A 111355-nucleotide genomic window follows, 5' to 3' on the forward strand; every position below is an offset into this window, starting at 1 on the left:
GGCCTATCCCACCAAGCCCACCCTCAGTAACGTGGCCTGAGGACGACGCTTACGCATTTCTGGCTCGCCTTCGGGGTGTTCTCGCTGGCGCTGATGCTCGGTGCCTGGCAGATGTTCATCCGCAGCCCGTTGCACACCTGGCTCTCCGATCCCGAGTGGTATTATCGCTCGCTGACCGCGCATGGCACCGCCATGGCCTATGTCTTCCCGACCTTGGTCGCGATGGGCTTCGGCTATGCGATCGCCGAGTCCGCGCTCTCGCAGCGGCTGGTGGGCGCGCGCTGGGCCTGGGCGGGATTCGGCATGGTGGCCACCGGCACGGTCCTGGCCATGGTCCCGGTGTCGCTGGGCCGCGCCTCGGTGCTCTACACCTTCTATCCGCCGCTGATCGGCAGCCCCTTCTACTATCTGGGCATCGTGCTGATCGTGCTCGGCTCCTGGATCTGGGTCGCGCTGATGGCGGTCAATCTGCGGGTCTGGAAGAAGGCCAACCCACACGTTCCGGTGCCGCTGGCGATGTTCGCCAATGTCGCGGGCGCTTCGCTCTGGGCCTGGACGGCCGTTGGCGCCGCACTCGAGCTGCTGCTGCAGATCATTCCGGTGGCGCTTGGATGGAAGTCCACAATCGACGCCGGGCTCTCGCGCGTGCTGTTCTCCTGGACGCTGCACGCGATCGTCTATTTCTGGCTGATCCCGAGCTACATCGCCTACTACACCATCGTGCCACGCGCGATCGGCGGATTGCTCTACAGCGACACCATGGCCCGGATCTCGTTCATCCTGTTCCTGGTGGTGGCGATGCCGATCGGCGTCCATCACGTCTTCGCCGACCCGATGGTCGGTGCCGGCTTCAAATTCATCCATTCCGCCTTCACCGCATTGGTCGCGCTGCCAACACTGCTGACGGTGTTCACCATCTGCGCGTCGGTGGAGATCGCCGCCCGCCTGCGGGGCGGCCGCGGTCTGTTCGGCTGGGTGACGGCGTTGCCGTGGAACAATCCCGTGATGCTGGCCGCGGCGCTCTCCTTTGTGATGCTGGGCTTCGGCGGCGCCGGCGGGCTCGTCAACATGAGCTATCAGCTCGACGCCTCCATCCACAATACGCAATGGATCACCGGGCATTTCCATCTGATCTTCGGCGGCGCCATCGTCATCATGTATTTCGCCATCGCCTATGATCTGTGGCCGCATCTCACCGGGCGCGCGCTTGCCGATGTCAGGCTCATGCGGATCCAGCTCTGGTTTTGGGCCGTCGGCATGGTGGTGACGACCTTCCCCTGGCACTATGTCGGCATTCTCGGCATGCCGCGCCGCATGGCCTATTTCGACTACAGCCATCCGGCCCTGGCGCCGGAGGCGCTGTCGGTGATCATCTCGGTGATCGGCGCCCTGATCATCCTGGTCTCCGGCGCCTTGTTCCTCGTGATCCTCGCGCGGGGGCAGATGGCGCCGAAGCGGGAGGCCGGAACCTTTCGCTTCAGCCGGGCGCTGCATCCGCCGGCGCGCCTTCCCCCTGCGCTCAACAGCCACGGTCCCTGGATCGCGCTGATGATCTTGCTGACCCTCACCAATTACGGCGTTCCGATCCTCAATCTGGCACTCCGGTCCGACACCTCCGTGCCCGCCGTCTATGTGGGAGCGCAGCGATGAAGGACCCCGGGATGCTGTCCCTGCGCGATCCCTACGTCCGGACCAGCGTCGCCCTGACGGTCGGGCTGCTGGTGCTGACGGCGCTGGTCGGCTTCGTCGTGCTGCCCTACGCGCAGGGCGAGATGAAATTTGCCGGGATGTGGGACGTGATCTGCAGGGCCGCCGGACTGCCGCGCGACGCCGCGCCCACATCCACTCAAGCCGCTACAGCGCCGACCTCGAAGGTCGTGCTGACCGCGGCGACTTTGACGAGACCCGATCCGGAGGCGATAGGCCGGGGAGCGACCCTCGCGCAACGTTGCGCCATGTGTCACGGCCCGACGGGCATCAGCCGCGCGGACGTACCAAACCTCGCGGGCCAATTTGGCGCGGCGGTCTACAAGCAGTTGCAGGACTTCCAGTCCGGCGCGCGGGTGAACGCGGTGATGTCGCCCTTCGCCGCCAATCTGTCCGATCAGGACATGGTCGATCTCGCGGCCTATTACGCCTCCCTGCCGCGACTGCCGGCCTATCACCCGGAGCCGCAGCGACAGCCGACGCGCATCGTGGTTTACGGTGCGCCGACCCGCGGTATCGCCCCGTGCGGCGCCTGCCATGGCAGCCTTGACACCAAGACCGGCAGCCCATGGCTCGAGGGGCAGTCGGCGGCCTATCTGAAGGCCCAGCTCGAGGCCCTGGCGTCCGGTCATCGCCACAACGACATCAACGCCCAGATGCGCAACATCGCGCGCGCGATGACGCCCCGGGAGATCGACGAGGCCGCGCGCTATTATGCGGCGCAGCCGGTGGAGACGGTCAACGCGGCGCCATAGCCGGAAGAGCCGGGCAGCGTGAGCCCGAGAGGCGGCTGGCATTGCGAACAAAACCAGAATCAGCGATTCTGCCGGCGACTTTGGCCATGGGATCGGATTCGGTGGGGGCAGCGGCGGCGTATCTGGACGGGCTCAATGCCGAGCAGAGGCGCGCGGTCGAGCACGGCTCTGATGAGGGCGCGGGGCGGCCCGCATCCCCCCTTCTGATCATCGCCGGCGCGGGGTCGGGCAAGACCAACACCCTTGCCCACCGGGTGGCCCATCTCATCGTGGGTGGCGCCGATCCGGGCCGCATCCTGCTCATGACCTTCTCCCGGCGCGCCGCCTCCGAGATGACGAAACGCGTAGAGCGCATCTGCAACAAGGTGCTGGCCGAGCGCGGCGGGTTTCTGACGAGCGGCCTTACCTGGGCCGGCACGTTCCACGGCATCGGTGCCCGGCTGCTGCGGGACTATGCCGAGCAGATGGGCCTCGATCCCGCCTTCACGATCCATGATCGCGAGGATGCCGCCGATCTCATGAACCTCGTTCGTCACGAGCTTGGGTTTTCGAAGAGCCAGTCGCGCTTTCCTACCAAGGGCACCTGCCTTGCCATCTATTCCCGCGTGGTGAACTCCACCCGGCCGCTGCCGGAGGTTCTCGCCCGGGCCTTTCCGTGGTGCGTCGGCTGGCACGACGAGCTGAAGCGGCTCTTCGGTGCCTATGTGGAGGCCAAGCAGGCGCAGAACGTGCTCGATTATGACGATCTCCTTCTCTACTGGGCCCAGCTCGTCGCTGAGCCGGCGATCGCGCAGGACATGGGCGCGCGCTTCGACCATGTGCTGGTCGACGAGTATCAGGACACGAACAGCCTGCAGGCGTCCGTCCTGCTCGGCCTCAAGCCGGCCGGCCACGGGTTGACGGTCGTGGGCGACGACGCCCAGTCCATCTATGCCTTCCGTGCCGCGACGGTGCGCAACATCCTCGATTTCCCGGGGCATTTCCGCCCACCCGCGCGGGTGGTGACGCTGGAGCGGAACTATCGCTCCACCCAGCCGATCCTCGCCGCCGCAAACGCCGTCATCGGCCTCGCCAGCGAGCGTTTCACCAAGAATCTCTGGACCGATCGGGCGTCCGCCGAAAAGCCGGAACTGGTGAGCGTGCGCGACGAGATGGAGCAGGCCCGTTTCATCGCCGACCGTGTTCTCGAGAATCGGGAAATGGGCATCGCGTTGAAGCAGCAGGCGGTGCTGTTCCGCACCTCCAGCCACGCCGGGCCGCTGGAGGTCGAGCTGACCCGCCGCAACATTGCGTTCGTGAAGTTCGGCGGGCTCAAGTTCCTGGACGCGGCCCATGTGAAGGACCTGCTGGCGGTCCTGCGCTTCGCCCAGAACGGCCGTGACCGCATCGCCGGTTTCCGCCTCCTGCAACTGCTGCCCGGTCTCGGACCGGCCTCCGCGCAGAAGATCCTTGATCGGATTGCCGGTCAGCCGGATCCCATCGCGGCGCTGTCGGACGTGCAGGCGCCCGCCAAGGTGGGCGATGCGTGGGGCCAGCTTGTGGCGATGGTGCAGGGGATTTCCAGGGTGGCCTGGCCCGCGCAGGTCGAGCTGGCGCGGCTCTGGTACGAGCCGCATCTCGAGCGCCTCCATGAGGATGCCGGCATGCGCGCGGCGGATCTGACGCAACTGGAGCAGATCGCGGCGGGATATGGCTCGCGCGAGAGGTTCCTGACCGAGCTGACGCTCGACCCGCCGGATGCCACCAGCGATCAGGCCGGAGTCCCGCTGCTGGACGAGGATTATCTCATCCTCTCCACCATCCACTCGGCCAAGGGGCAGGAGTGGAAGTCCGTCTTCGTCCTGAACGTGGTCGACGGATGCATTCCGAGCGATCTCGGGGCGGGCCAGAGCGAGGAGCTGGAGGAAGAGCGGCGGCTGCTCTATGTCGCCATGACACGGGCGAAGGATGCCCTGCATCTCGTCACGCCGCAGCGCTTCTTCGTCCATGGCCAGCATGCCAGGGGCGATCGCCACGTCTATGCCGGCCGCACGCGCTTCATCCCGAACTCCTTGCTCGTGCACTTCCAACCCGTGTCGTGGCCGAGGGTGGGTCCCGAGGACGTCGGAACCGGCGCCGCCCGGAACGTCAGGATCGACGTGGGTGCGCGTCTGCGAAGCATGTGGCAGTAGCGGCGGAAGCCCTCGCACGCACCCGCTTCGGACGACAGATGACCCTGCCCATCGTGGGCGTGTCTCGTCGCGGTGCAAAAGCCGGTCGCGACGCTGCCGATCCCTCCCTGACGTTCAGGACATCCGCTCGCCGGGTGCTACGGTTGGACGGAGATCGCGGGCGGAAACTCCCTGGCGAGCTGGTCGATCAGCGCGCGAACAGCGGGAGGCAGGCCACGTCGCGTCGTGAAGACGAGGTGGACGATTCCGATTCGCGCATGCCAGGCGGGCAGCACGCGGACCACACGCCCGGCATCCAGCGCCGAACGACAGACCCGGTCGGGCAGGAGTGCAACACCCAGTCCAGCCACGGCGGCGCTGAGAAGCTGGTTCATGTCAGCGCAACCCATGCGGGGCTCGATGCGGACCGTCCGCCTGTCCCCGTCGCTGGTCTCAAGATCCCAGTCTATGGCGGCATGCTCGTCATTCGTCGACAGGGTGGGCACCGTCGCGAGCTGGTCGACTGAGGCAATGCGACTTGCCAGCTGCGGACTGGCGACAAGGATCCGGATGGACTGCCCCAGCGATCGGACGGTGAGTTCTGCATCGGTGGTCATGTCCACCCGCACCCGCAGCGCCAGATCGATCCGCTCAGCAATGAGATCGACGGGCCTGTCGGTGGCGACGAGCTGCAGCCGCACTCTCGGGTACCGCGCGAGAAACCCTGTGATCAGCTCGGAGACCGGCCCGATCATGCCGCCGGGACAGCTGAACCGGATGCGACCGTGCGGCTCGGCCTGCGCCTGCATCGCCAGCGCTTCGGCCTGCTCGGCCTCGGCAAGCATGGCGCGGCAGCGCTCGTAAAAGCCCTGGCCGATGTCGGTCACCCGAAAGCGGCGGCTGGAGCGCTCGATCAGCCGCAGACCCAGCCTCTCCTCCAGACGGGCGATGCGCCGGCTGAGTTTGGATTTTGGCTCGCCAAGGGCGCGGCCGGCCGCAGCAAACCCGCCATGGCTCACCACTTCGGCGAAATAGGCCAGATCGTTCAGGTCAGCGCGCGCCATCGTTCCTGTCATGGAACGCTGGGTAGCGAAATCGCCGGCTACAGACAAGATCGTCCCGCATTCATCTTGGGTGGGCAGCGGCGCTTCGCCGCGAAGCCGCAGGAGAGAGGCAATGGCACATCGATTCAATAACAAGGTGGTGGTGATCACCGGCGGGACGAGCGGCATTGGCCTCGCCACCGCCAAGGCGTTTGCCGCGGAAGGTGCTGCGGTGTTCATCACCGGTCGGCGCCAGCAGGTGCTGGAGGCCGCGGTGAAACAGATCGGCGGTCGGGTCACCGGCGTGAGAGCCGATATGTCCAGCCTTGCCGACATCGACCGCGTCTATGATGCCGTCCAGCAGCAATATGCCCAGATCGACGTCCTCTTCGCGAATGCGGGCGGCGGTGACATGCTTCCGCTCGGCGCCATCACCGAGGAGCAGTATCAGCGCACGTTCGACACCAACGTCAAAGGCACGATATTCACCGTTCAGAAGGCGCTGCCGCTCCTGAAGGACGGTGCTTCGATCGTGCTGACCGGTTCCACCGCCGGCGCCTCCGGTACATCGGCATTCAGCATCTATGGCGCGAGCAAGGCTGCCGTGCGCAACCTAGCCCGGAGCTGGATCCTCGACCTCAAGGACCGTCATATCCGTGTGAACGTCGTCAGCCCCGGACCGACCGAGACGATCGGGCTGACCGATGTCTTCGGAGGCGGTGAGCAGGCGCAGGGCGTCAAAGATTTCCTCGCCACCCAGATCCCGGCCGGCCGGGTCGGTCGGCCGGAGGAAATCGCCACGACCGTGCTGTTCCTCGCGTCCGACGATGCAAGCTTCATCAACGGTGCTGAACTGTTCGTCGATGGCGGGCTGACCCAGATCTGAACGGTACGGGCGGATTGCCAGCCCTTCCGCGGTCGGCCCCTGCTGTGTCGCAGGTGATCGGGCGTTCAGGCTGGCGGTCCGATGACGGCCCCGTTGGATGGTAAAGCCAGCCATGCCGAGGCCGCGCGCGCGACGGCTGGGGCGCGGCCCCGGCATGGCGCAGCTCAGACCTGCGCCATGCCGCCGTCGACCGGCAGTTCGGCCCCGGTGATGTAGCTGCTCTGGTCGCTGGCGAGGAACAGCGCTGCCGAGGCCACTTCGTCGGCACGACCCATGCGGCCGAGCGGGATCAGCTTCGTCAGCGTCTCGCGCATCTCGTCGGACGTCGCCGCCATCATGGCGGTGTCGGTTGGTCCCGGCGCCACGACATTGACGCGGATGTTGCGGGGCGCCAGCTCGTTGGCCCAGGTTCGCGCGAAGGAGCGCACCGCGGCCTTGCTCGCCCCATAGACGCCATAGCCTTTGGTGCCGATCGCGTCAGCGATCGAGCCCACCAGCACGATTGCGCCACCCTCCGGCATCATCGCCGTCGCCGCCTTGGCGGCAAACAGCAGCGCGCGCACGTTGAGGTCGAAGGTTCGGTCGAAATGATCCTCGCGGATGTCGTCGAGGGTCGCGTATTCGGCGATGCCGGCGTTGACGGCGAGCACGTCCACCCGTCCGGCCTCGCTGCCCACTCGCTCGAAGAAGGCGGCGAGCGCCGTCACATCGGAAGCCTCGACGCGGCGTGTGCGCAGCCTGCCGGCTCCCAGCTCGACCTCTCCCTCGTCGGCGCGACGGCTGGTGGCGTAGACCGTGGCGCCTTCCGCGGCGAACCGCTCTGCGATGGCGCCACCGATGCCGCCATGGCCCCCGACCACGACGGCGATTTTTCCTGAAAGTCCGCTCATTCCGTCCTCACATCGCTGGTGATGACGAACAGGTATCATTCATATATCTAATCACAAGAACGCACCACATGTTGATTAGATATCTGGAAGTATACCCATGTCAGAAGACGCGCTCGAATTACCCCTCGATGTCACCGCGACGCGACCCATCCTCGAACATATCGCCAACAAATGGACGGTCCTGATCCTTAGCGTGCTGTGCACGCAGCCGGCGCGGTTCAACGACCTCAAGCGCCGTCTGGACGGCATCACCCACAAGGCCCTGTCCGAGGCGTTGAAGCGTCTGGAGCGCAACGGCCTCATCAGCCGCAAGGTCCTGCCGACGCAGCCGATCGGCGTCGAGTACGCGATCACCGATCTCGGCCGCTCGCTGCGCGAACCCTTTGCCGCGCTTTACAACTGGTCGCTCGCCAACGGTTCCGCGCTGGAAAGGGCGCAGCGTGCCTATGACACGGCGAAAGGGAATGGAGGGGCGGAGGAGGGGATCCGGTAATCATGTGAATTGGCGAGGCTGCCCTTCAGCAAGCCGGCGATCGCCCCGACTTTCTCCGCGCCGCCGCCGAAGGAGCGACTGAGCTGCTGGTGACCTGCGCGATGGAGGCGCCGGGCAGGTTCAACGGCGCGAGCGCCTCCGACAGAAACATGGCGCTCCGGCCCGAGGCGACGCCCGGCACGTCCTCTGCGGTCGGTCGCTGTTCGTGAGCCGCGCGCCGAACCGGCCGAGTCGGTCGTGCCGCGGCGCATCCGCGCCTCGTCTGGAATGATGACGCATGCCTCGATGCCGGTGGCAGCCTCGATGTCGCGCGCCGGGCTGACCCGCCCATGCGCGCGGGGACGATTGCCGACCCCGAATAAGGGGCAGGGCATAGCCTTCCTCGCTGACCTGCTGCCGCTTCCGACGGATCTGGGCTCTCCACCAGCCGGATTTTAGTTTAGTGAGGGCGGCCAGTCCGTGTGCGCTCCGTGGACACTCATGCCTCGATAATCGGAAACGGGGCGCATCGTGGTGAAGGACCGGGCGCACACGACGAGGCCCCAACTCCCTGACGCTGCAAAAACAATGTTGAAAGATCAGTCGTTTAGATTTTCCGTCGCACCCATGATGGACTGGACCGACCGGCATTGCCGGGCGTTCCACAGGGTCCTGACGCGCCGGGCTCGGCTGTACACCGAGATGGTGACGGCGAACGCGATCCTCTTCGGTGACCGCGAGCGGCTGCTGGGGCACGACGCAGTGGAGCATCCCGTCGCGTTGCAGCTTGGCGGTTCCGATCCGGAGGCGCTCGCCCGGGCGGCGGCGGTTGCGGCAGCGTGGGGCTATGACGAGATCAACCTGAATGTCGGCTGTCCGTCCGATCGGGTGCAGGGCGGCAATTTTGGTGCCTGCCTGATGCGCAGCCCCGATCTGGTCGCGGCCTGCGTCGCCGCGCTCAAGGCCGAGCTGAACGTGCCGGTAACGGTGAAGTGTCGCATCGGCGTCGATGAACAGGACCCCGGTCCGGCGCTCGACGAACTCGCCGACCGGGTGCTGGCGGCCGGCTGCGACGGGCTCATCGTCCACGCACGCAAGGCCTGGCTTCAGGGCCTCTCGCCAAGGGAGAACCGCGACGTCCCGCCGCTGGATTACGACCGGGTCTATCGCCTGAAGCAGCGGCTGGGGGAGGGGGTTCCCATCTCGATCAATGGCGGCATCACCACGCTGGAGGCGGCGCGGGAGCATCTTAATCGGGTGGACGGGGTCATGCTCGGCCGCGCCGCCTACCAGCAGCCGGACCTGCTCGCGCGCGTCGATCCCCTGCTGTTCGGCGAGCCGGCACCGCAAGCCGACAGCTTCGCCGCGGTGGAGGCTTTCGAGCCTTATGTCGCCGCGCATCTGGAACATGGCGGGCGGCTGCACGACATCACCCGGCACATGCTCGGCCTGTTCGGCGGGCTGCCGGGTGCGCGGGCCTATCGCCGCCATCTCGCCGTGGAGGGGGTGAAGCCGGCTGCCGGGCTCGACGTGCTGCGCGCCGCGGTGGCCGAAGTGCGCCGCGCCCTGCAGCGCCGGGCCCTGGTCGCCTGAGACATGGCGCCGCGTGGCCGTCGACCGTCGGCGGCTCAGGGAACCGCGCTCCAGGCCGGTATCCCCGCCGGGCATAGGCAGGCCGGCGCGGCGGGCGCATAGATAGGCCATGGATGCGATGATTCCCCTGGCTCAGTTCCTCTGGCTCGCTGGCGCCCTGCTGGCGGCCGGGCTTGCGACCGGCATCCTTGCCGGTCTGTTCGGCATTGGCGGGGGCGCCATCATTGTTCCCGTGCTGTTCGAGGTGTTCGCCGCGGTCGGCGTGGCGCCGGAGCTTCGGATGCATCTGGCGGTGGGAACCTCGCTGGCCATCATCATCCCGACCGCACTGCGCTCCTACGCCGCCCACCGCGCCCGAAGCGCCGTGCGGGCGGATGCGTTGCGGCGCTGGGCGCTGCCGGTGGTGCTGGGCGTCGTTGCCGGCACCGCGCTCGCCTCGGTGTCGCCGGACCGGGTGCTGAAGTTCGCTTTCGTCGCCTTTGCCGCTCTGATGTCGGGTCGGTTGCTGTTTGGCCGCGACCACTGGACGTTGGGGGAGCAGCTGCCCGGCCGTGCGCTGATGAGCGCCTACGGCTTCGGCGTCGGTCTGTCCTCCCCGCTGATCGGCATCAGCGGGGGCGGCATCGCCAGCGTGATCATGACGCTCTACCGCGTGCCGATCCATCAGGCCATCGCCACCTCGGCCGGCCTCGGGGTACTGATCGCGATTCCCGGCGCGCTCGGCTATGTGCTGGGGGGCTGGCCGCATATGGCGGAGCTGCCGCCGCTCTCGCTGGGCTATGTCTCGGTGCCCGGCGCTGTGCTGGTCGGCAGCGTGGCGACCCTCGCGGCCCCGCTCGGGGCGCGGCTGGCCCACGCCTTCACCAAGCGCCAGCTCGAGGTGGCGTTCGGGCTCTACCTGCTGATCGTGGGCGCGCGCTTCGCCTGGCAGCTGGTGGCCTGAGCGGACGCCCCTACTGGGTGTCCTCGGGCTTGGCCCGCATCACCAGCTTTTCGCCGCGAATCTCGAAGCTGTCGAGCCGGGAAAGAAAGCTCATGCCCAGCAGGCTGTGCTTGAGCATGCCCTCGGCGGCGATCAGGGCGGGCACCCGCCGCTCGACGATGGAGCCGGCGATGGCGACCTTGTCCAGCACCACCGAAGCCGCCTTGCCGCGGCCATTGGCGGTGTCGATGGGGATGTCGTAGCGCAGGAACTCCATGGGCAGTCCCACGGCGCGGGCATCGTCCGGGGTCAGGACGACGCTGGAGGCGCCGGTGTCGATCAGCATCGGAATGCGGCTGTCGTTGATCTCGACGCGGATGTTGAAGTCGCCGTCCCGCGAGCGCGCCACCTCCACCGCCGGGCCGGCGTCATGGGCCAGCGGCACGGCATAGCCGGGCGCGATTTCGGCGAGCACGCGGTAGGCGGCGGCGTGCAGTTCGTAGCGATAGGTGTAGCCGATCGCCAGCCCGCCGCCGATGACCACCCAGAGGATCAGCGCGCGCAGCGCATCGGCCAGCCGGCCGGCGAAGGCCGCCGCCACGCCGGCGCCGATCACCAGCGCCAGCGCGCCATAGCCCACGAGATGGGCAAGATCGGCCGTCGCCAGCCCGGCGATTTCCCCGCGTTCGGCCGAGAACAGGATGAGGCCGATGCCGGACGCCAGCCCGAAGATGACAACCCACATGAAGCGGTCGCTGTTCATCGGGGCACGCTCGGCGGGCAGGCGGGCAGCCGCTTTGCCGGCGGAGCGAGACGCCCGGGCAGGCTTGCCATGATCGCGCGTCTCATCGGCTCGTCGTAGCCGGCCCATGCGCCGATTTCCTCAAGAGTGCGTCCGCAGCCGAGGCACATCGCGCCCGTGGCGTCGAGCGTGCAGATCCGGATGCAGGGGGTGGACACGGTCATGGTGCGAGGGATGTAGAACAGAATCGGAACGGGTCAGGCGTGCCGCGCGAAGATAAGCAGCGCCAGCAGGAAGGCAATCTCCGCGGCCTGCGTCGCCGCTCCGGCGACGTCGCCGGTCTGGCCGCCGAGCCGGGCGCGGGCGCTGCGTTCGACCAGGAGGGTGGCGAGGCCCCCGGCTGCGAGCGCCGCCAGCAGGGCGAGCAGGCCGAGGCCGGGTAGCACCAGAGCGGCGCACAGGATGAGCGCCACCGCACCCGCGCGCAGCATCGCCGCTCGTCCTACCGCTCCGGCGGTGCTCGCCATCCCGTCGGCCCGCGCCGGGGGCAGGGCGTGCAGCACATGGACCCCGGCGAGGCGCGCGGCCCCCGAGGCCGCGATCAGGCCAGCCGCCGCCAGCACGGGAGCGTCGGCGGCGAGGCCGTCCAACGCGGCGACCCGCAGCAGGATCGAGATCACCAGTGCCAGCACCCCGAAGCTGCCGACCCGGCTGTCCTTCATGATGGCGAGGCGGCGCTCGGCGGTCATCCCCCCCATGCCGTCGGCGAAGTCGGCGAGCCCGTCCTCGTGAAAGGCCCCGGTGGCGATAACGAGCGCGGCGACACCCATCGTCGCGGCGACCAGGGGTGGCAGGCCGGCGAGCAGCGCTGCCACCAGCACCGCCGCCCCGAGCGCGCCGATCAGCGCGCCGGCGAGGGGAAGGGCGGGCGCCAGCCGGTCGAGATCGGGCGGGAGATGGATATCGAGCTTCGTCTCGAACGGCATCACCGGCACCGGCAGGCGCGAGAGGAAACGTAGCGCCGGCGGCAGCGCGCAGAGCAGCTCCCAGGGAAAGGAGGCGGCGCTCACGGGCGGCTCGTTGTCGTTCAGGGTCATCGCGGTTCAGCGTTGCCGGTTCAGCGTTGAAGCATCAGGTCGGAAGGCGCGATCCGGCTTTCCCAGCCGCAGCGCTCCAGCTCGGGCGTCTCCGCCGGTTCGACGGGATAGCCGAGGCAGAGATAGGCCACCAGACGCCAGCCGGCGGGCACCTCCAGCGCCTGCGCGACCGCGACGGGGTCGAGGATGGAGACCCAGCCGAGGCCGACGCCGCGCGCCGCGGCCGCCAGCCACAACGTGTGTATGGCGAGCACGGCGGAGAAGGCCAGCGTCTCCGGCATGGTGGCGCGGCCGAGGCCCCCTCCGGTCGGCGCCTCGCCATCCACGAAGACCGCGAGATGTTCCGGCGCCTCGGCAAGTCCGCTCAGCTTGAGCCGGGCGTAGAGCGCGGCGCGTTCCGCCGGCTGGGCCGCCAGCGCCTCGGCGTTGCAGGCCGAGAAGATGGCATGAATCCGGGCCCTCCGCGCAGCATCCGCCACCCGCACAAATCGCCAGGGCTGGCTGTAGCCGACGCTCGGCGCGCGGCTGGCGGTGGCGACCAGTTCGGCCACCATGTTCTCGGGCAGGGACGTAGCCTGGAAGTGCCGCACGTCGCGACGCCACCGGAACAGCCGGTCCAGCTCTGCGCCGAAGGCGTCGTCGAAGGGCCGGGGGCGGGGCATCGGCGTGGGGTTCCGGTCGGCGGGATCGGGAACGGCTGAGGCGTCAGGCGGCACGCTGCGCGGTCGGCTCCGCGTCGGCGGCAGGGCAGCACCGTCGCGGCGGTGCTTGCGCGCCACGTCGCGCAGGTCTACCCCCGGACGCCGCCGAAAGCGACAGCCGAGGTGGCCGGGGCGACCTATGCCCGGAGTTCTGCCGATCGACCTGCCGAGAGAGCTGCCATGCCGCGCGCCATCACCGGGCTTCCCTTCGACGACATCCGCCATCTCATCGACACCATACCCGGGCCGGACATGGCGGCCCGCGCCGCGGCGCTGGCCCGGCAGGGCCAGCTCGTGAAGCCGCCCGGCTCGCTTGGCCGCCTCGAGGAGATCGCGGTGAACATCGCGGGCTGGCAAGGCCGCGCCATTCCCCGCGTCGACCGTCCGACCGTCGCGGTGTTCGCCGCGACCCACGGCGTCGCCCTGCGCGGTGTCTCGCCCTATCCGTCGGCGGTGACCAAGCAGATGGTCGAGACTTTCTCCTCCGGCAAGGCCGCGGTGAACCAGATCTGCGGGGTGTATGGCGCGGGGCTCAGGGTGTTCGACCTCGCACTGGACCACCCCGGCCCGGACATCGTCGAGAAGGACGCGCTCGGCGAGGCGGAATGCGCGGCGACCATGGCCTTCGGCATGGAGGCACTGGCGGGTGAGCCGGACCTTCTCTGTCTCGGCGAGATGGGCATTGGCAACACCACGGTGGCGGCCGCGGTCTATCTCGGCCTCTATGGCGGATCGCCCGCGGACTGGGTGGGCCCCGGCACTGGCGCGACCGGCGACGTGCTCGCGCGTAAGCTCGATGCTGTGGAGCGTGCAGCGGCGCGGGTCGGCGGGCCGCTGGGCGATCCGCTGGAGGTGCTGCGCCGGCTCGGCGGACGCGAGATCGCGGCCATTGCCGGCGCCATACTGGCCGCGCGGATGCAACGCGTGCCGGTGGTGCTCGACGGCTATGTCGTCTGCGCCGCGGCGGCCGTGCTGCACGCGCTCAACCCGGCGGCGCTGGACCACTGCTTCGCCGGTCACTGCTCGGCCGAGCCGGCACACCGCGCGGTGCTCGCACGGCTCGGGCTGCGGCCGCTGCTGGACCTCGACATGCGGCTCGGCGAAGGGTCGGGCGCGGCGCTGGCGGTCGGCATCGTCAAGGCGGCGCTGGCCTGCCATGCCGGCATGGCCACCTTCGCCGAGGCCGGGGTGGCGGACGGCTGACATTCAGCGGGCGGCAGCGCGGCCGGGGGCGGGCACGGCTTCATCCTCCGGCACCGCCGCGGCGGGAGCGGGCGCCTGGGCGGGACCGTGCGCCAGCAGCACCCGAGACGCCGGGAAGGTGACGATGAACTCGGTGCCGTGATCCGGCCGGTTCCGCAGATGCAGCGCACCCCCGTGCAGCTCGGCGAGACCTTTGACGATCGGCAGCCCAAGCCCGGCACCCTCCTCGGCATTGCGGACGCCGGCATCGCCACGGCCGAAGGACGCCAGCACGAGGTCGCGCTGCTCCGAGGGAATGCCCGGCCCGCTGTCGCGCACCGAGAGATACTGCCCGCCCGAGGCGGTCCAGCCCACTTTCACCCACACCTCGCCGCGCAGCGGCGCGAACTTCACGGCGTTGGACAGCAGGTTGAGGCAGATGCGGCGCAGCGCCCGCTCGTCTGCCCGCAACGCCGGCAGCCCCGGCTCGTAGAGTTCATGAATGCGGATGCCGCGGGTGCGGGCGCGGATCTTCAGCAGTTGCCGGCAGTCCTCGACCATATCGGCCAGTGCGACCGGCTCCTCGTTCAGCTCGTAACGGCCCGATTCGATGCGGGAGATGTCCAGGATTTCGTCGATCAGGTTCAGCAGGTGCTTGCCCGAGGCGTGGATGTCGCCGGCATATTCGCGGTAGGTGGGGTTGGAATGACGGCCGAGCAGCTCGCTCTTCATCACCTCGGAAAAGCCGAGGATGGCGTTGAGCGGTGTGCGCAGCTCGTGGCTCATCTGGGCAAGGAAGCGTGATTTGGCGACGCTGGCGGCCTCGGCACGGCTCGCTGCCTCGTCGGAGCGGGCTTTCGCCTGTTCCAGCGCCTCGATCAGCCCAGCGGTCTCGCCGCGTGCCGTGAGCGCGCCCAGCATGAATCCGCCGGCGTGGCGGGCGAGGGTGGTGAGCGCCAGTGCCGCCAGCACAAGCAGGGCGGGAAGCGCGAAGCCGGCCGGTCCGCGCGCCGGGTCCGCGACCAGCGCCGCGGACACCAGCGCCGGCAGCGTGGCGGCGAGCCGCGCGGGCGGGAGCGGCGCGGACAGCACCGACATGCCGGCGAGATAGACCAAGGCCAGCGTCAGCGCGAGCGGCGTCGAGCCGGCCGCGCCACTCCACAGCAGTGCCGCCACCAGGCCGGACCATGCCAGCGCCGCAACGAGGTCGAGCAGCGCGAAGGCGACCTCCCGGCGCGGCCGCAAGGCCGGGGCCGGGGTGCCGCTGACATGGCGCGCCAGAGCGGCGGAGAGGCTGTGCGCGGCCAGAGCGCACGCCGTGAAAGCGAGGGGAGCGAACGGAGGAAGTGCCAGCAGGCCGGCGGCGCCACCCGTCACCAGCAGGGCGCCCACGCCCGGCGCGGCGGCGGCGCGCGCCCCGGCGAACAGCGTCAGCAGGGCGTCGCGCTCGCTCGCGCTGCCAGCCGCCGTGGCCGCGATTTGCGTCGCGCCTCCGGCGGGGTATCCCTGCGTCGGGCCGGGGTCCCGCTGCTTCAGCTCGCGATCGGCTCCGGCCGTCGTGCCCATGTAACTGACGGTTCCCGCGTGAGAATTGGTGATGGAAGGTCGCGTTCACCATCCCGTCGCGAGGCTTAACGGAGTGCCTAGAAGCATGGTTAACGCAGGGTGGCGATGAGAGCGCGGCGAGGGGTGTGGCGCGGAAGCACCATGGGCGCTCTGCTGATCGCCGCCGGTCTGGTGGCGGTGGCACTGGTGGTGGAGCGGATGGTGCCGCCGCTGAACGGTGCGGTGCGGGTGGTGGATGGCGACAGCCTGGAGCTCGACGGCGAGCGCATCCGGCTGGACGGGATTGACGCGCCCGAGCTGCACCAGACCTGCGGTCCACCGCAGGCCATGTGGGAGTGCGGCCGGCAGGCGCGCGAGGCGCTTCGGCGGGCGACGCAGGCCGGCGTGGTGAGCTGCCGCCCGCTCGATCGTGACCGCTATGGCCGGACGGTCGCGGTGTGCCGGGCGGGGGAGGCCGACCTCGGCGGCGCGGTCGTTCGGGCCGGTCTCGCCCTCGCTACCAGCCTCGCTTACACGGCGGAGGAGGCCGCCGCGCGGGCCGCCCACCGCGGCCTGTGGTCCGGCCCGTTCGAGTCCCCGGTGGAATGGCGCAGGCAGCACCGCCGCGAGGAGGGGTGAGAGGGTGGGGAAGGGTGACAAGCGGCCCGGCGTGCCCCATCTGGACGACATGACGTCCGCTGCCTCACCCTTCACCCCGGCCCCGACCGACCCCGGCGAGGCCCCCGAGCCGCTCGATGAGCTGCTGGCCCGCATCCGGGCCTGTCGCGTCTGCGTTGATTCCCCCCGCCGCCTGCCGCTGCCGCACGCGCCGCGCCCGGTGCTGAGGGTGGGGAGGGGCGCGCGCATCCTGCTGGCCAGCCAGGCGCCGGGCACGCGGGTGCACCTTTCCGGCCTGCCCTTCACCGATGCCTCGGGCGACCGGTTGCGGGACTGGCTCGGGGTCGACAAGGAGACCTTCTACGATGTCGGCCGCATCGCCATCGCGCCGATGGGGTTCTGCTTTCCCGGGCAGGATGGCAAGGGCGGCGACCTGCCGCCGCGACCGGAGTGCGCCGCCACGTGGCATGACCGGCTGTTTGCGGCGCTTCCGGAATTCGAACTGGTGCTGGTGATCGGCGCGCCGGCGCAGAACTATCACCTGCGCCGGCTGGGGCTGGAGCGCTTTCTGCGGCTCAGCCTCACCGGCAGGGTGGAGAGCTGGCGGGAGATCTGGGAGGCGCGCACGGCGCCCCGGCTGCTGCCGCTGCCGCACCCGTCCTGGCGCAACAGCGGGTGGCTGAAGCGTCACCCCTGGTTCGCAACCGAGCTGCTCCCGGTGCTGCGGCACGAGGTGGCGCGGCTGGTATGACCGCGCCCTCCCGGAGCCGGTCAGCGCGAAACCAGCAGATGCCGGTTCAGCCGGCGCTCCAGCCGGTCCCACACCCGGCGCACCACCTCGACCATGACGAGGTACAGCACGGCGGCCCAGAGATAGACCTCCATGTCGTAGGAGCGGGAGAAGGCAAGGCGGGTGACACCCATCAGGTCGTAGACCGTGATGACCGAGGCGATCGCGCTCGACTTGATCATGAGGATCAGCTCGTTGCCGAGCGGCCGCAGCCCGATCCCGGCCGCCTGTGGCATGATGATGGTCCAGTACGCCTTCAGCTTGGACAGGCCCAGCGCCTTCGCCGCTTCCATCTGCCCGATCGGCAGGGTCTGGATGGCGCCGCGCAGGATCTCCGACTGATAGGCGGTGGTGTTGAGGGTGAAGGTGAAGACGGCGCAGTAGAACGCGTCCCGGAAGAACCACCACAGGCCGAGCGCGGTGAGCTGCTCGCGGAACTGGCCGGCGCCGTAATAGACAAGGAAGGTCTGCGCCAGCAGCGGTGTGCCGCGGAAGAAGTAGGAATAGGCGAAGGCGGCGCGGGCCGTCCACTTGCCACCCTCCACCCGGGCGATCGCCAGCGGCCAGGCGAGGAGGGCGCCGATGCCGACCGAGAGGACCACGAGCTGGAGCGTGACCCACACGCCGTCGAGGAAGCGCAGGCCGTAGCGGGCCATCAGATCGCTGTTCAGCCCGATCAGCCCCATGAGCTGGAGGAAGCCGGCGCCCAGCATGTCGAGCAGGCTCTGCATCAATGACCTCCCACCCGCCGGAAACCACGGGAAGCGCGGGCTTCCAGCCGGGAGAACACGGCGCTCGAGATCGCCGAGAACACGAGATAGATCAGGCAGGCGATGAGATAGAAGAAAAAGGGCTGCTTGGTCACGCCGACCGCGATCGCGGTCTGGCGCATCAGGTCGGAGATGGCGATCACCGACACCAGCGATGTGTCCTTCAGCAGTACCATCCAGTTGTTGGAAAGCCCGGGGAGCGCCACGCGCCAGAGCTGCGGGAAGGTCACCAGCCTGAACACCCGCATTTTGGACAGGCCGAGGGCCGCCGCCGCCTCCTTCTGGCCGCGCGGCACCGCACGTATCGCGGCATACAGCACTTCGCTGGAGAAGGCGCCGAGCACGAGGCCCAGCGCCACCACGCCGGCGACGAACTGGTTCACCTCGACGCTCGCCCCTTCCACGAAGAGGCCGGCGAGCCGGGTCAGAAGCATCTGCCCGCCATAATAGACGATGAACAGGGTCAGCAGCTCGGGCAATCCGCGGAACACGGTGGTGTAGGCGTTGGCGAGCATTTTCACCGCGGCGGACTTCGAGTCCTTGGCCAGTGCGACGCCCAGGCCGATGGCGATGCCGACCGGCAGGGTGACCAGCGCCAGTTCGATGGTCAGCAGGGCGCCGCGAGCGATCTCGTCGCCCCAGCCGTCCGGCCCGAAGGAAAGCAGGCGGAGAAAGTCGAACATCAAGGTTGAAGTCTCCGGTGGCGGCCGGCTGGGGCCGCTTCTTCATGCCGGGCGGAGGACGGGCGGCGGGAGACCTGCGGCGCGGGCGCACGGACTGGCCTGGTGGCGGACCCGTCGGCCGTCCCCGGGCGGGCCGGCCGACGGGCGCGCCGGCGCCGTGCGGCGTCAGTAGACGTCGAAGGGGAAATACTTCTCGTTGATCTTCTTGTAGGTGCCGTCGGCGCGGATTTCGGCGATCGCCTTGTTGAACATGGCGACCAGCTCCGGGTCATCCTTGCGGATGCCGACGCCGACACCTTCGCCGAAATACTTCTTGTCCTTGTATTCGGCGCCGACGAACTTGCAGCAGGCGCCGTCCTTGGTGTTCAGCCATTCCAGCTCCACCACCTTGTCGGACAGCAGCGCATCGATGCGGCCATTGACGAGATCGAGATGGGTGTCGTCGATCTTGGGATACAGCTTCACCTCGGCGCCGGCCTTGGCGTAGACGTCCTCGAGATAGTTGGAATGGATGGTGGAGGCCTGGGCGCCGAGCACCTTGCCCTTCAGCGCCTCGGGGGAGGTGTCGGTGATCTTGCTGTCCTTCGTGGTCACGAAGGTGGCCGGGGTGTTGTAGTACTTGTTGGAGAACGCGATCTGCTTCTTGCGCTCCTCGGTGATCGACATGGAGGCGATGATCGCGTCGTATTTGCCGGCGAGAAGCGCGGGAATGATGCCGTCCCAGTCCTGGGCGACGAAGGTGCATTCCACCTTCATCTTGGCGCAGAGCGCCTTGGCGATGTCGATGTCGAAGCCCTTGATCTCGCCGTTCTCGATGTAGTTGAAGGGCGGATAGGCGCCTTCCGTGCCGACGCGGACCACCTTCCAGTCCTTGGCGGATGCGCCGGTGACGGCGGCCGCGATCATGAGAGCGGCTGCCGCGATGCGGGTGGCGAGGCTCATGCTGTTCCCCTCTGGAAATGCTCTGGCCGGCTGTTCTTCTGTTGCCGGCACGTGATGCTCGCATTAATTGCGCGGCCAAGGCAACGGGGGATGCTGCATTCATGATCATGTCCCACCGCTGACCTGCAATTAGGCAATCCGATCGCGCCGCCCGTCGTCATCGGCCGGCCCGATCAGCCGACAGGCGGCGCCGGGTTGACGCCTTGTCCGCTCTGGTGTCTCACGGATGCCGTTCATGAAGGGAGCGCTCGATATGGCGGTTACAGCGGACGAGGTGAAGGCGCGGCTCGCCCAGGTCACGGCGCCCGACGGGCGCCCGGTGACGGCGACCGGCGCGCTGTCGGAGATCGTGGTCTCGCAGGGCAAGGTCTATCTCTCGATCACGGTGGACGCGACGCAGGCGCAGGCATGGGAGCCGGTACGCGCCGCGGTGGAGCGCACCGTGCGCGCCACGCCGGGCGTGGTTTCCGCGCTGGTGGCGCTCACCGCCGAGCGGCGGGCCGGCGCGTCCGCACCCGCCCCCGCGCCGGCGGGGCATGCGCATGCCGGGCACAACCATGCGGGCCACAGCCACGCCGCGCCGGCGCGCACGCCGCCGGCCGACCCGCAGAAGGAAGGCCGCGGCATTCCCGGCGTCGGCGCCATCATCGCGGTCGCCTCCGGCAAGGGCGGTGTCGGCAAGTCGACGCTGGCGGCCAATCTCGCGCTCGGCCTCGCCACTCTCGGGCTGAAGGTCGGGCTGCTCGATGCCGACATCTATGGTCCTTCGGTGCCGCGGCTCATGGGGCTGCACGGCAAGCCCGAGGTGCAGGGCAAGATGCTCCAGCCGCTGCAGTCCTGGGGCCTCAAGGTCATGTCCATCGGCTTCCTCGTCGGCGAGGAGACGCCGATGATCTGGCGGGGTCCTATGGTGATGTCGGCCATCAGCCAGCTGCTCAAGGAAGTGGACTGGGCACCGCTCGACGTTCTCGTGGTCGACATGCCGCCCGGCACCGGCGATGCCCAGCTCACCATGGCCCAGCAGGTGCCGCTGGCGGGCGCGGTGATCGTGTCTACCCCGCAGGACCTCGCGCTGATCGACGCGCGGCGGGGCATCGCGATGTTCGAGAAGGTGAATGTGCCGGTGCTCGGCGTCGTCGAGAATATGAGCTACTTCCTGTGCCCGCATTGCGGCGGGCGCTCGGATGTGTTCGGCCATGGCGGCGCGCGGCACGAGGCGCAGCGGCTGCGGGTGCCCTTCCTCGGCGAGGTGCCGCTGCAGATGGCGATCCGGGAGACTTCGGACGCCGGCCGGCCCATCGTCGCGACCGCGCCGGACAGCCCCGAGGCGGAGATCTATCGCGGCATCGCCCGCGCCGTCCGCGAGGCGCTGGCCGGCCGCCATGCCGGCGCGCGCCCGGCCCCGCGCATCGTCGTCGAGTAGGTTCCGGCGGCGGCCGGAGACGGTCGCCGCTCACATGGCGCTTTGTCGGCCTGAATCACCCTGTTGCCGTAGCGGAAGTCTCGCTGGCCTTCGCCAAAAGGCCAGCTTCCGCCCCGTTGCGTTGCGGCAGGGGCTGGCGTACCAATTTCATAACAACAAGGCTTCAGGCCAAAGGGGCGGGCAGCGACCCGTCCCACGAGGGAACCTCCAGGAGAACATCAACGATGAAGCGCCGTCAGTTCCTTGCCGCCGCCGGTTCCGGCGCGGTCGCGTCCGCCGCGCTTGCCGCTCCCGCCATCGCCCAGTCCGCGCCCGAGATCAAATGGCGCCTCGCCTCGAGCTTTCCGAAGTCGCTGGACACCATCTATGGCGGCGCCGAGGTGATGTCGAAGATGGTTTCGGAGCTGACCGACGGCAAGTTCCAGATCCAGGTCTTCGCCGCCGGCGAGCTCGTCCCCGGCCTGCAGGTGCTGGATGCGGTGCAGAACAACACCGTGGAGATGTGCCACACCGTCTCCTATTACTTCGTCGGCAAGGATCCGACCTTCGCGGTCGCGGCCTCGGTGCCGTTCGGGCTCAATGCCCGCCAGCAGAACGCCTGGCTCTACCAGAATGGCGGCATCGAGCTGTTCAACGATTTCTTCAAGAAATACAACGTCTACGGCCTGCCCTGCGGCAATACCGGCACCCAGATGGGCGGCTGGTTCTCCAAGGAGATCAAGACAGTCGCCGATCTCAACGGGCTGAAGATGCGCATTGGCGGCATCGCCGGTCAGGTGCTCGCCAAGCTCGGCGCGGTGCCCCAGCAGATCGCCGGTGGCGACATCTATCCCGCGCTGGAGAAGGGCACCATCGACGGCGCCGAGTGGGTCGGGCCCTATGACGACGAGAAGCTTGGTTTCTACAAGGTCGCCAAGTTCTATTATTATCCCGGCTGGTGGGAGGGCGGCCCCTCCATTCACGCCTTCACCAATCTCGAGAAGTTCAACAGCCTGCCGAAGAGCTATCAGGCGGCGCTGATCGCGGGGACGACCTACGCCAACACCATCATGCAGGCGCGCTACGACGTGCAGAACCCGCCGGCCATCAAGCGGCTGGTGGCCAACGGCACCCAGCTCCGCCCCTATCCCACCGAAGTGATGGAAGCCTGCCTGAAGGCGACCAACCAGCTCTGGGGCGAGATTTCCGCGCAGAATGCCGACTTCAAGAAGGTGATCGACACCATGCAGGCGTTCCGCAACGAGGAAAACCTGTGGTGGCAGGTAGCGGAATACACCTTCGACAGCTTCCAGATCCGCACCCGTCCGCGCGGCTGAGGCGAGGCCGACGATCCGACGCCGCGGGTTCGTCTCCGACCCCGCGGCGTTTGTCTTTACGGTGTCGGAGGCCGGTACCCGGGCCGGACGCCGCGCGCGGCGCGGGCGTCAGATATAGAGCGGCGCCATCCGCCGCCAGGAGCCGGCGCGATGGGCCCGGCCGTCCCAGACGTGCAAGCGGTGGTCGACGCCCTTTTCGGCCAGCGTCCGGCTGAGGTGGCGGTTGTTGTCCAGGAACGGGTCGGCATTGCCGATCGTCAGCACGATGTCGAGCTGGCGCAGCTTCTGCAGTTCGTGGTGGCAGCTCAGCCGCGGCAGGAAATGCGACGGCATGTGGAAGTAGACCTGCTCGTCGTAATGGCCGTCGAGCAGGTCGGTGAAGTGCTCGACCTGCATCGTGAGGTCGTAGCGGCCGGAGAACGCCACCAGCTTGCGGAACAGATGCGGGTGGCGGAAGCCGAGGCTGGCGGCCTGGAAGGCGCCGAGGCTGCACCCGTGCAGGATCACGCAGTCGTTCGGGTTCTTCTCGGCCATGAGCGGCAGCACCTCGTGCAGCACATAGCTTTCGAAGGCGGCATGGCGTTGCAGCCGCTCGGCGGGAGGACGGTGGCGGGCGTAGAACGATTCGCCGGCCAGCCCGTCGATGCAGTAGAGCTGCAACTGGCCGGCGTGGAGCTTCGGCGCGAGGCTCGCGACGATGCCGAGCTGTTCATATTCCCAGAAGCGGCCGTCGCGGGTGGGGAACATCAGCACCTTGGCTCCGGCGTGGCCGAATACCAGTAGCTCCATATCCCGGCCGAGCCGCGGGCTGTACCAGCGCAGATATTCCCGATTCATAATTGCCCGAAAAACCGTCTGACTGTCGCGCGAAGCGCTTCATGTTGCGCTGCACTTCCGGGATAGTCGACATGTCCTGCGTCCAGAATGACGGTTTCGTTAAACTTCGGCGACGCGTTGGCGATGGCGAACTGGCAGGGCGGGGCTACCGCCGGGTCGAACAGCGCCACCGCGATCAGCATCGGCACCTCGAAGCGGGTTGCGGCGACCGCCGCGTCGTAGAGGCGTAGCGTCTCCATCACCCGGCCGTGCCGCGCTTCGTAGTTCTGCACGGCCCGCGCGCTGCCGGTGCTGGGCAGCCGCAGCCGCAGCGGCTGGTCGCCGAAGGTGGGCAGGGCGAGATGGCCGCGCCGGATGCGCGGATCGAACGCGCAGCCAAAGGCGCCGATGCCGCCGCCGAAGCTGATCCCGCTATAGCCGATCCGCCCGTCCAGCCAGGGATAGAGCACGAGAAGGGTCGATACGGCGATCCACAGATCCTCCACGCAGCCGCCGATGATGTAGGCGTCGGGCTTGTCGATGTCGTGCAGCACGTGCCACGCCGGGTCGGACGAGATCGGCGGTGCCGCGCTGAGAGAAAGGCCGCGGAAGCAGGGGAACAGCAGCGCGGTGTTTTCCACCGGCAGGTCGAAATCCGGTGCCGTGCGCCCGCCATAGCCATGGCCCACCACCAGTCCGCGCTGCACTTCGCCGGCGCGCGGCAGCAGCATCCAGCCGCGGATGGTGAAGCCGCCGGTCGAGCGGTAGCTGATGTCGAAAACATGCCAGTCGGGATGGTCGAGACGGCTGCGGCTCATCACGGGGTGGGGGTCGACGGCGCGGGCGCGTGTGTGCCGCCCTTTCCAGAATGCGTCGAAATCCGGTGGCGCCTCGGGAGGCTGCACCGCGCGCAGCGCGTCGAGGGTCATGCCGTAGGTCGGATCGAAGCCGAAGCAATGCTGGGTCGGAACGCTCATGAAGGCTTTGTGTCGCAGGAACGCGCTACCCCGCAAGGCCGGTACGTCGAAAGCCACAGCCGGGAGCGGCCGCAAAATCGCGCGCGGGCGGCATCCGTAATTGCCCTTGCCGCCGGGCTGTTGCAAACATCGCGCCCATTCGCAGGGAAGGCGCCGCGCATCCGCGGTCGCGTGGCGATGGGAGAGGCTTCGTCATGAAACGCCGCGATCTTCTCGGAGCCGCCGGTCTCGCGCTTGCCGGCGGCGCCGTTGCCGCGCCGGCCGTCGCCCAATCCCAGCCGGAGGTGCGCTGGCGTCTCACCTCCAGCGTGCCCAGGGTGCTCGACACCATCTGGGGGGCGAACGAGCTGATGGCGCAGTACCTCAGCGAGGCGACGGACGGGCGCTTCTCGCTGCAGATTTTCGCCGCCGGCGAGGTGGTGCCGGGGCTGCAGGCGCTGGATGCGGTGCAGAACGGCACGGTCGAGGTCGCCCAGACCCCGCTTTACTACTATATCGGCAAGGACCCGACCTTCGCCTGCTTCACCGCCATGCCGTTCGGGCTGAACGCGCGCCAGCAGAATGCGTGGTTCTACCAGGGTGGCGGGCGTGCCCTGCAGGACGAGTTCCTCGCGAAATACGGCGTCATCGGGCTGCTCGGCGGCAATACCGGCACCCAGATGGGCGGCTGGTTCCGCCGCGAGATGAAGGAGACCACGGATTTCCGTGGGCTCAAGTTCCGCATCGGCGGCATTGCGGGCCGCGTCATGGCCAAGCTCGGCGCCGTGCCCCAGCAGATCGCCCCCGGCGACGTCTATGCCGCGCTGGAAAAGGGCACCATCGACGCCTGCGAATGGGTCGGCCCCTATGACGACGAGAAGCTCGGCTTCGTGCGCGTGGCGCCCTATTACTACTATCCCGGCTGGTGGGATGGCGGCCCCACCATGCATGTCGTCGTCAACAAGGCGAAGTGGGAGGGCCTGCCGAAGGCCTACCGCGCCCTTTTCGAGGCGGCGGCGGCCTATGCCAATGCCGACATGCTGGCGAAATACGATGCCCGCAACCCGGCCGCGCTGCGCCGGCTGGTGGCGCAGGGCGCCCAGCTCCGCGCCTTTCCCCAGGGCTTCATGGACGACGCCTACACCGCCACCACCCAGCTCTACGCCGAGATCAGCGCCGAGAACGCCGGGTTCCGCAAGGTGGTGGAGGCGATGCTGGCGTTCCGCAACGAAGAGTATCTGTGGTGGCAGGTCGGGGAATATCCCTATGACGGCTACATGATCCGCGCCCGCTCCCGCGGCTGAGACCCCGCACGGGCCGAGAACGCGGCGCCCGACCGCGACCTGAAAGGAAACGTCATGACCCATTCCCCCGAGCGCCGCAGCCTGCTGCGCGGCGCTGGCCTTGCCGCCGCGGCGACGGTGGTCGCGTCCCCCGCCATCGCGCAGTCCGCCCCGAAGCTGCGCTGGCGGCTGACGTCGAGCTACCCGAAGTCGCTGGACACCATCTACGGTTCCAGCGTGCTGCTGGCGAAATATGTGAGCGAGGCGACCGACGGCCAGTTCCAGATCGACGTCTTCGCCCCCGGCGAGCTGGTGCCGGGCCTGCAGGCCTTCGACGCGGTGCAGAACGGGACGGTGGAGCTGGCCCAGACCGCGCTCTACTACTACATCGGCAAGGATCCCTCCTTCGCGCCGTTCACGACGCTGCCCTTCGGGCTCAACGCCCGCCAGCAGACCGCGTGGCTCTATCACGGCGGCGGCCTGAAGCTGCAGAACGACTTCCTCGCGAAATACGACGTCATCGGCTTTGCCGGCGGCAATACGGGCGCGCAGATGGGGGGCTGGTTCCGCAAGGAGATCAAGGGGCTCGACGACCTCAAGGGCCTCAAGATGCGGCTGCCCGGCCTCGCCGGTCAGGTGCTGGCGCGCCACGGGCTGGTGCCGCAGAATCTCGCCGGCGGCGACATCTATCCCGCGCTGGAGAAGGGGACGATCGACGCCGCCGAATTCGTCGGTCCCGTGGACGACGAGAAGCTCGGCTTCGTCCGGGTGGCGCCCTATTACTATTATCCCGGCTGGTGGGAGGGTGGCCCCACCATCCATTTCATCGTCGGCCTGAAGGCGTGGAACGCGCTGCCCAAGAGCTACCAGGCGGTGTTCACGGCCGCCTCGGCCTATGCCAATGCCGACATGCTGGCGAAGTACGACGCCGGCAATCCTCCCGCGCTGCGCCGCCTCGTCGCCGCGGGCGCGCAGCTTCGCGCCTTCCCCGCGCCGGTCATGGACGCGGCCTATGCCACCACCGCCGAGCTGCTGGGAGGAATCGCCGCGAGCAATGCCGGCTTCAAGGCCATCTACGACTCGATGCTGGCGTTCCGCAACGAGGAGTATCTGTGGTGGCAGGTCGGGGAATATCCCTATGACGGCTACATGATCCGCGCCCGCACGCGGAACTGAGGGGCTCAGGCCTCGCCGCTCCGGCCGGGCACCGCCACTGGCGCGAGCGAGGCCCGCCGCTCCGCGCGGCGGCTGTGGAGGACGGAGACGCCGGCGGCCACCACCAGCGCCATGCCGGCCAGCGAGACGAGATCGGGCACCTGCCCGAACAGGATCAGGCCGGCCAGCACCGCGAAGGGCACGGTGGCGTAGCGGAAGGGAGAGACCACCGCCGGGTCCGAGCCGCGAAACGCCGCCACGGCGAGGAAGTGGCCCACCACGAGGGTGAGGGCGGCGAAGGCGGTGAGCGCCAGCACCGGGCCGTCGAGCGGGCGCCAGTCCTCGAATCCGCTGCCGAGGAATCCCAGCGTCATGCCGCACAGTATGGTGACGATGGTCACGACCAGCGTCGGCACATGCGCGGCGATCCGCCCGGTGACGAAATCGCGGAAGGCCACCAGCGCCGCCGAGCCGAGCGGTAGCAGGGCGGCGAGGGTGAAGGTGCCGGCTCCCGGCTTGATGACCAGCATGACCCCGGTGAAACCCGCCGCCACGGCGAGCCAGCGCCTCCCCCCGACCCGTGCGCCGGCGACCAGCGCGGCTAGGGCGAGCGTCAGAAGGGGCGTGATCTGGAAGATGGCGGAGGCATCCGCCAGCGAGAGCGAGCCGAGCGCGGTGACATAAAGCAGCGTGCTGATCGCCTCGGCGATGGAGCGCGTCAGAACGCGGCGGTCGAGGGCGTGCTTCAGCCCGGCCTGCTCCCCTCGCAGCCGAAGGAAGCCCAGCAGCATCGCGGCGGAGAAGGTGCCCCGCACCGCCATCAGCTCGGTCGGCGGCATGTGCGGCGCCAGCAGCTTGGAACAGGCATCCGTCAGGGTGAAGACGGCGCAGGCGGCAAGCATCAGGGCAATGCCGCGGTTGGTGACGCGATGGTCGTGCATGGGGCGTTCACGAGGAGGGCGGCGCGGGCTCGCGCGTCTTCAGGCGAGGGGTCCGGTTCGCCTCAAGCGCGCGAGCCGGCAAAGCCCGTCGCGCGTTCCGCCGAGCCGGTGTTCGCGCAACGCTTTAGCCGATCCGCCGGCGCGCCGCTCGCTTCGTCGTGAGACAACGCGTGCCGCGGCGATCAACAATTCTCACAGCGTGCTTCACCGCCCGTGAGATCGGGCCCATCGGCGGGAACGAGGCCACCGTCGCGCCGCTCCAGCGCCTGTGACGCGAGGGCGACGCCGAGCGCGGCGACGGCAATGGCGGCGCCCACCCAGGCAAGGTCATCATAGCCGAGGCCGAAGGTCAGGGCCGCCCCACCGATCCACGCGCCGGTCGCGTTGCCAAGGTTGAAGGCGCCCTGATTGAGGGTTGAGGCAAGATTCGGCGCACCCACCGCGCTGTCGACCACCCGGGTCTGGATCGGGGCCACCACCGCGAAGACGAGGATGCCCCACACGAAGACGGTGGCGATGGCCAGCGCCTCGAACGGGCTGGTGAAGACCAGCACCGCCAGCACCGCCGCCAGCCCCACGAAGATGCCGATCAGCGAGGGCATCAGTTTCCAGTCGGCGAGGCGGCCCCCGAGAATGTTGCCGATGGTGATTCCCACGCCGAACAGCAGCAGCACCACCGTCACCGCATGCGGCGTCAGCCCCGTAACGTCGCGGAGCAGTGGAGCGATGTAGGTGAAGACGGTGAAGAGGCTCGCCGAGGACAGCACGCTCATCGCCATCGCGAGCAGCACCTGCGGCCTCTTCATCACCGCGAACTCACGGATGATGTTGCCGGACTGGTGCGGGATCGCCCGCGGCAGCCACAGCGCGATTCCCGCGACCGCGATCAGCCCGATGACGACCACGGCCCAGAAGGTCGAGCGCCAGCCCGCCGCCTGTCCCAGCGCGGTGCCCAGCGGCACACCCAGCACATTGGCGATGGTGAGGCCGGCGAACATCAGCGCGATAGCGCTTGCCCGCTGCGTCGGCGGCACGAGGCTCGCGGCGACGACCGCGCCGATGCCGAAGAAGGCGCCGTGGCAGAAGGCGGTCACGACCCGCGCCGCCATCAGGGTCCAGTAGTCCGGCGCGATGGCGCAGAGCAGGTTGCCAAGCACGAAGGTGCTGGCGAGGCCGAGCAGCGTCGCCTTGCGCGGCAGCGAGTTGGTGATGATGGCGACGATCGGCGCCCCGATCACCACGCCCATGGCATAGCCGGTGACCAGAAGCCCCGCTGCCGGAATGGTGATGCCAAGATCGGCTGCCACCTCGGGCAACAGCCCCATAATGACGAATTCCGTGGTGCCGATGCCAAAAGAGGCCATGGCGAGGGCGATCAGCGGAAGCTGCATGGCGCCGGTCCGTAACGTTAGCGATCAAAGGAATCAGCGCGGAATGTGCCGGTGTCGCTGCGTTGCAGCAAGTCCGTTCCGCGCGCGGCAGCCATGCACAGGCCACCCCTTCGCCGGGCCCGCGAGAGAGGACGGCGCTGCCGGGTCGGGTTCCTCAAGCTTGGCCGACGGGGGTCAGCCGCCGGTCACGCTCATGTGCCGGCGCAGCGCCGGCGGGCGGCCAGGACGGTCGATCACGAAGTCGTGACCCTTCGGCTTGCGGAAGATGGCCTCGTCCAGAGCCGCCTGCAGCGCCTCGTCGCTCTCGGAGGCGCGCAGCGGCGCCCGGAGGTCGGCGGCGTCGTCCTGGCCGAGGCACATATAGAGGGTGCCGGTGCAGGTGACCCGCACACGGTTGCAGCCCTCGCAGAAATTATGCGTCAGCGGGGTGATGAAGCCGAGCCGGCCGCCGGTCTCGGCGACACGCACGTAACGGGCGGGGCCGCCGGTGCGGTAGGGTATATCCTCCAGCGTCCAGCGCTGCGCCAGCCCCGCGCGCACCTCGGACAGGGGGAGATACTGGTCGAGCCGCTCGGCCCCGGTCTCGCCCAGCGGCATTACCTCGATCAGCGACACATCCATGCCGCGGCCATGCGCCCAGGCGATGAGATCGGGAATCTCATGCTCGTTGTCGCCACGCAGCGCAACGGCATTGAGCTTCACCTTGAGCCCGGCGTTCTGGGCGGCGTCGATGCCGGCCAGCACCTTGCCGAGGTCGCCCCAGCGGGTGAGGGCGCGGAACCGGTCCGGGTCCAGCGTGTCCAGCGAGACATTGATGCGCTCGACCCCGCAGGCCTTCAGATCGGCGGCGAAACGGGCAAGCTGCGAGCCGTTGGTGGTCAGGGTCAGCTCTTCCAGGGCGCCGCTTTCCAGATGCCGGCCGAGCGAGCGGAACAGCGTCATCACGTCGCGCCGCACCAGCGGCTCGCCGCCGGTGAGGCGCAGCTTGCGCACGCCGCGGGCGACGAAGGCGGAACAGAGACGGTCGAGCTCCTCGAGCGTGAGCAGTTCCGGCTTGGGCAGGAACGTCATGTGCTCGGCCATGCAGTAGACGCAGCGGAAATCGCACCGGTCGGTCACCGAGACGCGCAGATAGGTCACCGCCCGGCCGAACGTATCCACCAGCGGCAGCCGCGGGGCGCCGAGCTGGGCGTCATCGAAGGTCGGATAGGCGTTGCGCATCGCATCATCTTTCGCTGCGCCGCACGCAAGCGCGCGGCATCATTAAAGAATTTCTAGACGTGCGTTCCCGGCCTGCCAAGCTGCAAGGCCCTATCGGTCGATAGCCAGAGCCGTTCGCCGGGTCACGAGCGTGCGAGGGGGCAAAGGACGGTGTCGGCGGGAGACCCGTCACTCTCAGTCGCGCCGCGGACGCGCGGCTCTCTTGGCGGTGAGGCCACCTCTGTCTATGTGGGGAGTCTGACCGCGAGGAGAAGAGCCGTGACCGACGCCTGGCCGACCGAAATCCGCCTGCACAAGGACCGCCGAACGCTCTCCGTCGCTTTCGACGACGGTCGGGCCTATGATCTGCCGGCCGAATATCTGCGGGTGGAAAGCCCCTCGGCGGAAGTGCAGGGCCATTCGCCGGCGGACCGCCAGCTCGTCGCCGGTAAGCGCGAGGTCCGCATCCAGGAAGTCATCCCGGTCGGGCACTACGCCGTGCGCCTGATCTTCGACGATACCCACTCCACGGGCATCTTCACCTGGGACACCTTCCGCACGCTGGGCGAGGAGCAGGCCGAGCGGTGGAAGCGCTACCTGCAGGAGCTGGCGGCGAAGAATCTTTCCCGCGATGCCGCCGGCGCCGCCCGCCACCACTGAGGCGGAGGGCGCGCCGCGGCCGCCGGTTCAGTTCAGCACGATTACCTTGGTGCCGACCTTCACGCGCGCGTAGAGGTCCTCGACATCCTCGTTGGTCATGCGGAAGCAGCCGGAGGAGACCGCCTGCCCGATGGTCTCCGGCTCGTTGGAGCCGTGGATGCGGTACCACGAGCTGCCGAGATACATGGCGCGCGCGCCCAGCGGGTTGTCGATGCCGCCGGGCATGTAGCGCGGCAGGTCGGGACGGCGCTTCAGCATGGGCGGCGGCGGGGTCCATCCCGGCCATTCCGCCTTGCGGGTGATGGTCTTCACGCCCGACCAGCGGAAGCCGTCGCGGCCGACGCCGATGCCGTATTTCAGCGCGGTGCCGTCGGGCTGAACCAGATAGAGCCGCCGCTCGCTGGTGCGGATGACGATGGTGCCGGGAGCGTAATTGCCCTCGAACGCCACCACCTGGCGCGGGATCGGCGAACTGGCATAGGCGCCCGAGCGGGGGCCGTTGCCGAAATCGGAGGGCCGCCCGAAGAACGGGAACACCGAATCGATGGCCATGGCCGGCGCCACGCCGGCGGCGGTGATGGCCGCCAGCAGCGCGCCGCGGACGAGAAGATCGGTCAGTCTCATTCCAAGCCCCAACGCTTACAGCCGGCCATGGCTCGTCACGGCCGGCGTCACAGCCGTCTGTCCGCAGGTGCCGCGAGGGTCTCGCCGCGGGCATGTCGGGACCGACGGTATTACGGGGCAGTATAGCCCGATACGACGAACAAAGTGTTGATGCCGCTGCGTCTGGCCCAGCGGCGCATTGTTCGCCGTCGGCGCGAGCCGGACGTCAGTCGTTCCAGAGGCCGAACTCGGTCCACTTTTCCTTGGGTATCACCGCGCCCACCTTGTAGTGAAAATCGACCACGCTCATGTGGTTGCCGCTGAGGGTGCAGGAATAGCTGAAGCGGTACCACTGGCCTTCGCGGCGAAGCGCGCCGCCTTCCCCGCTGGCCTTGTTGCCGTTCAGCTTGGGCTCGGAGATCGCGTCGATCAGCACCCGGTCCGTATGGCGCCACTGGGAATCGCCGGAGAGGGCCTTCATCGCGCCGAGGTCGCAAACCTGGGTCACGAGTTCAGTCGGATCGAGCTTTTCGAGGCTCTTCTCCAGTTTCTCGCTGACCTCGGCCTGTGCGGCGGCGAGCGGTGCGAGGCAAAAACCGGCGAGAAGGAGAGCGGCGAGCGGGCGGCGACGCATTGGACCGTTCCTCGAATCAGACAATGGCGCCCCATGGGTTCTGCGTGGCGAAAAGGGCCGCGACGTCGTGGCGTCGGCCGGATCGGTCGCCTGCCTGACCATGGCACCGTGGTGAGATTATGATGAGGCCAACGTGTTGCGACCCCGTTACCACCCCACCAGCCGGTTGACGATCGCGCCCAGCCCGACCGCCGCGCCGAGGGCGATGACGAAGGCGAAAACGATGGCCCGGCGCGCTTCCCGTTGCACCCGCAGCGGCGCCACTTCCCGGTGCAGCCGGGCCCCCGCAGCGGCCATCGCCTCCTCCGCCGAGCTGTGCACGCGAACGCCCTCGGCCAGAATCATCAGGTTTTCCGGGAGACCGAAATCCTCGATCAGATTGCCGTCGCCGTCGCGCCCCCCTGTACCCCCGGGCGCGACGCGATCCGCCAGCGGGCGGGTGTCGGCCGACCAGAGGAATACCGGCAGGCCCCTGGCCTGCGCATAGCCCAGTTCCCACGCCGTTCCGGGGTCCATGTGCGGGCCGCGGAACGGGGTGATGTTGGCGACCACGGCCTCGCAGCCGTCGAGCAGAGCTATGCAGTTGGCCCGGATCGCGGCGGCGCCCTGCGGGGCGCTGCCCGGATGTGCGAGGTCGAGCGGGTAAACGCCAACCGCGCCATGTTCGGTGCACAGTGCCTTGAGCCGCTCGCCTTCGGCTGCGGCATCGGGACGGAAAACCTCCGGCCCGGCGAGATAGATGCGTGGAAGCGACATGTGGCACGCCCTTCTGCGGGGAGGGCGGGGCCGATGGTGGGCGATGCAGGGATTGAACCTGCGACCCCTCCCGTGTGAAGGGAGTGCTCTCCCGCTGAGCTAATCGCCCGCCGACCATCAAGGTGCGCGGATTTAGTGTGTCAGACCGAGCGGTGTCAAGCGCGCTCCACCGCGCTATCCGCAAGCAATCGCTCCACCGCCGCCGGCAGATGGTCGAAATGCTCCAGCAGCACGTCGCCGCCGAGCTCGTGGGCCGGGGTGTCGGTGTAGCCGAACGGCACCACGATGACCGGCACCCGGGCGTTACGGGCGGTGAGCACGTCGGTCATGCTGTCGCCGACCATGACCGCGCGGGTTGGCAGGCCGCCGGCCTGGGCGATGGTCTCCAGCAGATGCCGCGCGTCGGGCTTGTGGGCGCCGTAGGTGTCGGCGCCGGCGATCACCGCGAAGCGGTCCTTCAGGCCGAGCCGTTCCAGCAGCATCACCGAGAGATATTCCAGCTTGTTGGTGCACACGGCGAGCACGTGGCCCTGCGCCGTGAGGGTATCCAGCGCCGCCACGAGGCCGGGGAAAGGCCGGGAGACATCGGCGATATGGGCGGCGTAATGCTCGAGGAAGCGGGCATAGAGCTTGTCCGCGGCCGGGGCGTCCAGTTCGATGCCGGCGGCCGCGAGGCCGCGCTGGACCAGCGCGCGGGCGCCGGCGCCGATCATCTTGCGGGTGTCTTCGCGCGGCAGGCGGGCGGCGCCCGCCTCGTCGAGCACCACGTCCAGCGTGTCGAGCAGGTCGGGCGCGGTATCGACCAGCGTACCGTCGAGGTCGAAGGCGATGACCGCCGGGTGGGACGAGCGATGCGGGGCGTCGGACATGGTCTCTCCTTGCAGCGCGAAGGGCGTGGCGCGTGCCGCGCCGGCGGCCGAAACATGAAGACGGTGACAGTGCGGAAGGCTGCGCCGGCGGGTTTCCGGCGGCTTTGCCGGCGCGGACTTTTCCCCGTCCGCCACATGCCTACAATCCTGCCGCTTTTACTGTCCAGCGTACCGCGTCTATCGGGCACACATCGGCGGCGTTCGCGCCGGCGTGACGCCATCTTCTACGGGAGCCGTTCATGACGTTGACCCTGCCGCTGCGTACCGCCCTGCCGGCGGCGCTGTTCCTTCTCGCCGGCCTGTCCGGCGGGGCGATGGCGCAATCGGCCACGCCGCCCGCGGCTGGCCCGGCCTTCGACTTCGCCTCGCCCCCTTCGGCGCAGGCGAACCGGCTCTATTCCGTGAACGCCGCCACGGGCGAGGTGTCGGCCTGCCAGTTCGAGCGGCCGGAGGGCAGTCTCGTCGGCGTCACCCGCTGCTTCGCCCGCGACGCCAGCGCCGGACCCCAGACCACCCAGGGCGGTTTCGCCCTGATGTCCACGCATTATTCCGGCGAAACCGGCGTGTTCCGGGTCAACACCGTCACCGGGGAGATGAGCGTGTGCTATGTTCGCGACATGCCGCGTTCCGGTGGAGGGGCGCCCGAGCCTTCCGTCGTGTGCACGCCGCCGACGAAGTAGCCGGAACCCTCCGCTGGCCGGCTTTTCCGGTGGGCCGTGTCACCGCCCAAGTGACGCAGCCCGCAGGGCCGCGAGCCGGCTTGTCCTGCCGCCGGTTCGGCGGTAGAGCCCAACCGGCAGGTTGGCTTGTCTGGCGCAGCCGGAGAGCCGCGACGCGCGGGTCGTCGGGTCGGGGGAACGGATGTCGGACGCTGAATTCTTGAAACGCAAGGCCGCCGCGCGCGCGCTGGAACTCGTGCGCAGCGGCATGAAGCTCGGCCTCGGCACCGGCTCCACGGCGAAGCACTTCGTCGAGCTGCTGGCCGAGCGCGTGCAGGAGGGGCTGGAAGTCGTCGGCGTTCCCACCTCGGAGCAGACCCGCGCCCTTGCCGAGAGCCTTGGCGTGCCGCTCGCCACGCTGGACGAGCAGCCGGTGCTCGATCTCTGCATCGATGGCGCCGACGAGGTCGGGCCGGATTTCGTGCTGATCAAGGGTGGCGGCGGCGCGCTGCTGCGCGAGAAGATCGTCGCCACCGCGGCCGCGCAGATGGTCGTCATCGCCGATGCCAGCAAGCACGTGCAGCAGCTCGGCAAATTTCCGCTCCCGATCGAGGTGGTGGATTTCGGCGTCGCCGCCATCCGCCGCGGAATCGACCGGGCGGCGCGGGCGTCCGGCTGCCATGGCCTTCTGACCTTGCGTCGCCGTGCGGACGGCCATGTTTTCGTCACGGATCAGGGACACCTGATCCTTGATGCCGCGTATGGTGTCATTCCGGACCCCGGCGCGCTCGCGGCGCGACTTGCCGAGGTGCCGGGCGTCGTTGAACATGGGCTTTTCATCGGCCTGGCGAGCCGGGTCATTCTCGCAGGCGCCAGTGGCGTGACGGTGCTCGACCGTCCGTGACACATTCTGGCAGGGAGATTTTCATGCAGGTTCCGTTTCAGGAACGGAAGACTTTCGCGGCGCGGATCGGCGGCGGCCTCGCGGTGCTGATGCTGGCGGGCGGTCTCGCCGGGGTGGCCTCGCCGGCTCTGGCGCAGACGGCGCCGGCCCCTGCCGCCACGCCTGCCCCGAGCGCGGCCAATATCGCCCTCGGCAAGGAGCTGCTCTCCGTCAACGGGGAATCGAAAAGCTTCGATTCGCTCATCCGTGGCATCATCGAGCAGGCTGCGGCCAGCTTCGTGCAGGCGAACCCGGACCTGATCCGTGAGCTTCGCGATGTCGCGAACGCGCTGGTGCCGCAATATGAGAGCCGCCGGTCCGAGATCGACGACATTCTCGCCCGCGCCTATGCGGTGAACTTCACCGAGGCGGAGCTGAAGGAGATGATCGTCTTCTACAAGACTCCCACCGGCAAGAAGCTCGTCGAGAAGCGCCAGGCGCTGCTGGACCAGGGCATGCGCGGCATCCAGGCCTGGGGCGGTCAGTTCGCCAAGGAGATGGAAGTGAAGGTCCGCGAAGAGATGAAGAAGCGCGGCTACACTATCTGAGCCGCCGCCTCGCGGGTGCAGCTACATTGCTCATGAAAATGCCCGGCCTTTCGGCCGGGCATTTTCTTTGGCAGCAGGCGGCGCGGCCGGTCAATCCTCGTCCGCCCCCACCGGGGCGCGGTGGCCGGTGATGAGCTTGAACAGCAGCGGGCCGAACAGCGCCAGCGCCGCCAGCGCCAGCAGCACCAGCGCGACCGGGCTCTGGAACAGCGTCAACGGGTCGCCGACGCTGATCGCCAGCGCCCGCCGGAGCTGCTGCTCCGCCAGCGGCCCGAGGATGAGGCCAACGACCACCGGGGCGATGGGGTAGTCGTAGCGGCGCAGCACGTAGCCCAACAGGCCGAACGCCACCAGCATGCCGAGCTCGACCAGCGAGGGGTTGGCCCCCAGCGTGCCCAGCGTGGCGAAGACGAGGATGCCGGCATAGAGCCACGGCCGCGGAATCGCCAGCAGCCGCACCCAGATGCCGACCAGCGGCAGGTTGAGGATCAGCAGCATCGCGTTGGCGATGAACAGGCTGGCGATCAGGCCCCAGACGAGATCCGGCGCGGTGGCGAACAGCAGCGGCCCCGGATTGAGGCCATATTGCTGGAAGCCGGCGAGCATGATCGCGGCGGTCGCCGAGGTCGGCAGGCCCAGGGTCAGAAGCGGCACCAGCACGCCGGCCGCCGCGGCATTGTTGGCCGCCTCCGGCCCGGCGACGCCTTCGATGGCACCGTTGCCGAATTCCTCCGGCTTGCGGCACAGCCGCTTCTCCAGCGCGTAGGAGAGGAAGGTGGGTATCTCCGCGCCGCCCGCCGGCATGGCGCCGATCGGGAATCCGAGCACGGTGCCGCGCAGCCACGGCTTCCACGAGCGCTTCCAGTCCTCGCGGTTCATGAACACCGAGCCCTTCACCGGCTCGATGATTTCGTCGGCCCGCGCGCCGGCGGCGGCGACCGAGAGGGTCTCGCCGATGGCGAACAGCGCGACCGCCAGCGTGGTCACCTCCACCCCGTCCAGCAGGTCCGGGATGCCGAAGGAAAGCCGGGCCTGGCCGCTCTGCAGGTCGATGCCGATGAGGCCGAGGGTGAGGCCGATGAAGAGGCTGGTGAGGCCACGCGTGACGGAGGAGCCGAACGCCGCCGAGACGGTGCAGAACGCCAGCACCATCAGGGCGAAATAATCCTCCGGCCCGAAGGAGATCGCGATATCGACCACGGTAGGCGCGATCAGCGCGAGGCCGAGGGTCGCGATGGTGCCGGCGACGAAGGAGCCGATGGCGGCGGTGGCGAGCGCCGGCCCGCCGCGCCCGGCGCGGGCCATCTTGTTGCCCTCCAGCGCGGTGACGATGGAGGAACTCTCGCCGGGCGTGTTCAGCAGGATGGACGCGGTGGAGCCGCCATACATGCCGCCATAGTAGATGCCGGCGAACATGATGAGCGAGCCGGCGGGGTCGAGCTTGAAGGTGATCGGCAGCAGCAGGGCCACGGTGAGCGCGGGCCCGATGCCGGGCAGCACGCCCACCGCGGTTCCGAGCATGACGCCGACAAAGGCGAACAGCAGGTTGGCCGGCTGAAGGGCGACCATCACGCCCTGGGCGAGTGCGGCGAAGCTTTCCATGTCGAAACGTCCTCAGATCAGCCGTTCGAGCGGGCCGGCCGGCAGCGAGAGCTGGAGCCCCTTGGCGAACAGGATGTAGATGACGAACGACAGCACGGTGCCGGCGAGGATGTGCGCCCAGAGCGGGCCGCGGCCGAAGCCGCGGGCGGTCGCCGCGAACAGCCAGCCGGTGGCGATGGAGAAGCCGGCGAAGGGCAACAGCGCGATCTGTCCCAGCAGCCCGCCGAGGACCCAGGCCATCGGCTTCAGCTCATCGCGCGGCCGCGCCTCGTCGATGCCCCGCATCGCCTCCACCGCATTGGCGATGGCCAGCAGCGCCAGCCCGACCGCGATCAGCGTGGGGAAGGCGGCAGGGCCTACCGCGGAATGGGCGGCGACGTTGGAGAGGCGCCAGGCGTCCCAGCCGACGACCGCCGCCACGCCGCCGAGCGCGGCGGCGATGGCAAGGCGGGCCTTGTCCGGGCCGGAGGGTGAGGCGGAGGTCTCGCTCATGGCAGGGCTGTCCGAAGGAGGGCGGGAGGGGCGCAAAACGCACGAGGACCGCGGGGCGCGGTCCTCGGCTGGTGGTCGGGTCGCCGTGGCGGGCGGACTCCCGGCGCAAGCCGGGGGCGGTTCACTGGCTGAGGCCGACCTCCTTGAGGATGACCTGGGTGGCCGCGATGTCCTTGGCGAGCTGCGCCTGGAAGGCAGGGCCGGAGAGATAGGTGTTGGCCCAGCCCTTGGCGGCGAGGATGTCCTGCCAGGTCTTGGACGCCGCCATCTTGTCGATGGTTTCGGTCAGGGTCGCCTTCTGCACGTCGGTGATGCCCGGCGCGGCGGCGACCATGCGCCAGTTCTGGATTTCGACATCGATGCCGCTCTCCTTGAAGGTCGGCACCTCCGGGGCTTCCGGCAGCCGCCCGGCGCTGGAGACGGCGAGAATGCGCAGCTTGCCGGCCTTGGCCTGCGCCACATACTCGCTGAGGCTCGAAATGCCGGCGGTGACCTTGCCGCCGAGGATCGAGGCGAGGGATTCGCCGCCGCCGGAGAAGGCGATGTAGTTGATCCTGGTGGGGTCGACCCCGACCGCCTTGGCGATCAGCCCCGCGGTGATGTGGTCGGTGCCGCCCGCCGAGCCGCCGGCCCAGGAGACCTTCTGCGGGTCGGCCTTCAGCGCCGCCACGAGATCGGCCGCCGTCTTCAGCGGCGAGGCGGCCGGCACCGCGATGGCCTCGTATTCGCCGGTGAGGCGGGCGATCGGGGTGACCTGGCTGAGGTCGACCGGCGATTTGTTGGTGATGATGGCGCCCACCATCACATAGCCGCCGACGATCAGGGCGTTGGGGTCGCCCTTGGAGCCGTTGACGAACTGGGCGAGGCCGATGGTGCCGCCGGCGCCGGGCACGTTCATCACCTGCACATTGGTGGCGAGCTTGTCGGCCTGGAGCGCCTGCTGCATCGAGCGGGCGGTCTGGTCCCAGCCGCCGCCCGGCGCGGCCGGCGCGATGATGCGCAGATCCCCGACCTGGGCCTGTGCCGCGCCGAAGGGCAGCACCGCCGCCAGCGCGAGGGCGGCGAGGGTGCTGCGGCGGGAAAGGGGGCGAACGCGAAAGGCCATGGTTGTTCCTCCTGCCAGGGCGGGCGCCAGCCTGCGACGGGATGACGCCTCACGGGTTTTCCCGCAAGCTAGAGCGCTTACCCAGCGGTGTCGAGTTGCACCAAAGATGATGGAGGCAAGAAGCCGAAAACCCTTGCGGCATGCCGCAGATGAGAGGTGGCGCCGCGCTTTTGGGGGCGGCTTTTTCGCTGGAACGGCACTCATTTCTCTGCGGTATCGGCGGCTGCAAGGGCCGGCCCCACGCTGCTGCATGCCGGGTGAGGGGGCGGAAAGGCCCGATGAGCCGGACGCCTTGCCGGCCGGGGCGGGCGGAACGGTTCCGCGCGGGCGGCTTCCGCAAGCGGTTCTGGAATGCCTGCCGCGCGCCGGCTTGACGGCGGGTCCGGCTCGGCCGACATGCAGGCAAGCATTTCGGGGAGCGCGGCCATGGGCGACGCCACACAGAACGAGCATGATGTTGATCTCTTCGTCATCGGCGGCGGCTCCGGCGGCGTGCGCGCGGCGCGGATCGCGGCGGGCTATGGTGCGCGGGTCATGCTGGCGGAGGAATACCGGCTCGGCGGCACCTGCGTGATCCGCGGCTGCGTGCCCAAGAAGCTGCTGGTCTATGCCGGCCGCTTCGCCCATGAGTTCGAGGACGCCGCCGGCTTCGGCTGGACCGTGGCCGGTGCCACGTTCGACTGGCCGACCCTGATCGCCAACAAGGACAAGGAGATCGCCCGGCTGGAGTCCGCCTATCGCCGCAATCTCGACGCGGCGGGGGTCGAGATCGTGCCGCAGCGCGCGGTGCTGGAAGGCCCCCATGCGGTGCGGCTGGCCGACGGGCGCCGCATCGCTGCCCGCCATATCCTCGTCGCCACCGGCGCGCGGCCGAATTACGGGCTCGACATCCCCGGCCGCCACCTCGCCATCACCTCGAACGAGGCGCTGCATCTGGAGCGCTTTCCCGCCCGCATCGTGGTGCAGGGCGGCGGCTATATCGCGCTCGAATTTGCCAGCCTGTTCGCCGGGCTCGGTGCCAAGGTGACGCTGGTGCACCGTGGCGACGGGCTGCTGCGCGGCTTCGACCAGGAAATCGGCGCGCTGATCGCCGGGGAGCTGGCGGCGGCGGGCATCATGCTGGAACTCGGCGTGACCATCGACGCCATCGACGAGATGGAAGGCCGCCGCAGGGTCCGGCTGAACGATGGCCGGGTGCTGGTCGCGGACGAGGTGATGCTCGCCATCGGCCGGGTGCCGAACACGGTCGGGCTCGGCCTCGAGACCGCGGGCGTCCAGCTCAACCCCTCGGGCGCGATCGCGGTCGACGCCGCGTCAGGCACGAATGTGCCCTCGATCCATGCGGTGGGCGACGTCACCGACCGCGTGAACCTCACCCCCGTCGCCATCCGCGAGGGCCACGCCTTCGCCGACACCGTGTTCGGCGGCAAGCCGTGGACGGTGGATCATTCGCTGATCCCCACCGCGGTGTTCACCGAGCCGGAGATCGGCGTGGTCGGCCTCACCGAGGCCGAGGCGCGGGCGCAGGGCCGCCGGCTCGATATCTACAAGACCAGCTTCCGGCCGATGAAGGCCACGCTCTCGGGTCGGCAGACCCGCGTCTTCATGAAGCTCGTGGTGGACCAGGCGGATGACCGGGTGATCGGCGCCCACATGATCGGCGAGGCCTCGGCGGAGATGATCCAGCTCGTCGGGGTCGCCATGAGCGCGGGCGCGACCAAGGCGGTGTTCGACCGCACCATCGCCCTCCACCCCAGCGCGGCTGAGGAACTGGTGACGATGCGGGCGAAGGACCCCTCCAGCGATCCGCTGCCCGCCGCGGCGGAGTAGCCGGCCCGGCCCGGGGGCGGGCCACACCCGGTCTGCGTGGCCGCAGGACAGGCCTTGCAGCACCGGCAGGCCGGCGGTGCGCGCCGCTCTTCTCTTGCTCCCGGCCTTGGGTGTATAAGGCCGGCCTTCTTCTTCCCCGGCCCGGTATGGCCGGCCTTCCCGCCCCGGGGACACGGGGCGGCGACGCTGCTTTAGGAGGTTTCGATGGCTGAACGCTGGACTCCCGGCTCCTGGAGGGCAAAGCCCATCCAGCAGGTGCCGGACTATCCGGACGCCGAGGCGCTTGCCGCGGTGGAGCGTCAGCTCGCCTCGTTTCCCCCGCTGGTGTTCGCCGGCGAGGCGCGCCGGCTGAAGCGCGAACTGGCGAAGGTCGCCAAGGGCGAAGCCTTCCTGCTTCAGGGCGGCGACTGCGCCGAGAGCTTCGCCGAGCATTCGGCCGACAACATCCGCGATTTCTTCCGCGTCTTCCTGCAGATGGCGGTGGTGCTGACCTTTGCCGGCGCTTCCCCGGTGGTGAAGGTCGGGCGCATCGCCGGCCAGTTCGCCAAGCCGCGCTCGGCGCCGAACGAGACGGTCGGCGGGGTGGAGCTGCCGTCCTACCGCGGCGACATCGTCAACGACATCGAGTTCACCCCGGCCGCCCGCATCCCGGACCCGCGCCGCCAGCTCGAGGCCTATCGCCAGTCGGCGGCGACGCTGAACCTGCTGCGCGCCTTCGCCAATGGCGGCTATGCCAGCCTCGGCAACGCGCATCAGTGGATGCTCGGCTTCGTCAAGGACAGCCCGCAGTCGCACATGTACCAGGCGGTGGCGGACCGGATCACCGAGGCGCTCGACTTCATGCGCGCCATCGGCATCGATCCGGAAACCCACCCGGAGATGCGGACCACGGATTTCTTCACCAGCCACGAGGCGCTGCTGCTCGGCTATGAGCAGGCGCTGACCCGGGTCGATTCGACCTCCGGCGACTGGTACTCGACCTCCGGCCACATGATCTGGGTCGGCGACCGCACCCGCCAGGCCGACCACGCCCACATGGAATACTGCCGGGGCGTGAAGAACCCGCTCGGCCTGAAGTGCGGCCCCTCGCTGAAGCCGGACGACATGCTGCGCCTCATCGACATGCTGAACCCGGACAACGAGCCGGGCCGGCTGACGCTGATCGCCCGGTTCGGCGCCGACAAGGTGGAGGACCACCTGCCGGCCCTTGTGCGGGCGGTGCAGCGCGAGGGGCGCGTGGTGGTGTGGTCGTGCGACCCGATGCACGGCAACACGGTGAAGGCCGGCTCGGGCTACAAGACCCGTCCGTTCGACATGATCCTGAAGGAAGTCCGCGACTTCTTCGCGGTCCATGCCGCCGAAGGCACCTATGCCGGCGGCGTGCATCTGGAGATGACCGGCAAGGACGTGACCGAGTGCACCGGCGGCGCCCGCGCCATCTCGGACGCGGACCTGAAGGACCGCTACCACACCTATTGCGACCCGCGCCTCAACGCGGAGCAGGCCATCGAGATGGCCTTCCTCGTCGCCGAGCTGCTGAAGACCTCCCGCGCCGGGCGCACCCGCCGGGTGACGCAGGCGGCGGAGTGATCCACCCGCCGGCCGGCTGAGACAGCAAACCCCCGCGGCACGCCGCGGGGGTTTTTCCTTTCCGGGCCTGTCGTCCGGGCCTGTCGCGCGCGTGCTTGACCGCTTCAGCCCTCCCAGCCTTCCAGCACGATCTTGCCGATGGTCCGGCCGCTTTCCAGCGCGGCATGGGCGCGGCGAAGGTTCGCCGCGTTGATCGTGCCGGCCCGCTCGCCGAGCGTGGTCCGCAGCCGCCCGGCATCCACCAGCCGCGACAGCTCGGCGAGGATCTCGTGCTGGCGGATCATGTCCGGGGTCTGGAACAGCGAGCGGGTGAACATCAGCTCCCAGTGTAGCGACAGGCTCTTGCCCTTCAGCGCCAGCGCGTCCAGCGTCTTCGGGTCGTCGATCAGCGCGATGCGGCCCTGCGGCCGCGCCGCCTTGACGATTTCCGGCCAATGCTGCTCGGTGGCGGTGAGACTGTAGACGTAGTCGACCTCGCCGAGCCCCGCCTTCGCCAGCTCCTCGCTGAGCGGGCGGCCATGGTCGATCACGGCGTGGGCGCCGAGCGCCTCGACCCATTCCCGGCTCTGCGGCCGCGAGGCGGTGCCGATCACGGTCACGGCGGTGAGCTGGCGGGCGAGCTGGACCACCAGCGAGCCGACGCCGCCCGCGGCGCCCACCACCAGCAGGGAGCGCCCCGCGCCCCCGCCCGCCGGCAGCTCCAGCCGGTCGAACAGCCCTTCCCAGGCGGTGAGGCTGGTGAGCGGCAGCGCGGCGGCCTCCGCGAAGCCGAGGCTCGCGGGCTTGGGCCCGACCAGCCGCTCGTCGACCACATGCAGCTCGGCATTGGTGCCGGGCCGGTTGAGATCGCCGGCGTAGAACACCGCGTCGCCCGGCCGGAACAGGCTCACCTCGGCCCCCACCGCCTCGACCACGCCGGCGGCGTCCCAGCCGAGCACGACGGGCGCGTCTTCCGTGCCCTGCCGCCGCAGCCGGACCTTGGTGTCGACCGGGTTCACGGAGATGGCGTGCACCCGCACCAGCAGGTCGCGGGGGCCGGGCGTCGGATCGGGCAGGTCGAGATCGACCAGCGAGGAGGCATCCGCAATGGGGAGCGAGCGTGTGTAGCCGATGGCTTTCATGTGAGTCTCCGGGCGCGAGGCGCTGTGGAACGAGATGCCGTCAATGTCGTCCGTGCCCGCTCCGGCGCAAGAACGGATGAAACGGTGCGGTGGTATCGGGAATGAAACCGCCCTTTCCCCTTTGCGGCCCGCCGCCTATCTTCGCCGGGATTTCCTTGGGCGGAGGCGCGCATGGCCAAGCGTCACACGGACTATTCCTGCGGCACGGGTTGCCCGGTCGAGGCGACGCTCGAGATCATCGGCGGCAAGTGGAAGGGCGGCCTCCTGTTCCATCTCTCCGGCGGCGAGCGGCGCTACAGCGAGCTGCGCCGGGCGATGCCGAACGTGTCGCCGCGCATCCTCGCCAAGGCGCTGCGGGAGCTGGAGGCGGACGGCGTCATCGCCCGCACGGTCTACCCCACCGTGCCGCCGCAGGTCGGCTACCGGCTCTCCGCCAGCGGCGAGGCGCTGCGCCCGGCCATCGCGCTTCTCGCCGGCTGGGGCCGCGCCCGGCTCGCGGTAGCGCCGGAGCTGGCCGCGGCGGAATAGCCCCGTCGCGCCCGCCGCTGCGGAGCGGGGCCGCCCCCAAACCGCTCTCTCAAAGCGGCTCTCCGAAAGTCGCTCTCCCAAAGTCGCGCCCCGAAAGTCGCATCGCCCATCGGCGCCGGAGGGCGTAACGGATGCAGCCGTTCCCCAGCACCGGACGGGTCCATGATCACCGAGCGCATCCGCTACGCCCCGCTTCGCGACAAGGTGGTGAGCGCCGAGGCGGCCGCCGCCCACATCCGCGACGGCATGACCATCGGCATGAGCGGTTTCACCCGCGCCGGCGAGGCCAAGGCGGTGCCGATGGCGCTGGCCGCCCGGGCACGGGAGGCCCATGCCCGCGGCGAGCCGCTGTCCATCTGCCTCATCACCGGCGCCTCGCTGGGCAACGACCTCGACAAGCAACTGGCCGAGGCCCATGTCCTTTCCCGCCGCATCCCGTTCCAGTCCGATCCCGCGCTGCGCCGGGCGATCAATGCCGGCGAGGTGATGTTCGTCGACCAGCACCTTTCGGAAACGGTGGAGCTTCTGCGCACCCGCCAGATCGGGCCGGTCGATGTCGCGGTGATCGAGGCGGTCGCCATCACCGAGCAGGGCGGCATCGTGCCCACCACCTCGGTGGGCAACTCCGCCAGCTTCGCGATCCTGGCGGAGAAGGTCATCGTCGAGATCAACCTGTCGCAGCCGACCCTGCTGGAGGGGCTGCACGACATCTACATCCCGACCCGGCGGCCGATCCGCCACCCCATCCCGATCGTGGCGCCGGAGAACCGGGTGGGCCTGCCCTTCATCCCGGTCGACCCTGAGAAGATCGCCGCCGTCGTCGTCACCACCAAGCTGGATTCCTCGGCCAATGTGGAGCCCCCGGACGACGACACCCGCGCCATTGCCGGCCATCTCATCGAGCTGCTGAAGCACGAGGTCGCGGTGGGGCGGCTCTCCACCCAGCTCCAGCCGCTGCAGGCCGGCATCGGCACCACCGCCAATGCCGTGCTGCACGGGCTGATCGACAGCCCCTTCCACAACCTCACCATGTATTCCGAGGTGCTGCAGGACTCGACCTTCGATCTGTTCGACGCTGGCCGGCTCGACTTTGCCTCGGGCTCCTCCATCACCCTGTCCCGGCCGAAATACGAGGCGGTGCTGCCGGAACTGGCGCGCTACAAGTCGCGCCTCGTGCTGCGGCCGCAGGAGATCAGCAACCACCCCGAGATCATCCGCCGGCTCGGGCTGATCGCCATCAACACCGCGCTGGAGTTCGATCTCTACGGCAACATCAACTCCACCCATGTCGGCGGCACCCACATGATGAACGGCATCGGCGGCTCCGGCGACTTCGCGCGCAATGCCTTCCTCTCCGTCTTCATCACCCGCTCGGTCGCCAAGGAGGGGCGCATCTCGGCGGTGGTGCCCATGGTGAGCCATGTCGACCACACCGAGCACGACGTCGACATCGTGGTGACCGAGCAGGGCCTTGCCGACCTGCGCGGCCTCGCGCCGCGCGAACGGGCGGCGCTCATCATCCGCAACTGCGCCCATCCCGACTATCGCGACGCGCTCGCCGACTATGTCGCGCGCGCCACCCCGCGCGGCGGCCAGACGCCCCATCTCATCGAGGAGGCGCTGGGCTGGCACGCGGCGCTGCGGGAGACCGGCACCATGCGCCGGGCCTGACCTCCCACCCATGCCGCGGGTGCGATTGCCGAGCGGCCTTTGCCTCGCTACATCAGGACCATGGCCAGCGCTCCCGTCGATCAGCTCCTCATCGCCTTCGCCCAGCTCAATCCCGTGGTCGGCGACCTCGCCGGCAATGCGGAGAAGGTTCGCGCCGCCCGCCGCCTCGCGGCGGAGCAGGGCGCCGACCTGCTGATGTTCACCGAGCTGTTCATCTCCGGCTATCCGCCGGAGGACCTCGTGCTGAAGCCCGCCTTCCAGCTCGCCTGCCGGCAGATGGTGGAGGAACTGGCGCGCGAGACCGCCGATGGCGGGCCGGCGCTTCTTCTGGGCACGCCCTGGGTGGAGGCGGGCCGGCTTTACAACGCCGTGGCGCTGCTGGAGGAAGGCCGCGTCGCCGCGGTGCGCTACAAGGTCGATCTTCCGAATTATGGCCCGTTCGACGAGAAGCGGGTGTTCGCCGCCGGGCCGATGCCGGGGCCGATCCCGTTCCGCGGGGTGCGGCTCGGCGTGCCGGTGTGCGAGGACGTCTGGTCGGAGGACGTGATCGAGTGCCTCTCCGAGACCGGGGCCGAGATCCTGCTGATTCCCAACGGCTCGCCGTACCGCCGCACCGTCTATGACGAGCGCACCAATGTGGCGGTGGCCCGTGTGGTCGAGAGCGGCCTGCCGCTGGCCTATATCAACCAGGTCGGCGGGCAGGACGAGCTGGTGTTCGACGGCGGCTCCTTCGTGCTCAACGCCGACCGCTCCCTGGCGGTGCAGTTCCCGAACTTCCAGGAGCGCATCCGCCTCACCCGCTGGGAGCGCTGGGCCGATGGCTGGCGCTGCGAGGAGGGCGCCCGCGCGCCGCTGCTGACCGGCGACGAGGCGGACTATGCCGCCTGCGTGCTGGGCCTGCGCGATTACGTCGAGAAGAACCGCTTCCGCGGCGTGGTGCTGGGCCTGTCGGGCGGTATCGATTCGGCGCTGTGCGCGGCGATGGCGGCGGACGCGCTGGGCCCGGAGCGGGTCCACTGCGTGATGCTGCCCTATCACTACACCTCGGGCGATTCGCTCACCGACGCTGCCGGCGTGGCGCAGGCGCTGGGCTGCCGATACGACATCGTGCCGATCGCGCCGGCGGTGGAAGGGCTGGAGGCGTGCCTCGCCCCGCTCTTCGCCGGGCAGGCGCGCGACGTCACCGAGGAGAACCTTCAGTCCCGCGCTCGCGGCACCATCCTGATGTCGATCTCCAACAAGTTTGGCTCCATGGTGGTGACGACCGGCAACAAGTCGGAGATGTCGACCGGCTACGCCACGCTCTATGGCGACATGAACGGCGGCTACAACCCGTTGAAGGACCTCTACAAGACCGAGGTGTTCCGGCTCTGCGAGCTGCGCAACCGCTGGAAGCCGGCCGAGGCGCTGGGTGCCGGCGGCGTCGTCATCCCGCCCAACATCATCGCCAAGCCGCCCACCGCCGAGCTGCGGGAGAACCAGAAGGACCAGGACAGCCTGCCGCCCTACGAGGTGCTCGACGCGATCCTCGAGCGGCTGGTCGAGGAGGAGCGCACGGTCGCCTCCATCGCGGCCGAGGGCTTCGACCCGGCGCTGGTAGCCAAGGTGGAGCGCATGCTGAACCTCGCGGAGTACAAGCGCCGGCAGGCGGCGCCCGGGGTGAAGGTGACCACCCGCAATTTCGGCCGCGACCGTCGCTACCCCATCACCAACCGGTTCCGCGAAGGCGCCTGACGCCGCGCGCGGCCGGTTGCGAGGGGCGGCGGGCTCGGCGATAAGGCCGCCATGAGCTCTCCTGTCCTGCGTTTCGCCCCGTCCCCCACCGGGCTGCTGCATGTCGGCAATGCCCGCACCGCGCTCTACAACGCGCTGCTCGCCCGGCGGGCCGGCGGCACCTTCATCCTGCGCTACGACGACACCGACGTGGCGCGCTCGACCGCCGGCTTTGCCGACGCCATCGCGCGCGATCTCGACTGGCTGGGGCTGGTGCCCGACCGCGTGGAGCATCAGTCGCGCCGGCTGCCGCGCTACGACGCGGCGGTGGAGCGGCTCAAGGCGGCCGGAAGCCTCTACCCTGCCTACGAGACCGAGGAGGAGCTGGAGGCGCAGCGGCTGTCGCGCCGCCGCCGCGGGCTGCCCCCGGTCTATGACCGTGGCGCCCTCGCGCTGACGGCGGCGGACCGGGAGCGGCTGGAAACGGAGGGGCGCCGGCCGCACTGGCGCTTCCGCCTCCATGGCGGCGTGGTCCGCTGGGACGACGGCGTGCGCGGTCCGCAGGCGGTGGAGACCTCCGCCCTGTCCGACCCGGTGCTGGTGCGCGGGGACGGCAGCTATCTCTACACCCTCACCTCCGTGGTCGACGACATCGAGATGGGGGTGACGCAGGTGGTGCGCGGCGAGGACCACGTCACCAACACCGCCGTGCAGATCGCGATCTTCGAGGCGCTGGGCGCGGCGCCGCCGGCCTTCGCCCACCACAACCTGCTGACGCTGCCGAGCGGGGAGGGGCTTTCCAAGCGGCTCGGCCATCTCTCGCTGCAGGCGCTGCGGGAGGAGGGCCACGAGGCATTGGCGGTGGCGGCGCTGGCGGTGCTCACCGGCACCTCGCTGGCGGTGGAGGCGGTGCCCGGCCTCGACGCGCTGGCGGAGCGGATCGACCTGCGCCGCATCTCCCGCGCGCCGGCCCGGTTCGACCCGGAGGACCTTTCGGCGCTCACCGCGGCGACCCTGCACGGGCTGGACTTTGCCGCCGTTGCGGCGCGGCTGGCTGACCTCGGCGTCGGTGGCGGCGCGCCGTTCTGGCTGGCGGTGCGCGGCAATCTCGCCCGGCTGGCCGATGCCGCGCGCTGGTGGCGGGTGGTCGAGGGGCCGGTGGAGCCCACCCTCGCTCCGGGCGATGCCGATTTCCTCGCCCGTGCCGCCGATCTCCTGCCGCCGGAGCCTTGGGACGGGGAGGTCTATGCCGGCTGGCTGGCGGCGCTGAAGCCGGTCGCCGGCCGCTCCGGCCGGGCGCTGTTCCACCCGCTCCGCCTCGCTCTGACGGGGGTGGAGAGCGGGCCGGAGCTGAAGGCCCTGCTGCCGCTGATCGGGCGGGAGCGGGCGGCGGCCCGGCTGCAGGGCCGCGCCGCCTGAGACGCCCCGGCCGTCACGGGGCTGTCGGCAGCCACGCTGTTCGCGGTCACTGCACCGGGGCGGGCGGCAGCAGCGGCTGGCCCTGATAGGTCGGGGCGGGCTGCTGCGGCGCCGGCTGGGTGCGCGCCGCCGGGGCGGTCCGTGTCGCGGCGGGGTTGGTCGCGGCGGGGCTGGCCGCCGTGGGCTTGGCGGGCGCGGTCTTTGCCGGGGCCGGTGTGGTCTTGGCCGGGGTGGCCGGCAGCGGCTGGGAGAGCTCCCGCGCCTTGTCCTCGGTGACCACGATATCCCCCTGCCGCAGCGTCTCCCCGGTGTCGGCGCCGGCGAGCGCCTGGCCCCAGCTCATCCCGGCCGGTCGGCAGGAGCAGGTGGAGACGAACTGCTTGCGGTACAGCCCGGCATTGGGCAGCGAGGTGTAGGGCTGGCCGTTGGTGCCGACGGCGTGGTCGATGTCCTCATTGGTGCGGTAGGCGAACAGGCGGGCTTCGGTGCCGGGGCACTGCCGCTGGCACAGCGCCTCGTCATTGGCGAAGCTGGCCGGGGTGGTGGAGGAGGAGATCGGGAAGAAGAACCCGTCGCAGGTGCGCACGCACACCGTCCGGTAGGAGGACACGCGCGGCATTTCCGAGGGCTGGATGTCGGGCGAGGGCATCTCCTCGGAAGGCTGTGCCGATTCATCGGCCGGAACGCCGAAGAGCTGCTCGAAGAAATTGCGCGGCTGCCGCGGCTGACGCTGCTGGTTCTGGCCGGGCTGGCCGCCGCCGAGCGCGGCGCGGTATTGCGGGCCGCAGTCGTTCTGCGCGAGCTGCTGCACGATCTGCCGGCGCTGGGCGTCGAGCCCGCCGCGCTGGCTTTCGAGCTGGGCCATGCTGCGGTCGAGCGCGGCCTGGGCCTGCGCCAGCTTGCTGCGGATCTGGGTGCACTGGGGCGGCAACTGGGGCTGGAAGATCAGGAAGCCCTGCTGGTTGCAGCCATTATAGTCCATCTGGCCGTTCAGATACTCCACGTCGCCCCGCTGCTTGGCGACAGTGGCTTCCAGATTGCCGCCCGCGCCACGGCCGAGCTGGCCGAGCTGGGCCTCCAGCCGCAGGCAGGCGGTGCGCGCGGCGTTCTGGGGGTCGTTGGCGGCCGGGTCCGGGTAGGCCTGCGCGGCGGCGGCGGAAATCCCCAGCGCCAGCAGGGGCACCGCCAGCACCATGCCGCGGGCGCGTGCGAACAGGTCGCGGGTAAGGCTCATCAGCTCTGCCGTCTCGTCGCGGAAGCGGGCCGATCCCCGTTCCGAATCCTCCGGGCGCAGCGCGGCCGGCGGCGCAATGAGCGCGGCAAGCTTGGCCAAAATTTGAAGCGGCATGAGAAAGGTGACCGTAGCAAGCTGACCGTGTCGGGCGCCGGCGGGCGTCTCGCGGAGGGGAGAGGAAGTGTCGTACTTCCGTTCGGGGCGCCCTCATACCATATGCGCCGTCGGCTCCAACGGAGATTGCCTCATGTCGACGCGCCTGCGTTTCCTCTCCCTGCCGCTTGCCGCCGGCCTCGCGCTTGCGGCCAGCCTCGCGCTTGCGGCGCCTGCCGCCGCGCAGGAGCCGGACCTCATCTTCCGCAAGTCGACGGTGTGGAAATTCCTCACCCCGGACGACAAGCTGGCGGTCTATGGCATCGACGATCCGATGGTGGAGGGGGTGGCCTGCCACTACACCCAGCCGGAACGCGGTGGGGTGAAGGGCATGCTCGGCGTGGCGGAGGAGGTTTCCGACATCTCGATAGCCTGCCGGCAGATCGGGCCCATTCGCTTCAAGGGCAAGATGGAGCAGGGCGACATCGTCTACCGCGAGAGCCGCTCGCTGATCTTCAAGAAGATGCAGATCGTGCGGGGTTGCGACGCCAAGCGCAACGTATTGGTGTATCTGGTCTATTCGGACAGGCTGATCGAAGGCAGCCCGAAGAACTCCACCACCAGCGTGCCGGTCATGCCCTGGGGCGCCGACACCCAGGTGCCGAAATGCGGGGACTTCATCCAGTGAGGCAGGGCGCGGCGGGGCGTGTGCGCGCCGCCGCCCGTGACCGCCTCAGCGTCCGCAGCCGCCTCAGCGTCCGCAGGTGATGGCGACGACGTCGGTGCAGCTTCCGCCGTTGCAGGCGGTGCGGGCATTGGCGCTGATGAGCCGGGCCTTGCCGGCGTCGCTCTGCACCTTGCCGAAGCTGACCACGCGGGAATAGTCGTGCACCCGGCACCAGGCCTCGGCCATGGCGGCGCCGCAGCTGGAGCCGGAGGCGACGCAGGCGTCGATGCCGTAGCCGTCGGAATTGTCGACGACGAACATTTCCGTCTGGCCGTCGGCGAGAGCCAGGGCAGGGGTGAGGGCGAGGGTGGCGGCGAGAAGGGCGCGGCGGAGCATCATGGCGGTGCTGCGAATGGCCTCGGGATGGTGTGGCAGGACTATGGCGCGAAGGATTGAATAGTTCGTGAACGCCGATGCGGCCCGTCGGTTCATTCAGGCGCCGCTGGTTACGTCCCGTTTCCGGCCGAGGCAATCGCCGGCGGCCGGTCAGCGTGTGGATTGGGGGTGGCTGTGGCGTCGGGGCCTCACCCCCGGGCCAGGTGAAGCGGGCTCGCGGCCGGCCAGCGGCCCGCCGGCCTTGACGTGCCGGCGCAAAGGGAGGACAGACGCCCCGCGGCTGTCCGCCACGCGCCGGAAGGTGGCGCGGGCCGGGCGGCTCCAATCCAGAAGAGGCGGGTTCAATGCCGGGTGAAGTCGGATCGGGTCTTCCCGAGGTCAAGCTGTACAACACGCTCACGCGGGTGAAGGAGCCCTTCGCGCCGATCGATCCGGCGCGCGTGCGCATGTATGTCTGCGGACCCACCGTCTACGACCTCGCCCATATCGGCAATGCCCGCCCGGTGGTGGTGTTCGACCTGCTGTACCGCGTGCTCCGCCATTTCTATGGCGCCGACCACGTGAAGTATGTCCGCAACATCACCGACGTCGACGACAAGATCAACGCGCGGGCGGCGCGCGAATTCCCCGACCTGCCGCTGAACGAGGCCATCGCCCGGGTGACCTTCGCCACCGAGGCGCAGTTCCACGACGACCTCGAGGCGCTCGGCGTGCTGCACCCCGATGTCGAGCCGCGCGCCACCGAGCATATCGGCGAGATGCGCACGCTGATCGAGCGTCTCGTCGCCGCCGGCCATGCCTATGTCGCCGAGGACCACGTGCTGTTCTCGGTGCCCTCGATGCCGGACTATGGCGCGCTCTCGCGCCGGCCGCTGGACGAGATGATCGCCGGCGCCCGGGTCGACGTCGCGCCCTACAAGCGCGACGCGATGGACTTCGTGCTGTGGAAGCCGTCCTCGCCCGGCGAGCCCGGCTGGCCCTCGCCGGCGGGCATCGGGCCGCTCGGCCGTCCCGGCTGGCACATCGAGTGCTCCGCCATGTCGTGGGCGCATCTGGGCGAGACCTTCGACATCCATGGCGGCGGCATCGACCTCATCTTCCCCCACCACGAGAACGAGATCGCGCAGTCGCGCTGCGCCTTCCATGCCGGGGTGATGGCCAATGTGTGGATGCACAACGGCTTCCTGCAGGTGGAGGGCGAGAAGATGTCGAAGTCGCTCGGCAACTTCGTCACCATCCGCGACCTGCTGGCGGACTGGCCGGGCGATGTGCTGCGCCTCAACATGCTGCGCACCCATTACCGCCAGCCGATCGACTGGACGGTGAAGGGGCTGGAGGAGAGCGCCAGGACGCTGGAGCAGTGGTTCGACGCCGCCGCGCCCGACGCCTATCCCCGCCCGGCGCCGGCGGTGCTGGAGGCGCTGGCCGACGACCTCAACACCCCGAAGGCGATCGCCGAGATGCACGCGCTGAAGGACCATGCCGGCAAGAAGGCGCTCGGCGGCACGCTCGCCTTCCTCGGCTTCGCGCCGGGGCCGCTGCGGGCCTGGCGCGACGCCCGCGCGCCGGCGCTCACCATCGACGCCGCCGCCATCGAGGCGCGCATCGCCGAGCGGATCGAGGCCCGGCGCAACCGCGACTGGGCCGCCTCCGACCGCATCCGCAACGAGCTGCTGGAGCTTGGCGTCGCGCTGAAGGACAACAAGGACGGCACCACCACCTGGGAGCCGGCGCGGTGAGCGCCGCCCCGGCCGCCGCCCTTCGCCCGGCGCTGCCTGCCGACGCGCCCCTGCTGGCGGCGATCCTGCAGGCGGCGGTGTTCGAGCTGACCGGCGACGATTACGAGCCGGACCAGCAGGAGGCGTGGGCGGCGCTGGCCGATGACGAGGAGGCCTTCGCCGCGCGGCTCGCCACCCGGCTGACGCTGGTCGCCACCCGCGGCGGCGAGCCGGTCGGCTTCGTCGCTCTGGCCGACAATGCGGTGATCGACCTGCTCTATGTCCACCCGGAGGTCGCCGGCGAGGGCGTCGCCACGCTGCTGTGCGACGCGGTGGAAAGGCTGGCGCAAGCCCGTGGCGCCAAGAGCCTGAGCGCCGATGCGAGCGACACCGCGCTCGGCTTCTTCCAGAAGCGGGGCTACGTGCCCCAGCGCCGCAACACCGTGCCGCTCGGCGCGGTGTGGCTGGGCAACACCACGGTCCAGAAGACCCTCGCGGAGGGGGAAGCCCGCTCATGACCGACCCGGCGCCCGCCGCCGCCCCGCCCTCCGTCCCGACCCCGCCGCCGGGCGGGCGCGCGCGGCTCCACCTCTTCGACACCACGCTGCGCGATGGCCAGCAGATGAACGGGGTGGATTTCACCCTGGCCGACAAGCTGCGTCTCATCGAACTCATGGGCCGGCTCGGGCTGGACTACATCGAGGCCGGCTACCCCGGCGCCAATCCTTCCGACACCGCGCTCTTCGCCGAGCGGCGGGCAAGCGCGGCCCGCATCACCGCCTTCGGCATGACGCGGCGCCCGGGCCGTTCCGCCGCCAACGATCCCGGCCTCGCCGCGCTGCTGGAGGCGCAGGCCGACGCCGTGTGCCTCGTCGCCAAGGCCTCGGCCTATCAGGTGCGCGTCGCGCTGGAGACCACCGAGGAGGAGAATCTCGCCGCGATCCGCGACAGCGTCGCCGCCGCCCGCGCGCGCGGTCGCGAGGTGCTGGTGGACTGCGAGCATTTCTTCGACGGCTACAAGGAACGGGCGGACTATGCGCTGGCCTGCGCCCGCACCGCCTTCGAGGCCGGCGCCCGCTGGGTGGTGCTGTGCGACACCAATGGCGGCACCCTGCCGGAGGAAGTCGAGCGCATCGTCCGCGCCGTGACGCAGGTGGTGCCGGGTGAGCATCTCGGCATCCATGCCCATGACGACACCGGGCAGGCGGTGGCCAATTCCCTCGCCGCCGTCCGGGCCGGGGCGCGGCAGATCCAGGGCACGCTGAACGGGCTGGGCGAGCGCTGCGGCAACGCCAATCTCTGCAGCCTGATCCCGACCCTGCTGCTGAAGCCGGCCTATGCCGGGTTCGAGACCGGGGTGCGGCCGGAGCGGCTGGCCGAGATCACCTCCGTCTCCCGCGCGCTCGACGAAATCCTCAACCGTGCGCCGGACCGGCACGCCCCCTATGTCGGCGACAGCGCCTTCGCCACCAAGGCCGGCATCCACGCCTCCGCCATCCTCAAGGACCCCGCGACCTATGAGCATGTGCCGCCGGAGAGCGTCGGCAATCGCCGCCGGGTGATGGTGTCCGACCAGGCCGGGCGCTCCAACGTGCTGGCGGAGCTGGACCGGCTCGGCATCGAGGTGCGGCGGGACGATCCCCGTCTCGCCCGGCTGCTGGACGAGGTGAAGACCCGCGAGGCCGCCGGCTATGCCTATGAGGCGGCGGACGCTTCCTTCGCGCTGCTGGCGCGCCGGGTGCTCGGCCATGTGCCGGACTATTTCCAGGTCGAGCGCTTCAGCGTCTCGGTGGAGCGGCGCTACAATGTGCGCGGCGAGCAGGTCACGGTGGCGGAGGCCATCGTGAAGGTGCGCATCGGCGAGGAGGTGACGATCTCCGCGGCGGAGGGCAACGGCCCGGTCAACGCGCTCGACCTTGCCCTGCGCAAGGACCTCGGCAAGTACCAGCCGCTGATCGGCGACCTGAAGCTCACGGATTACCGCGTGCGCATCCTCGACGGCGGCACCGAGGCCATCACCCGCGTGCTGCTGGAGAGCAGCGACCGCAGCGGCGCCCGCTGGACCACGGTGGGCGTGTCCACCAACATCATCGACGCCTCGTTCCAGGCATTGCTGGACAGCATCGTGTGGAAGCTGGTGAAGGAAGGCGCGGAGGGCTGACCGCTGCGAGGGCCGTCGCAGGCCGAAGCGCCGCACGCGGCCGGCGGGCGCCCGCGCCCCGTCGCCTCACATGCGTTCGGCCACCTGAACCTCGGGCGCGCCGTGCAGGCTTCCCTCCGGCAGCGGCGCCACCGCCGCGCGCAGCCGCGGCACCACCGCCTGCGCGTTGGCGGCGACCAGCAGGGAGAGCGGGCGTTCGGCATTCACGAAGCCGGTGGCCTGCATATGGCCGAACAGGGCCAGCAGCGGGTCCCAGAAGCCGTCCACATTCACCACCAGCACCGGCTTGCGGTGACGGTTGAGCTGCACCCAGGTGAGCTGTTCCACCAGCTCCTCCAGCGTGCCCACCCCGCCGGGCAGGGCGACGAAGGCGTCGGCCCGCTCGAACATCAGGCGCTTGCGCTCGTGCATGTCGCGGGTGACGACCAGCTCGTGAGCGTGCTCGAACGCCTGCTCCTTGCCGATCAGGAATTCCGGGATGATGCCGGTGACCCGGCCGCCGGCCTCGGCGCAGGCGCGGGCGGTGGCGCCCATCAGGCCGACACCGCCGCCGCCATAGATCAGCCGGACACCCTCCCGTGCGAGGATGCGGCCGAGCTCGGTAGCGGTCTTGAGGAAAACCGGGCTGTCGCCCGGCGCGGCGCCGCAGTAAACGCAAACACTCTTGATCGTCGACATGGCCACCATGATGCAGGGCGGGAAAGAGGCGTCAAGCCACCACGCTTGCAAGGCGCGGGCCGGCCCGCGCACGCACGGCCGCACGGTCCGCCCGCGGGGCTCCGGCCATTGACTCGGGTCGCGGCCTTGTCATTGTGCATCGCAGCAACGATATGCCGGCAATGCTGTTGTACCCGTGCCGCCCGCTTCCGGGCGCACCCACAAGGACGCCTTCATTGCAGAAAATGTCTCACGACTTCGGCCGGTTCGCCGCTCTCGGCCGGTCGGCCGGTGCGGCAACGCGGACGCCCCAGCACCCCGGCCGGCTCGCGCCGCTTCCCGAGTTCGGGTCGAATCCGGGCGGGCTGAAAGCGCATGTCCATGTTCCCGCCACCGCCGCCCGCGGCGCCCCGCTGGTGGTGGTGCTGCACGGCTGCACCCAGAACGCGGCCGAATACGACCTGCGCGCCGGCTGGTCGGCACTGGCCGATCACGCCGGCTTCGCGCTGCTCTACCCCGAGCAGAACCATGGCAACAACCCGAACCTCTGTTTCAACTGGTTCCGCCCCGGCGATGCCCGGCGCGACGCCGGCGAGGCGCTGTCCATCCGGCAGATGATCGCGACCATGGTCGAGGCGCACGGGCTGGACCCCGAGCGGATCTTCGTCACCGGCCTCTCGGCCGGCGGCGCGATGGCGTCCGTCATGCTCGCCACCTATCCCGAGCTCTTCGCCGGCGGCGCCGTCATTGCCGGGCTCGCCTATGGCCGCGCCACCACCGTGCCGGAGGCGTTCGACTGCATGCGCGGCCAGAGCGCCGCGTCCGACGAGGAATTGTGGCGTCTGCTGCGCGAGGGGGCCAGCCATGACGGGCCATGGCCGAAGGTCGCGATCTGGCAGGGCATGGCCGACCACACGGTGGCGCCCACCAATGCCGCGGACATCGCCACGCAATGGCGCGGCGTGCACCACCTCGGCGAGGCGCCCTCCGAGATCGAACGGCTGGGCCCGCGGGAGAAACGGGTGTGGCGCAACGCAGCGGGCGAAGCCGTGATCGAGCTGAACACGGTGGCCGGCATGGGGCATGGCACGCCGCTGAGCGCGGAACTCGGCGTGGCCGGCCCCTACATGCTGGATGTCGGCATCTCCTCGACGCTGGAGATCGCCGCTTTCTGGGGCATTGCGGAACCCGCCGCCACGGTGGCCGGGCGCCCGGCGGCATCGGCGGCGGCACCCAACGCCATTGCCCGGACCGCTGCCGCGCCGGCCACCTCGCTTTTGCCTGCCGCGCCGGCCACGCAGGGCAGGGGAGCCACGACGGCCCAGCCCACAGGCGAGCCCGGCCACCGCGCGGCGCCAAACCGGGTTGCCGCCGTCGGCAAGGTCATCGAAGACGCCCTGCGCGCCGCGGGGCTGATGCGATAGGGGCCGGGCGCCGCCGCGTCGCGGAGGGGATGGCGGTCCCTCCGGGCGGCGGCGCGCCGGCCCCACCGGGGCAGCACAGGGGCCGCGCGACGGCGGCCTATACCGTCGCACGCCCTGCAGGCCCGTCGACAAGCCCTTTTAGAACTCCACGCCCAGCTTGAGCAGGAGCTGCTGGCGCTCGTGGTTGACGAGGTCGAGGTTGTTGTCGCTGTCCGGCGACGAGCCGGCGATCTGGTAGGCGTAGGCGAGCTTCACATAGGCGGCCTTGCTGAGCTGGGCGTAGAAGCTCGGCCCGAGATAGAGCGCGCCGCCCTCGAAGCGGTTCAGCCCGGCGCCGTCGAAGGCGGCGAGGTAGCGCAGCTCGCCGCCGAGGAAGAGGCCGCGCGCCACCTGCCAGCTCAGCGCGCCGGAAACCTCCAGGCCGCTCTCCGCCTCGCCGCCGCCCCACTCCGGGAGATAGCCGAGGTTGACGGCGCCGAAGAGCGTCTCCGACACCAGCTCCTTGTCCATCAGCAGCCGGACCGGCAGGCCGAAGCTGTCGACCCGCTCGCCGGAATCGTCGTCATAGCGGCCCCATTCCGGCTCGATCGAGACCGCCAGCCCCAGCGGCGCGTGCTCCCAGCTCAGGAAGCGGTACTTGATCTCGGCGCCGAGCCCGCCGAAGCCGCCGGCGGCCATGTCCTCCAGCCCGTCGATGTTGCTGATGTCGTGATAGGCGAGGGCGGCGCTGACGCCGATGGTGAGGTTGCGGGTGACGCCGTATTCATATTCGGCCTCCGCTTCCCCGGCGCCGTAATGGGAGCCGCCCTCCGCCTCGCCGGCAGCGCGGCCGAACCGGCCGGTCGCCTCGACCGATACCTCCTGCTCGCCGCGGTCATTGGTGTCGGAACCTTCGGTGAAGCCGAAGATGTTCTCGCTGTCGATCTCGTATCCCGGATCGCTGTCCCCCGCGTCGGCGTCGGCCGCATGCGCCGGCAGGCCCGCCAGCAGGAGAAGCCCGGTGCCGGCACCGACCCAGACACGCCGCACCGCCGCCCGCCGCCTTGCGAACGCGCCCATACCGTCACCCCTCCCGTTATTTTGAGATAAAAGTAATCGTGATTCGCAATACTGTCAGCATGAAATGAAGATTCGTTTGTATTATTATTTTCTCATATCCGATTAAATTTATTCTTAGATTTCGCGATCTATACATGACGCTGCGTCACCGGTGCGCGGCCGCGACGCGTCTGGGCGGCTGTCTTCCCGCTGCCGCAATCATCGTCTATCGACGATCACCGATGGATCAGCTTGCCGACGATTCCGACGATCTTCTCGCCCTGCGGCTGCGGGCGCTCGCCCATCCCGCGCGGCTGGCGATCCTGCGCGCGCTGGCGCGGGCGGAGCGCTGCCCGTGCGGCGAGATCGTGCGCGGGCTCAGCCTTGCCCAGTCCACCGTCTCCCAGCATCTCAAGGTGCTGAAGGAGGCCGGCCTCATCACCGGCACCATCGAAGGGCCGCGCTCCTGCTATGGGTTGGACCGCGCCGTCGTCGCCCGGCTGGCCGCGACGCTGGCGCCGCTGCTGGCCGATCTCGCGGGGCAATCCCCGTCCGCTGCCGGCTTGACCCCCGCCTTGCCGTCTCCCATCTCTGCGTCGCCGGACGCCGTTTTCCCCCTCGGCGAGCCGCCCCGCGTCACGGCCGGCCCAACCGGACTTTCCCGATCATGAGTGCTTCCGACAGCGGGACGGCGCCTGCGCGTCCCAACAGCCTTCCCCCGCGCGCCCCGGCGGCGGCCTCGCCGCGCGGCTCGCTCTGGGTCGCGCTGCGCGGGCTGGTGCCCTATCTCTGGCCCGCCGACCGCATGGACCTGCGCGCCCGCGTGCTGTGGGGCCTTCTGCTGCTCGTCCTCGCCAAGATCGCGACGCTGTTCACGCCCTTCCTCTTCAAATGGGCGACCGACGCGGTGGCCGAGCGCGAAGGCGCTGTCATCACCACCGACACGGTGGGGCTCATCCTGGCCGGGCCGGTGGTGCTGACGCTGGCCTATGGCTTCGCCCGCGTCGTCATGGCCGGCCTCACCCAGTGGCGTGACGGGCTGTTCGCCAAGGTGGCGGTCCACGCGGTGCGCCGCCTCGCGCTGGAAACCTTCGAGCACATGCACGCGCTGTCGCTGCGCTTCCATCTCGAACGCAAGACCGGCGGGCTCACCCGCGTCCTCGAGCGCTCGCGCGAGGGCATCGAGACCATCGTGCGCATGCTGGTGCTGCATCTCGCCCCGACCGTGCTGGAATTCGCCATGGTCATCGGCGTGCTGCTCTGGCAGTTCGACTGGCGCTACGCCGCGGCGGCGGTGGCGATGATCGTGGGCTACACCGTCTTCACCTTCATCATGACCGAGTACCGGATGGGCATCCGCCGGGCGATGAACGAGAGCGACACCGACGCCAACGCCAAGGCGGTCGACAGCCTGCTGAACTACGAGACGGTGAAGTATTTCGGCGCCGAGAGCTGGGAGGCGGCGCGCTACGACCGCTCCATGGCCCGCTACGAGCGCGCGACTGTGCACACCCACACCTCGCTGGCCTGGCTCAATGCCGGGCAGGCCGCCATCTTCACCCTGGGCCTCACCGCGGTGATGGTGCTGTGCGTGTTCGACATCCGGGCCGGGCGGCAGTCGGTCGGCTCCTTCGTCATGGTCAACGCCATGATGGTCCAGCTCTACCAGCCGCTGAACTTCCTCGGCATGATCTACCGCGAGATCAAGCAGTCGCTCATCGACATCGAGGCGATGTTCGCCGTGCTCGCCCGCCGGCCGGAGGTGCGCGACGCCCCGGCCGCCCGGCCGCTGGCGATCGCCGGCGGCACGGTGCGGTTCGAGGACGTGCATTTCTCCTACGATCCCGACCGCGAGATCCTGAAGGGCGTCTCCTTCGAGGTGCCGGCCGGCCGCACCGTCGCCATCGTCGGCCCCTCCGGCGCCGGCAAATCGACCATCTCGCGGCTGCTGTTCCGGTTCTACGACGTCTCCTCCGGGCGCATCACCATCGACGGGCAGGACATTCGCGACATCACCCAGGAGAGCCTGCGCGCCGCCATCGGCATGGTTCCGCAGGACACCGTGCTGTTCAACGACACGCTGGCCTACAACATCCGCTACGGCCGCAACGGTGCTTCCGACGAAGAGGTCGCGGAGGCGGCGCGCCTCGCCCAGATCGACGGCTTCATCCGCACCACCCCGAAGGGCTTCGCCACCGAGGTCGGCGAGCGCGGGCTGAAGCTCTCCGGCGGCGAGAAGCAGCGCGTCGCCATCGCCCGCACCATCCTCAAGGCGCCGCCGATCCTGCTGCTCGACGAAGCCACTTCCGCGCTCGACAGCCACACCGAGCACGAGATCCAGGACGCGCTGGACCGGGTCTCGCGCGGGCGCACCACGCTGGTCATCGCGCACCGGCTCTCCACCGTCATCGGCGCCGACGAGATCATCGTGCTCGCCGCCGGCCGCATCGCCGAGCGCGGCACCCACACCGCGCTGATGGCCCGGCACGGGCTCTACCACTCGATGTGGCAGCGCCAGCGCGAGGTGGACCGGGCCCGCGAGACCCTGCGCGCCAGCGGCGAGGCGGGCACGGCCCCGGACGGCCTGCCGGACCTGCCGGACGGCGTCGCGGCGGAATGACGCCGCGGCGGCCCGGCCGGATCGCCGGTGCCGCCGGAGCGAGGCACGATCCTGCGCGGCAGGATCGCGTGGCGTATGATCGTGCGGGGCACGATCGCGCGAGGCCGCGAAAGAGCCGGCCGCCCGAAGGTCCGCCGCCTTGCCAGCCGGGCCGGGGCATGGCACGTCGATGCCGCGATTTCGACGCGACGCTGCGATAGGCAGCGCCGCGCTGCCGCTAGGAAACACGATGTCCCTGCTCGACACTCTCCGCAACGACCTGACGCCGATCCACCGCGAAGGCTACCCCTTCCTGCTCATCGGCGCGGTGGTGTCCGGGCTGCTGCTGTGGCTGTTCCAGCCGCTGGGCTGGATCGCGCTGCTGATCACGGCGTGGATCGCCTATTTCTTCCGCGATCCCGAGCGCGTCACCCCGCTGCGCGAGGGGCTGGTGATCGCGCCGGCCGATGGCCGGGTGTGCCTCGTCGGCCCCGCCGTGCCGCCGGCCGAGCTCGGCCTCGGCCGCGAGCCGCTGCCGCGGGTCTGCATCTTCATGAACGTGTTCGACGTCCACGTGAACCGGGCGCCGCTGGCGGGTCGGGTGGCGCGCATCGCCTATCGGCCGGGCAAGTTCCTCAGCGCCGATCTCGACAAGGCGAGCGAGGACAACGAGCGCAACGGCGTGGTGCTGGCGACCGCGGCGGGCCTCGTCGGGGTGGTGCAGATCGCCGGGCTGGTGGCGCGGCGCATCGTCTGCTTCGTGCGCGAGGGCGAGGAGATCGCCACCGGCGAGCGTTTCGGCCTCATCCGCTTCGGCTCGCGCGTCGACGTGTATTTCCCCGCCGGCGCCCGGCCGCTGGTGGCGGAAGGCCAGCGCGCCGTGGCCGGCGAGACCGTGCTGGCCGATCTCGCCTATTCGCAGCCGCCCGCCAGCTTCAGGATCGGATGACCCGCGCCCGCCGCGCCGCAGGCCGGCGCCGCAACAGGAGTGGCCCATGCCGCGACCCTTTCCGCCTTTCGAGCCCGACCCGCAAGCGCGCCGCCGCCGCTTCCAGGCCATACCGGTGCGGCTGCTCATCCCCAACATCGTGACGCTGCTGGCGCTCTGCGCAGGCCTCACCGGCATCCGCATGGCGATCGAAGGGCGCATGGAGCTGGCGCTCGGCGCCATCGTCATCGCCGCCGTGCTCGACGGCATGGACGGCCGGCTGGCGCGGATGCTGCAGGGCACCTCGCGCTTCGGCGCCGAACTGGACAGCCTCTCGGACTTCGTGTGCTTCGGCGTGGCGCCGGGCATCGTGCTCTATATGTGGGGCCTCGACACGCTGGGCTCGATCGGCTGGATCGCGGCGCTGGCGTTCGCCATCTGCGCCGCGCTGCGGCTGGCGCGCTTCAACGTGATGCTCGAGGATCCGAACAAGCCGGACTTCGCCAGCAACTTCTTCACCGGCGTGCCCGCGCCGATGGGCGCCATCTGCGTGCTGCTGCCGGTCTATCTGGAACTGGTGGGGCTGCCGCGGCTCGTCGCCTCGCCGGCGGTGGCGGCGGTCTACTGCCTCGCCATCGCGCTGCTGATGGTGTCGAAGCTGCCGGCGTGGTCGGGCAAGAAGCTCGGCGCGCGGGTCCCGCGCGAGGCGGTGCTGCCGCTCTTCGTCTGCGTCGCGCTGTTCGTGGCGGTGCTGGTGACGTGGCCGTGGGCGGTGCTGGCGCTGCTGACCATCGCCTATCTCGCGCTGATGCCGCTCTCGGTCATGCGCTATGCGCAGCTCGAACGGGAATATCTGCGTGCCACCGCTGCCGGCGGAACAGAGGAGCCGCTGGCCGGCGATGCCCCGACCTCTTCGCCGGTCGCGGTTGACCTCGACGAGGGCCGGCCCGACCGTCTCAACTGAACAGCGCGCCCCGGCGTCGACGCGTGGCGGGTCGGGCCTTCGAATCAAAACGCGCCGGACCTTCCGGCCGGCGCGTGATTGGAAACAGGCCGCCGGCGGCCACCCGCGCGGCGTCAGCGGCCGCGGTTGCGGCCGGCCAGGGCGGCGACGCGGGCCGACAGCGGCACGCCGGGAAAGGCCTGCCGCAGCTCCCGGAGCGCTTCGGCGTCGGTGGGGTTGCCGAGATGGGCGAGGTGCTGGGCCATCCGGGCGAACACGCTGCTCGCCGACGCGCCGCCGGCATCGCGGCGCAGAACGGCGCGCGCACCCTCCGGCGCAGACGGCCCGACCAGCTCGCCGTCGCGCGGCGGGATCGAAACCGAAGACGTCGCGGACACCTGCAGCATCACAACCTCCTTCGATGACCAGACCGAATCAATCGGGTTTGATCATGGCTAACCATGAACCCTGACGCGCTTTAACGCATCATGTTTCTTATGGTTCCCGATGATGTGATGGAGACGTTGAGCAGTGAATCATGAACGCACGACGACAGTGGTCAGTCGTGCCAAGTGGAAACCAAACAACGTGAGGTTTTATTTCGAAGTTCGTAGCAACTGCCCGCCGGTCGGCGGGCGGCGCCCGCCCCGGCTTCAGGAGCGGGTCAGGGCCACGCTGCTGCCGTCGCTGGTGGCGACGCCGTCATAGCGGCCGGCGCCCGCCGGCTTCAGCCGCGCGGTGACCTTGCCGACATGGTTCTGGAGCACGATGTCGTTGCCCCACACGTCCCAGCCCTTGGTCATGAAGATATCGTTCGGGCAGCTCACATCGGCGCTGGCGGCGAAGCCGGACATGCCGCGGTCGGTCGTGAGGGTGAGCGGGCAGGTCTTCTGGCCACCATCCCACGTATAGGTCCAGGTGCCGGCGAGCTGGGAGCGGGTCGCGCCGGGGTCGGCATAGGCGACGCCGCCCGGCGCGGTCGCGGCCGGCAGGCTGAGAGAGACGTTCTGCGCGGCGGGGCGCGGGGTCACGGCGGCCTCGGCCGTGGCCGCCGAGGCTCCGGTGGCCGGAGTCGGCGCGGGAACGGCGGAGCTTTCCACCGAGCCGCTCGGCGCCGGGGTGATCGGGTCGGCATCGGCGACGGGCGTCTTCGCCGACGGGCCGAAGCCATCGATCGCCGTGCTGCACCCAGCAAGGGCGAAGGCAATGGCGGTCAGCGCGACGGCGTTCATCTTCATATTCCGTACCCCCACACGCCGGCCCGCCGGCGTGCTCGTTGGTCGTTCCAGAGCATCGGGCAACCCGCAGTGCCCGAGCAAGGCGACAATCTTGGCTTTTTCGACAAGGATCGTGGCGTCACCATGGCCCGGACGCCGGCTCCCCGCTCGAATCCGTATCGACGCTCGGTCATGCTGAACAAATCCTTAGCCCGGCGAGGCTGTCGGGGGGCTGTCCTGGCCCAGCCGGCTGCCGCCAACGCGACACGGAACCTGTGATGGACGCCGCCGCGCCGCCGCGCTATGTCGCGATGCACAACAGGAGGCCGCACCATGTATCAGATGCTTGATCCCGCCACGCTTAGGGTTCTGGTCACGGGCGGCACCTCCGGCATCGGCGCCGCCGCCGCGCGGCGCTTCGTCGAAGCCGGCGCCCATGTCGTCGCCACCGGCCGCCGGGCCGACCGCCTCATCGCGCTGCGCGACGAGCTGGGCCCGAGGCTGCACCCGCTCGAGGTGGATGTGCGCGACCAGGCGGCGCTCTCCGCCGCGCTGGCGGGCCTGCCGGAGCCGTTCGCCCGGCTCAATGTCGTCTTCGCCAATGCCGGCCTTGCCCTCGGCCTCGAGCCGGCGCAGCGCGCCAGCCTGAAGGACTGGGACGACATGGTCGACACCAACATCAAGGGCCTGCTCTACACCGTCGAGGCGACCCTGCCCGGCATGGTCGAGCGCGGCGAGGGCCACATCGTCTTCACCGGCTCGATCGCCGGCGACTACCCCTATCCCGGCGGCAACGCCTATGGCGCCACCAAGGCCTTCGTGAAGCAGTTCTCGCTCAACCTGATGGCCGATCTGGTCGGCACCGGCGTGCGCACCACCAACATCGAGCCGGGCATGGTGGAAACCGAGTTCTCGCTGGTCCGCTTCCACGGCGACGAGTCGCGCTCGGGCCAGGTCTATGCCGGCACCCAGTCGCTCACGGCGGAGGATATCGCCGAGCAGGTGCTGTTCTGCTGCAGCGTGCCGCGCCATGTGCAGATCAACCGGCTGCAGGTGTTCCCGACCTGCCAGGCCTTCAACGCCTTCCGCATCCAGCGCGACTGAACCCCGGCCGCGCCGTCCCCGTCGCCGGCCGTCACAGCACGGCGGCGCCGGCCACGGCGGCGCCCGCTACCACCGCTACCACCGGAACGCGCCACTGGGTGAGCGCGGCATAGGCCAGCGCGGCGAGGGCGAAGCTCGGCGCCGAGGTGACGCCGGAGGTCAGCACCGGGTTCCAGAACGCCGCGCCCAGCAGCCCGACCACCGCCGCATTGACCCCGCCGAGCGCGGCGCCCGCGCGCGGGTTGGCCGCCAGCCGCGCCCAGTAGGGCAGGGCGGCATAGACCAGCAGCGCCGAGGGCAGGAAGGCCGCCACCAGCGCCAGCAGGCCGCCCGCCACCCCGTTCGGCGCCGCCGGCATCATGGCGCCGACATAGGCCGCGAAGCTGAACAGCGGGCCGGGCATGGCCTGCACCGCGCCGTAACCGGCGAGGAAGGCCTCGCGCGTCAGCCCGCCGGGATGCACCAGCTCGGCCTCGATCAGCGGCAGCACCACATGGCCCCCGCCGAACACCAGCGCGCCGGCGCGGTAGAGCGCATCGAACAGCGCGAGCCCGGTGCTGCCGGTCGCTCGCGCCAGCACCGGCAGCAGTACCAGCAGCGCGGCGAAGAGGGCGAGCGCGCCGAGCGAGGTCCACCGGCTCCCGCGGGCCGGGGCGGGCGGCGCCGGTCGGGGCTCCCGCGTCGTCCCCGCAAGCAGCGCGAGCCCGACCAGCCCGCCGCCGAGGATGACGGCGACCTGCCCCAGCGCGCCCGAGAGCGCGGCGACCGCCGCCGCCACCAGCGCGATGCTGCGGCGCGGCCGGTCCGGGCAGAGCGAGGCGGCCATACCCAGCACCGCATTGGCGACGATGGCGACGGCCGCGGCCTTCAGCCCGGCCAGCACGCCATGGGTGGTGGCGAGCCCGCCGAACGCGTCCACCCCATAGGCGAAGGCGAGCATGGCCAGCGCCGAGGGCAGGGTGAAGGCCAGCCACGCCAGCCCCATGCCGGCGAGGCCGGCGCGCTGCAGCCCCAGCGCCATGCCGACCTGGCTGGAGGCCGGGCCGGGCAGGAACTGGCACAGCGCCACGAGATCGGCATAGGCGGCTTCGGAGAGCCAGCCACGCCGGGCGACGAACTCCTCGCGGAAGAAGCCGAGATGCGCCACCGGCCCGCCGAAGGAGGTGAGCCCGAGCTTGAGGAAGGCGACGAACACCTCGCCCGGCGTGCCGGGGTGGCGCGGCCGCGCCGCCTCGAGCGTGCCGGAGGCCGGGCTGGGCGGGGAGGCGGCGTCGGTGGCGGCGTCGGTCATGGCGGTCTCGTGGCTCGGACGTCCCGCTGTAGCCCGGCGCCGGGCGACCCGCACGTGAAGAATGGATGACGGCACGAGCGGCCCCGCGCGGGCACCGTCCGGCCGTCCCCGTCGCATTCACGCGCCCCATGGCGTTGCGGGTCGGTCCGCCCGAGGGCTGGCCGCGGCCGGCGGACTGCTTCGCTGCAAGCCGGCATGCCCGGTGGGGCGATGGCCTCAGGCGGCTTCGGCGGCTTTCGGGGTGGCCATGGCGGCGCGCAGCGTCTCGGCGAGGCGGCGCGCGGCGGGGGAGGCGGCGGGCGCCAGCACGAGGCCGACCTCGGTGTCCGGCAGCGGCGGCAGGCCCTCGGCGGCGCCGAGCCGGCGCCATTCCGCCGGGGCGGCGCATTCCGGCAGCGCGGTGATGCACAGCCCGGTCTCCACCGCGGAGTGGATGCCACCCATGGAGGAGGTGGTGCAGGCCACCCGCCAGCCGCGACCCGCCGCGTCCAGCGCGGCGGCGATGTGCGGGCGGGCGCGGCAGCCGGTGGGGAACAGGGCGAGCGGCAGCGGGTCGTTGCGCTCCGGCCGGTGGCCCCGGGCGGCGAGCCAGAGCATCTTCTCCCGCTTCAGCAACTCCCCGGTGGGCCGGGAGAGGTCGCGGGTGAACAGGGCGAGGTCGAGATGGCCGCGCTCCACCTCCGGCTCCAGCGCCTTGGAGAGGTCGCAGCGTATGGAAATCTCGATGCGGGGATAGGCGGCGGCAAAGCGGGCGATGGCGGGGGTGAAATAGGCGTCGATATAGTCTTCCGGCATGCCGAGCCGCACGCTGCCTTCCGGCGTGCCGCCCTTGAGGTCGGAAAGCGCCTCGCTCTCATAGGCCAGCAGGCGGCGGGCATGGGCCACCAGCCGCTCCCCGGTCTCGGTGAGGGCGATGCCCCGGCGCGAGCGCTCCAGCAGCCGCACCCCCAGGCTCTCCTCGAGCTGGGCGATGCGCGCCGAGACCGCGGACTGGGTGCGCCCGACCCGCTCGGCCGCGGCGGTGAAGCCGCCCGTGTCCACGATGGCGATGAGCATGCCGAGCGACTCGGTGTCGAGGTGGCGCATCCGCGTGCCTCCGTCGGTGAAGGGATGTCACAATCATATCATCCTTCGTGATGTAACCACCAAATAAATTCGCTTTGCTGATGCCAGCGGCGGGTGTAGTCCATCGCCCATCCGGCGAAGCGCCCGTTGCGGCTCGCCCGCGCAGTCTCGTGTGAACCATGTCCCCGCCTCCTCCCGCCTCCCTCGCCACCGCCGAGTCGCTGGAAAGCCTCGCGCACGCCACGTCGCCGCACGCCATGACGTCGGAAGCGCTGGAGGCGCGGCAGCGACGGCAGGCCTTCGCCGCGGTGCTGCTGGCGGCGGTGTGCATCGGCTCCTCCGCCATTTTCGTGCGGCTGTCGGATGTCGGGCCGGCGGCGATCGGGTTCTGGCGGCTGATCTTCTCGCTGGGCCCCACCGCGCTGTGGGCTTATGCCGAGCTGCGCACGACGCGCGCCGCGCGGCCGGCGGCGGCACGGCGGCTGCCCTTCAGCGGCCGGCAGCTCTGGCTCGGGGCGGCGGCGGGCTTCTTCTTCGCCACCGATCTCGTGCTGTTCCATGCCGGGCTTGCCCGCACCGCGACCGCCAACGGGCTGCTGCTCGGCAACATGGCGCCGGTCTTCGTGGTGCTGATGGGCTGGCTGGTCCTGGCGGAGCGGCCGACCCTCGGCCTCGTCGCGGCGCTGGCGCTGGGCCTCGGCGGCGCGGGCGTCATCATCCTGCGCAGCGGGGTGCAGCTCGGCGGCTCGATGACGGGCGACCTCATGTGCCTTGCCGCCGCCTCGGCCTATTCCGCCTACATGCTGTTCATCCGCGTGGTGCGGCGCCCCACGGCGGACGGTTCGCCCGGCATGGGCGGTGGCATGGTGTCGCTGGTCTCCTCCGCGGCGGGCGCGGTGTTCTGTCTCGCCTGGGCGCTGGGCAACGGCGAGACGCTGGTGCCGCAGAGCCTGCAGGGGCTGCTGGCGGTGGCCGGGCTCGGCATCCTCACCCATGCGGCGGGACAGGGGCTCACCACCTTCGCGCTCGGCCGGCTGCCGGCGGGGCTGATCTCGGTGGTGCTGCTGCTGCAGATTCTCGTCGGCGTCACCGGCGCGGCGCTGCTGTTCGGCGAGGTGCCCTCGCTCACCGTCATGGCCGGCGGTGTCCTCATCGTCGCCGGCGTGCTGGCGGTCCGGCCGCGCTGAGCGCCGGCCGGCGCTCGCCCTGGCCCTCGCCGTGGCGTCCGGCGCTTGCGCGGGCGCGGGCGCGGGTCTACCTCGGAGGAAACAACGAGGAGCGTGACATGCAGAGGCCCAATCCGTTCGGCGGCGTGATCGAGGATCTTTCCGTGGAGGAGGTCCGCGCCGGCCTTGCCGACGGTTCCATCCTGCTGGTCGATGTCCGCGAGCCCAACGAACTCGCCGCCGAGCGTATTCCCGGCGCGGTCGACTTCCCGCTCTCGACCTTCGACGCGGCGGCGCTGCCCGATCCCGAGGGCCGGACGCTGGTGTTCTCCTGCCGCTCGGGCCAGCGCTCGCAGAAGGCCGCCGCGGCGGCGCAGGCGCAGGGCATCGACCTTCACCGCCACATGGCCGGCGGCATACTGGCGTGGAAGGAAGCGGGTTTCGAGACCGAGCAGGGCTGAGCGCCGCCGGGGCAAGCCCCGGTGCGGGGGCCGCGAGGGACGCGGCGCCCGCCGCGTTCTCCCGCCGCGTTCCCCCGCCGCGTTCCCCCGCCGCGTTCTCCCGCCGCGTTCCCCCGCCGCGTTCTCCGGCCGCCATGGCGGACCGGCGGGTTTCCGTCGGCCCTGTTCCGGTTCCTCGTCAGTCGGCGAGCCGGTCGATCACCTCGCCGGTGGCGGCGACCAGCCGGTCGACCTGCGCCGCCGTGGTCGCGGGTGAGCACAGCATCATGTCGTGGAAGGGCGAGATCAGCACCCCGCGCACCAGCAGCGCGAGGTGGATCGCCGCTTCCAGCGCGGGGAAATGCGCCAGCCGCGCCTCGGCGCCGGTGCGGCAGGGCTGCGGCGCCCGCACCACCTCCACCCGCGCGCCGCAGCGCGCGATGTGCCAGGGTAGGCCGGCGCGGTCGATGACCGCGGTGAGCCCGGTCTCCAGCCGGTCGGCGAGCGCGTTCATGTGGGCATAGGCCGCCTCGGTCGCGACCTGTTCCAGCGTCGCCCGCAGCGCCGCGAGCTGCAGCGGGCTGCCCGAGAGCGTGGTGCCGATGCCGGAATGCCCGTCGGCCGCGCGCTGCTTGGCCTGGCGGAAGCGCCGCGCGGTCTCCTCGCTCATCCCCCATACGGCGGTCGGCACCCCGCCGGCGATGGCCTTGCCCACCACCAGCAGGTCCGGCTCCAGCCCGTGCAAGGCGGCATAGCCGCCGGGCGCGGTGGAGAGCGTGTGGGTCTCGTCGATCAGCAGCAGCGTGCCGGTGCGGCGGGTGATCTCGCGCAGCGCGGCGTGGAAGCCGGGGGTCGGCAGCACCATCGCGCAGTTGGTGAGCGCCGGCTCGGTGATGACGCAGGCCACCGTGCGGTCCGCCAGCGCCTCCTCCAGCGCGGCGACGTCGTTGAACGGGATGATGCGGGTGAGGGTGGTGAGGTCGCGCGGCTCGCCGAGCAGGCTCGCCTTGTTCCCCGGCGTGCCGGCCGCGGAAAGCTCCACGAAGGTCTCGTCCACCGCGCCGTGATAGGCCCCGTCGAAGACGAGGATGCGCGGGCGCCCGGTGGCGGCACGGGCGGCGCGCAGCGCGAAGCGGTTGGCGTCCGAGGCGGTGGTGGCGATCTGCCAGCGGGGAAGGCCGAAGCGGCGCGCCAGCAGGTCGCCCACCGCGCCGGCGTCCGGTGTCGGCAGCATGGTGGCGAGCCCCTGCGGCATCTGCCGCGCCAGCGCCTCCACCAGCGCCGGCGGGCTGTGGCCGAACAGCGCCGCCGTATCGCCGAGGCAGAAATCCTCATAGCCGTGGCCGTCGACATCGGTGAGCCGGGCGCCGCGGGCCTCCTGTACGATCAGCGGCACCGGGGTCGACCAGTCGCTCATCCAGTGCATGGGGACGCCGTCATACAGATGGGTGGTGGCGGCGGCGGCGGCGCGGGTCCTGGGGCGGGTGCCGAGATAGAGCGCCTCCGCCTCGGCACGCAGCGCGGAAACCCGGGAGGGCGAGGCGCCGGACACGGATTCGGCGGGCAGGGAAACGGTCATGACGGCGGCTCCGTCTAAAGGCGTGAGAGGGGGGCGTCGCGGGGCGGCAGGCCGTCCTCCGCAGCCCCCGGGCGCAGGTCGCGGAAACGAATTTAGAGCAGGCGGCGAGCCCGTGGCAACGCGGGCGACGGCGGACACATCCGGGTGGCGGCGGATGGCGGCGTCTTCACTGGGGGAAGGGCTCGACATTAATCTCGGCGGTGCGGCCGAGATGGCGCGCGCGCCGCCCGGAGACGGAGACGACATAACCGGCGCAGCCGGCGGCCACCGCCTTCTCGCAGAAGCCGCGACAGGAATAGCCCGGCACCGGCACCTGCGCTTCGCGGAGGGTGGCCTGAAGCCCGGCGGTGTCGAACACCGGCGCGACGGCGCCGGCGGGGGCGGCCACCGGCGGCTCGATGTTCTGCCCATCGGGCGGGAAGCAGGTCGCCCGCGCCCGGCGGAAGTCCACCGCATGGCTCTCGAAGCCGGCCGCCATCAGCGCGCCGACGATCCGGGGGAAGTGCATCGCATTGGCTTCGGCCGCTTCGAGGCAGGCCCGGGCGGTCGCCTTCTGGTGTTCGTCCATGGGTGGTCTCCGGGGTGGCGGCGATGGTCTCGGGCGATCGGCGTCGCGGTCATGCCGGACCGCTGGGCCATGCGCCGCAGAAGCCGCATCAGGGTCTCGCGCTCCGGCGCGCTCCCGCGCTGGAAGAAGTCGGCATCCTCGCGGTCGGCCGGCGTCGCCAGCTCCGGCACCAGCCCGGCGCCCCGCTCGGTAAGGGCGAGGGTCTGGGCGCGGCCATTCCCGGCGCGGGCCTCCCGCCGGAGCAGGGCCTTGGCGATCAGCCGGTCGGCGAGGCGGGTGATGGCGCCGCGGGGGAGGCCCATCTCGTCGGCGAGGCGGCTGGGTGCGGCGGGCCCCCGGTCATAGAGCGCGCGCAGCACGGCCCACTCCGCCACGGTCACCTCCCGGTCCGCCCGTTTGGCGGCGAAGGCGTGGGAGACATGGTTGGCGACGAGGCGCAGCCGGACGCCGAGATGATCCGACAGCTCGGTAACCGGCCCTTGCGGCGTCGTGCGGTCGAAGGCGATGTCGTCGGCCATGGCGGTCTGTTTGATTGACCAGGAAACGACATCGCGATGGCTTCCTGGTCAATCACAGGCGCGGCGCCAACGGCCCGCGCGGCCGCGCCTCACCGTCGACGGCTGCGGCGCGCCGTCGCCGGCCTGCGCGGCGGGAGCGTCGCTGCCCCGCCGCGTGGGTGGTGCCGGGGAGGACGCCTCAGCCCGTCCAGCCCAGCCGCTTCAGCTCGCCCCAGGTGTCGTCCAGCGTCTTGCGGGCGCGGGTGACCAGTTCGTCAATCTCCCCGTGCGAGATGACCAGCGGCGGGGCGATGATCAGCCGGTCGCGCACCGCGCGCATGACGAGCCCGTTCTTGAAGGAGAAGTCGCGCGCCAGCGTGCCCACCTTGCCGACATCGGGGAATTTGGTGCGGCCCACCTTGTCGGGGGTCAGCTCCAGCGCCGCCACCATGCCGAGCGCGGGCGCCTCGCCCACCAGCGGATGGTCGGCGAGCGCGGTCCACTTCGCCTTGAGGTAGGGCCCGACGTCGCGGGCGACCCGGCCGACCAGATCCTCGCGCACCATGATGTCGAGATTGACCAGCGCCGCGGCGCAGGCGGCGGGGTGGCCGGAATAGGTGTAGCCATGGTTGAAGTCGCCGCCTTCCAGCAGCACGTCGACCACGCGGTCGGCCACCATCACCCCGCCCAGCGGCATGTAGCCGGAGGTGATGCCCTTCGCCATGACGAGGATGTCCGGCTGGGTGCCGAAGGTCTGGCAGCCGAACCAGTTGCCGGTGCGCCCGAAGCCGCAGATCACCTCGTCGGAGATGAACAGGATGTCGCGCTCGCGGCAGATGCGGGCGATCTCCGGCCAGTAGGTGGCGGGCGGGATGATGACGCCGCCGGCGCCCTGGATCGGCTCGGCGATGAAGGCGGCGATCTTGTCCTCGCCGAGGGCGTCGATGGTGGCTTCCAGCGCCTGGGCGGTGCGCAGGCCGAATTCCTCCGGCGTCTCGCCCTGGCGGGCCTCCCCCCAGAAATAGGGCTGGGCGATGTGGACGATGCCGGGGATCGGCAGGTTGCCCTGCTCGTGCATCGGCACCATGCCCCCGAGGCTCGCCGCGCCGACGGTCGAGCCGTGATAGGCGTTGCGGCGGGAGATGATGACCTTCTTGTTCGGCTGCTGCTTGATGTCGAAGTAGCGCCGTACCAGCCGGATCACCGTGTCGTTGGATTCCGAGCCGGAGCCGGTGAAGAACACCCGGTTGAACTGCGGCGGAGTTAGCTCCGCCAGCTTCGCCGCCAGCTCGATGACCGGGGTGTGGGTGGTCTTGAAGAAGGTGTTGTAATAGGGCAGCTCGCGCAGCTGGGCCGCCACCGCGTCGGCGATCTCGTCGCGGCCATAGCCGACATTGACGCACCACAGCCCGGACATCCCGTCGAGATAGCGGTTGCCGTCGGAATCCGTCAGCCACACGCCCTCGCCCTTGACGATGACGCGCGAGCCCTCGGCGTTCAGCGCGCGGGTGTCGCTGAAGGGGTGGAGATGGTGCGCGGCGTCGAGCGCGCGCAGTTCGGCGGTGGTCTTGTGGAGAGTCATGATCCCGGCCTTCCGTGGTTGGCCGGGAGAATGTGATCACATTTCGCGTGCGTCAAGCCCGTTGTCGTGGCACAAGGGCGGGACAGGTGCGGGGGAGGCGCGGCTTGACCGCGCCCCCTCCGCCATGTCCACACTTACGCAGGCACCATCCGGAAGACATCATGCCGTCCACCGAAGCCGCGCCGGCCGCGGCCGCCGCGCCCCATGAGGGCGACGAACTCTCCGCCTATCTCGCGCGCCACGGCGCGCCCGAGATCGTCGAGGTACTGCTTCCCGACACCCACGGCATCCTCCGTGGCAAATGGCTCCCGGGCCCGGCGGCCGCCAAGATCTGGTCCGACGGCGTCGCCATCCCGCTCTCGATCTTCGGGCTCGACATCTGGGGCCGCGAGGTGGAGGAGACCGGCATCCACATCGAAACCGGCGACCGCGACGGGCTGTGTCGCCCGGTTCCCGGCACGCTCACCCCGGTGCCGTGGGCGCCGCGCCCTTCCGCGCAGGTCATGATCACCATGCACGAGCCGGATGGCCGTGGCGGCGCCCGGCCGTGGGAGCTCGACCCGCGCCACCAGCTCGCCCGCCAGGTCGAGCGGCTCGCCGCGCTGGGGCTGCACCCCTGCGTCGCCTTCGAGCTCGAATTCTACCTGATGAAGCCGGCGCCCGGCCCCGACGGCGCCCCCGAGCCGGTCTTCCCCGCCCGCAACGGCCCGGCCCGGCAGAACATGTATGCCATGTCGGACCTCGACGCCCACGCCCCGCTGCTGCACGAAATCCGCGAGGCGGCGCGCATCCAGGGCCTGCCGGCGGACACCGTGATCTCCGAGGCCGCGCCCGGCCAGTTCGAGGTGAACCTCTATCACCGCCGCGACGCCATGGCGGCGGCGGACGACGCCATCCTGCTGCGCCGCCTCATCGACGGGGTGGCGCGGCGCAACGGGCTGCGCGCCAGCTTCATGGCCAAGCCCTTCCTGGAATTCGCCGGCTCCGGCATGCATGTGCATGTGAGCCTCACCGACAGCGCGGGCGGCAACGCCTTCGGCGCGGGCGAGGCCGGCGAGGTGCTGCTGCGGCAGGCGGCGGCGGGCATGCTGGCCACCATGGCCGACACCTGCGTGTTCTACGTGCCGGGCTTCAACGGCTTCCGCCGGCTGGTGCCGGGCAGCTACGCCCCCACCAGCGTCTCCTGGGGCTTCGACAACCGGGCGGTCGCGGTGCGGGTGCCCAACGGCCCGCCCAAGGCGCGCCGGCTGGAGCACCGCATCGCCGGTGCCGACGCCCACCCCCACCTCGTCCTCGCCGGCATTCTCGCCGGCATGCTGGAGGGCATCGAGCAGCGGCTGGAGCCGCCGGCGCCGCTCACCGGCAACGCCTATGAGCAGGAGGCGCCGCACCTCTCGCATTCCATGCAGGCCGCGATCGCCAACTTCGCCGGTTCCGCCTTCGTCGCGCGGGCCTTCGGCGAGCACTACCAGCGCGTCTACGCCATCATGAAGGCGGCGGAGCTGGCGGCCTTCGAGCGGCGCATCAACCCGCTGGAATATGACACCTATCTCTGAGCCGGCGCCCCCGCCGCGCTGGCGGGGGCGGGTATCTTTCGCGGCCAGCTTACCCATCGTAGGTCCTTGCGCCCCGGCCGGGGGAGCGACTAGCCTTCGGACAATTCTGAAGCGGCCGGGGCCCATCGCTTCGGAAACCCACCAACCTTCCAAGGAGAACAGGATGTCCCGCCTCCTCGCGACGATCGCGGCAGGCCTTGTGGCGACCGGCACGCTGGTGTCCGCCATCATGCCCGCCGCGGCGCAGGAAAAGGTCGTGAACGTCTACAACTGGTCCGACTACATCGACGAGTCGGTGCTGGAGGAGTTCACGAAAGAGACCGGCATCAAGGTCCGCTACGACGTGTTCGATTCCAACGAGGTGCTGGAAACCAAGCTCCTCGGCGGCAAGACCGGCTACGACGTCGTGGTGCCCACGGGCTCCTTCCTCCAGCGCCAGATTCAGGCGGGCATCTTCCTCCCGCTCGACAAGTCGAAGCTGCCGAACCTGCAGTACCAGTGGCCGGCCATCTCCGAGCGGCTGGCGGTGTATGATCCCGGCAACAAATACGCCGTGAACTACATGTGGGGCACCACCGGCATCGGCCTCAACGTCGACAAGGTGAAGCAGCGCCTCGGCGACATCCCGCTGAACACCTGGGACATCGTCTTCAAGCCGGAAATCCTCGCCAAGCTGAAGGATTGCGGCGTCTACATGCTCGACGGCCCGGAGGAGATCATCCCCACCGCGCTGCGCTATCTCGGCAAGGACCCGAACTCCAAGGACCCGAAGGACATCGAGGCCGCCGGCGAGCTGCTGATGCCGATCCGGCCCTACATCAAGAAGTTTGACAGCTCGGGCTACATCAACGCGCTGGCGCGCGGCGACATCTGTATCGCCACCGGCTGGTCCGGCGACGTGTTCCAGGCCAAGACCCGCGCCGAGGAAGCCGCCGCCAAGACCAAGAAGCCGCCGGTCAACATCGAATACGTCATTCCGCAGCAGGGCGCGCTGATGTGGTTCGACAACTTCGCCATCCCGAAGGATGCCCAGCACGTCGACGAAGCGCTCGCCTTCATCAACTTCATGATGAAGCCCGAGGTCGCGGCGAAGAACTCGAACTTCATCTCCTACGCCAACGGCAACCTCGAATCGCAGAAGTTCGTCGACAAGGCGATCCTCGACAACCCGTCGATCTATCCCCCGGCGGACGTGCAGGCGAAGCTGTTCACCGTGACCACCAACCCGCAGGACCTCCAGCGTCTCGTCACCCGCACCTGGAACAAGTTCAAGCGCGGCAAGTGAGCGTCCGGCGCGGCACGTGAGCGGTCTGCCAAGACCGCCCGCGTGAGCCCCGCCCGGCGCCGGGCCACGATCCTGACATCCCGGAAGCCGCCCGTTTCGACGGGCGGCTTTTTGCGTTGAAGGGCGGCCGGACCTGGGCGGCCGGACCGGGCAGCGTGGGAACGGGCGGGGATCGGCGCCGGACAGCGTGGATTCATCCGGTTTGGGCGAGCGAATTCGTTGTCTTTTGTGGGAGTGACCTTAGGCTCACCCTTCTGTCGTGCGGTCCGCACCTGCTGGAGGGTTCCCATGTCGCGCTGTGCCTGGAAGGGTTGGTTCATGATGGGGGCGCTGGCCCTGCTCGGCGGCGCCGGCCTGCCCCCGCCGTCGGCGCAGGCCGCGGGCTGCACCAGCATCGCCGCCGGCAAGTGCCATCTCGCGCTGCCCACCGGCATCGACCTCGCCTATATCGAGCGCGGCCCGGCGGAGGGGACGGCGGTCATCTTCGTCCACGGCCTCACCGACAGCATCCGCTCGTGGGAGCCGACCATCGACGCTCTCGCCAGGGCGGCGCCCGATCTGCACATCCTCGCGGTCGACCTGCGCGGCCATGGCGCGAGCGGGATGCCGGACGCGGCGCTGTGCGCCCCGGCGCCGGAGGCCTGCTTCCGCCCGGCCCAGATGGCGCAGGACATCGCCGCGCTGATGGACGCCAGGGGCATCGCGAGGGCCTATGTGGTCGGCCATTCGCTGGGCTCGTTCGTCACCCAGGAACTGGCGCTGGCCGCGCCGCAGAAGGTGGCCGGCGCGGTGCTGGTCGCCACCGCGGCGACCGGCGTCGGCAATGTCGCGCTGCGCGACTATGTGCTGGCCGAGCCGGTGGAAGGCTCGTGGAAGAAGGCGCTGGAGGCGCAGGGCAAGGCGTTCCCGGTCGATTTCTACCGCGCCACCCCGGAGCAGGCCGACCCCAAGGTGGCGGCGTGGCTCGCGGCGAACTGGGACGTCGACCCGCTCGCCCCCGCCGCCTTCCTCGAACCCTACATCCTCGAGACCGCGAAGGTGCCGCTCGGCACCTGGATCGGCGCCACCCGCGCGGCGCTGGCCTTCGACAATGCCGCCCGGCTGGCGGAACTCAGGGTGCCGGTGCTGGTGCTGTGGGGCTCGCAGGACAACATCTTCCTGCCGGCGGACCAGGAAGCGGTGAAGGCGGCGCTTACCCGTGCCGCGGCGGCGGCCGGGATCACCGACTACTGGAAGCAGTATGGCCGGGTGCCGCTGCCGCAGTCCGGCGCGCAGGAAAGCGACATCGGCCACAACGTCCAGTGGGGCGCGCCGGAGGCGGTGGCGGGCGACGTGCTGGCCTTCATCCGCACCGGCAGGCCCGATCCGCAGCAGCCTTATGCGGTGAAGAAGGGCGAGGGCTTCGTCATCGAGGCCGGCGCGCCCGACCCGGCCATCGTCGAGCTGCGCTGAGGCCCGAAGGGGAGGGCAGGGGCGGCGCCGAAGGGTGGCGGCGCGCTCGCCCGGCCCGGTCTGCCGCTCAGATGCGCCAGCGCTTGTAGAACCAGGTCCACTGCTCGGGGTGCTCGCGCACCCACTCCTCCACCACGGAGGTGATGGCCTGCATCGCCCCATCGACCTCGATGCGCCCGTTGGCGTCGCGCGGCAGGTTCATCGGCGGGGTGCAGGTGATGCGGAAGCGGCCGCCGGGCAGGCGCACCACCCGCACCCCGTGCACCGGGCAGTCATAGAGCCGGGCGAGCCGGGCGATGGTCGGGTTGGCGGTGCAGGGCTGGCCGAAGAACTGCACGATCGGTCCGCCGCGCCGGGCCTGATCGACCAGAATGCCGAGATGCTTGCCCTGGTCCAGCACCGCCGCCAGCTCGAACACCGCGACATGGGAGGCGGCGACGAGGTCGCCCATCACCCGCGAGCGCGCGTTGAACAGCAGGTCGGCGAAGAATTCGTTGTCCGGCGCCCGGAACAGCACCGCGCTGTCGAGCCCCTGCGCCGCCGCGGCGATGGCCGGCAGCTCCCAGTTCGCCAGATGCGCGGTGAAGACCAGCGCCGGCTTGCCGTCGAGCCGCATGTTCATGAAGTTGAGCGCGCCCTCGATCTCGATCCGGCTGCGGGCGGGCTCCCACATGTTGAACTGCCAGATGCGGTCGAGATGCACGAACTCGCCGCCCATGCGGCCGAGATTGTCCCACATGCCGAGCGCGATGCGCCAGCGCTCGGCCTCGCTCTTCTCGGGGTAGGCGAGGGCGAGGTTCTTCATCGCCTGCGCCTGGATCGGCGTCAGCGGCCCGACCACCCGGCACCAGAAGGCGCAGGTCCAGGCCGAAAGCCCCGGGCCGATGAGCCGGAGATAGCGCGTCAGCGCCCACACCGCGGCGGACAGCGCGGCGTTGCGCAGCCGCGTGAGGAGGGGCAGCGGACGGCTCATCGCGGGGCGCCCGTGCGGGCGCGACTCAGTCGGGCACGGCTCATCGCGGGCGGCTCATCGGGGCGCGGCCGGTTCATGAGGGCAGGGGCCCGGCGCCGGCTCAAAACCGGATCACGACCTTGCCGAACACCCGGCGGGTTTCCAGCCGCTCCAGCCCGGCGCCGAAATCCTCCAGCGCGAATTCGGAATCGATCACCGGCAGCACGCCCCGCTCCATCCGCTTCAGCCCGTCGGCGATGGCGCGGATCGGCGCGCCGAACGAGCCGATGATGCGGTACTGGCGCTGGAAGAGCTGCATCAGGTTCATGTTCACCGAAACGCCCGAGGTCGAGCCGCAGGTGACGAGCCGCGCGCCCGGCCGCATCGAGAGCAGCGAGCCGTTCCACGTCTCGGCGCCGACATGCTCGAACACCACGTCGACACCCTTCTTCTTGGTGATCTTGCGGACCTCGTGCTCGAAGCGGTCGGTCTTGTAGTTGATGACATGGTCGGCGCCGAGCGCCCTGGCCTTGGCGCATTTCTCGTCGTCGCCGGCGGTGGTGATGACGGTGCAGCCGATCTCCTTGGCCATGCGGATCGCCACCGTGCCGATGCCGGAGCCCGCCGCGTGGACCAGCACGGTCTCGCCCGGCTCGAGCCTCGCATTGTCGAACAGCATGTGCTCGACGGTGGAGAAGGTGACGGGCGCGCAGGCGGCGTCGGTCCAGGAGATGCCCTCCGGGATCTCGACGCAGAGCCGCTCCTTGATGTTCAGCGTGTCGCGGGCGAAGCCGTCGACATGGAAGCCCATGACGCCGGCGACCTCCTCGCAGAGGTTGTCGCGGCCGGCGCGGCACATGCGGCACTGGCCGCAGGTCAGCGCGCCGTACATCGCGACCTTCGAGCCCTTGTTGAAGCGGGTGACGCCTTCGCCGGTGGCGATGACCTCGCCCACCGCCTCGGCGCCCACCACGAGGGGCATCTTGCGCTTGGCGAAGGCCATGCCGCGCCAGCCCCAGACGTCGATGTGGTTGAGCGCGAGCGCCCGGATGGCGACCTGCACCTCGCCCGCTTCCGGCGCTCCGGGCTCCGGCAGCTCGGTGAGGGTCAGGTTGCGGTCGGCGACGAGTTGAAGGGCGCGCATGCGGGGCTCCGGGCGGCAGGCGGCGCGGGCGCGGTGCCTCATCGCCGGAAGGTTCCGGCGATCCAGCACCGCCCACCCGGGCCGGGAAGGGGACTGGCGGCCACCGCGGCGCACGGCGGCGGCGGCCGGAAAGCGCGCGCCCACGCGGCGCGAACTCAAGGGTGTGCGCTGGATAACGAAATCAGCGCTGGATGGCTAGTGCGGCGGTCAGCCCGCCATCCACCGGGATGGTGGTGCCGGTGATATAGGCCGCCCCGGGCGAGAGCAGGAAGCCCACCAGCGCCGCGACATCCTCCGGCCGGGCGAAGCGGCCGAGCGGCACCTGCTTCTCCACATTGGCGCGGTAGGCGGCGTAGCGCTCCAGCATGGCGGTGTCGACGAAGCCGGGAGCCACCGTGTTCACGGTGATGCCGCGCCGGGCGCTCTCGATCGCCAGCGTGCGGCAATAGGCGGCCAGCGCCGCCTTGGAGCCGGAATAGACGCCGTTGCCGGGATTGGCCACCTCGCCGGCGATGGAGCCCACCGCGACGATGCGCCCGGCCCGGGCCCGCGTCATCGGCCGCACCAGCGCGCCGGCGATCCGCACGAAGGACCAGTAGTTCACCTGCATCAGCTCCTCCGCCCTGCTCTGGTCGACCATGGCGGCGAGGGTGTCGTAGCTCATGCCGGCATTGTGCACGAAGCCGAAATAGGCCGGCTCCTCCCCCAGCGCGTCGGCGAAGGCCGCGACCGCCGCCTTGTCGGCGAGGTCCAGCGGGCGCACCTCGAGGGCGGCGTCCGGCTTCTCCGCGGCGATGGCGGCGATCAGCGCCTCCGCCTCGGCGGTGGCGGTGCGCACGGTGAAGACGACGTGGAAGCCGGCGAGGGCCAGCGTCTTCACGATGGCCGCGCCAACGCCGCGGCCGCCGCCGGTGACCAGAACGCGGGGAAGGCTCATGAGGTATTCCTTGCGGAGGGTGGCAACGGACGGGCGGGAAACGCTGGGCACGGCACCGGTGCCGCGACCGTTGGCCTGCACGCGATACCGCACGCCTTCTAGGGCATTCCCCGCGGTCTGCAACCGCGCGAATGCTTCGCCGCCAAAGGATTTCCCGGGGTGATGCAGCCGCGCCGCAACGGGGCGGGCCCCCGGTGCGGCGACGGTGCCACGAGGGCGGCGCCGCCGGACCTGACGGCCCGCCTCAGACCGGCGCGGCGGTGAGGATGAGGCAGACGTTCTGCCCGCCGAAGCCGAACGAGTTCGACATCACCCGCGTCACCTGCGCGTCGCGGGCGACGTTCGGCACCACGTCGAGCGGGATGGCGGGATCGGGGATCTCGTAGTTGATGGTCGGGGGAATCCGCCCGTTCTGGATGGTCAGCAGCGAGACCACCGCCTCGATCGCCCCGGCCGCGGTAAGGGTGTGGCCGATCATCGACTTGTTGGACGACACCGGGATGCTGCCCAGCCGCTCGCCGAACACGGCGGACATGCCGGTGAACTCCATGCGGTCGTTCTCCGGGGTCGAGGTGCCGTGGGCGTTGATGTAGTCGACCTCGTCCGGCGAGACCCCGGCATCGGCCAGCGCGTTGCGCATGCAGCCGATCACCGGCTTGGCGTCCGGCGAGGAGCGGGTGCGGTGGAAACTGTCGGCCATCTCGCCGACACCCTCGACCACGCCGAGCACCCGGGCGCCGCGCGCCACGGCGTGTTCCAGGCTCTCCAGAACCAGCGCACCGGCACCTTCGGCGATGATGAAGCCGTCGCGGTTCTTGGCGAAGGGACGGGAGGCGCCGGCCGGATTCTCGTTGTGGGCGGAGAGGGCCGAAAGCAGCGAGAAGCGGATGAGCGCTTCCGCCGTCACCGAACCGTCGGTGGCGATGGAGAGCGCGGCGTCGCATTCGCCGCGGCGGATCGCTTCCACCGCGAGCTGGATCGAGGTGTTGCCGGAGGCGCAGGCGGTGGAGAGCGAGATCGGCTGGCCCTGGGTGCCGAAGCGGTCGGCCAGATGGTCGGCGATGGAGCCGTAGACGAAGCGCTCGTGCCAGTCGCTGTGGTCGTTCACCTCGGCGGCGCGCAGCAGGTCGTCATAGCTCACCGGGCCGTTCGGCGCGGCCTCGCGGGCGAGGATGCGGCGCTGCGGCCATTCCAGCTCGATCGGCGGCACCGCGCAGAACAGCGGGCCGGGAAAGCGGCCGCCGGTGCCGATGCCGGCCTCGGAAATGGCCTCCTCGGCGGCGAGGGCGGCGAGTTCCTCGGAAAGGTCGGGCGCGCTGCGGCGACCGCCGGGCAGGTAGTCCACCGTGCCGGCGATGGTGGTCTTCAGCGTGTCGACCGGGAAGCGGGTGATGCGGTGGATGCCGGACTGGCCGGCGGTCAGCTTCGCCCAGTTGTCCTGCTTGCCCTGGCCGAGCGACGTCATCATGCCCATGCCGGTGACGACGACAATCGGCCGTCCGGCCTTGTCGGTATAGGACGTCATGATCTGCTCCCCGGACATCCCGCGCCGCGGGAGCCCGTCTTCGTCAATGCGGTTGTCAGTCCGCGCGCTCGACGAGCGCGAGGCCTTCGCCGCGCCAATGCCCCACACCGGTCACGATGGCACGGGAAAGCGGGCCATCGAAAGGCTTTTCAACGCTCTCCCCGGCGAGCGGCCCGAACAGGCGGCCATGGGAGACGGTGAGCGCGGCCAGCGCCAGCGCCACCGGAAACTGCGCCTCCAGGCTGTGGCCGACGCGGTCGGTCACCGAGCGCACCGGCAGGCCGGTCTTCGCCAGCACGGCGACCTCGGCCCGGGTCGGGATCGGCGCGCCGCAGGCGCCGGAGAGCACCGCGGTGCCCTCGCCGAGCGGACCGGCCTTGGCGATCAGCCCTTCCAGCACCGCCTCGATCTCGCCGTCCGCCGAACGGCGGGCGCGGTCGGACCAGACGCCGGAAAGCTTGGCGATGGGGGTGGCGCCGCGGGCGCGGGCGTGCTCGGCCGATTCCAGCACCAGGAAGGCGCCGGCGGAGCCGGAGGGCACGCCGTTCGCCTCCGCCAGCACCGGCGACCAGGGCGCGTGCATGGCGAGATGGCGCAGCGCGAACAGCAGCAGCATGTCGCGCCGCTCGGCATTGTAGGCCCCGCCCACCAGCGCGATCTCGGAGGTGCCGGCGGCGATGCGCGACCAGCCGATGCGCACCGCGTCGACGCCCGAGCTTTCCTCGCCCATGAAGGTGCGGGAGGAGCCGGTGACGCCGTGGACGATGGAGATGTTGCCCGCCAGCAGGTTCGAGAGCTGGGCGAGGAACAGCGTCGGCCGCAGGTCCGCCTGCAGCCGCTCGCTGAGATAGACGTCCGGGTTGGGCTGGTTCTCGATCTCGCTGAGAATCGAGCCGTCGACGCTCTGGTCGCGCTCGCCGCCGCCGGCCGCCACCACCATGTCGGTGCGGCCGAGAATGTCCTTGTCGCCCTTGATGCCGGCGGAATCCAGCGCGAGCCCGGCGGCATAGGTGCCGATGCGCTGCCAGGGCTCCATCTGCCGCTGGTCGCCCTTCTTGGGGATCTGGCGGTCGAATTCGATCCTGGCGAGGGGGTGCACGACATAGGGGGCGAAGGCCGCCTCCTCGCGCACCGGCGCAGGGTCCTGCGCCAGCGCCGCCCAGTGGGCGTCGAGCCCTTCGCCGAAGGAGGAGACCAGCCCTACGCCGGTGATCCAGACCTCGCGGCGGGAAGGCGGGCGACGATCAGACATGGGAAAGCTTTCCGAGCTCGGCGCAGGACGCCGGTTCTTCAGGGGTCGCGCCGTCCAGCGCGGGGGCGCCGTCGCCGGCCGCGGCAGCCTCGCCCGCCGGGGCGGCCATCGGCATGCGGATGCGCTCGGCGGTGGAGAGCAGGTAGCCGCGCAGTTCCGGCGCCGGGAACGGCATGGTCTTGAGCGTGAGCTCGGCGTCGCAGACCAGCTTGCCCTCGATGCGGCCCTTGGCGGCGAGCCGGCCATAGCCGGAGCCGTCATGCAGCAGGGTCGCCTCGATCTCGATGGTCTGGCCGGGCGTCACGAAGGTGCGCAGCTTGGCTTTCTCGACGCTCGCCAGGAAGGCCATGCGGTCGAACTCGTGCAGGCGCAGAAGCAGCATGCCGCAGCTCTGCGCCATGATCTCGATGAGGAGCACGCCGGGCAGCAGGGGGTGGCCGGGGAAGTGGCCCTCGAAGATCGGGCTCTCCTCCGGCACGAGGTTGGCGGTCTTCATCGTGCGGCCCTCGAGGTCGAGTTCGAGGACCTGGTCGATCATCTGGAAGTATTCGAGCCGCATTCCCTGCCCTGCCTCGCTGCATGCCCGCCGCCCCGCGGCCAGGCGCTGTGCCTCAGGAGCCTTGCCTCAGGCGCGGTCCGTCAGGCGCTCTTGGCGGCGATCAGCTCGTCGATGCGGGCGCACAGGTTCTTCAGCACGAAGTACTGCTCGGTGGTGGCCTTGCCGTCGTTCACTTCCTGGGTCCACTGCTCCAGCGGCAGCTTGATGCCGAACGCCTTGTCGATGGCGAAGGCGATGTCCAGGAAGTCGAGGCTGTCGATTCCGAGATCGTCGATGGCGTGGCTTTCCGGCGTGATGTTCTCGCGCGGGATATCGCACGTCTCGGCGATGATGTTGGCGACGGTGTCGAACGTGGAAGACATGAAGGCCTCTGGTCTCGGTTGGCCGCGTCCGGCCGAGGTGGGTCAGGTATCGCCAGCGACCGCGTCAGGGGCAGGCGGCTCCCGCAAGGATGACGGCCCGTATACCGAAGCATGTCGGGCCTTTCAATGGCAGCGGCATGCCAATCCGGCGCGTGCGTGACTTCCGGGCATCAGCTTGTAATGTGCCGGTGCGTAAATGGGAGCGTCGGCGGCGCGGTTTTGGCCGGCGCGTTCCCGAGCGGCAGCGGGCCGCGGTGTCGGTGCATCCGGGAGGTATCCATGCGGGTTTTCACCACGGGCGCCCTTCGCGCCGCGACGCTGGCGCTCGGTCTCCTCCTCGCTGGCGGCCCCGGGCAGGCGCAGGCCCCGGCGGCAAGGCTGGCGCAGGCGGCGCCTCAACCCGCTCCCCAGCCCGCCGCGCCAGCCCCGCTGCCCAGGGCGAAGCCCGCCCCGGCCGCCGCCGGCGCTCCGGCGCCGACCCCGGCGGCCGCGCCCGCCGCGAATCCCGCGGCGAACCCCGCCGCGCAGCCGGTGCAGCCGCGGCTCAAGACCTATTCCCGTCCCGATCTCGTCGAGGCCGCCCGCAAGCTGGAGGCCCAGCTCCGCCGCGCCCAGAAGCCGCTGCCGAAGCCGGCCGCCCAGCTTCGCCGCGACGCCGACGCCGCGCTCGCCCGGGGCGATGCGCGCGGCGCGGCGGACCTCTACGCCCAGCTCGCGGCGGCGACTCCGGCCGATTCCGGCCTGTGGCTGCGGCTTGCCCGCGCGCTGGTCGCCATCAAGCCGAACGCGGACGAGGACAGCTATGCGCTGCTCGACCGCGCCGCCGCCGCCGGCTTCATCGCCTACCGCCGGGCGCAGAGCGCCTCCGACGAGGCGGACGCGTTGTTCTTCCTCGGCCATCTCTATGCCGACCGTTCGATCTGGCGCGCCGCGCTCGACACGCTGCTGGCCGGGCTGGCGCTGAAGGAGGTGCCGGCGGAGCGCGCCACTTACGAGAAGCTGCGCACCGAGGAGGGCTTCCGCGTCCTCGACTACACCGTCGATTCGGACGCCGCCAATCCGCGCCTGTGCGTGCAGTTCTCGGAAAGCCTTGCCGGCGGGGCGGTGGACTATGCCTCCTTCGTCACCGTGGCCGGGCAGGACAAGCCGGCGGTGAGCGCGCAGGACCAGCAGCTCTGCATCGACGGGCTGCGCCATGGCGAGCGCTACGACGTCGAGGTGCGCGCCGGGGTGCCCTCGGTCATCCCCTCGGAGACGCTGCAGAAGGCCAGCGCCATCACCGTCTATGTCCGCGACCGCTCGCCGGCGGCGCGCTTCACCGGGCGCACCTATGTGCTGCCGCGCACCGGACCGCGCGGCATCCCGGTGGTGAGCGTCAACACCGCCCGGCTGAAGGTGGAGGTGCTGCGCATCGGCGACCGCAGCCTGCTCACCACCGCGCTGGACGGCAATTTCCTCGGCACGTTGCAGGGCTACGAGCGGATTCAGCTCGCCGGCGGCAAGGCCGAGAAGGTCTATCAGGGCGAATTGGAAACCGCCGCGCCGCTGAACGAGGACGTCACCACCTCCTTCCCGGTCGACGAGGCGGTGGGCACGCTGGAGCCCGGCGTCTATGTGCTGACCGCCGCGCCCGCCACCGACGGCACCGATCCCGACGAGGATTACGCCGAGCGGGCGACGCAGTGGTTCATCGTCTCCGATCTCGGCCTCACCGCGCTGTCGGGCGATCGCGGCCTCACCGTGCTGGTGCGCGCGCTCGGCAGCGCTCAGCCGGTGGGCGGGGTCGAGGTGCGGCTGGTGGCGGCGTCCAACGAGGTGCTCGCCACCGCGACCAGCGACGCCAGCGGCACCGCCACCTTCGACGCCGGGCTGATGCGCGGCCGCGACGGCTTCGCCCCCGCCGTGCTGGTGGCGAGCCGGGAGGGCGACTACGCCTTCCTCTCGCTGCGCGACCAGGCTTTCGATCTCACCGACCGCGGCGTCGGCGGCCGGCCGGCGCCGGAGCGGCTCGACGCCTTCGTCACCCCCGAGCGCGGGGTCTACCGCACCGGGGAGACCGTGCACGTCACCGCGCTGCTGCGCGACCCGCAGGCCCGCGCCGTCGCCCGCGTGCCGCTGGTGCTGGTGCTGAAGCGCCCGGACGGGGTGGAGGACCGCCGCGTGCTGGCGGCCGATGCCGGTGCCGGCGGCCGCGCGGTGGACCTGCCGGTGATGGCCGGCGCGATGACCGGGACCTGGCGCATCGAGGCCTATGCCGACCCCAAGGGCGCTCCCATCGGCACCGCCTCCTTCCTGGTCGAGGACTATGTGCCCGAGCGGCTGGACCTCACCCTCACCCCTTCCGCCGCCACCCTCGCGGCGAAGGCGCCCGTCACCCTCGCCGCCACCGGGCGCTGGCTGTTCGGCCCGCCGGCGGCCGGGCTCGCCCTCGAAGCCGAGACCGAGCTGCGCGTGGTGGACGAGCGCCCAGGCCTGCCGGGCTGGCGCTTCGGCCGGCCGGACGACGGCTTCACCCCGGAGCGCGCCCCGCTGCCGGAGGTGCCGGTCACCGGGCCGGACGGCACCGCGCGGCTCGCCATAACGCTGCCCACCGCCCCTCCGACCGAGCGGCCGCTGGAGCTGACCGTGCTGGCCCGGCTGGTGGAAGCCGGCGGGCGCGCGGTGGAGCGCAAGGTCGTGCTGCCGGTGGTGCCGGCCGCCACCGCCCTCGGGGTGCGCCCGCTTTTCAGCGGCGCCGCCCTCGCGGAGAATGCCGAGGCCGCGTTCGAGGTGGCGGCGGTCGACCCCGCCGGGGCGCAGGTCGCGCGCGGCGGCGTGAGCTGGCAGCTCTATCGGCTGGAGACGCGCTACCAGTGGTACCGCATGGGCGGCGCGTGGAACTACGAGCCGATCCGCACCACCCGCAAGGTGGCCGATGGCACGCTGGACCTGCCGGCCGGCGGCGTCGGCCGCATCGCGGTGCCGGTGGGCTGGGGCTCCTACCGGCTGGAGGTTTCCGGCGGCGGGGCCTCCACCGCCGTGCCGTTCGAGGCCGGCTGGGGCGGCAGTGCCACCGCGAACACGCCCGACCGGCTGGAGGTGGGGCTCGACCGCGAGCAGTACGCAGCCGGCGACACCCTCACCGTGAACCTCGCCGCCCGCTATGCCGGCTCGGCCACGGTGCTGATCGTCGGCGACGGCGTGCTCGCCTCCCGCACCCTGGCGGTGCCGGCGGGGGAGACCAAGGTCGATTTCCGCGTGGACGCGGCCTGGGGGCCGGGGGCCTATGCGCTGGCCTTCCTGCACCGGCCGCTGGATGTCGCCGCCGGGCGCAACCCCGGCCGCGCCATCGGCCTCGCCTGGTTCGGGGTCGACCACGCCACCCGCACGCTGCAGGTCGCGCTCGCCCCGCCCGCGAGCCTGCGCCCGGAGACGACGCTCACCGTGCCGGTGGCCCTCACCGGCCTCGGGCCGGGGGAGGAGGCGTGGCTCACCCTCGCGCTGGTGGATGTCGGCATCCTGAATCTCACCGGCTTCAAGGCGCCGGACCCCGACGCCTTCCTGCTCGGCCAGCGCGCCCTTTCCACCGGGGTGCGGGATTTCTACGGCCAGCTCATCGACGGCATGCAGGGCAGCCGTGGCCGGCTGCGCTCCGGCGGCGATGCCGGGGCCGGCGGGCTGCAGGGCGAGCCGCCGAGCCAGCCGCCGCTGGCGCTGTTCTCCGGCGTGGTGAAGACCGACGCCGAGGGCCGCGCCACCGTCTCCTTCGAGGTGCCGCCCTTCGACGGCACCGGCAAGCTGATGGCGGTGGCGTGGTCCGCCGGCCGCGTCGGCCATGCCGAGGCCGAGGTGGCGATCCATGACCCCGTGGTGCTGCTGCCGACCCTGCCGCGCTTCCTCGCCGCCGGCGACGCCTCGACGCTGCGGCTCGACATCCACAATGTCGAGGGCGAGGCCGGGCCCTATGGGCTCGACATCGTGACCGACGGCGCGGTGGCGCTCGATCTCGCCCCCAATCTGGTGCCGCGTTCGGTGGCGCTGGAGAAGGGCGGCCGGCAGAGCCTGGTGCTGCCGCTGGCCGGCACCGGCATCGGGCCGGGCCGGGTCTCGGTCCGCCTCAGCGGGCCGGGCGGGCTCGCCATCACCCGCGACTACGCGCTGACGGTGCGGCCGGCCTATCCCTCCCTCCGCCGCCGCACGGTGCAGACCCTGCAGCCGGGGCAGGGGGTGACGCTGGACGCCGGGCTGTTCGCCGATCTGGTGCCCGGCACCGGGCGCGTCGCGGTGTCGGTGCGGCCCGACGCGGCGCTCGACGTGCCGGGCCTGCTGCTGGCGCTCGACCGCTACCGCTTCACCTGTTCCGAACAGCTCACCAGCCGGGCGCTGCCGCTGCTCTATCTCGACGAGCTGGCCGGCGACGGGCTCGACCTCGAGCACCCGCCGGCGGAGGTGATTCCCGAGGCCATCGCCCGCCTCATCGCCCGGCAGGGCGCCAATGGCTCGTTCGGGCTGTGGAGCGCGGGCGGCAACGACCTGTTCCTCGACGCCTATGTCATGGATTTCCTCACCCGGGCACGCGAGCGCGGGCAGGCGGTGCCCGACCAGCCCTTCACCCAGGGGCTGGACTGGCTGCGCAACAACGTCGCCATGGCCGGGGAGGGCAGCGGGCCCACCGCCGAGGGCCTCGCCTATGCCGCCTATGTGCTGGCCCGCAACGGCCGGGCCCCGCTGGGCGACCTGCGCTATGTCGCCGACACCCGGCTGGAGGAGGTGACGACCGCCTTCGCCCGCGCCAACATCGCCGCCGGGCTCGCCATGCTGGGGGACCGCCCCCGGGCCGAGCGGGTCTTCACCGCGGCGCTGGAGATGATTCCCACCGCCACCGAGGCGGTGAGCGTCGGCCGCGCCGATTTCGGCTCGCCGCTGCGCGACGCCGCCGGGGTGGCGACGCTCGCCGCCGAGGCCGGCTTCCCCGCTCTCGCCAGCACCGCCCGCGCCCGCCTCGCCGCGGCGGCGGCCGGGGTGGGGCGCACCTCGACGCAGGAGGAATCCTGGCTGCTGATGGCGGCGCGGGCCGCCCGCGGCGCCGAGGGGGTGGTGCTCGATGTCGACGGCGTCGGTCACACCGGCCTGTTCGAGCGGATTCTGGACCGCGCTGCACTCACCGGTCACCCCATCATACTGACCAACCACGGCGCCGCGGCGGTGGATGCGGCGATCTCTCTCGACGGCCCGCCCGCCGCGCCACAGCCCGCCGCGGCGCAGGGACTGACCCTGACCCGCAGCTACTACACCCTCGACGGCGCCACCGCCGATCCCTCGAAAGTGAAGCAAAATCAACGGCTTGTTGTGGTGCTTCGGATGACGGAGGACGAGCCCGCGGCCTCCCGCCTGCTGCTGGTGGACTATCTCCCCGCCGGCTTCGAGGTCGACAATCCCCGCCTCGTCGCCGGCGGCGAGACCGGCACGCTGCCCTGGCTGGAGGAAACCGGCGAACCCGCCCATGCCGAGTTCCGCGACGACCATGTCGCGGCCGCCTTCGACCGGACGCAAGATGCGGAAAACGCAGCTGTTTTGACGCTGGCCTATGTGGTGCGCGCGGTCTCTCCCGGCCGCTACGCCCACCCCCCGGCGGTGGTCGAGGACATGTACCGCCCCGACCGCTTCGCCCGCACCGCCGCCAGCCGCACCGAGGTAACGGGGGCGGCGCCATGACCGGGGAGGGCGGTGCCGCGCGCTACGCGTGGTGGCAGCGCGCCGCCGCCGCCCTGCTGCTCGCGAGCGCCATTTTCGCTGGCGGAACATATGCTTGGCTGGAGGGCCTGCGGGCGTCGGCGCCCCCGGTTGCGGCTCTGGTTACCTCCGCCGAGGTGCTGGACCGCGACGGCCGACTGCTGCGGGCCTTCCCGCTGGCGAACGGAAGCTGGCGCCTCGCGGCGGCCCCGGAAGAGGTCGACCGGCGCTATCTCGCCTTGCTGCTGGCCTATGAAGATCGCAGGTTTTACAAGCACTTGGGCGTCGATCCGGTGGCGCTGGCGCGTGCCGCGCTGCAGTTTCTCAGACATGGCCGGGTCGTCTCCGGCGGTTCCACCCTGACCATGCAGGTCGCCCGGCTGCTGGAACCCCGCCGGGACCGCAGCCTTGCCGCCAAATGGGCCGAGATTTGCCGCGCGATCCAGCTGGAGGCGCGGCTGTCAAAGGACGAAATCCTGAGCCTTTATTTGGCCTTGGCCCCGTTCGGGGGCAATCTCGAGGGCGTGCGCGCGGCCAGCCTCGCCTATTTCGGCAAGGAGCCGCGTCGGCTCACCCTCGGGGAGGCGGCGCTGCTGGTGGCTCTGCCGCAGGCGCCGGAATCCCGCCGCCCGGACCGCGATGCCGCCGCCGCCCGCCATGCCCGCGATCGCGTCCTGCAAAGGCTTGAACGGCAAGGTCTTTTCGGCGAGGGGGAGGCGACGATGGCGCGCGCCGCCGCGGTCCCCGGCCGTCGCCGCGACATGCCGGCCTTCGCCCCCCACGCCACGGAGACGGCGCGCCGGGAGCGCCCGGCCGCGCTGGCGCAGCGGCTCGCCATCGACCGCAACCTTCAGGAAAGGCTGGAGGATCTGGTTCGCCAGAGGGTCTCGACCCTGCCGCCCGGGGTCTCGCTGGCGGTTCTGGTCGCCGACAATGCCAGCGGGGAGATTCTCGCCCGCGTCAGCGGCGCCGATCCGGCTGATCGCGAGAGGGCCGGCGCGGTGGACCTGACCCGCGCGGTCCGCTCGCCGGGTTCGACCCTGAAGCCCTTCATCTACGGCCTTGCCTTCGAGGATGGCGCCGCCCACCCCGAAACCCTGATCGAGGACCGCCCGACCCGCTTCGGCGCCTACGCGCCGGAGAATTTCGACCTTGAATTTCAAGGCACTGTGCCGGTGAAGACGGCGCTGCAGCTCTCCCTCAACGTCCCGGCCGTGGCACTGCTGCAGGCGGTGGGGCCGCAGCGCCTCGCCACCCGGCTCACCGCGGCGGGCACCCGGCTGGTGCTGCCGGCAGGCGAGGCGCCGGGCCTTGCGGTCGGCCTCGGCGGCGTCGGGGTGCGGCTGGAAGACCTTGTCGCGCTGTATGCCGACATCGCCCGGGGCGGCGCCGCGCAGCCACTGGCGGAACGGCCGGTTTCCGACATCGCGACCCCGGCTCCGCCGCCGGCGCAGCGCCTCATGAGCCCGGTCGCGGCCTGGTATCTCGCGCAGACCCTGTCGGGCACGCCGCCGCCCGAGAACGCCCAGGCCGGGCTCATCGCCTTCAAGACCGGCACATCGTTCGGCTATCGCGATGCGTGGTCGATCGGATTCGACGGTCGGCGGACGATCGGGGTGTGGGTGGGAAGGCCCGATGGGCAACCGGTGCCGGGCATGATCGGGCGGCAGGTGGCCGCGCCCGTGCTGTTCGACGCTTTTGCCCGCGTCGCGCCGCGACCGGCGCCTCTGCCGGGGCCACCAAGAGGCACGCTCGTGGCCCGCAACACCGAACTGCCACCTCCCCTGCGTCGGTTCGGCGCCGTGGTCCGGCAGGAAAGCAGCGAAGGGCCGCGCATCGCCTTTCCCCCGGATGGCGCCAGCCTCGCGCTGGACGCTGATGTCGCGCTCGCCCTCAAGGTGAGCGGTGGCACCGGGCCGCTGACGGTGCTGGTGGACGGCGTGCCCGAGGCGGCAGCAAGCTCCCCGGAGCGCACGCTGTTCTGGCGGCCGGCCGGACCCGGCTTTGTCCGCCTCACGGTGATGGACGCCGCCGGCCTGAGCGACAGCGTCGTCGTGCGGGTGCAGTAGAGAACCGGAAGGCGGCGGCCCGCGAACAGCGGGCCGTCCCCCACCTTGCCCGGCAGGCGAGAATCAGCGGCCGAGAACGGCGGCGCGCGGCACGTCGGTGCGGCGGAGGCCACGCGCGGCGAGGGCCGCGTCCGACAGGCGGGAAAGCTGCTCATAGCGCTGCGCGATGCGGCGGCCTTCGCCCAGCGCGTCGAAGAACGCGGCCACGGCGGCAAGCGCTCGCGAGAACAGATCGGGCGAGGTGCGATGGGTCAGGGAAATCGAGGTCATGGCAAACTCCTGTATTTGATATGCCAGCTATATAGGCCCCATTGTGCGTTGCGAAAGCGGGTTCGCCGCATGTCAGCGATGCGGGCGACGCATGCGGGGCTGCGCTGCGACTGACGCAGCGTTGACAAAGCGTCCGAGCCTGCGGCTTCGCCTTCGGCCCTATTGTGCGATGCGGTATGCATGGCGCGCGGGAGAACCGGGATTGTGGCGCCCGCCGCTGGTGGCCGGGCATTGCCGGGGCGGGGGCGCGTCATCAACAGCTTTGGATGAGTTGCGCGGAGGGGGTAGACCGCGCCCGTGCGAGGCGCTATATCGCCACCACTCGCCGCCGCTCTGCCACGGTGGCGAGGCCGAAGTTGCTTCGGCCACACGTTCCGGCGCCATGCCGGACACGGTGGGGGATAGTTTAACGGTAGAACTGCGGACTCTGACTCCGTTAGTCCAGGTTCGAATCCTGGTCCCCCAGCCAACGGCTGATTTCACATAGTATGTCGTTAAGCTTTAGGCCCCGGCGTCGCGTCGCGGTCTGTCGCCGCCGGTGTTCGATAATCCGCCGTGGTGTCTTACCCATGCATCGGGCGCGGCCGCCGGAATTACGGCTCGGCCGCGGCGGTATGGATCAGCGATCCCAGCATGCCCTTGCGCTTGGCTTCGTAATAGTAGCCACTGGCGTAGAGCATCACCGCCCGCTTCTCGTCTCGGCCGGCAACACGGTAGGCGTTGGCGAGATAGGCCACGGCGTAGGACATGTTGGTGTCGGCATCGAGCAGATCCTCGGGCGCGCCGCGGAAGCCGAGGCCGCGTGCCGTGTCGACCCGGATCTGCATCAGTCCCCAATAGGGGCCATGCCGCTGGCGCTGGTCGAACTTGCTCTCCCGCCAAGCGACGCGGCGCACGAGGCTCTCGGGAACCTTGAAGCGCTGGGCGTGGCGCCGGATCAGCGTCTCGATGTGCGGGGGTGCGCGGTCGGCGCTTGCGCCGGCGGTGCCGGCATCCGTCGTGTCGTCGATCGGGCGGGCCGCGTCTTCCTGGGGTGCCTCGGCCTCAAGCTCGGCCGCGTCGTCCGCTACGGCCGCGACCTCCTCCGCCGGGGACGCCTTGGCCTGGGATGCGACGGGGCTCGGTGCCGGGGCTACCTCACGCCGTGGCGGCAGCGGCCCCAACGAGGCGAGAACGATCCGTCCCTCCACAACGGCAAGCCGCTTGGGTGGCAGCGGAGCGGACACGGGTATCGCGGAAGACACCGCAGACGACATCGCCGAGGGAATGTCGGGAGACGCCGCCGCGTAACCCATCAGCCCCGACGGGGGCTCCGCGACGGGGGCCGCATTCGCGATGGCTGAAGCCGGGGGCGCGACCGCGACCGTCTGGAACGTCTCGATTTCAGCGACCACCAGCCGGCGGGAGGTGAAGCCGGTGCCGGGCAGCGTCTGCTGAGGCGGCTGGGTCAGCCAGCCCGCATAGGACGGCGCGACAAGCCCGTAAGGCGCGTAAACGACCGGCGTCATCAGCGCGGAAGGTGCGTTGACGCCAGCGGCCGGCCATGTGAGCGCGGAGCCGGCCGAGGTAAGCTGACCGGTGGGCGGGTTTGCCGGCGCCGGAGGGCTGGGCGCGGTCGCAGCCATGGCCGGAGCGGCGCCTGTGCACAGGCCGCACACAGCCGGCCCTACCGCCGCCATAAGCGCGACGGCAAAAGGCCGGCCGCCTGTCGATCGTTTTGCCGTTCGCCATTCCACGGCTTTGCCTACCACATTTCGCCGAAAGTCGAAACGGCGCTGTGGCGCTTGCCCTGCCGGCGCTTCGACCGGGTACGGCGGTCGCCACAGAACCCGATTGATTCGGTGCGGTACGAGAGCATGCCCCGGGGCAGGGGTTGCCTGTCCGCCACGTGTCGACGCCGGTTCAGTCGGCGATGGACAGGCGATCGACCACGCCGGAAACGCCGGGTGTGGTGACGGCGGCGTGCCGGACCGCGTAGCGCTCCTGGGCCGTATGCACCTTGCCCTCCAGCGTCACGTGATTGCCGCGCAGTTCGATCCGCAACCCCTCCGCGCTCTGGTCGGCGGAAGCGCGCAGAGCCTCGCCGATCCGGCGGCGAATGGCTTCGGCGGTGGCGCAGGGGCTGACGGTGAGCAGGTTGATCACGCAACGCATGCCGGCGGCCCGGCGCGCCGCTTCTTCTGCTGCCACGGCGACCCGGCGTGATGCGACGCTGCCGGTCAGGGTCAGAAGGTCGCCGTTCAGGGCGACGCGGGCGCCGTCCGCGCCCAGGCGGACGAGTTCTTCCTGAAGGTTGCGAAGGGTGTCGGTTTGCATGGTTCGTCTCCCTGTCGGCGTGATGCGATTGCAAGGGCGGTGCGGCCGGCCCCCGCTGAAGATGCGATCCGGGGACGTGCGCGCCGGCGAGACAGTCTTCGTGCGATACGTCGGGGCCGATCCGCCGTCATTGATCCTGCTCAATCCATGCCGAAGATGCCGAGCGGCCAAAGGCCATCTGCAGGTCACGACAGCGTATCTTACCTAGAGGAATTCTGAATGGACGTCGTTGACGCAGATCAGTGTGGATCGTGGCGTCACGTCTTACTTCTGCGGTCATCAGCGCGGGAGCTTCAACATGATCGCGAATCTCAAGAGCATTCTGGCCGGAACGACCGAAGAAGGTGGCGAGCGGCCGTCATCCGCTGTCGGCTATGCGCTCGGGCTCGCCAGCGCCGCGCAGGCCCACCTGACCGTGCAGGCGGCCTCGCTCAAGATGGCCATTCCGTTCTCGGCGGTGGGACAACTCGCCAGCGACATCGTCACCAGCGAGAACCGGCGTTTGCATGAACTGGCGGAAGCCGTCGCCCGGGACGCGGGCAGGGACGCCGAGCAGCTCGGCGTTTCGTGCTCGCTGGAGACCCCCCACCTGCCGTTCCCGGATCTGGTGGAAGCCTTCCTCCATCAGGCGCGGGTTCACGACGTGGCGGTGCTCGACGCGTTCGACGGCGTCGTGGACCTCGACAGGGTGCTCGCGGAACGTGTGTTGTTCGAGAGCGGCCGGCCCGTCATCGCCGTGCCGGTCGGCTATTCCGGCTTCCGCTGCCGCCGCATCATCGTTGCCTGGGATGGCAGCGGCGTCGCGGCCCGGGCCGTGGCGGATGCCCTGCCGCTGCTGCGGGCGGCGGATCAGGTCGAAATCGTTTCGGTGGTGGGTGAGAAGGATATCGCCCGGGCCGTTCCCGGGGCCGAGCTGGCGCCGCATCTCATTCGCCATGGCGTGACGGCGGAGGTGAAGAGCCTGCGGGTCGGCGGCTCCGGGGATGTGGCCGAGGTGCTGCGCGATCAGGCGAGCCTGTTCCATGCCGATCTCATTGTGATGGGCGCCTATCGCCACTCCCGGCTTCAGGAAATCCTGCTCGGCGGGGTCACCCGCTCGCTGCTCGGCGCCAGTCCCGTCCCGCTTTTCCTCAGCCATTGAGCGCGGCCGGTCGGCAACCCACCAAGGCGCCGCGGCACCCGCACGCCACGACGCCGGATTTCAGGAGCCGGCCATGATCACCAGCACTCCAAGCGCAGTCGGGAATCCCGGAACGGCGCGCCGCCCTCGCGCCGCCCGGTTCCCCCGGGCCATGCGACGGCTCGCCCTGATGGCTCTGCCGCTGGTGGCGTTGGCGGGCGGCTTGGCACTGCAACATGTGCAGCGTCCGGCCGATGCCGCGCTGCTGTGGTCGGTGGGAATCGTCCCGGCGCTCGTCGCCCTTCTCGCGCAGATGGTGGTGACACTCGGCCGGGGACAGGTCGGCCTCGACATCATTGCCGGGCTCTCCATGTCGGCCGCCCTCGCCTTTGGCGAACCTCTGGCCGGCAATGTCGTCGCGGTGATGTATCTGGGCGGACAGTGGCTCGAATCCTTTGCCGAGGGGCGGGCGGGGCGGGAAATGGCCGCTCTGCTCGGCCGGGTCGCCAGCACGGCCCTGCGCCATGCCGGCGGACGTCTCGTGGAGGTGCCGATCTCGGCGTTGCAGCCGGGTGATCGCATCCTGGTCCGCACCGGCGAAGTCGTGCCGGCCGATGGGCGGGTCGCCACGGGGACGGCCCTGCTGGACGCCTCCGCTCTGACGGGCGAATCGGTCCCGGTGCCGCGCACCGTCGGCGAGGCCGTGCTGAGCGGCACCACCTCGATCGGTGCTCCTTTCGATCTCGATGTGGAGCGCGCCGCCGCGGAAAGCACCTATGCCGGTATCGTGCGGCTGGTTGAGGCGGCGCAGGCCAGCCGCGCCCCCATGGCCCGCCTTGCCGACCGGTACGCCCTGGTCATGCTGGTCGCCACGGTGGTGATCAGCGGCACCGCCTGGTTTCTGGCGGGCGATCCGACGCGGGCACTTGCGGTGCTGGTGGTTGCGACGCCTTGCCCGCTCATCCTCGCCGTGCCTGTGGCCATGATGTCGGGTCTGTCGCGGACCGCGCGGCTTGGCGTACTGGTGAAGTCGGGCGGGGCGCTGGAGAGGCTGGCGCAGGTCCGGGTGGCGGTGCTGGACAAGACCGGCACGCTGACGCATGGCGTCCCCGGCATACGCCGGCTCGACGTGGCGCCGGGATGGTCGGCCGGCGAGGTGCTGCACCTCGCCGCCAGCCTCGATCAGGCGTCGCGCCATTCGGTGGCGGACACGCTGCTGCGCGCGGCCGAGGCGCGGCATCTCGGCCTTGCCCTGCCTTCCGCCGTCGTGGAAACGCCGGGCATGGGCATTCGCGGCGTGGTGGACGGGCGGGACGTCGCGGTCGGGGGACTGGCTTTCGTGCGGAGCCTGGTACGCGCGGACGGCTGGTTCGAGAGCGACGTACCGGAGACGCAGGGCCTGATCGCGGTGGCGGTCGATGGCGCCCTGGCGGCGCTGGTCTTCATCGAGGATGAACTGCGTCCGGATGCGGCCGCGGTGGTCGCGGCGTTCCGCGCCGTGGGCGTGCGGCGGATCGTGCTCGCATCGGGCGACCGTGCGGAAGTTGCACAGGCGGTGGGAGCCGAGCTCGGTCTGGATGAGGTTCTGGCAGAGCTGCGCCCGGAGGCGAAGGTCGCGGTGGTGCGCGAGCAGCGGTCACTCGGACCGGTGATGATGGTCGGCGACGGGGTCAACGACGCACCCGCGCTGGTGGCGGCCGATGTCGGCGTCGCCATGGGAGCCCGCGGCGCCGCAGCTTCCTCCGAAGCGGCAGATGTCGTGGTGCTGGTGGACGAGCTGTCGCGGCTGCCGCGGGCGATGGCGGCGGCGCGGCGGGCACGCCTCATCGCGCTGCAGAGCGTCGTGGTCGGGCTTGGCCTGTCCTTCGCCGCCATGCTGGTGGCGGCCGCGGGTTATCTCCCCCCGGTGCAGGGCGCCGTGCTGCAGGAAGTGATCGACGTCGCCGTCATCCTCAACGCGCTGCGGGCGCTCGGTGGCGGTGAGACGGGGCTCATTCCCCGTCCAGCAGCTTCCGCAACCGCGTCGTGAGCTCACGGGCCGTGTAGGGCTTGCGCAGCCAGGCGCCGGTTGCCGCCAGCTCACGCCCGGCAACGCTCGGTTCGGCATAGCCGGAGGTGAAGAGGATCTTCATGTCCGGGCGGGTGAGCCGAACCTCCTGTGCCAGTTCGTCGCCGGTCATCCCGCCGGGCATGACGATGTCGGTGAAGATCAGGTCGATGCCGGGGTGCAGCGCCAGCAGACCGAGCGCCTGCTGGGCGTTTTCCGCCTCGATCACGGAATAGCCGGCATCCTGCAGCCGGGCCACGGCGACCCGGCGTACCCGCGCATCATCCTCGACCACGAGAATGTTCTCGCTGCCTCCCGGAAGCTCGCCGGCGCCGGCGGCGCCCGTACCTGCCGCGCCACCGCGGGCGGCGCGGCTCGGGCCGGCGGGCAGGAACAGCCGCACGCAGGTTCCCTGCCCGATCTCGCTGTAGAGCTGGATATGGCCGCCGGATTGCTTGACGAAGCCATAGACCATGCTGAGGCCCAGCCCGGTTCCCGAACCCACCGACTTGGTGGTGAAGAACGGCTCGAAGGCCCGCTGCTTGACCTCCGGCGCCATGCCGCTGCCGGTGTCCGAGACCGAGATCAGCACATAGTCTCCGGTGCGCACCTCGGGATACATGCGGGCGTAGTCGACGTCGATGCGGGCTCGGGAAATGTCGATGGTCAGTCGCCCGCCGCGAGGCATCGCGTCGCGTGCGTTGAGGGCGAGATTGAGCAGAGCGTTCTGCAGCTGGCTTGCATCCACCATTGCGAGATTCGAGGAGCCCGTGATGGTGGTGCGCAGTTCGACCGTCTCACCCAGCGTGCGGCGCAACAGGTCGGAGAAATTCGACAGAAGCTGGCCGACATCGGCGAGTTGCGGATTCAGCGGCTGACGCCGGCCGAACGCCAGCAACTGGCCGGTGAGCTTGGCGCCGTCCTCGGCTGCGTCCTGCGCCTCACGGAGCAGGGAGCGCTGGCGCTCGTCGGTCAGCCGGCTCTCAAGCATCTCCAGATTGCCGCTGATGACCGTCAGGAGGTTGTTGAAGTCGTGGGCGAGGCCGCCGGTGAGCTGGCCGACCGCTTCCATTTTCTGCGCCTGCCGCAGTTCTTCTTCCATCTTCTGGCGACTGGTGAGATCGCGGATGAAGCCGGTGAAGATTCGCGAGCCGTTGGCGACGGCTTCGCCGATGGCAAGCTCCATCGGAAAGGTCAGCCCATCCTTGCGCAATCCGGTGACGACCCGGCCATAACCGATGATCCGTCGCTCGCCGGTCCGCAGGTAGCGCGCGAGATAGTCGTCATGGGCGTCGCGATCGGGGTTCGGCATCAGCATGCTGACGTTTCGCCCGATGGCTTCCTCCCGGCTGAACCCGAAGAGCTGCTCGGCTGCGGTGCTGAAGGAGGTGATGGTGCCGGCTTCGTCGATCACGACCACCGCTTCCGGCACGGTGTTGAGGATCGAGCGCAGATGCGCCTCGCGCGCCATCAGGTCCGCCTGGGTGGCACGAAGGTCGCCGACGTCGACATTGGTCTCGACGATGATCCAGCGGCCGGGTTCTGAGGTGTGGACCGCGACCCAGCGGCTCGCGACGAAGATGGGGTTGCCGTCGCGGTCCCGCTGTTCCAGCTGCCCGCGCCAGCTTTGATGCTCGCGCAGATGCGCCCGGATATCCTCAAGCGGCTCGGGAAAAAGGGTGCCGAGCAGCTCATGGGCAACCTGGCCAACCGCTTCGCCCCGGCTCCAGCCGTAAAGCTCTTCGCAGCCCGTGGTCCAGCGGGAGATCACACCATCGAAGCCATGGACGATGATGTTGGCGCCGTCCAGCATGCGGACCATCTCGTCGAGGCTTCGCTCGCTGGTGGCCATGGATTCCATGCGGACGCGATCTCCCGGTATCAGCCTGTCATTGCGGCCACACGGCGCGCCGCACCGGCGCCGCCTCATGCAGCACGCCCGCCTTTTCCTCGCATTCGCCCGCGAGCGTCGCAAGAAGGCGCAGCTTGCGAACGAAGATGGCATGGCGGCCATTGGGCTCGATCACGCCACGCTGGGTCAGGCGCGTCATGATTCGGGACACCGTCTCAATGGTGAGCCCGAGATAATCGGCCATGTCGAGACGGGTCATCGGAATCTCGACCACCGGCATGGTCTCGCGCGCCGCGCCGAGCCGGCGGGCGATCACCAGAAGGAAGCTGGCGACCCGTTCTTCAGCGGTCTTCCGGGCGAGGAGGACCATCTGGTCCTGCGCTGCGGCCATCTCGTCGCACAGGCGGGCGAAAAGCTGGGGACGCAGTTCCGGGGAGTTCTGGATCTCGTGCTGGAACCGGGCCCGGGCGAAGCGCCGCAGCTTGACCGGCGTCACCGCCTCGGCGGTGTAAAGGTAATGACGCTCCAGCGACACGCCGAGCAGGTCGCCGGGATAGACGAAGCCAGTGATGACGCGGCGGCCGTCATTCATCATGCGGAAGATACGCAGCACGCCCTCTGTTACCTCGAAGACGTGGCTGGCGGCGTCGCCTTCCCAGAAGACCGCGGTGCCGGCCTCGAACTTTTCCACCGGCTGTTTGGCGAAGAGCGACTGCAGGCTGACCCCGCCGGCTGGGTGCGCGGGGTGCTCGTGTGCCGGACCCTGGGGCGTAAGGGCGTGAGGCGGGAAGGCCTCCGTGACGTCGTGGCGAGTGAGGGCGCTTTCGATGTACATGGCTGGCTCCCGGACCGCGTTGATGTCGGGAGTTGACGTGCCGCACGTGACGCGCGAACGCCGTCCGTGTTACCTTCGGTGATGAATTGTAGCAGATTGTCACCGCTACGATCTTGTAGGGTTTGCGACCTCCAGAATGGCTGAGCCACAGTCGGAAAACGGCCGGATCCTGGTCCTCGACGACGACGCACGGATCCGGCAGATGCTGTCGCGCTATTTCGAGGACGAAGGCTACCATGTGACGTCGGTCGGCGATGGCAATGGACTGCGTGTCAGCCTGCAAGCGGCCACCTTCGACATCGTTCTGCTCGACCTGATGCTGCCGGGCGGCGAGGATGGTCTTTCGCTGGCGCGCGAAATCAGGGCGTCTTCCGATATCCCGATCATCATGCTGACCGGCCGCGACGACGTGGTGGACAAGATCGTGGGGCTGGAGGTCGGGGCGGACGACTACATCGCCAAGCCGTTTCACCTGCGCGAGGTGCTGGCCCGGGTGAAGACCGTGCTGCGCCGCCGCCGTCCCCAGAACCCCTCGCCACCGCCCGCCGCTTCGGAAGAGGTGCTGCGATTCGAGGGGTGGACGCTGGACCCCGGCCGACGCCAGCTCACCATGGCCGACGGCACCGCGGTCGACCTCACCACGGGCGAGTTCGACATGCTGCTGGTGCTCGCGCGCCAGCCTGGCCGGGTCTTCACCCGCGAGATGCTGATGGAACTCACCCGAGCCCGTAACTGGGAGGCTTTCGATCGGACGATCGATTCCCAGATCGCGCGGCTGCGTCGGAAGATCGAGCCGGATGCCCGCCGTCCCAGCCTCATCAAGTCGGTGCGGGGGGTGGGGTATGTCTTCACCGGCAAGCGTTCAGAGTGACGTCGCCTCGGGCCCCTGTCCCCGCCCGCCTGTCGGAAAGGCCACCATCACGCCATGGTCCCACCGCCCGACATCGCAGTCGCCGCGCGCGCGGCCACATGTCGTCCCGTTCCGTCCATATCCGTGCCGGGCAGTCGCCGTTCAGCCGGGAGAGATGGCCGAGATGGGCGAGAAGGGCGCCGGCCACCCCCTCATCGTCCGCCGCGCTCGTCGCCAGGAACACCGGCACGTCGACGATCCGGCCATGCAGCGGGTGGTCCTTCATCTCGGTGAGGCACAGGCCCTGCACGTAGCCGCGCGGGTTGATGGCGACGCTGAGGGCCCGGGACGAGGCGGCGGCTCCCCCCATGGTGCGGCAGAAGGCCCGCCAGGCCTTCAGCTCGAGTGTGGGGGCGACAAGCCGGATCAGTGTGAAGGCCTGGTCGACGCGGTCGGCTGTGAGCGGTTCGACCCGATAGGTGTTCATCGTGTTCAGGCCCCTGCAACGCGCGTCGCCGGCCATGCGTAGCCGCGGCAGGGTTCCTCCTGCGCAGAAGTGGGCTCGGACACGAAGGGCGCTGACGATCGACCCATTACTGCCGCAACGGGGTCCGCCCGCGTTGACGTGAATCAACGGCCGTCGGCTCCGATGGCGGGGATCATGCTGCGACGCGATGGCATGGCTTCCATGCGGTCGATGCATGCGTCATTGCGTGTGGCTGCCATGGTGCTTACACTTTGGGCAAGATGTATCAACCTGTTGTCGACCACCTCACGTCATCGTGCCGTGGTGCCGGAGCTTCCTCGGGAGGAACCCGCCATGGTGGATGATCCGCGCGTGCCGGGGCCACCAGCCGCCGACCGCTTCCCTCGCGACGACCGCGCGGCCGAAGCCGTGCGCCTCGGCGGCTGGCATGGACGCCGCACCCGTGGCGGCCGCCCCGGCGGCGGCGAGCGGGCGAGTTCGGCCGAGCCGTGCTACGCCGCCCTCGACCTCGGCACCAATAATTGCCGCCTCCTGATCGCACGCCCCACCGGCACCGGCTTTCGCGTCGTGGACGCGTTCTCGCGGATCGTCCGGCTCGGCGAGGGACTGATCGGCTCCGGCCGGCTGGGCGAGGCCGCGATGAGCCGGGCCATCGACGCGCTCGGCGTGTGTGCGGCCAAGATAGGTTCGCGCCGCATCGCCCATGCACGTCTCATCGCCACCGAGGCCTGCCGGGCTGCCAGCAACGGCGAGCATTTCATCCGTCGGGTCGAGCGCGAGACCGGGCTGAAGCTCGAGATCGTCGAGCGCGAGACCGAGGCGCGCCTCGCCGCGGTCGGCTGCACCCCGCTGGTCGACCCCCGCTCGGACGGCGCGGTGCTGTTCGACATCGGCGGCGGCTCGACCGAGGTGGTTTGGCTCGACCGGGTCGACACGAATGACGACGGTCCTCCTGCGGCCATCATCCGCGCCTGGGTTTCCGTGCCGCTCGGCGTGGTCTCCATGGCCGAGCGGCATGGCGGCGTTCAGGTGACGCAGGCCGACTTCGAGGCCATGGTCAACGAATTCCGCCCCCATTTGAATGGCTTCGTCGCCGCGGTGGGTCCGCATGATTGCGGCCGGCTGCACCTCCTCGGCACATCCGGCACGGTGACGACGGTGGCGGGCGTCCATCTTGACCTGCCGCGCTACGACCGCGCGCAGGTGGATGGCACGTGGCTGGGCGCCGGGCAGGTGGCGGCGGTGGTCGACCGGCTGCTGGCCATGCCCTTTGCCGAGCGGGTCGCCAACCCGTGTATCGGCGCCGAGCGGGCCGACCTGGTGCTCGCGGGGTGCGCCATACTGGAGGCGGTGCGGCGTGCCTTCCCGTGCGATCGCCTGCGCGTGGCCGACCGCGGTCTGCGCGAGGGCATCCTCGTCGAGCTCATGCGGCGGGACGGCGTCTGGAACCGTTCGCTCGAGGTCCATCCATGACCGATCGCGTGAAGACTCCCGGCCGCTCTCCCGGTGGCGGGGATGCACGCCCCGAGGCACGGCCCCTCAAGGTACGGCTCAAGAAGGCGCGTTCTCTGAGCTCCTCGTCGCAGAAGTGGCTGCAGCGCCAGCTCAACGATCCCTATGTCGCCCGTGCCAAGCGCGAGGGCTGGCGTTCGCGCGCCGCCTTCAAGCTGCTTGAGATCGACGACCGGCTGAAGCTGCTGAAGCCGGGGGCCCGGGTGGTCGATCTCGGCGCCGCGCCGGGCGGATGGAGCCAGATCGCGGCGCAGCGGGTGAAGTCGGAGCAGGGGCAGGGGCGCGTCGTCGCCATCGACCTGCTGGAGATGGAGCCGATCGCGGGAGTCGATTTCGCCCAGCTCGACTTCCTGCAGGAGAGCGCGCCGGCCCAGCTCATCAGCATGCTCGGCGGCCCTGCCGACATGGTGATGTCGGACATGGCGGCGAACACCACCGGCCACAGGCCGACCGATCACCTGCGGATCGTCGGTCTGGTCGAACTGGCCATCGATTTTGCACGTCAGGTGCTGGCGCCGGGTGGTTCGTTCATCGCCAAGGTGTTCCAGGGCGGCACCGAAGGCGCGCTGCTCGCCGATCTGAAGCGCGATTTCGCCACGGTGCGCCACATCAAGCCACAGGCGAGCCGAGCCGATTCAGCCGAGCTCTATGTGGTGGCGACCGGGTTTCGCGGGCATCGCCCGGGAAACCCCGATGTGGCGGAGGCTGCCGACGCGGCGGACTGACCGCGTCGATCACGACGTCACGCGGTCGTGCCAATCTCGCCTTCGCCCGTAGGGGCGGGGGCCGCCTTGGTCCGGGCAGGAGCGCGCCCGGCGAGTTCCGCCCCGGCGTCTGCCGGCAGCCGGATGTAGAACAGCACCGAGATAATTGCGATCGTTCCCACCACGCAGAACGCCACCGAGAAGTCGCCGAGCAGGATGTGGGTGTCGTGCCGGGCGGCGCGCATCACTTCGAGGACCAGTGCCGCCACCGCGACGCCGGTGGAGATCGACACCTGCTGCGCCACGCTGGCGAAGCTGGTGGCGCGGCTGATCGACTCCGGCGGCACGTCGGCATAGGTCAGCGCATTGACGCTGGTGAACTGCAGCGAGCGGAAGAACCCGCCGAACAGCAGGCAGCCGATCAGCAGCGCAGGCGACATGCCGGGGACGAACAGCGCCGAAATGGCGATGAAGGCGCTGGAGATGAAGGCGTTCACGATCAGGACGCGGCGAAAGCCGAAGGTGCGGATGATCGGTGCGGCGGTGAACTTCATCGTCATCGCCCCCGCAGCCGAGGCGAAGGTGATCATGCCCGAGGCGAAGGGGGTGAGTCCGAAGCTCAACTGGAGCATGAGCGGGAGAAGGAACGGCATGGCACCGATGCCGATCCGAAAAAGCGAGGCTCCGAGGACGCCGGCGCGGAAGGTGGGAATCCGCAGGAGGCCGAGATCGAGGATGGGGCGCTCCACCGTCCGCGCGTGCCGGACATAGAAGAACATTGACACCGCTCCGACTGCTCCAACCCCAAGGGCGATCTGCGGCGCGACGGCCTCCTGCCCGAGCAGCGCCGCGCCGAAGACGAGGCCGGCGAGGCCGAGCCCCGAGAGCAGCATGCCCTTCAGGTCGAACGGTGCGACGTCGTCCTCGCGGATGTCCTCGATGAAGCGGGTGGCGAGCAGAACGCCGAGCAGCCCGATGGGAATGTTGAGGAAGAAGATCAGGCGCCAGTCGAAATAGGTGGTGATGAAGCCGCCGATCGGTGGGCCGAGCACCGGCCCCATGAGCGCGGGTATGGTGAGCCAGGCGAGGGCGGAGACCAGCTCGTTCTTCGGCACGGTGCGCAGGATGACCAGCCGTCCCACGGGCACCATCATGGCCCCACCCATGCCCTGAAGGATGCGATAGGCCACGAAATCCGGCAGCGAATGGGCCATGCCGCACATCAGCGACCCCGCGGTGAACACCACGATCGCCGCTCGGAACACGGTGCGGGCGCCGAACCGGTCGGCAACCCAGCCGCTCGCGGGAATGAATACGGCGAGGCTGAGCAGATACGCCGTAAGCGCCAGTTTCAGCGCGATGGGGTCTTCCTGGAGATCGGCGGCGATGGCTGGGAGCGAGGTCGCGATAACCGTCGAATCGAGCTGTTCCATGAACAGGGCGCAGGCGACGATGAGGGGGACGAGACGTTCGGTGCGCACGATGTCGTTCCGGCTTTGCGCCCGGTCGGGGCAGGCGACGAGCTAGATAGCGCCCTGCGCTCGCCGCGGCGAGGGCGGCCCGTGCACAAGCCCGTCATCGCGCCGTGATGGTGATGCGATTAGGCAAGCGCATGGCGTCCGCTCCACCTCGCTGTGCGCAGTGCGGCCATGCGCGGGCTGGTGGTGCAGGAGCTAGGAAAGCGGGAGAGGGCATGTTAAGAGCCCTCGCCAACTCGAAGCGAGCCTGTGCGGTCCTGCCGGTGCTCGCTTCGCGCATTTCATCCAATCGGGGCACGCCGGCCATGCGCCGTGCCGCCCGTTACAGGGAGTTGGCGATGTCGGTTTATGACAGGCTCGCGCGGGAAGCGCTCACCTTCGACGACGTGCTTCTGAAGCCGGGCCTTTCCGATGTCATGCCGGGCCAGGTCGACGTGCGCTCCCGCGTCACCCGCTCCATCGCGCTCAACCTTCCCATCATCTCCTCGGCGATGGACACCGTCACCGAAGCTCGCCTCGCCATCGCGATGGCGCAGGCGGGTGGCCTCGGCGTCATCCACCGCAACCTCGATCCCGAGGTGCAGGCCGAGCATGTCCGGCAGGTGAAGAAGTTCGAAAGCGGCATGATCGTGAACCCCGTCACGATTCATCCCGACCAGCCGCTGGCCGACGCCCTCGCCCTGATGAAGCTGCATGGCATCTCCGGCATCCCGGTGGTTGAGCGCAGTCCCAACGGTCGGGCAGGGCGCCTTGTCGGCATCCTCACCAACCGCGACGTGCGCTTTGCCACCAACCCGGCCCAGCCGGTCGCCGAGCTGATGACGAAGGACCGGCTGGTCACCGTCCAGGACGGCGTTGCCCAGGCGGAGGCCAAGAAGCTGCTTCACCAGTACCGTATCGAGAAGCTGCTGGTGGTGGATGACGAGTATCGCTGCGTCGGCCTCATCACGGTGAAGGACATCGAGAAGGCGGTGGCCAACCCGGAGGCCGCGAAGGACGAGCAGGGGCGCCTGCGCGTCGCCGCGGCGACCACGGTGGGCGACGACGGCTTCTACCGGGCCGAACTGCTGGTCGATGCCGGCGTGGATCTCGTCGTCGTCGACACCGCGCACGGCCACTCGCGCAAGGTGCTGGATCAGGTCAGCCGCATAAAGACCCTGTCCAACAAGGTGCAGATCCTTGCGGGTAATGTCGCGACGGGGGAGGGCGCACGCGCGCTCATCGACGCCGGCGCCGACGCGGTCAAGGTCGGTATCGGGCCGGGCTCCATCTGCACCACGCGTATCGTCGCCGGCGTCGGCGTGCCCCAGCTCACCGCCATTCTCGACGCGGTGGAAGTGGCGCAGAAGCTCGACACGCCGGTCATCGCCGATGGCGGTATCAAGTTCTCGGGCGATCTCGCCAAGGCGCTCGCCGCGGGCGCGGAGTGCGCCATGATCGGCTCGCTCCTGGCCGGCACGGATGAAAGCCCCGGCGAGGTCTACCTCTATCAGGGCCGGTCCTATAAGTCGTATCGGGGCATGGGCTCGGTCGGGGCCATGGCGCGCGGTTCGGCGGACCGCTATTTCCAGGCCGAAGTGAAGGACACGCTGAAGCTGGTGCCGGAAGGCATCGAGGGGCAGGTGCCTTACAAGGGGCCGGTCTCGGGCGTGCTGCATCAGCTCGCCGGCGGCCTGCGGGCGGCCATGGGCTATGTCGGCGGGGCGACGCTGGAGGATTTCCGCGAAAAGGCCCAGTTCGTCCGCATCTCCGGCGCCTCGCTGCGGGAAAGCCACGTCCATGACGTGACCATCACCCGCGAGAGCCCGAACTATCCCTCCCGCGTCTGACGGGCGTCACGTTCGCACCACGATGACGACCAGCGCCGTCGGTCGCCCCTTCGCGGGCTGACCGGCGGCGTTTCGTCATTGGGCCCAGACATTACGGGCGCGCGGCGCCGGCCTGCCGCGCGGCTTCCGCCATCTGCTCGAATTCGCGACGGATCTTTTCCAGATCGCCATCGTCAAGCTCTTCGAGATCGAGCAGGATTTCCCGCGGCCCGTCCAGCTTCGAGATCAATTCGTCCAGCTTGATCTGCAGCGCGGCAGTGTCGCGGTTCTGGCTGTTCTGGATCACGAACACCATCAGGAAGGTGACGATGGTGGTGGAGGTGTTGATCACCAGTTGCCAGGTGTCGTTGAAGCCGAAGACCGGCCCGCTCACCGCCCAGAGGACGATGATCCCAAGGGCGATGGCGAACGTCGCGGGCTTTCCGGCGTAGCTGGAGACGGCCTGGGAAAACCGGGTGAACAGGGATCGCTTCGGCTTCCGGTCGGCGTGGCTCGCCTGATGGCGGGATGGTCCGGCCTGCTCGTGGGATGGCGATGTGGGGGATGCCATGATGGGCCTCTGTGGTCTGGTACCTCACAACGGTGCATCATCTACGCGGGTTCCCGGCGACCTCCCGAACCTGCCGCCGCCGGCGGCGTTGCTGTAGGCTGGCGTTTAAGCCTGCCTCACCCGGAGTTGCCATGACCGTCGCCGCCGTGCTGCTGCCCGTCTTCGTCCAGGTGGGGCTGACGTTCTTCATTCTGTTCCGGCTGGGGCCGCTGCGATTTGGCGCGGTGCGGCGCGGGGAGATCAATGGCGATCCCACGCTCGACGAGCGGGCATGGCCGGATAAGGTCCGGCAGGCCTCGAACGCCTTCCGCAACCAGTTCGAGGTGCCGGTGCTGTACTTCGTGCTGGTGGTCCTGGCGCTGCTGACCCGCAAGGCGGACCTGATCTTCGTCGTCCTGTCCTGGGTGTTCGTGCTTAGCCGGCTGGCGCACGCCTTCGTCCACCTCACCTCAAACAATGTGCGCTACCGCTTTCCTGCCTATCTGGTCGGGGTGGTTGTTCTTCTCCTGATGTGGGTGCTATTTGCGCTCTCGATCCTGTTCGCCCCGGTCCTGCCCTGACGCGCCTTCCCGGCTGCCGTCCATTCCCGAAACGTGCTGCCCATGACCCCCGCCGCGCGGCTCGCCGCCGCCATTGAAGTGATCCAGTCGGTCGAGACCGTCCGCCGCCCGGTGGCCGACGTGCTGAAGGAATGGGGGCGTAGCCACCGCTTTGCCGGCTCGGGCGACCGGGCCGCGCTAAGCTCACTGGTCTATGATGCGCTCCGCCGCCGCGCCTCCGCTGCCTGGCTGATGGGGGAGGAGACACCGCGCGCGGTGCTGCTCGGCATGCTCAGGCTGGGGCGTGGCCTTGATGTCGAGACGATCGCTACGCTGTTCGATGGCACCCGCTATGGTCCTGCCGCGCTCTCGGACGACGAGCGAGCCCGGCTTGCTGAAGGCTCGCTGGACGGCGCGCCGGCCTTCGTCGCCGGAGATTACCCCGAGTGGCTCGACGCTCCGCTCGCGGCGGTGTTCGGAGAGGAGCGGGCCCGGGAGGGCGCCGCGCTGGCCGAACGCGCCCCGCTCGACCTGCGCGTGAACACGCTGAAGGCCACGCCGGCGGAAGCGGCCGCGGCGCTGGCGCACCTCGAGCCCGTCGCCGCCGCCTGGTCGCCGCTCGCTCTGCGCATCCAGCTTCCGGCCGACGGAAAGGCGCCCCCCGTGACGGCGGAGCCGGCCTATCTCAAAGGCGAGGTCGAGATACAGGACGAGGGTTCCCAGATCGCCGCGATTCTCGCAGCGCCACCCCCCGGCGGGCAGGTGCTGGATCTGTGCGCCGGCGGTGGCGGCAAGACGCTGGAATGCGCGGCGCTGATGGACAATGCGGGGCAGATCTATGCCTATGACGCGGATATCCGCCGGCTGGCACCGATCCATGAAAGGCTGGCGCGCGCCGGAGTCCGCAATGTGCAGGTGCGTACACCGCGCGGGCGGGCGGACGTGCTTGCCGATCTTGCCGGGCGGATGGACCTCGTCCTCGTTGACGCTCCCTGCACCGGCACCGGCACCTGGCGGCGTAACCCGGACGCGAAATGGCGCATCCGGCCCGGTGCCCTCGCCGAGCGGGTGCGCGACCAGGCCGCCATCCTCGATGCCGCGGCCACCTATGTTAAGCCGGGCGGGCGGCTCGCCTACATCACCTGTTCCTTGCTCGATGAGGAAAACGGCGCGCAGATCCGCGGCTTCCTCACGCGCCATGCGGGTTTCACGCTGGTGCCGCCGGCCGATCTGCCGCTGGCATTGGGGCCTACCGGCCTCGCACTGCGAACGGCGGCGCTGCTGCGGCCGGAAGGCGTGATGTTGACGCCGCGGCGTACGGGTACCGACGGATTCTTTGTCGGGGTGCTGGCGCGCGGCTGAGGCGCCGTCCGGGGCACGAGTGGTCATCAGCATACGCCACGTAGGGTGGAACAGACAGGATTGGAGGGCAGCGAAAGCTCGGCCGCTGCTGCCTCCGGCGGCACCGTCTTCGAATCGTGGACCTTCCGGTCTATGCTGGCGCGAGACCTTGGGGATTGCCGTGTTCGTCCTGTTCCGCCTGCTGTTCGTGCTGGCCGTGGTCGTGGTGGGCTACTGGCTGTATTACATCTTCGTCGCCGTGGACCCCTACGATCCGATCGGCGTTGCGATCAATGAGCGTATGCCGCAACCGATGCGTGAGCTGAGCTGCGTCACGCTGCATCGGCGCCATCCCGGCGTTCTCGAGCCGCCGTCGGGTTGCGCGCACCTTTGGGTCGACAAGCTCTGAAGGTGCTGGGTGTTCGAGCTGGCCCGTGTGGGTCGCGGTATGCATGGGTGCCATGCCTCGCGTCATCACGGCGTGTGCGAGGCTGGACGGATTTCTCGACACTCATTAAAAGCTCGCCATGACAAGCACCGCCACTCCGATCCACGACGCCATTCTCATTATCGACTTCGGCTCGCAGGTGACGCAGCTCATCGCCCGCCGGGTACGGGAGACTGGGGTCTACTGCGAAATCCATCCGTTCCAGAATGCCGCAGCCGCCTTCGAGCGGCTGAAGCCGAAGGGCGTCATCTTTTCGGGCGGGCCGGCCTCGGTGCTGGATACCGGCAGTCCCCGGGCGCCGCAGGCGGTGTTCGAGGCGGGCGTGCCGATCCTCGCCATCTGCTATGGCCAGCAGACCTGCGCCCTCCAGCTTGGTGGTACGGTGGAAGGCGGCCATGCCGCTGAATTCGGCCGCGCCGATGTCGAGATCCTCAAGCCGAGCACCCTGTTCGACGGGGTTTGGAGTGTCGGTGGCCGCTATCCCGTGTGGATGAGCCATGGCGACCGCGTCACCGCGCTGCCGGAGGGCTTCACCGTCGTCGGCACCTCGGAGAATGCGCCGTTCGCCATTGCCGTGAATGAGGAGCGGCGCATCTACACGACCATGTTCCACCCCGAGGTGGTGCACACCCCGGATGGCGGCAGGCTGCTGGCCAATTTCGTGCACAGGATCGTGGGTCTCAAGTCCGACTGGACCATGGCGGCGTTCCGTGAGGAGGAGATCCGGCGCATCCGCGCGCAGGTCGGTTCCGAGCGGGTCATCTGCGGCCTGTCCGGCGGCGTCGATTCAGCGGTGGCGGCGGTACTGATCCATGAGGCCATCGGCGATCAGCTCACCTGCGTGTTCGTCGACCACGGGCTGCTCCGCCTCGGCGAGGCCGAGAAGGTCGTGACCCTGTTCCGCGACAGCTACAACATTCCGCTGGTGCATGTGGACGCCGAGGAGATGTTCCTGACGGCGCTTCAGGGCGTGACCGACCCCGAGGTGAAGCGCAAGACCATCGGCAAGCTGTTCATCGACGTGTTCGAGGCCGAGGCAAGGAAGATCGGCGGTGCCGCCTTCCTCGCCCAGGGCACGCTATATCCCGACGTCATCGAGAGCGTCAGTTTCTCGGGCGGGCCCTCCGTCACCATCAAGAGTCACCACAATGTCGGCGGGCTGCCCGAGCGGATGAACATGAAGCTGGTCGAGCCGTTGCGCGAGCTGTTCAAGGACGAGGTCCGCGTGCTCGGCCGCGAGCTTGGCCTGCCGGAAGCCTTTGTCGGCCGCCATCCCTTCCCGGGCCCCGGTCT

Annotated in this window: 101 protein-coding genes and 2 tRNA genes (1 of these 103 cut by a window edge); 52 read left to right on the top strand and 51 right to left on the bottom strand. The window is 70.0% G+C overall.

Annotated features, from left to right (window positions below; all coding sequences use genetic code 11):
• Positions 1-36: 36 nt before the first annotated feature.
• From KHC27_RS20230 to KHC27_RS20240, 3 genes are all read left to right on the top strand, one after another.
• Positions 37-1650 carry a b(o/a)3-type cytochrome-c oxidase subunit 1 gene (locus KHC27_RS20230; RefSeq protein WP_213341840.1) on the top strand — a complete coding sequence of 538 codons (1614 nt, stop codon included), beginning with the start codon at positions 37-39 and terminating at the stop codon, positions 1648-1650.
• Complete coding sequence (locus KHC27_RS20235; RefSeq protein WP_213341652.1) at positions 1647-2462, top strand: c-type cytochrome; 816 nt, start codon at positions 1647-1649, stop codon at positions 2460-2462. The genes KHC27_RS20230 and KHC27_RS20235 overlap by 4 nt, the downstream gene beginning before the upstream one ends.
• Positions 2463-2548: 86 nt before the next feature.
• Positions 2549-4633, top strand: a complete 2085-nt coding sequence (locus KHC27_RS20240; protein ID WP_213341654.1) for an ATP-dependent helicase — start codon at positions 2549-2551, stop codon at positions 4631-4633.
• A 137-nt stretch (positions 4634-4770) separates the two neighbouring features.
• On the opposite strand, the gene KHC27_RS20245 is transcribed toward KHC27_RS20240, so the two are convergent.
• Positions 4771-5676 carry a LysR family transcriptional regulator gene (locus tag KHC27_RS20245; protein WP_213341656.1) on the bottom strand — a complete coding sequence of 302 codons (906 nt, stop codon included), beginning with the start codon at positions 5674-5676 and terminating at the stop codon, positions 4771-4773.
• A gap of 112 nt (positions 5677-5788) precedes the next feature.
• Here KHC27_RS20245 and KHC27_RS20250 point away from each other — a divergent pair, with 112 nt between their 5' ends.
• Positions 5789-6541, top strand: coding sequence for an SDR family NAD(P)-dependent oxidoreductase (locus tag KHC27_RS20250; protein WP_213341658.1), 753 nt, complete (start codon positions 5789-5791; stop codon positions 6539-6541).
• A 164-nt stretch (positions 6542-6705) separates the two neighbouring features.
• Here the strand turns inward: KHC27_RS20250 and KHC27_RS20255 are convergent, their stop codons facing one another.
• Positions 6706-7431 carry an SDR family NAD(P)-dependent oxidoreductase gene (locus tag KHC27_RS20255; RefSeq protein ID WP_213341660.1) on the bottom strand — a complete coding sequence of 242 codons (726 nt, stop codon included), beginning with the start codon at positions 7429-7431 and terminating at the stop codon, positions 6706-6708.
• Positions 7432-7528: 97 nt separating this feature from the next.
• Here KHC27_RS20255 and KHC27_RS20260 point away from each other — a divergent pair, with 97 nt between their 5' ends.
• The 3 genes from KHC27_RS20260 (at position 7529) to KHC27_RS20270 (ending at position 10439) form a co-directional block, all read left to right on the top strand.
• Positions 7529-7924, top strand: coding sequence for a winged helix-turn-helix transcriptional regulator (locus tag KHC27_RS20260; protein WP_213341662.1), 396 nt, complete (start codon positions 7529-7531; stop codon positions 7922-7924).
• 567 nt (positions 7925-8491) lie between these two features.
• Complete coding sequence (gene dusA, locus KHC27_RS20265) at positions 8492-9496, top strand: tRNA dihydrouridine(20/20a) synthase DusA (RefSeq protein ID WP_213341664.1); 1005 nt, start codon at positions 8492-8494, stop codon at positions 9494-9496.
• Between the two features lie 109 nt (positions 9497-9605).
• Positions 9606-10439, top strand: coding sequence for a sulfite exporter TauE/SafE family protein (locus KHC27_RS20270; protein ID WP_213341666.1), 834 nt, complete (start codon positions 9606-9608; stop codon positions 10437-10439).
• 10 nt (positions 10440-10449) lie between these two features.
• On the opposite strand, the gene KHC27_RS20275 is transcribed toward KHC27_RS20270, so the two are convergent.
• Genes KHC27_RS20275 through bluB form a run of 4 tightly spaced genes read right to left on the bottom strand, consistent with a single transcriptional unit; the run spans position 10450 to position 12919 of the window.
• Positions 10450-11181: a TIGR02281 family clan AA aspartic protease gene (locus KHC27_RS20275; RefSeq protein ID WP_213341668.1), complete on the bottom strand. Its 732-nt coding sequence runs from the start codon at positions 11179-11181 to the stop codon at positions 10450-10452.
• Positions 11178-11384 (bottom strand): DUF1289 domain-containing protein, encoded by a 207-nt coding sequence (locus KHC27_RS20280; protein ID WP_281417121.1) that lies wholly within the window; start codon positions 11382-11384, stop codon positions 11178-11180. Before KHC27_RS20280 ends, KHC27_RS20275 begins: the two co-directional genes overlap by 4 nt.
• A gap of 33 nt (positions 11385-11417) precedes the next feature.
• Entirely contained in the window at positions 11418-12257 is an 840-nt protein-coding gene (cobS, locus tag KHC27_RS20285; RefSeq protein WP_213341670.1) for an adenosylcobinamide-GDP ribazoletransferase, read from the bottom strand.
• 20 nt (positions 12258-12277) lie between these two features.
• Positions 12278-12919 carry a 5,6-dimethylbenzimidazole synthase gene (gene bluB, locus KHC27_RS20290; protein WP_213341672.1) on the bottom strand — a complete coding sequence of 214 codons (642 nt, stop codon included), beginning with the start codon at positions 12917-12919 and terminating at the stop codon, positions 12278-12280.
• Between the two features lie 219 nt (positions 12920-13138).
• Here bluB and cobT point away from each other — a divergent pair, with 219 nt between their 5' ends.
• Positions 13139-14161, top strand: a complete 1023-nt coding sequence (gene cobT / locus KHC27_RS20295; protein WP_213341674.1) for a nicotinate-nucleotide--dimethylbenzimidazole phosphoribosyltransferase — start codon at positions 13139-13141, stop codon at positions 14159-14161.
• Between the two features lie 3 nt (positions 14162-14164).
• On the opposite strand, the gene KHC27_RS20300 is transcribed toward cobT, so the two are convergent.
• Positions 14165-15706 carry a sensor histidine kinase gene (locus tag KHC27_RS20300; protein WP_213341676.1) on the bottom strand — a complete coding sequence of 514 codons (1542 nt, stop codon included), beginning with the start codon at positions 15704-15706 and terminating at the stop codon, positions 14165-14167.
• A gap of 141 nt (positions 15707-15847) precedes the next feature.
• On the opposite strand from KHC27_RS20300, the gene KHC27_RS20305 reads away from it, so the two are divergent.
• Positions 15848-16324, top strand: coding sequence for a thermonuclease family protein (locus KHC27_RS20305; RefSeq protein ID WP_213341678.1), 477 nt, complete (start codon positions 15848-15850; stop codon positions 16322-16324).
• A gap of 49 nt (positions 16325-16373) precedes the next feature.
• Entirely contained in the window at positions 16374-17054 is a 681-nt protein-coding gene (locus KHC27_RS20310) for a uracil-DNA glycosylase family protein (protein ID WP_213341844.1), read from the top strand.
• A gap of 20 nt (positions 17055-17074) precedes the next feature.
• Here the strand turns inward: KHC27_RS20310 and KHC27_RS20315 are convergent, their stop codons facing one another.
• The 3 genes from KHC27_RS20315 to KHC27_RS20325 all read right to left on the bottom strand — a co-directional run bounded on the left by KHC27_RS20315 (position 17075) and on the right by KHC27_RS20325 (position 19488).
• Positions 17075-17824: an ABC transporter permease gene (locus KHC27_RS20315; protein WP_213341680.1), complete on the bottom strand. Its 750-nt coding sequence runs from the start codon at positions 17822-17824 to the stop codon at positions 17075-17077.
• Positions 17824-18546 carry an ABC transporter permease gene (locus tag KHC27_RS20320; protein WP_213341682.1) on the bottom strand — a complete coding sequence of 241 codons (723 nt, stop codon included), beginning with the start codon at positions 18544-18546 and terminating at the stop codon, positions 17824-17826. Before KHC27_RS20320 ends, KHC27_RS20315 begins: the two co-directional genes overlap by 1 nt.
• Positions 18547-18711: 165 nt before the next feature.
• The gene (locus KHC27_RS20325) at positions 18712-19488 is read right to left on the bottom strand and encodes an ABC transporter substrate-binding protein (RefSeq protein ID WP_213341684.1); all 777 of its coding nucleotides are present in this window, start codon (positions 19486-19488) and stop codon (positions 18712-18714) included.
• 253 nt (positions 19489-19741) lie between these two features.
• Here KHC27_RS20325 and KHC27_RS20330 point away from each other — a divergent pair, with 253 nt between their 5' ends.
• Both KHC27_RS20330 and KHC27_RS20335 read left to right on the top strand, forming a co-directional pair.
• Positions 19742-20911 (top strand): Mrp/NBP35 family ATP-binding protein, encoded by a 1170-nt coding sequence (locus tag KHC27_RS20330; protein ID WP_213341686.1) that lies wholly within the window; start codon positions 19742-19744, stop codon positions 20909-20911.
• A 224-nt stretch (positions 20912-21135) separates the two neighbouring features.
• Positions 21136-22227 carry a TRAP transporter substrate-binding protein gene (locus KHC27_RS20335; protein ID WP_213341687.1) on the top strand — a complete coding sequence of 364 codons (1092 nt, stop codon included), beginning with the start codon at positions 21136-21138 and terminating at the stop codon, positions 22225-22227.
• 108 nt (positions 22228-22335) lie between these two features.
• On the opposite strand, the gene KHC27_RS20340 is transcribed toward KHC27_RS20335, so the two are convergent.
• Both KHC27_RS20340 and KHC27_RS20345 read right to left on the bottom strand, forming a co-directional pair.
• Entirely contained in the window at positions 22336-23064 is a 729-nt protein-coding gene (locus KHC27_RS20340; protein WP_213341689.1) for an esterase family protein, read from the bottom strand.
• Positions 23061-24020, bottom strand: a complete 960-nt coding sequence (locus KHC27_RS20345; protein ID WP_213341846.1) for an acetylxylan esterase — start codon at positions 24018-24020, stop codon at positions 23061-23063. Before KHC27_RS20345 ends, KHC27_RS20340 begins: the two co-directional genes overlap by 4 nt.
• A 194-nt stretch (positions 24021-24214) precedes the next feature.
• On the opposite strand from KHC27_RS20345, the gene KHC27_RS20350 reads away from it, so the two are divergent.
• Both KHC27_RS20350 and KHC27_RS20355 read left to right on the top strand, forming a co-directional pair.
• The gene (locus KHC27_RS20350) at positions 24215-25303 is read left to right on the top strand and encodes a TRAP transporter substrate-binding protein (RefSeq protein WP_213341691.1); all 1089 of its coding nucleotides are present in this window, start codon (positions 24215-24217) and stop codon (positions 25301-25303) included.
• Between the two features lie 54 nt (positions 25304-25357).
• Positions 25358-26458: a TRAP transporter substrate-binding protein gene (locus tag KHC27_RS20355; protein ID WP_213341693.1), complete on the top strand. Its 1101-nt coding sequence runs from the start codon at positions 25358-25360 to the stop codon at positions 26456-26458.
• Positions 26459-26463: 5 nt separating this feature from the next.
• On the opposite strand, the gene KHC27_RS20360 is transcribed toward KHC27_RS20355, so the two are convergent.
• The 3 genes from KHC27_RS20360 to moaA form a co-directional block, all read right to left on the bottom strand.
• The gene (locus tag KHC27_RS20360) at positions 26464-27378 is read right to left on the bottom strand and encodes a DMT family transporter (protein WP_213341695.1); all 915 of its coding nucleotides are present in this window, start codon (positions 27376-27378) and stop codon (positions 26464-26466) included.
• Positions 27379-27560: 182 nt separating this feature from the next.
• Entirely contained in the window at positions 27561-28769 is a 1209-nt protein-coding gene (locus KHC27_RS20365) for an MFS transporter (RefSeq protein WP_213341697.1), read from the bottom strand.
• Between the two features lie 174 nt (positions 28770-28943).
• The gene (gene moaA, locus KHC27_RS20370) at positions 28944-29990 is read right to left on the bottom strand and encodes a GTP 3',8-cyclase MoaA (protein ID WP_213341699.1); all 1047 of its coding nucleotides are present in this window, start codon (positions 29988-29990) and stop codon (positions 28944-28946) included.
• A gap of 258 nt (positions 29991-30248) precedes the next feature.
• Between moaA and KHC27_RS20375 the strand changes: the two genes are divergently transcribed.
• On the top strand, positions 30249-30629 hold the full coding sequence (locus KHC27_RS20375; RefSeq protein WP_213341701.1) for a gamma-butyrobetaine hydroxylase family protein: 381 nt from the start codon (positions 30249-30251) through the stop codon (positions 30627-30629).
• A 27-nt stretch (positions 30630-30656) separates the two neighbouring features.
• Here the strand turns inward: KHC27_RS20375 and KHC27_RS20380 are convergent, their stop codons facing one another.
• The 5 genes from KHC27_RS20380 to gph form a co-directional block, all read right to left on the bottom strand.
• A complete protein-coding gene (locus KHC27_RS20380) occupies positions 30657-31253 on the bottom strand; it encodes a L,D-transpeptidase (protein ID WP_246520156.1) in 597 nt (198 codons plus the stop codon).
• A gap of 205 nt (positions 31254-31458) precedes the next feature.
• A complete protein-coding gene (locus KHC27_RS20385; protein ID WP_213341703.1) occupies positions 31459-31866 on the bottom strand; it encodes a DUF930 domain-containing protein in 408 nt (135 codons plus the stop codon).
• 147 nt (positions 31867-32013) lie between these two features.
• Positions 32014-32622: a nucleoside 2-deoxyribosyltransferase gene (locus tag KHC27_RS20390; RefSeq protein WP_213341705.1), complete on the bottom strand. Its 609-nt coding sequence runs from the start codon at positions 32620-32622 to the stop codon at positions 32014-32016.
• Positions 32623-32656: 34 nt separating this feature from the next.
• Positions 32657-32731, bottom strand: a tRNA-Val gene (locus KHC27_RS20395).
• Between the two features lie 46 nt (positions 32732-32777).
• Positions 32778-33491 carry a phosphoglycolate phosphatase gene (gene gph / locus KHC27_RS20400; protein ID WP_213341707.1) on the bottom strand — a complete coding sequence of 238 codons (714 nt, stop codon included), beginning with the start codon at positions 33489-33491 and terminating at the stop codon, positions 32778-32780.
• Between the two features lie 239 nt (positions 33492-33730).
• Between gph and KHC27_RS20405 the strand changes: the two genes are divergently transcribed.
• The 3 genes from KHC27_RS20405 (at position 33731) to KHC27_RS20415 (ending at position 35641) form a co-directional block, all read left to right on the top strand.
• Positions 33731-34171 carry a hypothetical protein gene (locus KHC27_RS20405; RefSeq protein ID WP_213341709.1) on the top strand — a complete coding sequence of 147 codons (441 nt, stop codon included), beginning with the start codon at positions 33731-33733 and terminating at the stop codon, positions 34169-34171.
• 181 nt (positions 34172-34352) lie between these two features.
• Complete coding sequence (rpiA, locus tag KHC27_RS20410; RefSeq protein ID WP_213341711.1) at positions 34353-35054, top strand: ribose-5-phosphate isomerase RpiA; 702 nt, start codon at positions 34353-34355, stop codon at positions 35052-35054.
• A gap of 23 nt (positions 35055-35077) precedes the next feature.
• Entirely contained in the window at positions 35078-35641 is a 564-nt protein-coding gene (locus tag KHC27_RS20415) for a DUF2059 domain-containing protein (RefSeq protein WP_213341713.1), read from the top strand.
• Between the two features lie 90 nt (positions 35642-35731).
• Here the strand turns inward: KHC27_RS20415 and KHC27_RS20420 are convergent, their stop codons facing one another.
• The 3 genes from KHC27_RS20420 to KHC27_RS20430 all read right to left on the bottom strand — a co-directional run bounded on the left by KHC27_RS20420 (position 35732) and on the right by KHC27_RS20430 (position 38840).
• Positions 35732-37243, bottom strand: a complete 1512-nt coding sequence (locus KHC27_RS20420; RefSeq protein ID WP_213341715.1) for a tripartite tricarboxylate transporter permease — start codon at positions 37241-37243, stop codon at positions 35732-35734.
• 12 nt (positions 37244-37255) lie between these two features.
• Positions 37256-37735, bottom strand: a complete 480-nt coding sequence (locus KHC27_RS20425; RefSeq protein WP_213341717.1) for a tripartite tricarboxylate transporter TctB family protein — start codon at positions 37733-37735, stop codon at positions 37256-37258.
• Between the two features lie 121 nt (positions 37736-37856).
• Positions 37857-38840, bottom strand: coding sequence for a Bug family tripartite tricarboxylate transporter substrate binding protein (locus KHC27_RS20430; RefSeq protein WP_213341719.1), 984 nt, complete (start codon positions 38838-38840; stop codon positions 37857-37859).
• A gap of 426 nt (positions 38841-39266) precedes the next feature.
• On the opposite strand from KHC27_RS20430, the gene gor reads away from it, so the two are divergent.
• Together gor and KHC27_RS20440 are read left to right on the top strand one after the other, a co-directional pair.
• Positions 39267-40670, top strand: a complete 1404-nt coding sequence (gor, locus tag KHC27_RS20435) for a glutathione-disulfide reductase (RefSeq protein WP_213341721.1) — start codon at positions 39267-39269, stop codon at positions 40668-40670.
• A gap of 204 nt (positions 40671-40874) precedes the next feature.
• Complete coding sequence (locus KHC27_RS20440) at positions 40875-42260, top strand: class II 3-deoxy-7-phosphoheptulonate synthase (RefSeq protein ID WP_213341723.1); 1386 nt, start codon at positions 40875-40877, stop codon at positions 42258-42260.
• Between the two features lie 104 nt (positions 42261-42364).
• Here the strand turns inward: KHC27_RS20440 and KHC27_RS20445 are convergent, their stop codons facing one another.
• Positions 42365-43381 (bottom strand): zinc-binding alcohol dehydrogenase family protein, encoded by a 1017-nt coding sequence (locus KHC27_RS20445; protein WP_213341725.1) that lies wholly within the window; start codon positions 43379-43381, stop codon positions 42365-42367.
• A 171-nt stretch (positions 43382-43552) separates the two neighbouring features.
• Here KHC27_RS20445 and KHC27_RS20450 point away from each other — a divergent pair, with 171 nt between their 5' ends.
• From KHC27_RS20450 to KHC27_RS20465, 4 genes are all read left to right on the top strand, one after another.
• Positions 43553-43909 (top strand): winged helix-turn-helix transcriptional regulator, encoded by a 357-nt coding sequence (locus KHC27_RS20450; protein WP_213341728.1) that lies wholly within the window; start codon positions 43553-43555, stop codon positions 43907-43909.
• Between the two features lie 162 nt (positions 43910-44071).
• Positions 44072-45580, top strand: coding sequence for an acetyl-CoA hydrolase/transferase family protein (locus tag KHC27_RS20455; RefSeq protein WP_213341730.1), 1509 nt, complete (start codon positions 44072-44074; stop codon positions 45578-45580).
• 60 nt (positions 45581-45640) lie between these two features.
• On the top strand, positions 45641-47314 hold the full coding sequence (locus tag KHC27_RS20460) for an NAD+ synthase (protein WP_213341731.1): 1674 nt from the start codon (positions 45641-45643) through the stop codon (positions 47312-47314).
• A gap of 51 nt (positions 47315-47365) precedes the next feature.
• A complete protein-coding gene (locus KHC27_RS20465) occupies positions 47366-48712 on the top strand; it encodes a glutamate--tRNA ligase (protein ID WP_213341733.1) in 1347 nt (448 codons plus the stop codon).
• 46 nt (positions 48713-48758) lie between these two features.
• On the opposite strand, the gene KHC27_RS20470 is transcribed toward KHC27_RS20465, so the two are convergent.
• Positions 48759-50060: a DUF2865 domain-containing protein gene (locus KHC27_RS20470; RefSeq protein WP_246520158.1), complete on the bottom strand. Its 1302-nt coding sequence runs from the start codon at positions 50058-50060 to the stop codon at positions 48759-48761.
• Positions 50061-50193: 133 nt separating this feature from the next.
• On the opposite strand from KHC27_RS20470, the gene KHC27_RS20475 reads away from it, so the two are divergent.
• Complete coding sequence (locus tag KHC27_RS20475) at positions 50194-50727, top strand: CreA family protein (RefSeq protein ID WP_213341735.1); 534 nt, start codon at positions 50194-50196, stop codon at positions 50725-50727.
• A gap of 63 nt (positions 50728-50790) precedes the next feature.
• On the opposite strand, the gene KHC27_RS20480 is transcribed toward KHC27_RS20475, so the two are convergent.
• Positions 50791-51105, bottom strand: coding sequence for a hypothetical protein (locus KHC27_RS20480; protein WP_213341737.1), 315 nt, complete (start codon positions 51103-51105; stop codon positions 50791-50793).
• Between the two features lie 341 nt (positions 51106-51446).
• Between KHC27_RS20480 and cysS the strand changes: the two genes are divergently transcribed.
• Genes cysS through cimA form a run of 3 tightly spaced genes read left to right on the top strand, consistent with a single transcriptional unit; the run spans position 51447 to position 54981 of the window.
• Positions 51447-52841: a cysteine--tRNA ligase gene (cysS, locus tag KHC27_RS20485; RefSeq protein ID WP_213341739.1), complete on the top strand. Its 1395-nt coding sequence runs from the start codon at positions 51447-51449 to the stop codon at positions 52839-52841.
• Positions 52838-53338: a GNAT family N-acetyltransferase gene (locus tag KHC27_RS20490; RefSeq protein ID WP_343210952.1), complete on the top strand. Its 501-nt coding sequence runs from the start codon at positions 52838-52840 to the stop codon at positions 53336-53338. The genes cysS and KHC27_RS20490 overlap by 4 nt, the downstream gene beginning before the upstream one ends.
• Positions 53335-54981: a citramalate synthase gene (gene cimA / locus KHC27_RS20495; protein ID WP_213341741.1), complete on the top strand. Its 1647-nt coding sequence runs from the start codon at positions 53335-53337 to the stop codon at positions 54979-54981. The genes KHC27_RS20490 and cimA overlap by 4 nt, the downstream gene beginning before the upstream one ends.
• A gap of 66 nt (positions 54982-55047) precedes the next feature.
• On the opposite strand, the gene KHC27_RS20500 is transcribed toward cimA, so the two are convergent.
• Entirely contained in the window at positions 55048-55659 is a 612-nt protein-coding gene (locus tag KHC27_RS20500) for an LOG family protein (protein WP_459076740.1), read from the bottom strand.
• A gap of 215 nt (positions 55660-55874) precedes the next feature.
• On the opposite strand from KHC27_RS20500, the gene KHC27_RS20505 reads away from it, so the two are divergent.
• Positions 55875-57062 carry an extracellular catalytic domain type 1 short-chain-length polyhydroxyalkanoate depolymerase gene (locus KHC27_RS20505; protein ID WP_425514900.1) on the top strand — a complete coding sequence of 396 codons (1188 nt, stop codon included), beginning with the start codon at positions 55875-55877 and terminating at the stop codon, positions 57060-57062.
• A 138-nt stretch (positions 57063-57200) separates the two neighbouring features.
• Here the strand turns inward: KHC27_RS20505 and KHC27_RS20510 are convergent, their stop codons facing one another.
• Complete coding sequence (locus tag KHC27_RS20510) at positions 57201-58121, bottom strand: hypothetical protein (protein ID WP_213341745.1); 921 nt, start codon at positions 58119-58121, stop codon at positions 57201-57203.
• A gap of 221 nt (positions 58122-58342) precedes the next feature.
• Between KHC27_RS20510 and KHC27_RS20515 the strand changes: the two genes are divergently transcribed.
• The 4 genes from KHC27_RS20515 (at position 58343) to pssA (ending at position 62591) form a co-directional block, all read left to right on the top strand.
• Positions 58343-58771 carry an ArsR/SmtB family transcription factor gene (locus KHC27_RS20515; protein WP_213341747.1) on the top strand — a complete coding sequence of 143 codons (429 nt, stop codon included), beginning with the start codon at positions 58343-58345 and terminating at the stop codon, positions 58769-58771.
• Positions 58768-60720: an ABCB family ABC transporter ATP-binding protein/permease gene (locus KHC27_RS20520; RefSeq protein ID WP_213341749.1), complete on the top strand. Its 1953-nt coding sequence runs from the start codon at positions 58768-58770 to the stop codon at positions 60718-60720. The genes KHC27_RS20515 and KHC27_RS20520 overlap by 4 nt, the downstream gene beginning before the upstream one ends.
• 229 nt (positions 60721-60949) lie before the next feature.
• Entirely contained in the window at positions 60950-61648 is a 699-nt protein-coding gene (locus KHC27_RS20525; protein WP_213341750.1) for a phosphatidylserine decarboxylase, read from the top strand.
• A 46-nt stretch (positions 61649-61694) separates the two neighbouring features.
• Entirely contained in the window at positions 61695-62591 is an 897-nt protein-coding gene (gene pssA, locus KHC27_RS20530) for a CDP-diacylglycerol--serine O-phosphatidyltransferase (RefSeq protein ID WP_213341752.1), read from the top strand.
• Positions 62592-62704: 113 nt separating this feature from the next.
• Here pssA and KHC27_RS20535 read toward each other — a convergent pair whose 3' ends face one another.
• Together KHC27_RS20535 and KHC27_RS20540 are read right to left on the bottom strand one after the other, a co-directional pair.
• Positions 62705-62977 (bottom strand): transferase, encoded by a 273-nt coding sequence (locus KHC27_RS20535; protein WP_213341754.1) that lies wholly within the window; start codon positions 62975-62977, stop codon positions 62705-62707.
• Between the two features lie 246 nt (positions 62978-63223).
• Complete coding sequence (locus KHC27_RS20540; protein WP_246520160.1) at positions 63224-63802, bottom strand: protease inhibitor Inh/omp19 family protein; 579 nt, start codon at positions 63800-63802, stop codon at positions 63224-63226.
• A gap of 318 nt (positions 63803-64120) precedes the next feature.
• On the opposite strand from KHC27_RS20540, the gene KHC27_RS20545 reads away from it, so the two are divergent.
• A complete protein-coding gene (locus tag KHC27_RS20545) occupies positions 64121-64891 on the top strand; it encodes an SDR family NAD(P)-dependent oxidoreductase (RefSeq protein WP_213341759.1) in 771 nt (256 codons plus the stop codon).
• A gap of 31 nt (positions 64892-64922) precedes the next feature.
• On the opposite strand, the gene chrA is transcribed toward KHC27_RS20545, so the two are convergent.
• Entirely contained in the window at positions 64923-66182 is a 1260-nt protein-coding gene (gene chrA, locus KHC27_RS20550; RefSeq protein WP_213341761.1) for a chromate efflux transporter, read from the bottom strand.
• Between the two features lie 216 nt (positions 66183-66398).
• A complete protein-coding gene (locus KHC27_RS20555) occupies positions 66399-67268 on the bottom strand; it encodes a LysR substrate-binding domain-containing protein (RefSeq protein ID WP_213341763.1) in 870 nt (289 codons plus the stop codon).
• Between the two features lie 158 nt (positions 67269-67426).
• On the opposite strand from KHC27_RS20555, the gene KHC27_RS20560 reads away from it, so the two are divergent.
• Together KHC27_RS20560 and KHC27_RS20565 are read left to right on the top strand one after the other, a co-directional pair.
• Positions 67427-68434: a DMT family transporter gene (locus KHC27_RS20560; protein WP_213341765.1), complete on the top strand. Its 1008-nt coding sequence runs from the start codon at positions 67427-67429 to the stop codon at positions 68432-68434.
• Positions 68435-68532: 98 nt separating this feature from the next.
• Positions 68533-68874, top strand: coding sequence for a rhodanese-like domain-containing protein (locus KHC27_RS20565; RefSeq protein ID WP_213341767.1), 342 nt, complete (start codon positions 68533-68535; stop codon positions 68872-68874).
• 178 nt (positions 68875-69052) lie between these two features.
• On the opposite strand, the gene KHC27_RS20570 is transcribed toward KHC27_RS20565, so the two are convergent.
• The 4 genes from KHC27_RS20570 to KHC27_RS20585 form a co-directional block, all read right to left on the bottom strand.
• Entirely contained in the window at positions 69053-70432 is a 1380-nt protein-coding gene (locus tag KHC27_RS20570) for a transaminase (protein WP_213341769.1), read from the bottom strand.
• 166 nt (positions 70433-70598) lie between these two features.
• Entirely contained in the window at positions 70599-70940 is a 342-nt protein-coding gene (locus KHC27_RS20575) for a DUF1398 domain-containing protein (RefSeq protein WP_246520161.1), read from the bottom strand.
• Entirely contained in the window at positions 70910-71518 is a 609-nt protein-coding gene (locus KHC27_RS20580; protein ID WP_213341773.1) for a MarR family winged helix-turn-helix transcriptional regulator, read from the bottom strand. The genes KHC27_RS20575 and KHC27_RS20580 overlap by 31 nt, the downstream gene beginning before the upstream one ends.
• Before the next feature lie 178 nt (positions 71519-71696).
• Entirely contained in the window at positions 71697-73079 is a 1383-nt protein-coding gene (locus tag KHC27_RS20585; RefSeq protein ID WP_213341775.1) for an aspartate aminotransferase family protein, read from the bottom strand.
• A gap of 161 nt (positions 73080-73240) precedes the next feature.
• Between KHC27_RS20585 and KHC27_RS20590 the strand changes: the two genes are divergently transcribed.
• The 3 genes from KHC27_RS20590 to KHC27_RS20600 all read left to right on the top strand — a co-directional run bounded on the left by KHC27_RS20590 (position 73241) and on the right by KHC27_RS20600 (position 77372).
• A complete protein-coding gene (locus KHC27_RS20590) occupies positions 73241-74635 on the top strand; it encodes a glutamine synthetase family protein (protein WP_213341777.1) in 1395 nt (464 codons plus the stop codon).
• A gap of 163 nt (positions 74636-74798) precedes the next feature.
• Positions 74799-75920 (top strand): polyamine ABC transporter substrate-binding protein, encoded by a 1122-nt coding sequence (locus tag KHC27_RS20595; protein WP_213341779.1) that lies wholly within the window; start codon positions 74799-74801, stop codon positions 75918-75920.
• 288 nt (positions 75921-76208) lie between these two features.
• Complete coding sequence (locus KHC27_RS20600) at positions 76209-77372, top strand: alpha/beta fold hydrolase (RefSeq protein WP_213341781.1); 1164 nt, start codon at positions 76209-76211, stop codon at positions 77370-77372.
• Positions 77373-77439: 67 nt separating this feature from the next.
• Here KHC27_RS20600 and KHC27_RS20605 read toward each other — a convergent pair whose 3' ends face one another.
• From KHC27_RS20605 to KHC27_RS20635, 7 genes are all read right to left on the bottom strand, one after another.
• A complete protein-coding gene (locus KHC27_RS20605; RefSeq protein ID WP_213341783.1) occupies positions 77440-78345 on the bottom strand; it encodes a lipid A biosynthesis lauroyl acyltransferase in 906 nt (301 codons plus the stop codon).
• A 100-nt stretch (positions 78346-78445) separates the two neighbouring features.
• Positions 78446-79468 carry a zinc-binding dehydrogenase gene (locus tag KHC27_RS20610; RefSeq protein WP_213341784.1) on the bottom strand — a complete coding sequence of 341 codons (1023 nt, stop codon included), beginning with the start codon at positions 79466-79468 and terminating at the stop codon, positions 78446-78448.
• A gap of 181 nt (positions 79469-79649) precedes the next feature.
• On the bottom strand, positions 79650-80405 hold the full coding sequence (locus KHC27_RS20615; RefSeq protein ID WP_213341787.1) for an SDR family oxidoreductase: 756 nt from the start codon (positions 80403-80405) through the stop codon (positions 79650-79652).
• A 244-nt stretch (positions 80406-80649) separates the two neighbouring features.
• Entirely contained in the window at positions 80650-81930 is a 1281-nt protein-coding gene (locus KHC27_RS20620; protein WP_213341788.1) for a beta-ketoacyl-ACP synthase, read from the bottom strand.
• Positions 81931-81985: 55 nt separating this feature from the next.
• The gene (locus KHC27_RS20625; protein ID WP_213341790.1) at positions 81986-83182 is read right to left on the bottom strand and encodes a beta-ketoacyl-ACP synthase; all 1197 of its coding nucleotides are present in this window, start codon (positions 83180-83182) and stop codon (positions 81986-81988) included.
• A complete protein-coding gene (locus KHC27_RS20630; protein ID WP_213341792.1) occupies positions 83175-83741 on the bottom strand; it encodes a 3-hydroxyacyl-ACP dehydratase FabZ family protein in 567 nt (188 codons plus the stop codon). Before KHC27_RS20630 ends, KHC27_RS20625 begins: the two co-directional genes overlap by 8 nt.
• A gap of 80 nt (positions 83742-83821) precedes the next feature.
• The gene (locus KHC27_RS20635; protein WP_213341794.1) at positions 83822-84103 is read right to left on the bottom strand and encodes an acyl carrier protein; all 282 of its coding nucleotides are present in this window, start codon (positions 84101-84103) and stop codon (positions 83822-83824) included.
• Between the two features lie 279 nt (positions 84104-84382).
• Between KHC27_RS20635 and KHC27_RS20640 the strand changes: the two genes are divergently transcribed.
• Entirely contained in the window at positions 84383-89797 is a 5415-nt protein-coding gene (locus KHC27_RS20640) for an alpha-2-macroglobulin family protein (RefSeq protein WP_213341796.1), read from the top strand.
• The gene (pbpC, locus tag KHC27_RS20645; RefSeq protein ID WP_213341798.1) at positions 89794-91884 is read left to right on the top strand and encodes a penicillin-binding protein 1C; all 2091 of its coding nucleotides are present in this window, start codon (positions 89794-89796) and stop codon (positions 91882-91884) included. The genes KHC27_RS20640 and pbpC overlap by 4 nt, the downstream gene beginning before the upstream one ends.
• Before the next feature lie 63 nt (positions 91885-91947).
• On the opposite strand, the gene KHC27_RS20650 is transcribed toward pbpC, so the two are convergent.
• Positions 91948-92154, bottom strand: coding sequence for a DUF1127 domain-containing protein (locus KHC27_RS20650; RefSeq protein ID WP_213341800.1), 207 nt, complete (start codon positions 92152-92154; stop codon positions 91948-91950).
• A 395-nt stretch (positions 92155-92549) separates the two neighbouring features.
• Between KHC27_RS20650 and KHC27_RS20655 the strand changes: the two genes are divergently transcribed.
• A tRNA-Gln gene (locus tag KHC27_RS20655) sits at positions 92550-92623 on the top strand.
• A gap of 124 nt (positions 92624-92747) precedes the next feature.
• Here the strand turns inward: KHC27_RS20655 and KHC27_RS20660 are convergent.
• Together KHC27_RS20660 and KHC27_RS20665 are read right to left on the bottom strand one after the other, a co-directional pair.
• On the bottom strand, positions 92748-93779 hold the full coding sequence (locus KHC27_RS20660; protein WP_213341802.1) for a lytic transglycosylase domain-containing protein: 1032 nt from the start codon (positions 93777-93779) through the stop codon (positions 92748-92750).
• 277 nt (positions 93780-94056) lie between these two features.
• On the bottom strand, positions 94057-94470 hold the full coding sequence (locus tag KHC27_RS20665) for a BON domain-containing protein (RefSeq protein WP_213341805.1): 414 nt from the start codon (positions 94468-94470) through the stop codon (positions 94057-94059).
• Positions 94471-94768: 298 nt separating this feature from the next.
• Between KHC27_RS20665 and KHC27_RS20670 the strand changes: the two genes are divergently transcribed.
• On the top strand, positions 94769-95611 hold the full coding sequence (locus tag KHC27_RS20670) for a universal stress protein (RefSeq protein WP_213341807.1): 843 nt from the start codon (positions 94769-94771) through the stop codon (positions 95609-95611).
• 151 nt (positions 95612-95762) lie between these two features.
• Entirely contained in the window at positions 95763-97619 is a 1857-nt protein-coding gene (locus KHC27_RS20675) for a heavy metal translocating P-type ATPase (protein ID WP_213341809.1), read from the top strand.
• Here KHC27_RS20675 and KHC27_RS20680 read toward each other — a convergent pair.
• Both KHC27_RS20680 and KHC27_RS20685 read right to left on the bottom strand, forming a co-directional pair.
• Entirely contained in the window at positions 97582-99498 is a 1917-nt protein-coding gene (locus KHC27_RS20680; RefSeq protein WP_246520162.1) for a hybrid sensor histidine kinase/response regulator, read from the bottom strand. The two genes, KHC27_RS20675 and KHC27_RS20680, sit on opposite strands and share 38 nt — an antisense overlap.
• Positions 99499-99526: 28 nt before the next feature.
• Positions 99527-100324, bottom strand: coding sequence for a Crp/Fnr family transcriptional regulator (locus KHC27_RS20685; RefSeq protein ID WP_213341811.1), 798 nt, complete (start codon positions 100322-100324; stop codon positions 99527-99529).
• A gap of 136 nt (positions 100325-100460) precedes the next feature.
• On the opposite strand from KHC27_RS20685, the gene KHC27_RS20690 reads away from it, so the two are divergent.
• The gene (locus tag KHC27_RS20690) at positions 100461-101195 is read left to right on the top strand and encodes a response regulator (RefSeq protein WP_213341813.1); all 735 of its coding nucleotides are present in this window, start codon (positions 100461-100463) and stop codon (positions 101193-101195) included.
• On the opposite strand, the gene KHC27_RS20695 is transcribed toward KHC27_RS20690, so the two are convergent.
• Entirely contained in the window at positions 101173-101661 is a 489-nt protein-coding gene (locus tag KHC27_RS20695; RefSeq protein ID WP_213341816.1) for a hypothetical protein, read from the bottom strand. The two genes, KHC27_RS20690 and KHC27_RS20695, sit on opposite strands and share 23 nt — an antisense overlap.
• A 333-nt stretch (positions 101662-101994) precedes the next feature.
• On the opposite strand from KHC27_RS20695, the gene KHC27_RS20700 reads away from it, so the two are divergent.
• The gene (locus KHC27_RS20700; RefSeq protein ID WP_213341818.1) at positions 101995-103134 is read left to right on the top strand and encodes a Ppx/GppA phosphatase family protein; all 1140 of its coding nucleotides are present in this window, start codon (positions 101995-101997) and stop codon (positions 103132-103134) included.
• Positions 103131-103898: an RlmE family RNA methyltransferase gene (locus tag KHC27_RS20705; protein WP_213341820.1), complete on the top strand. Its 768-nt coding sequence runs from the start codon at positions 103131-103133 to the stop codon at positions 103896-103898. The genes KHC27_RS20700 and KHC27_RS20705 overlap by 4 nt, the downstream gene beginning before the upstream one ends.
• A gap of 17 nt (positions 103899-103915) precedes the next feature.
• Here the strand turns inward: KHC27_RS20705 and KHC27_RS20710 are convergent, their stop codons facing one another.
• On the bottom strand, positions 103916-105358 hold the full coding sequence (locus KHC27_RS20710) for an MFS transporter (protein WP_213341822.1): 1443 nt from the start codon (positions 105356-105358) through the stop codon (positions 103916-103918).
• Between the two features lie 335 nt (positions 105359-105693).
• Between KHC27_RS20710 and guaB the strand changes: the two genes are divergently transcribed.
• On the top strand, positions 105694-107184 hold the full coding sequence (guaB, locus tag KHC27_RS20715) for an IMP dehydrogenase (RefSeq protein WP_213341824.1): 1491 nt from the start codon (positions 105694-105696) through the stop codon (positions 107182-107184).
• Positions 107185-107275: 91 nt separating this feature from the next.
• Here guaB and KHC27_RS20720 read toward each other — a convergent pair whose 3' ends face one another.
• Positions 107276-107734 (bottom strand): low affinity iron permease family protein, encoded by a 459-nt coding sequence (locus KHC27_RS20720; protein ID WP_213341826.1) that lies wholly within the window; start codon positions 107732-107734, stop codon positions 107276-107278.
• 131 nt (positions 107735-107865) lie between these two features.
• Here KHC27_RS20720 and KHC27_RS20725 point away from each other — a divergent pair, with 131 nt between their 5' ends.
• The 4 genes from KHC27_RS20725 to guaA form a co-directional block, all read left to right on the top strand.
• Entirely contained in the window at positions 107866-108294 is a 429-nt protein-coding gene (locus KHC27_RS20725) for an MAPEG family protein (protein WP_213341828.1), read from the top strand.
• A 42-nt stretch (positions 108295-108336) separates the two neighbouring features.
• Complete coding sequence (locus KHC27_RS20730) at positions 108337-109635, top strand: RsmB/NOP family class I SAM-dependent RNA methyltransferase (protein ID WP_213341830.1); 1299 nt, start codon at positions 108337-108339, stop codon at positions 109633-109635.
• 160 nt (positions 109636-109795) lie between these two features.
• Positions 109796-110023 carry a hypothetical protein gene (locus KHC27_RS20735; protein ID WP_213341831.1) on the top strand — a complete coding sequence of 76 codons (228 nt, stop codon included), beginning with the start codon at positions 109796-109798 and terminating at the stop codon, positions 110021-110023.
• A 118-nt stretch (positions 110024-110141) separates the two neighbouring features.
• On the top strand, positions 110142-111355 hold the 5' portion of the coding sequence (gene guaA / locus KHC27_RS20740) for a glutamine-hydrolyzing GMP synthase (protein ID WP_213341833.1). It continues 355 nt past the right edge of the window; only the first 1214 of its 1569 coding nucleotides appear in the window; the start codon lies at positions 110142-110144; its stop codon lies off the right edge, out of view.

Source organism: Ancylobacter lacus (assembly GCF_018390635.1).
Taxonomy (GTDB): domain Bacteria; phylum Pseudomonadota; class Alphaproteobacteria; order Rhizobiales; family Xanthobacteraceae; genus Ancylobacter; species Ancylobacter lacus.

Bases quoted from the DNA above. Each gene is read 5' to 3' on its own strand.
- KHC27_RS20235 (WP_213341652.1), top strand. From the start codon at position 1,647: ATGAAGGACCCCGGGATGCTGTCCCTGCGCGATCCCTACGTCCGGACC.
- KHC27_RS20240 (WP_213341654.1), top strand. From the start codon at position 2,549: ATGGGATCGGATTCGGTGGGGGCAGCGGCGGCGTATCTGGACGGGCTC.
- KHC27_RS20245 (WP_213341656.1), bottom strand. From the start codon at position 5,676: ATGGCGCGCGCTGACCTGAACGATCTGGCCTATTTCGCCGAAGTGGTG.
- KHC27_RS20250 (WP_213341658.1), top strand. From the start codon at position 5,789: ATGGCACATCGATTCAATAACAAGGTGGTGGTGATCACCGGCGGGACG.
- KHC27_RS20255 (WP_213341660.1), bottom strand. From the start codon at position 7,431: ATGAGCGGACTTTCAGGAAAAATCGCCGTCGTGGTCGGGGGCCATGGC.
- KHC27_RS20260 (WP_213341662.1), top strand. From the start codon at position 7,529: ATGTCAGAAGACGCGCTCGAATTACCCCTCGATGTCACCGCGACGCGA.
- dusA (WP_213341664.1), top strand. From the start codon at position 8,492: ATGTTGAAAGATCAGTCGTTTAGATTTTCCGTCGCACCCATGATGGAC.
- KHC27_RS20270 (WP_213341666.1), top strand. From the start codon at position 9,606: ATGGATGCGATGATTCCCCTGGCTCAGTTCCTCTGGCTCGCTGGCGCC.
- KHC27_RS20275 (WP_213341668.1), bottom strand. From the start codon at position 11,181: ATGAACAGCGACCGCTTCATGTGGGTTGTCATCTTCGGGCTGGCGTCC.
- KHC27_RS20280 (WP_281417121.1), bottom strand. From the start codon at position 11,384: ATGACCGTGTCCACCCCCTGCATCCGGATCTGCACGCTCGACGCCACG.
- cobS (WP_213341670.1), bottom strand. From the start codon at position 12,257: ATGACCCTGAACGACAACGAGCCGCCCGTGAGCGCCGCCTCCTTTCCC.
- bluB (WP_213341672.1), bottom strand. From the start codon at position 12,919: ATGCCCCGCCCCCGGCCCTTCGACGACGCCTTCGGCGCAGAGCTGGAC.
- cobT (WP_213341674.1), top strand. From the start codon at position 13,139: ATGCCGCGCGCCATCACCGGGCTTCCCTTCGACGACATCCGCCATCTC.
- KHC27_RS20300 (WP_213341676.1), bottom strand. From the start codon at position 15,706: ATGGGCACGACGGCCGGAGCCGATCGCGAGCTGAAGCAGCGGGACCCC.
- KHC27_RS20305 (WP_213341678.1), top strand. From the start codon at position 15,848: ATGGGCGCTCTGCTGATCGCCGCCGGTCTGGTGGCGGTGGCACTGGTG.
- KHC27_RS20310 (WP_213341844.1), top strand. From the start codon at position 16,374: ATGACGTCCGCTGCCTCACCCTTCACCCCGGCCCCGACCGACCCCGGC.
- KHC27_RS20315 (WP_213341680.1), bottom strand. From the start codon at position 17,824: ATGCAGAGCCTGCTCGACATGCTGGGCGCCGGCTTCCTCCAGCTCATG.
- KHC27_RS20320 (WP_213341682.1), bottom strand. From the start codon at position 18,546: ATGTTCGACTTTCTCCGCCTGCTTTCCTTCGGGCCGGACGGCTGGGGC.
- KHC27_RS20325 (WP_213341684.1), bottom strand. From the start codon at position 19,488: ATGAGCCTCGCCACCCGCATCGCGGCAGCCGCTCTCATGATCGCGGCC.
- KHC27_RS20330 (WP_213341686.1), top strand. From the start codon at position 19,742: ATGGCGGTTACAGCGGACGAGGTGAAGGCGCGGCTCGCCCAGGTCACG.
- KHC27_RS20335 (WP_213341687.1), top strand. From the start codon at position 21,136: ATGAAGCGCCGTCAGTTCCTTGCCGCCGCCGGTTCCGGCGCGGTCGCG.
- KHC27_RS20340 (WP_213341689.1), bottom strand. From the start codon at position 23,064: ATGAATCGGGAATATCTGCGCTGGTACAGCCCGCGGCTCGGCCGGGAT.
- KHC27_RS20345 (WP_213341846.1), bottom strand. From the start codon at position 24,020: ATGAGCGTTCCGACCCAGCATTGCTTCGGCTTCGATCCGACCTACGGC.
- KHC27_RS20350 (WP_213341691.1), top strand. From the start codon at position 24,215: ATGAAACGCCGCGATCTTCTCGGAGCCGCCGGTCTCGCGCTTGCCGGC.
- KHC27_RS20355 (WP_213341693.1), top strand. From the start codon at position 25,358: ATGACCCATTCCCCCGAGCGCCGCAGCCTGCTGCGCGGCGCTGGCCTT.
- KHC27_RS20360 (WP_213341695.1), bottom strand. From the start codon at position 27,378: ATGCACGACCATCGCGTCACCAACCGCGGCATTGCCCTGATGCTTGCC.
- KHC27_RS20365 (WP_213341697.1), bottom strand. From the start codon at position 28,769: ATGCAGCTTCCGCTGATCGCCCTCGCCATGGCCTCTTTTGGCATCGGC.
- moaA (WP_213341699.1), bottom strand. From the start codon at position 29,990: ATGCGCAACGCCTATCCGACCTTCGATGACGCCCAGCTCGGCGCCCCG.
- KHC27_RS20380 (WP_246520156.1), bottom strand. From the start codon at position 31,253: ATGAGACTGACCGATCTTCTCGTCCGCGGCGCGCTGCTGGCGGCCATC.
- KHC27_RS20385 (WP_213341703.1), bottom strand. From the start codon at position 31,866: ATGCGTCGCCGCCCGCTCGCCGCTCTCCTTCTCGCCGGTTTTTGCCTC.
- KHC27_RS20390 (WP_213341705.1), bottom strand. From the start codon at position 32,622: ATGTCGCTTCCACGCATCTATCTCGCCGGGCCGGAGGTTTTCCGTCCC.
- gph (WP_213341707.1), bottom strand. From the start codon at position 33,491: ATGTCCGACGCCCCGCATCGCTCGTCCCACCCGGCGGTCATCGCCTTC.
- KHC27_RS20405 (WP_213341709.1), top strand. From the start codon at position 33,731: ATGACGTTGACCCTGCCGCTGCGTACCGCCCTGCCGGCGGCGCTGTTC.
- rpiA (WP_213341711.1), top strand. From the start codon at position 34,353: ATGTCGGACGCTGAATTCTTGAAACGCAAGGCCGCCGCGCGCGCGCTG.
- KHC27_RS20415 (WP_213341713.1), top strand. From the start codon at position 35,078: ATGCAGGTTCCGTTTCAGGAACGGAAGACTTTCGCGGCGCGGATCGGC.
- KHC27_RS20420 (WP_213341715.1), bottom strand. From the start codon at position 37,243: ATGGAAAGCTTCGCCGCACTCGCCCAGGGCGTGATGGTCGCCCTTCAG.
- KHC27_RS20425 (WP_213341717.1), bottom strand. From the start codon at position 37,735: ATGAGCGAGACCTCCGCCTCACCCTCCGGCCCGGACAAGGCCCGCCTT.
- KHC27_RS20430 (WP_213341719.1), bottom strand. From the start codon at position 38,840: ATGGCCTTTCGCGTTCGCCCCCTTTCCCGCCGCAGCACCCTCGCCGCC.
- gor (WP_213341721.1), top strand. From the start codon at position 39,267: ATGGGCGACGCCACACAGAACGAGCATGATGTTGATCTCTTCGTCATC.
- KHC27_RS20440 (WP_213341723.1), top strand. From the start codon at position 40,875: ATGGCTGAACGCTGGACTCCCGGCTCCTGGAGGGCAAAGCCCATCCAG.
- KHC27_RS20445 (WP_213341725.1), bottom strand. From the start codon at position 43,381: ATGAAAGCCATCGGCTACACACGCTCGCTCCCCATTGCGGATGCCTCC.
- KHC27_RS20450 (WP_213341728.1), top strand. From the start codon at position 43,553: ATGGCCAAGCGTCACACGGACTATTCCTGCGGCACGGGTTGCCCGGTC.
- KHC27_RS20455 (WP_213341730.1), top strand. From the start codon at position 44,072: ATGATCACCGAGCGCATCCGCTACGCCCCGCTTCGCGACAAGGTGGTG.
- KHC27_RS20460 (WP_213341731.1), top strand. From the start codon at position 45,641: ATGGCCAGCGCTCCCGTCGATCAGCTCCTCATCGCCTTCGCCCAGCTC.
- KHC27_RS20465 (WP_213341733.1), top strand. From the start codon at position 47,366: ATGAGCTCTCCTGTCCTGCGTTTCGCCCCGTCCCCCACCGGGCTGCTG.
- KHC27_RS20470 (WP_246520158.1), bottom strand. From the start codon at position 50,060: ATGCCGCTTCAAATTTTGGCCAAGCTTGCCGCGCTCATTGCGCCGCCG.
- KHC27_RS20475 (WP_213341735.1), top strand. From the start codon at position 50,194: ATGTCGACGCGCCTGCGTTTCCTCTCCCTGCCGCTTGCCGCCGGCCTC.
- KHC27_RS20480 (WP_213341737.1), bottom strand. From the start codon at position 51,105: ATGATGCTCCGCCGCGCCCTTCTCGCCGCCACCCTCGCCCTCACCCCT.
- cysS (WP_213341739.1), top strand. From the start codon at position 51,447: ATGCCGGGTGAAGTCGGATCGGGTCTTCCCGAGGTCAAGCTGTACAAC.
- cimA (WP_213341741.1), top strand. From the start codon at position 53,335: ATGACCGACCCGGCGCCCGCCGCCGCCCCGCCCTCCGTCCCGACCCCG.
- KHC27_RS20500 (WP_459076740.1), bottom strand. From the start codon at position 55,659: ATGTCGACGATCAAGAGTGTTTGCGTTTACTGCGGCGCCGCGCCGGGC.
- KHC27_RS20510 (WP_213341745.1), bottom strand. From the start codon at position 58,121: ATGGGCGCGTTCGCAAGGCGGCGGGCGGCGGTGCGGCGTGTCTGGGTC.
- KHC27_RS20515 (WP_213341747.1), top strand. From the start codon at position 58,343: ATGGATCAGCTTGCCGACGATTCCGACGATCTTCTCGCCCTGCGGCTG.
- KHC27_RS20520 (WP_213341749.1), top strand. From the start codon at position 58,768: ATGAGTGCTTCCGACAGCGGGACGGCGCCTGCGCGTCCCAACAGCCTT.
- KHC27_RS20525 (WP_213341750.1), top strand. From the start codon at position 60,950: ATGTCCCTGCTCGACACTCTCCGCAACGACCTGACGCCGATCCACCGC.
- pssA (WP_213341752.1), top strand. From the start codon at position 61,695: ATGCCGCGACCCTTTCCGCCTTTCGAGCCCGACCCGCAAGCGCGCCGC.
- KHC27_RS20535 (WP_213341754.1), bottom strand. From the start codon at position 62,977: ATGCTGCAGGTGTCCGCGACGTCTTCGGTTTCGATCCCGCCGCGCGAC.
- KHC27_RS20540 (WP_246520160.1), bottom strand. From the start codon at position 63,802: ATGAACGCCGTCGCGCTGACCGCCATTGCCTTCGCCCTTGCTGGGTGC.
- KHC27_RS20545 (WP_213341759.1), top strand. From the start codon at position 64,121: ATGTATCAGATGCTTGATCCCGCCACGCTTAGGGTTCTGGTCACGGGC.
- chrA (WP_213341761.1), bottom strand. From the start codon at position 66,182: ATGACCGACGCCGCCACCGACGCCGCCTCCCCGCCCAGCCCGGCCTCC.
- KHC27_RS20555 (WP_213341763.1), bottom strand. From the start codon at position 67,268: ATGCGCCACCTCGACACCGAGTCGCTCGGCATGCTCATCGCCATCGTG.
- KHC27_RS20560 (WP_213341765.1), top strand. From the start codon at position 67,427: ATGTCCCCGCCTCCTCCCGCCTCCCTCGCCACCGCCGAGTCGCTGGAA.
- KHC27_RS20565 (WP_213341767.1), top strand. From the start codon at position 68,533: ATGCAGAGGCCCAATCCGTTCGGCGGCGTGATCGAGGATCTTTCCGTG.
- KHC27_RS20570 (WP_213341769.1), bottom strand. From the start codon at position 70,432: ATGACCGTTTCCCTGCCCGCCGAATCCGTGTCCGGCGCCTCGCCCTCC.
- KHC27_RS20575 (WP_246520161.1), bottom strand. From the start codon at position 70,940: ATGCACTTCCCCCGGATCGTCGGCGCGCTGATGGCGGCCGGCTTCGAG.
- KHC27_RS20580 (WP_213341773.1), bottom strand. From the start codon at position 71,518: ATGGCCGACGACATCGCCTTCGACCGCACGACGCCGCAAGGGCCGGTT.
- KHC27_RS20585 (WP_213341775.1), bottom strand. From the start codon at position 73,079: ATGACTCTCCACAAGACCACCGCCGAACTGCGCGCGCTCGACGCCGCG.
- KHC27_RS20590 (WP_213341777.1), top strand. From the start codon at position 73,241: ATGCCGTCCACCGAAGCCGCGCCGGCCGCGGCCGCCGCGCCCCATGAG.
- KHC27_RS20595 (WP_213341779.1), top strand. From the start codon at position 74,799: ATGTCCCGCCTCCTCGCGACGATCGCGGCAGGCCTTGTGGCGACCGGC.
- KHC27_RS20600 (WP_213341781.1), top strand. From the start codon at position 76,209: ATGTCGCGCTGTGCCTGGAAGGGTTGGTTCATGATGGGGGCGCTGGCC.
- KHC27_RS20605 (WP_213341783.1), bottom strand. From the start codon at position 78,345: ATGAGCCGTCCGCTGCCCCTCCTCACGCGGCTGCGCAACGCCGCGCTG.
- KHC27_RS20610 (WP_213341784.1), bottom strand. From the start codon at position 79,468: ATGCGCGCCCTTCAACTCGTCGCCGACCGCAACCTGACCCTCACCGAG.
- KHC27_RS20615 (WP_213341787.1), bottom strand. From the start codon at position 80,405: ATGAGCCTTCCCCGCGTTCTGGTCACCGGCGGCGGCCGCGGCGTTGGC.
- KHC27_RS20620 (WP_213341788.1), bottom strand. From the start codon at position 81,930: ATGACGTCCTATACCGACAAGGCCGGACGGCCGATTGTCGTCGTCACC.
- KHC27_RS20625 (WP_213341790.1), bottom strand. From the start codon at position 83,182: ATGTCTGATCGTCGCCCGCCTTCCCGCCGCGAGGTCTGGATCACCGGC.
- KHC27_RS20630 (WP_213341792.1), bottom strand. From the start codon at position 83,741: ATGCGGCTCGAATACTTCCAGATGATCGACCAGGTCCTCGAACTCGAC.
- KHC27_RS20635 (WP_213341794.1), bottom strand. From the start codon at position 84,103: ATGTCTTCCACGTTCGACACCGTCGCCAACATCATCGCCGAGACGTGC.
- KHC27_RS20640 (WP_213341796.1), top strand. From the start codon at position 84,383: ATGCGGGTTTTCACCACGGGCGCCCTTCGCGCCGCGACGCTGGCGCTC.
- pbpC (WP_213341798.1), top strand. From the start codon at position 89,794: ATGACCGGGGAGGGCGGTGCCGCGCGCTACGCGTGGTGGCAGCGCGCC.
- KHC27_RS20650 (WP_213341800.1), bottom strand. From the start codon at position 92,154: ATGACCTCGATTTCCCTGACCCATCGCACCTCGCCCGATCTGTTCTCG.
- KHC27_RS20660 (WP_213341802.1), bottom strand. From the start codon at position 93,779: ATGGCTGCGACCGCGCCCAGCCCTCCGGCGCCGGCAAACCCGCCCACC.
- KHC27_RS20665 (WP_213341805.1), bottom strand. From the start codon at position 94,470: ATGCAAACCGACACCCTTCGCAACCTTCAGGAAGAACTCGTCCGCCTG.
- KHC27_RS20670 (WP_213341807.1), top strand. From the start codon at position 94,769: ATGATCGCGAATCTCAAGAGCATTCTGGCCGGAACGACCGAAGAAGGT.
- KHC27_RS20675 (WP_213341809.1), top strand. From the start codon at position 95,763: ATGCGACGGCTCGCCCTGATGGCTCTGCCGCTGGTGGCGTTGGCGGGC.
- KHC27_RS20680 (WP_246520162.1), bottom strand. From the start codon at position 99,498: ATGGAATCCATGGCCACCAGCGAGCGAAGCCTCGACGAGATGGTCCGC.
- KHC27_RS20685 (WP_213341811.1), bottom strand. From the start codon at position 100,324: ATGTACATCGAAAGCGCCCTCACTCGCCACGACGTCACGGAGGCCTTC.
- KHC27_RS20690 (WP_213341813.1), top strand. From the start codon at position 100,461: ATGGCTGAGCCACAGTCGGAAAACGGCCGGATCCTGGTCCTCGACGAC.
- KHC27_RS20695 (WP_213341816.1), bottom strand. From the start codon at position 101,661: ATGAACACCTATCGGGTCGAACCGCTCACAGCCGACCGCGTCGACCAG.
- KHC27_RS20700 (WP_213341818.1), top strand. From the start codon at position 101,995: ATGGTGGATGATCCGCGCGTGCCGGGGCCACCAGCCGCCGACCGCTTC.
- KHC27_RS20705 (WP_213341820.1), top strand. From the start codon at position 103,131: ATGACCGATCGCGTGAAGACTCCCGGCCGCTCTCCCGGTGGCGGGGAT.
- guaB (WP_213341824.1), top strand. From the start codon at position 105,694: ATGTCGGTTTATGACAGGCTCGCGCGGGAAGCGCTCACCTTCGACGAC.
- KHC27_RS20720 (WP_213341826.1), bottom strand. From the start codon at position 107,734: ATGGCATCCCCCACATCGCCATCCCACGAGCAGGCCGGACCATCCCGC.
- KHC27_RS20725 (WP_213341828.1), top strand. From the start codon at position 107,866: ATGACCGTCGCCGCCGTGCTGCTGCCCGTCTTCGTCCAGGTGGGGCTG.
- KHC27_RS20730 (WP_213341830.1), top strand. From the start codon at position 108,337: ATGACCCCCGCCGCGCGGCTCGCCGCCGCCATTGAAGTGATCCAGTCG.